General features: G+C 66.0%; 102 protein-coding genes and 1 riboswitch (2 of these 103 running past the window's edge). Of the genes, 40 read left to right on the top strand and 62 right to left on the bottom strand.

Annotated elements, in window-relative coordinates; genetic code table 11:
- From U5782_RS03885 to U5782_RS03860, 6 genes are all read right to left on the bottom strand, one after another.
- Positions 1–862, bottom strand: the 5' portion of a protein-coding gene (locus U5782_RS03885; RefSeq protein ID WP_322042472.1) for an ABC transporter ATP-binding protein. It extends 191 nt beyond the left edge of the window; 862 of the gene's 1,053 nt are visible here — the first part of the coding sequence; its start codon is at positions 860–862; its stop codon lies beyond the left edge, outside the window.
- A gap of 37 nt (positions 863–899) precedes the next feature.
- Entirely contained in the window at positions 900–2,579 is a 1,680-nt protein-coding gene (locus tag U5782_RS03880) for an ABC transporter permease (RefSeq protein ID WP_415914236.1), read from the bottom strand.
- Positions 2,580–2,603: 24 nt separating this feature from the next.
- The gene (locus U5782_RS03875) at positions 2,604–3,623 is read right to left on the bottom strand and encodes an iron ABC transporter substrate-binding protein (RefSeq protein ID WP_322042470.1); all 1,020 of its coding nucleotides are present in this window, start codon (positions 3,621–3,623) and stop codon (positions 2,604–2,606) included.
- Between the two features lie 76 nt (positions 3,624–3,699).
- Positions 3,700–5,010, bottom strand: a complete 1,311-nt coding sequence (gene efeB / locus U5782_RS03870) for an iron uptake transporter deferrochelatase/peroxidase subunit (RefSeq protein ID WP_322042469.1) — start codon at positions 5,008–5,010, stop codon at positions 3,700–3,702.
- A gap of 4 nt (positions 5,011–5,014) precedes the next feature.
- Positions 5,015–6,172: a hypothetical protein gene (locus U5782_RS03865; protein WP_415914235.1), complete on the bottom strand. Its 1,158-nt coding sequence runs from the start codon at positions 6,170–6,172 to the stop codon at positions 5,015–5,017.
- A gap of 97 nt (positions 6,173–6,269) precedes the next feature.
- Complete coding sequence (locus U5782_RS03860; protein ID WP_322042543.1) at positions 6,270–7,676, bottom strand: carbohydrate porin; 1,407 nt, start codon at positions 7,674–7,676, stop codon at positions 6,270–6,272.
- Between the two features lie 380 nt (positions 7,677–8,056).
- Here U5782_RS03860 and U5782_RS03855 point away from each other — a divergent pair, with 380 nt between their 5' ends.
- Together U5782_RS03855 and U5782_RS03850 are read left to right on the top strand one after the other, a co-directional pair.
- Positions 8,057–8,899 (top strand): arylamine N-acetyltransferase, encoded by an 843-nt coding sequence (locus U5782_RS03855; RefSeq protein ID WP_322042468.1) that lies wholly within the window; start codon positions 8,057–8,059, stop codon positions 8,897–8,899.
- Between the two features lie 59 nt (positions 8,900–8,958).
- Entirely contained in the window at positions 8,959–9,636 is a 678-nt protein-coding gene (locus U5782_RS03850) for an isoprenylcysteine carboxylmethyltransferase family protein (RefSeq protein ID WP_322042542.1), read from the top strand.
- 15 nt (positions 9,637–9,651) lie between these two features.
- On the opposite strand, the gene U5782_RS03845 is transcribed toward U5782_RS03850, so the two are convergent.
- From U5782_RS03845 to U5782_RS03815, 7 genes are all read right to left on the bottom strand, one after another.
- On the bottom strand, positions 9,652–10,440 hold the full coding sequence (locus U5782_RS03845; protein WP_322042467.1) for a hypothetical protein: 789 nt from the start codon (positions 10,438–10,440) through the stop codon (positions 9,652–9,654).
- A 101-nt stretch (positions 10,441–10,541) separates the two neighbouring features.
- Complete coding sequence (locus tag U5782_RS03840; RefSeq protein ID WP_415914245.1) at positions 10,542–10,727, bottom strand: hypothetical protein; 186 nt, start codon at positions 10,725–10,727, stop codon at positions 10,542–10,544.
- The gene (cydB, locus tag U5782_RS03835; protein ID WP_322042465.1) at positions 10,699–11,703 is read right to left on the bottom strand and encodes a cytochrome d ubiquinol oxidase subunit II; all 1,005 of its coding nucleotides are present in this window, start codon (positions 11,701–11,703) and stop codon (positions 10,699–10,701) included. Before cydB ends, U5782_RS03840 begins: the two co-directional genes overlap by 29 nt.
- Positions 11,704–11,754: 51 nt before the next feature.
- Positions 11,755–13,239: a cytochrome ubiquinol oxidase subunit I gene (locus U5782_RS03830; RefSeq protein ID WP_322042464.1), complete on the bottom strand. Its 1,485-nt coding sequence runs from the start codon at positions 13,237–13,239 to the stop codon at positions 11,755–11,757.
- Between the two features lie 457 nt (positions 13,240–13,696).
- A complete protein-coding gene (locus U5782_RS03825) occupies positions 13,697–13,885 on the bottom strand; it encodes a 4-oxalocrotonate tautomerase (RefSeq protein ID WP_322042463.1) in 189 nt (62 codons plus the stop codon).
- Between the two features lie 50 nt (positions 13,886–13,935).
- Positions 13,936–14,709, bottom strand: coding sequence for a class II aldolase/adducin family protein (locus U5782_RS03820; protein WP_322042462.1), 774 nt, complete (start codon positions 14,707–14,709; stop codon positions 13,936–13,938).
- 11 nt (positions 14,710–14,720) lie between these two features.
- Positions 14,721–15,662, bottom strand: a complete 942-nt coding sequence (locus U5782_RS03815; RefSeq protein WP_322042461.1) for an urea transporter — start codon at positions 15,660–15,662, stop codon at positions 14,721–14,723.
- 178 nt (positions 15,663–15,840) lie between these two features.
- Here U5782_RS03815 and U5782_RS03810 point away from each other — a divergent pair, with 178 nt between their 5' ends.
- Entirely contained in the window at positions 15,841–16,395 is a 555-nt protein-coding gene (locus U5782_RS03810) for a putative glycolipid-binding domain-containing protein (protein ID WP_322042460.1), read from the top strand.
- Here U5782_RS03810 and U5782_RS03805 read toward each other — a convergent pair whose 3' ends face one another.
- Positions 16,396–17,265 (bottom strand): mechanosensitive ion channel family protein, encoded by an 870-nt coding sequence (locus U5782_RS03805; protein ID WP_322042459.1) that lies wholly within the window; start codon positions 17,263–17,265, stop codon positions 16,396–16,398.
- A gap of 160 nt (positions 17,266–17,425) precedes the next feature.
- On the opposite strand from U5782_RS03805, the gene U5782_RS03800 reads away from it, so the two are divergent.
- Positions 17,426–17,746 (top strand): hypothetical protein, encoded by a 321-nt coding sequence (locus U5782_RS03800; RefSeq protein WP_322042458.1) that lies wholly within the window; start codon positions 17,426–17,428, stop codon positions 17,744–17,746.
- Positions 17,747–17,811: 65 nt separating this feature from the next.
- Here U5782_RS03800 and U5782_RS03795 read toward each other — a convergent pair whose 3' ends face one another.
- Together U5782_RS03795 and U5782_RS03790 are read right to left on the bottom strand one after the other, a co-directional pair.
- Positions 17,812–18,360, bottom strand: coding sequence for an N-acetyltransferase family protein (locus tag U5782_RS03795; RefSeq protein ID WP_322042457.1), 549 nt, complete (start codon positions 18,358–18,360; stop codon positions 17,812–17,814).
- Positions 18,361–18,480: 120 nt separating this feature from the next.
- Positions 18,481–19,383, bottom strand: a complete 903-nt coding sequence (locus U5782_RS03790) for a DMT family transporter (protein ID WP_322042456.1) — start codon at positions 19,381–19,383, stop codon at positions 18,481–18,483.
- 118 nt (positions 19,384–19,501) lie between these two features.
- Here U5782_RS03790 and U5782_RS03785 point away from each other — a divergent pair, with 118 nt between their 5' ends.
- Positions 19,502–20,950 (top strand): PLP-dependent aminotransferase family protein, encoded by a 1,449-nt coding sequence (locus U5782_RS03785; RefSeq protein WP_322042455.1) that lies wholly within the window; start codon positions 19,502–19,504, stop codon positions 20,948–20,950.
- A 15-nt stretch (positions 20,951–20,965) separates the two neighbouring features.
- Here U5782_RS03785 and U5782_RS03780 read toward each other — a convergent pair whose 3' ends face one another.
- On the bottom strand, positions 20,966–22,495 hold the full coding sequence (locus U5782_RS03780; protein WP_322042454.1) for an MDR family MFS transporter: 1,530 nt from the start codon (positions 22,493–22,495) through the stop codon (positions 20,966–20,968).
- Between the two features lie 117 nt (positions 22,496–22,612).
- On the opposite strand from U5782_RS03780, the gene U5782_RS03775 reads away from it, so the two are divergent.
- The 3 genes from U5782_RS03775 (at position 22,613) to U5782_RS03765 (ending at position 25,574) form a co-directional block, all read left to right on the top strand.
- Positions 22,613–23,341, top strand: coding sequence for a TetR/AcrR family transcriptional regulator (locus U5782_RS03775; protein WP_415914234.1), 729 nt, complete (start codon positions 22,613–22,615; stop codon positions 23,339–23,341).
- Positions 23,342–23,363: 22 nt separating this feature from the next.
- On the top strand, positions 23,364–24,953 hold the full coding sequence (locus U5782_RS03770; protein ID WP_322042452.1) for a deoxyribodipyrimidine photo-lyase: 1,590 nt from the start codon (positions 23,364–23,366) through the stop codon (positions 24,951–24,953).
- Positions 24,954–25,163: 210 nt separating this feature from the next.
- Complete coding sequence (locus tag U5782_RS03765; protein WP_415914233.1) at positions 25,164–25,574, top strand: response regulator; 411 nt, start codon at positions 25,164–25,166, stop codon at positions 25,572–25,574.
- 118 nt (positions 25,575–25,692) lie between these two features.
- Here U5782_RS03765 and U5782_RS03760 read toward each other — a convergent pair whose 3' ends face one another.
- The 3 genes from U5782_RS03760 to U5782_RS03750 all read right to left on the bottom strand — a co-directional run bounded on the left by U5782_RS03760 (position 25,693) and on the right by U5782_RS03750 (position 28,181).
- Positions 25,693–26,331, bottom strand: coding sequence for a Fur family transcriptional regulator (locus tag U5782_RS03760; RefSeq protein ID WP_322042450.1), 639 nt, complete (start codon positions 26,329–26,331; stop codon positions 25,693–25,695).
- A gap of 78 nt (positions 26,332–26,409) precedes the next feature.
- Entirely contained in the window at positions 26,410–27,036 is a 627-nt protein-coding gene (locus U5782_RS03755; RefSeq protein WP_322042449.1) for a glutathione S-transferase, read from the bottom strand.
- A 197-nt stretch (positions 27,037–27,233) separates the two neighbouring features.
- Positions 27,234–28,181, bottom strand: a complete 948-nt coding sequence (locus U5782_RS03750; protein ID WP_322042448.1) for a phosphoribosyltransferase — start codon at positions 28,179–28,181, stop codon at positions 27,234–27,236.
- A gap of 221 nt (positions 28,182–28,402) precedes the next feature.
- Between U5782_RS03750 and U5782_RS03745 the strand changes: the two genes are divergently transcribed.
- Both U5782_RS03745 and U5782_RS03740 read left to right on the top strand, forming a co-directional pair.
- The gene (locus tag U5782_RS03745; protein ID WP_322042447.1) at positions 28,403–28,999 is read left to right on the top strand and encodes a molybdopterin-dependent oxidoreductase; all 597 of its coding nucleotides are present in this window, start codon (positions 28,403–28,405) and stop codon (positions 28,997–28,999) included.
- 10 nt (positions 29,000–29,009) lie between these two features.
- The gene (locus tag U5782_RS03740; RefSeq protein WP_322042446.1) at positions 29,010–30,857 is read left to right on the top strand and encodes a hybrid sensor histidine kinase/response regulator; all 1,848 of its coding nucleotides are present in this window, start codon (positions 29,010–29,012) and stop codon (positions 30,855–30,857) included.
- Between the two features lie 33 nt (positions 30,858–30,890).
- On the opposite strand, the gene U5782_RS03735 is transcribed toward U5782_RS03740, so the two are convergent.
- Entirely contained in the window at positions 30,891–31,745 is an 855-nt protein-coding gene (locus tag U5782_RS03735; protein WP_322042445.1) for a helix-turn-helix domain-containing protein, read from the bottom strand.
- A gap of 376 nt (positions 31,746–32,121) precedes the next feature.
- Between U5782_RS03735 and U5782_RS03730 the strand changes: the two genes are divergently transcribed.
- Complete coding sequence (locus tag U5782_RS03730; protein WP_322042541.1) at positions 32,122–32,787, top strand: C39 family peptidase; 666 nt, start codon at positions 32,122–32,124, stop codon at positions 32,785–32,787.
- A 601-nt stretch (positions 32,788–33,388) separates the two neighbouring features.
- Here U5782_RS03730 and U5782_RS03725 read toward each other — a convergent pair.
- Positions 33,389–34,345 (bottom strand): LysR family transcriptional regulator, encoded by a 957-nt coding sequence (locus tag U5782_RS03725; protein WP_322042444.1) that lies wholly within the window; start codon positions 34,343–34,345, stop codon positions 33,389–33,391.
- Between the two features lie 314 nt (positions 34,346–34,659).
- Positions 34,660–35,712: an NAD(P)-dependent alcohol dehydrogenase gene (locus tag U5782_RS03720; RefSeq protein ID WP_322042443.1), complete on the bottom strand. Its 1,053-nt coding sequence runs from the start codon at positions 35,710–35,712 to the stop codon at positions 34,660–34,662.
- 428 nt (positions 35,713–36,140) lie between these two features.
- Here U5782_RS03720 and U5782_RS03715 point away from each other — a divergent pair, with 428 nt between their 5' ends.
- From U5782_RS03715 to U5782_RS03705, 3 genes are all read left to right on the top strand, one after another.
- On the top strand, positions 36,141–37,040 hold the full coding sequence (locus U5782_RS03715; protein WP_415914244.1) for an AraC family transcriptional regulator N-terminal domain-containing protein: 900 nt from the start codon (positions 36,141–36,143) through the stop codon (positions 37,038–37,040).
- A gap of 59 nt (positions 37,041–37,099) precedes the next feature.
- On the top strand, positions 37,100–38,053 hold the full coding sequence (locus U5782_RS03710) for a 2-hydroxyacid dehydrogenase (protein WP_322042442.1): 954 nt from the start codon (positions 37,100–37,102) through the stop codon (positions 38,051–38,053).
- 265 nt (positions 38,054–38,318) lie between these two features.
- A complete protein-coding gene (locus U5782_RS03705; RefSeq protein WP_322042441.1) occupies positions 38,319–40,361 on the top strand; it encodes an EAL domain-containing protein in 2,043 nt (680 codons plus the stop codon).
- Positions 40,362–40,375: 14 nt separating this feature from the next.
- Here the strand turns inward: U5782_RS03705 and U5782_RS03700 are convergent, their stop codons facing one another.
- From U5782_RS03700 to U5782_RS03690, 3 genes are all read right to left on the bottom strand, one after another.
- Positions 40,376–41,683: an MFS transporter gene (locus U5782_RS03700; RefSeq protein WP_322042440.1), complete on the bottom strand. Its 1,308-nt coding sequence runs from the start codon at positions 41,681–41,683 to the stop codon at positions 40,376–40,378.
- 84 nt (positions 41,684–41,767) lie between these two features.
- A complete protein-coding gene (locus U5782_RS03695) occupies positions 41,768–42,979 on the bottom strand; it encodes a CoA transferase (protein ID WP_322042439.1) in 1,212 nt (403 codons plus the stop codon).
- 11 nt (positions 42,980–42,990) lie between these two features.
- Positions 42,991–44,751, bottom strand: coding sequence for an acyl-CoA dehydrogenase family protein (locus U5782_RS03690; protein ID WP_322042438.1), 1,761 nt, complete (start codon positions 44,749–44,751; stop codon positions 42,991–42,993).
- 165 nt (positions 44,752–44,916) lie between these two features.
- Between U5782_RS03690 and U5782_RS03685 the strand changes: the two genes are divergently transcribed.
- Both U5782_RS03685 and U5782_RS03680 read left to right on the top strand, forming a co-directional pair.
- Complete coding sequence (locus U5782_RS03685) at positions 44,917–45,792, top strand: LysR family transcriptional regulator (RefSeq protein WP_322042437.1); 876 nt, start codon at positions 44,917–44,919, stop codon at positions 45,790–45,792.
- 212 nt (positions 45,793–46,004) lie between these two features.
- Positions 46,005–47,657 carry an FAD-dependent oxidoreductase gene (locus U5782_RS03680; RefSeq protein ID WP_322042436.1) on the top strand — a complete coding sequence of 551 codons (1,653 nt, stop codon included), beginning with the start codon at positions 46,005–46,007 and terminating at the stop codon, positions 47,655–47,657.
- 104 nt (positions 47,658–47,761) lie between these two features.
- Here the strand turns inward: U5782_RS03680 and U5782_RS03675 are convergent, their stop codons facing one another.
- The 16 genes from U5782_RS03675 to U5782_RS03600 all read right to left on the bottom strand — a co-directional run bounded on the left by U5782_RS03675 (position 47,762) and on the right by U5782_RS03600 (position 60,389).
- Complete coding sequence (locus U5782_RS03675; protein WP_224011525.1) at positions 47,762–48,088, bottom strand: RebB family R body protein; 327 nt, start codon at positions 48,086–48,088, stop codon at positions 47,762–47,764.
- Positions 48,089–48,147: 59 nt separating this feature from the next.
- Positions 48,148–48,474, bottom strand: coding sequence for a RebB family R body protein (locus U5782_RS03670; protein WP_322042435.1), 327 nt, complete (start codon positions 48,472–48,474; stop codon positions 48,148–48,150).
- 28 nt (positions 48,475–48,502) lie between these two features.
- Positions 48,503–48,826, bottom strand: coding sequence for a RebB family R body protein (locus tag U5782_RS03665; protein ID WP_065061677.1), 324 nt, complete (start codon positions 48,824–48,826; stop codon positions 48,503–48,505).
- Between the two features lie 71 nt (positions 48,827–48,897).
- Positions 48,898–49,545 (bottom strand): hypothetical protein, encoded by a 648-nt coding sequence (locus U5782_RS03660; RefSeq protein WP_322042434.1) that lies wholly within the window; start codon positions 49,543–49,545, stop codon positions 48,898–48,900.
- The gene (locus U5782_RS03655) at positions 49,538–49,741 is read right to left on the bottom strand and encodes a hypothetical protein (protein ID WP_322042433.1); all 204 of its coding nucleotides are present in this window, start codon (positions 49,739–49,741) and stop codon (positions 49,538–49,540) included. The genes U5782_RS03660 and U5782_RS03655 overlap by 8 nt, the downstream gene beginning before the upstream one ends.
- A 93-nt stretch (positions 49,742–49,834) precedes the next feature.
- The gene (locus U5782_RS03650) at positions 49,835–50,275 is read right to left on the bottom strand and encodes a lysozyme (RefSeq protein ID WP_322042432.1); all 441 of its coding nucleotides are present in this window, start codon (positions 50,273–50,275) and stop codon (positions 49,835–49,837) included.
- 35 nt (positions 50,276–50,310) lie between these two features.
- Positions 50,311–50,946: a hypothetical protein gene (locus tag U5782_RS03645; RefSeq protein ID WP_322042431.1), complete on the bottom strand. Its 636-nt coding sequence runs from the start codon at positions 50,944–50,946 to the stop codon at positions 50,311–50,313.
- Positions 50,943–52,034: a PHB depolymerase family esterase gene (locus U5782_RS03640; protein WP_322042430.1), complete on the bottom strand. Its 1,092-nt coding sequence runs from the start codon at positions 52,032–52,034 to the stop codon at positions 50,943–50,945. Before U5782_RS03640 ends, U5782_RS03645 begins: the two co-directional genes overlap by 4 nt.
- Positions 52,022–52,489, bottom strand: coding sequence for a hypothetical protein (locus U5782_RS03635; RefSeq protein ID WP_322042429.1), 468 nt, complete (start codon positions 52,487–52,489; stop codon positions 52,022–52,024). The genes U5782_RS03640 and U5782_RS03635 overlap by 13 nt, the downstream gene beginning before the upstream one ends.
- Positions 52,490–52,582: 93 nt before the next feature.
- The gene (locus U5782_RS03630) at positions 52,583–53,410 is read right to left on the bottom strand and encodes a hypothetical protein (RefSeq protein ID WP_322042428.1); all 828 of its coding nucleotides are present in this window, start codon (positions 53,408–53,410) and stop codon (positions 52,583–52,585) included.
- 62 nt (positions 53,411–53,472) lie between these two features.
- Positions 53,473–54,888, bottom strand: coding sequence for a patatin-like phospholipase family protein (locus U5782_RS03625; protein ID WP_322042427.1), 1,416 nt, complete (start codon positions 54,886–54,888; stop codon positions 53,473–53,475).
- A gap of 42 nt (positions 54,889–54,930) precedes the next feature.
- Complete coding sequence (locus tag U5782_RS03620) at positions 54,931–55,602, bottom strand: hypothetical protein (protein WP_322042426.1); 672 nt, start codon at positions 55,600–55,602, stop codon at positions 54,931–54,933.
- A 22-nt stretch (positions 55,603–55,624) separates the two neighbouring features.
- Positions 55,625–55,861: a RebB family R body protein gene (locus U5782_RS03615; RefSeq protein WP_065061686.1), complete on the bottom strand. Its 237-nt coding sequence runs from the start codon at positions 55,859–55,861 to the stop codon at positions 55,625–55,627.
- Positions 55,862–56,000: 139 nt separating this feature from the next.
- Positions 56,001–56,555, bottom strand: coding sequence for an RNA polymerase sigma factor (locus tag U5782_RS03610; RefSeq protein ID WP_322042425.1), 555 nt, complete (start codon positions 56,553–56,555; stop codon positions 56,001–56,003).
- Positions 56,556–56,653: 98 nt separating this feature from the next.
- The gene (locus tag U5782_RS03605) at positions 56,654–57,331 is read right to left on the bottom strand and encodes a Crp/Fnr family transcriptional regulator (protein WP_322042424.1); all 678 of its coding nucleotides are present in this window, start codon (positions 57,329–57,331) and stop codon (positions 56,654–56,656) included.
- Between the two features lie 481 nt (positions 57,332–57,812).
- The gene (locus U5782_RS03600) at positions 57,813–60,389 is read right to left on the bottom strand and encodes an adenosylcobalamin-dependent ribonucleoside-diphosphate reductase (protein WP_322042423.1); all 2,577 of its coding nucleotides are present in this window, start codon (positions 60,387–60,389) and stop codon (positions 57,813–57,815) included.
- A gap of 190 nt (positions 60,390–60,579) precedes the next feature.
- Between U5782_RS03600 and U5782_RS03595 the strand changes: the two genes are divergently transcribed.
- Positions 60,580–61,095: a thioesterase family protein gene (locus U5782_RS03595; protein WP_322042422.1), complete on the top strand. Its 516-nt coding sequence runs from the start codon at positions 60,580–60,582 to the stop codon at positions 61,093–61,095.
- A gap of 142 nt (positions 61,096–61,237) precedes the next feature.
- Here the strand turns inward: U5782_RS03595 and U5782_RS03590 are convergent, their stop codons facing one another.
- The gene (locus U5782_RS03590) at positions 61,238–61,546 is read right to left on the bottom strand and encodes a DUF3331 domain-containing protein (protein WP_027819484.1); all 309 of its coding nucleotides are present in this window, start codon (positions 61,544–61,546) and stop codon (positions 61,238–61,240) included.
- Between the two features lie 436 nt (positions 61,547–61,982).
- Between U5782_RS03590 and U5782_RS03585 the strand changes: the two genes are divergently transcribed.
- On the top strand, positions 61,983–63,050 hold the full coding sequence (locus tag U5782_RS03585; RefSeq protein ID WP_322042421.1) for an AI-2E family transporter: 1,068 nt from the start codon (positions 61,983–61,985) through the stop codon (positions 63,048–63,050).
- Between the two features lie 24 nt (positions 63,051–63,074).
- On the opposite strand, the gene U5782_RS03580 is transcribed toward U5782_RS03585, so the two are convergent.
- Positions 63,075–63,962, bottom strand: coding sequence for an alpha/beta hydrolase (locus tag U5782_RS03580; protein ID WP_415914232.1), 888 nt, complete (start codon positions 63,960–63,962; stop codon positions 63,075–63,077).
- A gap of 139 nt (positions 63,963–64,101) precedes the next feature.
- On the bottom strand, positions 64,102–65,202 hold the full coding sequence (locus U5782_RS03575; RefSeq protein WP_322042420.1) for an OpgC domain-containing protein: 1,101 nt from the start codon (positions 65,200–65,202) through the stop codon (positions 64,102–64,104).
- 700 nt (positions 65,203–65,902) lie between these two features.
- On the opposite strand from U5782_RS03575, the gene U5782_RS03570 reads away from it, so the two are divergent.
- On the top strand, positions 65,903–66,763 hold the full coding sequence (locus U5782_RS03570; RefSeq protein ID WP_322042419.1) for a peptidoglycan DD-metalloendopeptidase family protein: 861 nt from the start codon (positions 65,903–65,905) through the stop codon (positions 66,761–66,763).
- 102 nt (positions 66,764–66,865) lie between these two features.
- On the opposite strand, the gene prpF is transcribed toward U5782_RS03570, so the two are convergent.
- The 5 genes from prpF to prpB form a co-directional block, all read right to left on the bottom strand.
- Positions 66,866–68,056, bottom strand: coding sequence for a 2-methylaconitate cis-trans isomerase PrpF (gene prpF / locus U5782_RS03565; protein ID WP_322042418.1), 1,191 nt, complete (start codon positions 68,054–68,056; stop codon positions 66,866–66,868).
- A 21-nt stretch (positions 68,057–68,077) separates the two neighbouring features.
- Positions 68,078–68,461: an endonuclease domain-containing protein gene (locus tag U5782_RS03560; RefSeq protein ID WP_322042417.1), complete on the bottom strand. Its 384-nt coding sequence runs from the start codon at positions 68,459–68,461 to the stop codon at positions 68,078–68,080.
- A gap of 61 nt (positions 68,462–68,522) precedes the next feature.
- On the bottom strand, positions 68,523–71,117 hold the full coding sequence (gene acnD, locus U5782_RS03555; protein ID WP_322042416.1) for a Fe/S-dependent 2-methylisocitrate dehydratase AcnD: 2,595 nt from the start codon (positions 71,115–71,117) through the stop codon (positions 68,523–68,525).
- Positions 71,118–71,226: 109 nt separating this feature from the next.
- Complete coding sequence (prpC, locus tag U5782_RS03550) at positions 71,227–72,393, bottom strand: 2-methylcitrate synthase (protein ID WP_322042415.1); 1,167 nt, start codon at positions 72,391–72,393, stop codon at positions 71,227–71,229.
- A 70-nt stretch (positions 72,394–72,463) separates the two neighbouring features.
- Positions 72,464–73,354: a methylisocitrate lyase gene (gene prpB / locus U5782_RS03545; RefSeq protein ID WP_322042414.1), complete on the bottom strand. Its 891-nt coding sequence runs from the start codon at positions 73,352–73,354 to the stop codon at positions 72,464–72,466.
- A gap of 208 nt (positions 73,355–73,562) precedes the next feature.
- On the opposite strand from prpB, the gene prpR reads away from it, so the two are divergent.
- Complete coding sequence (prpR, locus tag U5782_RS03540; RefSeq protein WP_322042413.1) at positions 73,563–75,560, top strand: propionate catabolism operon regulatory protein PrpR; 1,998 nt, start codon at positions 73,563–73,565, stop codon at positions 75,558–75,560.
- A gap of 31 nt (positions 75,561–75,591) precedes the next feature.
- Here prpR and U5782_RS03535 read toward each other — a convergent pair whose 3' ends face one another.
- Positions 75,592–75,984: a hypothetical protein gene (locus U5782_RS03535; RefSeq protein WP_322042412.1), complete on the bottom strand. Its 393-nt coding sequence runs from the start codon at positions 75,982–75,984 to the stop codon at positions 75,592–75,594.
- Positions 75,985–76,288: 304 nt separating this feature from the next.
- Here U5782_RS03535 and U5782_RS03530 point away from each other — a divergent pair, with 304 nt between their 5' ends.
- From U5782_RS03530 to U5782_RS03510, 5 genes are all read left to right on the top strand, one after another.
- Complete coding sequence (locus tag U5782_RS03530) at positions 76,289–76,744, top strand: (2Fe-2S)-binding protein (protein WP_322042411.1); 456 nt, start codon at positions 76,289–76,291, stop codon at positions 76,742–76,744.
- 1 nt (position 76,745) lies between these two features.
- The gene (locus tag U5782_RS03525) at positions 76,746–78,989 is read left to right on the top strand and encodes a xanthine dehydrogenase family protein molybdopterin-binding subunit (protein ID WP_322042410.1); all 2,244 of its coding nucleotides are present in this window, start codon (positions 76,746–76,748) and stop codon (positions 78,987–78,989) included.
- 11 nt (positions 78,990–79,000) lie between these two features.
- Positions 79,001–80,344 (top strand): cytochrome c, encoded by a 1,344-nt coding sequence (locus U5782_RS03520; protein WP_322042409.1) that lies wholly within the window; start codon positions 79,001–79,003, stop codon positions 80,342–80,344.
- On the top strand, positions 80,341–81,009 hold the full coding sequence (locus tag U5782_RS03515) for a DNA-3-methyladenine glycosylase (RefSeq protein WP_322042408.1): 669 nt from the start codon (positions 80,341–80,343) through the stop codon (positions 81,007–81,009). The genes U5782_RS03520 and U5782_RS03515 overlap by 4 nt, the downstream gene beginning before the upstream one ends.
- A gap of 196 nt (positions 81,010–81,205) precedes the next feature.
- Entirely contained in the window at positions 81,206–81,550 is a 345-nt protein-coding gene (locus tag U5782_RS03510; protein ID WP_322042407.1) for a DUF4148 domain-containing protein, read from the top strand.
- Positions 81,551–81,794: 244 nt separating this feature from the next.
- On the opposite strand, the gene U5782_RS03505 is transcribed toward U5782_RS03510, so the two are convergent.
- Positions 81,795–82,238, bottom strand: coding sequence for a CBS domain-containing protein (locus tag U5782_RS03505; RefSeq protein ID WP_322042406.1), 444 nt, complete (start codon positions 82,236–82,238; stop codon positions 81,795–81,797).
- A 324-nt stretch (positions 82,239–82,562) separates the two neighbouring features.
- Between U5782_RS03505 and ribA the strand changes: the two genes are divergently transcribed.
- From ribA to U5782_RS03470, 7 genes are all read left to right on the top strand, one after another.
- A complete protein-coding gene (gene ribA / locus U5782_RS03500) occupies positions 82,563–83,210 on the top strand; it encodes a GTP cyclohydrolase II (RefSeq protein WP_322042405.1) in 648 nt (215 codons plus the stop codon).
- A gap of 131 nt (positions 83,211–83,341) precedes the next feature.
- Complete coding sequence (locus U5782_RS03495) at positions 83,342–84,178, top strand: SH3 domain-containing protein (RefSeq protein ID WP_322042404.1); 837 nt, start codon at positions 83,342–83,344, stop codon at positions 84,176–84,178.
- Positions 84,179–84,933: 755 nt separating this feature from the next.
- A complete protein-coding gene (locus U5782_RS03490; RefSeq protein WP_322042403.1) occupies positions 84,934–85,359 on the top strand; it encodes a hypothetical protein in 426 nt (141 codons plus the stop codon).
- 271 nt (positions 85,360–85,630) lie between these two features.
- Positions 85,631–86,329, top strand: a complete 699-nt coding sequence (locus U5782_RS03485; protein WP_322042402.1) for a response regulator transcription factor — start codon at positions 85,631–85,633, stop codon at positions 86,327–86,329.
- Between the two features lie 26 nt (positions 86,330–86,355).
- Positions 86,356–87,768 carry a FecR domain-containing protein gene (locus U5782_RS03480; protein WP_415914243.1) on the top strand — a complete coding sequence of 471 codons (1,413 nt, stop codon included), beginning with the start codon at positions 86,356–86,358 and terminating at the stop codon, positions 87,766–87,768.
- Positions 87,769–87,779: 11 nt separating this feature from the next.
- Positions 87,780–90,227, top strand: a complete 2,448-nt coding sequence (locus U5782_RS03475) for a CHASE2 domain-containing protein (RefSeq protein WP_322042400.1) — start codon at positions 87,780–87,782, stop codon at positions 90,225–90,227.
- Between the two features lie 60 nt (positions 90,228–90,287).
- On the top strand, positions 90,288–90,926 hold the full coding sequence (locus tag U5782_RS03470; RefSeq protein ID WP_322042399.1) for a DUF4136 domain-containing protein: 639 nt from the start codon (positions 90,288–90,290) through the stop codon (positions 90,924–90,926).
- Between the two features lie 28 nt (positions 90,927–90,954).
- Here U5782_RS03470 and bluB read toward each other — a convergent pair whose 3' ends face one another.
- The 4 genes from bluB to U5782_RS03450 are packed head-to-tail and all read right to left on the bottom strand — an operon-like array spanning position 90,955 to position 93,993.
- Complete coding sequence (gene bluB / locus U5782_RS03465) at positions 90,955–91,623, bottom strand: 5,6-dimethylbenzimidazole synthase (protein ID WP_322042398.1); 669 nt, start codon at positions 91,621–91,623, stop codon at positions 90,955–90,957.
- Positions 91,607–92,917, bottom strand: coding sequence for a cobyrinate a,c-diamide synthase (locus U5782_RS03460; protein ID WP_322042397.1), 1,311 nt, complete (start codon positions 92,915–92,917; stop codon positions 91,607–91,609). The genes bluB and U5782_RS03460 overlap by 17 nt, the downstream gene beginning before the upstream one ends.
- A 4-nt stretch (positions 92,918–92,921) precedes the next feature.
- Entirely contained in the window at positions 92,922–93,524 is a 603-nt protein-coding gene (cobO, locus tag U5782_RS03455; protein ID WP_322042396.1) for a cob(I)yrinic acid a,c-diamide adenosyltransferase, read from the bottom strand.
- Positions 93,525–93,573: 49 nt separating this feature from the next.
- Positions 93,574–93,993: a cobalamin biosynthesis protein gene (locus U5782_RS03450; protein WP_322042538.1), complete on the bottom strand. Its 420-nt coding sequence runs from the start codon at positions 93,991–93,993 to the stop codon at positions 93,574–93,576.
- A 303-nt stretch (positions 93,994–94,296) separates the two neighbouring features.
- A riboswitch (cobalamin riboswitch) is annotated at positions 94,297–94,605 on the top strand.
- A 222-nt stretch (positions 94,606–94,827) separates the two neighbouring features.
- Here U5782_RS03450 and cobW point away from each other — a divergent pair.
- From cobW to U5782_RS03430, 4 genes are all read left to right on the top strand, one after another.
- A complete protein-coding gene (gene cobW / locus U5782_RS03445) occupies positions 94,828–95,901 on the top strand; it encodes a cobalamin biosynthesis protein CobW (RefSeq protein ID WP_322042537.1) in 1,074 nt (357 codons plus the stop codon).
- A gap of 57 nt (positions 95,902–95,958) precedes the next feature.
- Entirely contained in the window at positions 95,959–99,750 is a 3,792-nt protein-coding gene (cobN, locus tag U5782_RS03440; RefSeq protein WP_322042395.1) for a cobaltochelatase subunit CobN, read from the top strand.
- A gap of 2 nt (positions 99,751–99,752) precedes the next feature.
- The gene (locus tag U5782_RS03435) at positions 99,753–100,802 is read left to right on the top strand and encodes an ATP-binding protein (protein ID WP_322042394.1); all 1,050 of its coding nucleotides are present in this window, start codon (positions 99,753–99,755) and stop codon (positions 100,800–100,802) included.
- An 80-nt stretch (positions 100,803–100,882) separates the two neighbouring features.
- Complete coding sequence (locus tag U5782_RS03430; protein ID WP_322042393.1) at positions 100,883–101,476, top strand: vWA domain-containing protein; 594 nt, start codon at positions 100,883–100,885, stop codon at positions 101,474–101,476.
- Between the two features lie 600 nt (positions 101,477–102,076).
- Here U5782_RS03430 and U5782_RS03425 read toward each other — a convergent pair.
- The 5 genes from U5782_RS03425 to cobG form a co-directional block, all read right to left on the bottom strand.
- Positions 102,077–103,003 (bottom strand): flagellar brake protein, encoded by a 927-nt coding sequence (locus U5782_RS03425; RefSeq protein WP_322042392.1) that lies wholly within the window; start codon positions 103,001–103,003, stop codon positions 102,077–102,079.
- A 109-nt stretch (positions 103,004–103,112) separates the two neighbouring features.
- Positions 103,113–104,849 (bottom strand): precorrin-3B C(17)-methyltransferase, encoded by a 1,737-nt coding sequence (cobJ, locus tag U5782_RS03420; protein WP_322042391.1) that lies wholly within the window; start codon positions 104,847–104,849, stop codon positions 103,113–103,115.
- Positions 104,837–105,568, bottom strand: a complete 732-nt coding sequence (locus tag U5782_RS03415) for a precorrin-2 C(20)-methyltransferase (protein WP_322042390.1) — start codon at positions 105,566–105,568, stop codon at positions 104,837–104,839. Before U5782_RS03415 ends, cobJ begins: the two co-directional genes overlap by 13 nt.
- Positions 105,569–106,195: a precorrin-8X methylmutase gene (locus U5782_RS03410; protein ID WP_322042389.1), complete on the bottom strand. Its 627-nt coding sequence runs from the start codon at positions 106,193–106,195 to the stop codon at positions 105,569–105,571.
- Complete coding sequence (gene cobG / locus U5782_RS03405) at positions 106,195–107,592, bottom strand: precorrin-3B synthase (protein ID WP_415914231.1); 1,398 nt, start codon at positions 107,590–107,592, stop codon at positions 106,195–106,197. Before cobG ends, U5782_RS03410 begins: the two co-directional genes overlap by 1 nt.
- 193 nt (positions 107,593–107,785) lie before the next feature.
- Between cobG and cbiE the strand changes: the two genes are divergently transcribed.
- The 4 genes from cbiE to U5782_RS03385 all read left to right on the top strand — a co-directional run bounded on the left by cbiE (position 107,786) and on the right by U5782_RS03385 (position 112,236).
- The gene (gene cbiE / locus U5782_RS03400; RefSeq protein WP_322042387.1) at positions 107,786–109,015 is read left to right on the top strand and encodes a precorrin-6y C5,15-methyltransferase (decarboxylating) subunit CbiE; all 1,230 of its coding nucleotides are present in this window, start codon (positions 107,786–107,788) and stop codon (positions 109,013–109,015) included.
- Positions 109,012–109,755, top strand: coding sequence for a cobalt-precorrin-6A reductase (locus U5782_RS03395; RefSeq protein ID WP_322042386.1), 744 nt, complete (start codon positions 109,012–109,014; stop codon positions 109,753–109,755). The genes cbiE and U5782_RS03395 overlap by 4 nt, the downstream gene beginning before the upstream one ends.
- Positions 109,752–110,483, top strand: a complete 732-nt coding sequence (cobM, locus tag U5782_RS03390) for a precorrin-4 C(11)-methyltransferase (RefSeq protein WP_322042385.1) — start codon at positions 109,752–109,754, stop codon at positions 110,481–110,483. Before U5782_RS03395 ends, cobM begins: the two co-directional genes overlap by 4 nt.
- A 292-nt stretch (positions 110,484–110,775) precedes the next feature.
- Positions 110,776–112,236 (top strand): class I SAM-dependent methyltransferase, encoded by a 1,461-nt coding sequence (locus tag U5782_RS03385; RefSeq protein WP_322042384.1) that lies wholly within the window; start codon positions 110,776–110,778, stop codon positions 112,234–112,236.
- A 60-nt stretch (positions 112,237–112,296) separates the two neighbouring features.
- Here U5782_RS03385 and U5782_RS03380 read toward each other — a convergent pair whose 3' ends face one another.
- Positions 112,297–113,699, bottom strand: partial view of a sodium:solute symporter gene (locus U5782_RS03380; protein ID WP_322042383.1) — the 3' portion only. It continues 73 nt past the right edge of the window; only the last 1,403 of its 1,476 coding nucleotides appear in the window; its start codon lies off the right edge, out of view — the gene reads right to left on this strand; its stop codon occupies positions 112,297–112,299.

Raw genomic sequence — 113,699 nt, 5'->3', positions numbered from 1 at the left:
GCGCGTCGTGGGCGAACACGTCGATCTGCTCGGGCCGCAGCATCACATCCACATCGCCGTCTTCATGGCGCGCGCCTTCTGCGAGCGGCAAGGCGCCGAGCGCGCAATGCGCGCGTCCTGCCGCCACGCGTCCCGGCAGCAGCACGGCCTCGCCGACGAAGGCGGCCAGTTCGCGCGTAACGGGGCGGCGATAGAGCGTCTGCGGCGCCGCCGTCTGCACGAGACGCCCGCGCCACAACACCGCCACCTCATGGCCGAGCGAGAGCGCTTCGGCCTGATCGTGGGTGACCAGAACGGCGGTCGCGCCCGCGGCCGCGAGCGCGCGCGCAACGGCTTCGCGCGTTTCCACCCGCAACGCTGCGTCGAGCGACGAGAACGGCTCGTCGAGCATCACGAGACCCGGCGAAGGGGCAAGCGCGCGCGCGAGCGCCACGCGCTGCTGCTGGCCGCCGGACAACTGCTGCGGTGCGCGGCTGGCATACGACTGCGGCAGGCCCACGAGTTCGAGCAGTTCGGCCACACGATGACCCGCGCGGCGTTGCGCACGCGGCAGACCGAAGACGATGTTCTCGGCCACCGAGAGATGCGGAAACAAGGCACCTTCCTGCGGCACGTAGCCGATCTGGCGCTGCTCCGATGGCAGATGCAGCGCGTCGCCGGCCACGCGACGGCCGCCGATTTCGATCGTGCCCGCATCGGCGCGCTCGAAGCCGCACAGCAGGCGCAGCAGCGTGGTCTTGCCGCTGCCCGACGGGCCGAGCAGGGCGACGAGCGCACCCGACTTCACCGTGAGGTGGACGTCGTGCAGCACGGGATGGCCGTCGAAGGACTTGGAGACGCCGGAAATGCGAAGTGTGCTCATGGGCGAGTAAAGCGAACAGATACGGGAAGTGCGTCGATCAGGCCGCGTCGCCGCCGGGCGGCGCTTCGGCGCTCTGCGCGGGCAAGGGCGCGGACGCATGCGCCGCGAGCGCCGACTTGCCCGCGAACGCGAACAGCAGACCCGATGCCGCGAGCGACAAGGCCGTGAGCAGCGCTGCATAGGGTGCGGCGGCGGCGAACGCGAGCGTCGCGGTATCGGACCAGACCTGGGTGGCGAGCGTATGCGTGCCGATGGGCGCGAGCAGCAGCGTGGCGTTCAACTCGGTCACCACGGAGATGAACACCATCGACGCCGCCGCGCCGAGGCCCGGCCCCGCGAGCGGCAGCACGACGCGTCGCAGCGTGGCGAACCAGCCGAGGCCGAGCGCCCGCGCCGTCTCTTCGAGGCGCTGCTGCGCCTGCAGGAGCGCGGCGCGCACGCTCACCAGCGCGAGCGGCAGGAACAGGATCGCGTAGGCCACGATCAGCAGCGTGTTGCCCTGATAGAGCGGCTCCAGCGCGCGCACCGCGAGCGACACGATGGCGAGCGCGATCACGAGACCCGGCACGCCTTGCGCGATGAACGCGGTGCGTTCGAGGAAGGTGGCCGCGCGGCTGGGATAGCGCGCGAGCAGATACGCGAGCGGCAGCGCGAGCAAGGTCGTGAACACGGCGGCGGTGAGGCCGAGGCGCAGCGACGCGAAGGTGGTCGAGAGCAGCAGTTCGGGCGAGACATCGGCGGGCGTGATCGCGGCGGCGCCGGGCTGCGTGAGCCAGTAGCCGATCATGCCGAGCGGCACGCCCAGGGTGCCGATATTGAGCGCGACGAAACCGAGCGCGACAGGCCAGCGCCAGCGGCCGAGCGCATGGCGCACGCTCGCGCGGCGCGTGCCGCGATCGACGCGCTCATAGCGCGCGCGGCCGCGCACGCGGAACTCGAACACGAGACATACGAGACACAGCAGGATCAGCACGCAGGCGAGCAGCGAGGCGCCGCCGCCGTCGAAACTCGTGCGGTATTCGGCGTAGATCTCGGTGGTGAAGGTGCGAAAACGCAGCAGCGTGAAGGCGCCGAATTCGGACAGCACGCCCAGCGCGACCAGCAGCATCGAGCCGAGCAGGGCAGGGCGCAACTGCGGCAGCACCACGCGCACGAAGGTAGTCCAGCGATTGCAGCCGAGCGCGCGCGCGCACTCTTCGAGCGCGGGATCGAGCCCGCGCAGCGCGGCGGCCACGGGCAAATAAACGAGCGGGAAATAGGCGGTCGTGATGACGATCAGCGCGCCCAGAAAATCCTGTAGATCGAGGCTCAGCGAGACCCACGCATAACTCGTGACGAAGGCGGGCATCGCAAGCGGCGCGGCGGCCAGCAGCGCCCAGGCGCGTCGTCCCGGCACATCGGTGCGCTCGACGAACCAGGCTACCGCCGTGCCGAGCACCGCCGAGGCCAGCGTCGCGCTCACGGTGATCTCGAGCGTGTTGACGAGCAACTCGCCGACGAGCGGCCGGAAAATCAGATCCGCCGTATCGGCGAAACCGGATTCCTGCGAAAACGAGAGTGCGCGCCAGAACGTCAGTGCGAGCGGCAGCAGCACCAGAAATGGGCCGAGCGCCGCGGCCAGCAACAGCGCGCGCGGCGCCCGCCGGCGCACGGGCTTGCCCGTTGCGCCGTCGAGGAGATCCGGCACGGGGCGTGCCGGGGAAACAGCTTCACTCACAATTTAATCAGTCATCCTTGTGAATCAGAGCAGGCCGGCCTGACGCAGCAGACGGGCGGCCTGGCTGTCGTCGCCGAGCTGCTGGATCGTCAGCGCGGGCGGCTTCAACTGGTCGAACGGCTTGTTGATCGGGTCGCCCGCGACGCCGGCACGCAGCGGATACTCGAAGCTGATGTGACCTTGCGCCATGAGTTTTTGCGCACGCTCGCTCACGAGGTAAGCGAGGAACTTCTGGGCGCCGTCCGGATTGTGCGCGGCCTTCAGAATGGCTGCGCCCGAGACGTTCACGAGGGCGCCCACGTCGCCGTCGGCAAAGTGCGCGACGGCGCTGCGCGTCTGCTTGTCGCCGATCTCGGCGTGCAGGCGGTCCCAGTAGTAGTTGTTGATGATGCCCGTGGCCACGGCGCCGCGGTTCACGGCGGCCACTACGCCTTCGTCGTCGTCGAAGACCTGCGAGTTGGTTTTCAGGCCCTTGAGCCAGGCGAGCGTGGCGGCTTCGCCCTTGGCGGCCAGCACGGCGTCGACGAGCGGCAGGAAGTCGGCGTCGCTCGGCGCGATGCCCACTTTGCCCTTCCACTCGGGTTTGGCCAGATCGAAGATCGACTGCGGCAGTTGCGCGGCCGGCACCTTCGCGGTGTTGTAGGCGAGCACGTTCTCACGCGCGGTCACGCCGACCCACTGGCCAGCGGGCGAGTTGTAGTGCGCGGGCACCTGGGTGAGCGTGCCGTTTTGCACCGGCGCGAGCAGACCTTTCTCTTCGAGCAGCATCAGCTCGGGCGAGTTCTCGGTGAAGTAGACGTCGGCGGGCGTCTTCTCGCCTTCGGCCACGAGCTGCGCGGCCAGCGCCGGGCCTTCGCCGCTGCGGATCTTCACGTCGATGCCGGTCTGTTGCTGGAAGTCCTTCGCCAGCTGGTTGACCACCTGCTCGTGCTGCGCGTTGTAGAGCGTGATCGAGGCGGCGTGCGCGGCGAGCGGCACCATGCCCGCGACGGCGAGAGCGACAGCAGCGGCGCGCAGGCGCGCGCCAAGGAATGTTGTTTTCATGATCGGTCGTTATCCGTTCTTGTCGAATACTTGTGTCGAATGCGTGCGTCGAATCTGTGTAGAAAAGCCCGCGTTTTCAGGCCTCGAACAATTCGGCGCCAATGAACGAACCCGGCTTCGCGCCCGGCGGGCACGCAAAGATCGCGCTGCCTACGTGGGTCGTGAACTGGTTCATCATGTCGAACTTCGCGAGCTTCTCGTTGATCGGGATGAAGCCCGTGCGCGGGTCGGCCTGGTGGGCGACGAATATGAGGCCCGCGTCATATTCGGTTTCCTGACGCCACGGCGGCCAGCGCTCGATATAGAAGTTCGTGCTGTCGTTGTACGAGTACGAGCGGCGCAGGATCTGCGCGCCGTTATTCGAGGCGCGATTCGACAGGCGCACGTGCGAGTTGTCGGGAATCTGCGGATTGCCGTCCTTGTCCTCGGCGTTGAGGTCGACCGTGTCGAACTCCTTCTCCTTGCCGATGGGCGCGCCGCTGTACTTGCGGCGACCAAACACCTGCTCCTGGAAGCCGGTTTCCATCTGGTCCCAGTGTTCGAGCGTGATGCGGATACGGCGCACGACGGTATAGGTGCCGCCCTGCATCCAAGGCGTGTCGGGCGACGTGGCCCAGACGAATTCCTTCATCGCGGCGGCGTCGCTGGTGGGCGGATTGTTGGTGCCGTCCTTGAAGCCCATCAGGTTGCGCGGCGTCTGGCCGCGCGGGCCCGAGAGAAAGCCCGCCTGACCCCAGCGCATGCGCAGCATGCCATAGCCCTGGCGCGCGAGTTGACGCACGGCGTGGAACGCCACTTGTGCGTCGTTCGCGCAGGCCTGCACATAGAGATCGCCGCCGGTTTTCTCGGGCAGCAACTGGTCGCCGTTGAAGCGCGGCAGATCGACGAGCGCAGCGGGGCGCTTGCTTGCCAGGCCGTAGCGATCCTTGCCTTCGGAGACAAACAGGCCGGGGCCGAAACCGAACGTGACCGTGAGACCCGCCGGGCCGAGACCGAGCACGTCGCCCGAATCGGGCGCGGGATGATCGTCGCTCACGCCTTCGAGCGCAGCGGCGCTCTGACCTTGCGTCATGCGCGCGGCGGACTCGGTCCACTGGCGCAGCAACTTGATGACGTCGTCGCGCGAGGTGGTCGTCAGATCGAACGCGGCCACATAGGTATGGGCCTGCTGCGGCGTGACGATGCCGCCTTGATGCGGGGCGTAGAACGGTTCGACGGCGGTGTACGGATCCGCAACCGCCGGGTGTTTCGCTTCGGCGGCTTGCGCCTGAGTCTGCGCGAGCGCCGCGCCGAGCGTGGCGCTCGCCGCGACGGCCGCGCCGCCCGCCTTCAGGAAACCGCGCCGCGCGGGCTGCCGCGGCTGGTCTTGGGAATCATCGGAGGACATGATTTTATTTCGCCAGCACAAGAGTATTCACGTCGTCTTCCACGTAGTAGAAGCCGTCGCCCGCCGGAGTCAGCGCGATGCCGAACAGGTCGCCGTTGCCGGGCGGCGTCTGCGCCTTGTCGGTATCGATCCAGCGTGCGTAGAGTTGCTTCGCCGCGACCGGGTCGATTTCCACGACCTGGCCGTTCAGTGCATTGGTCACGAGCAGATGGCCCTGCGGCGTCAGGATCATTGCGAGCGGGCGGTGCAGCAGGCCGTCGGCGGTGAGCTGGCGGCCCACGCCCGCGCTCGTGTCGCGCGTGAGCGGATCTTCGATCACGTTGATGCGGTTGCCGATCGCATCGGACACGTACAGCAGTTTGTTGTCGGCGGACAGCGCGAGGCCGGTCGGGCCGACGAGGAACACGCCCTTGTCGGCCTGCGCGCCGAAGCCGCTCGCCACCACCGTCTCGCCCTTCACGACCGGCGCCTGGCCGTTCGGAATGTCGAGATCCATACGCAGCACCGTGGCCTGCTTGAACACGGGCGGATTGCCGTCCGCGCCGCCTACGCCGAAGCCCGCGTTGCTTACGAACAGCGTGGCATGGTCGCCGTTGTCGACGACGGCCATATTGCCCCACGGATCGTTGATATTCGGACTGCTGATGACTTTTGCAATCTTGCCGCCGCTGTCGAGCACGATCATGCAGCCCGCGCCCTTGGTGCCGGTCGTGCCGTCATTGCTCGGCGTGCTGCCGACGATCACCCAGCCCGACTTCAGCATCGTCATCGCAGTCGACAGGCCCACGCCACCAGGACATTCCTTGAGGTCGCGCGGGATCGTCGCGAACAGCGTCATCTGTTTCGTATCGGGATGATAGTCGACGATCGTGCTGCCCGTGCCCTGGAGGTTCGCGGCATTGTTGAAGTTGTCGACCAGCACGTCGCCCTGCTTGACTGCGCCCGCGCTCACCGGCGCGACGAAGATCGCGTACGGGTTCTGGTCGCCGTTGTCGGGCACCGTGTTGATGAGCGTGGTGTGATGGTGAACCGATTCGAGCAGACCTTGCGGATCGGCGTGTGCTGCGAGCGGCGCGCCCAGCATGGCGGCGGCGGAAAGCGCGAGCGCCGCGCGGGTGGCGTGAGCCGAGCACAGCAGCAGCTTGCGCATGGCGTGATTCATTGTATTTCTCCGTGCCTCACGGGAGCACACGCGCACGTCGGGGTGCGCGGTGTGGGGGCGTGAGGACTTGGGGTTAGACATAAACGGATGGTGCGGATCAGAACGTGATGTTGGTGCGCACGCCCACCACGAAGGTGTTGCGCAGCGGCTGGGTCGCATCGTTCGGATTCTGGCCGGCGCCGGCATTGAAGGTGTATTGCGCATCGGCCTGCAATTGCCACCACGGCGTGACCTGATACTGGTACGTCGCTTCCAGGGTGGTTTCCTGGGTGCGTACGCCGTAGGGACCGGTATTGAAGGTGCGATAGTCCATATCGAGGTCTTGCACGGCGTTGCTGACCTTGATGTAGGTGACCGCAAGACCGACGCTGTCGTTGTCGCGACCCTTGAACGGCGCCTTCATGACCACGCCCGCATTCGCCGAGAAGCTGACGAGGTTGCGGTCGCCAGGCGCGCCCATCACGCGCGCGAACACGCCGATGCTGCGCGGCTCGTCGGGGTCCGGACGCCAGATCATCTGGTCGGCGACGGCGTAGATGCTGTAGTCGCCGTGATGCTGGGCCGCGATGCCGGTGCTGGCCGGATTGTTCAGCGACAGACCCGTGTTGTCGTAATGCTGGTCGGCGAACGAATTGCTGTTGTACCAGAAGCCCAGTTTGTAGGTGCCTGGCAGCGCGTGGCTGTCCGCGCTCACGAGTTCGCCTTCGGACGGCTGGTTGATCGCGTACTGCAACTCGCCGATCACGAGCGCGCCGTTATGCAGATTGAAGTTCGTGCCGCTCAGGTTGTTCGGGTTGTTGCCGAGCGGGTCGCCATCGAACACGCCGATCAAGCCCGTGAGCGACGGCGTGATCTGGCCGCGCACGCGCACGCCGAGATCCGCGAGCGGATACGCAGGGCCGCCCGAGGGCATGTCGTACGAGGGCAGCGCAGGCCAGCCGAACATCGTGTTGACGAATAGCGCTGCGTACTGACTCGTGATGAATTCCTGGTCGATACTCTGCTGACCGACCTTGATGTCGAGCTTCTTGTCGAGGAAGGACTGCTGATACCACATCTCCCACAGACGCGTGGTGTCCTGCGCCTCGATGCCGCTCGCCGTGTTCAGCGTGCCGAGATTATTCGAGCTCAGGTTGGAGCCGTGAATCTGCAGGGCGCTGATATTGAACAGGCCGCCCGGGATGCCGAGCGCCTTGCTCGTATCGACCTGCACCGTTGCCGTCGTGAGACCGTCATAGGTGCCGCCGCGGTTCAGACCGCCGCGCAGATTCGCGAGATATTCGCTCGTCTCGGTGAGCTCGAACGTGACACCGTACTTGCCGAGCCACGGTCGCAGACCGCCCATGTCGCCGAGCAGATTCTGGCGCGTCCAGATACCGGTCATGAAGTTCGACGGCTGTGCCTTGATCGAAAGATCGGCCTCGGGAGCTTCGGGCGCGGCATCGGGGTTGCTCGACTGCGCCTGAGCGGCGCTGCATGCGAAGGCGGCGCAGGCCGCCCACATCGCAAGTCCCCGAATAGCGGGCGCACGCCGTCCGAATGTGCGCGCTGACCGGTTCAGTTTCATCGTATTCCTTACTTATTTAATTCTTTATAGCGGGATCGAATCTCCATGCACGCTGTGTCAGCGGCCTGAAACTTTTGTCTCCGAGACGGCGCAATCGTACTCATCGCTAATATTAGAGTCAACACAAATGAGAATGATTCTCACATTAATTACGGGTCGTAAGCGGGTTGTTTACGAGTGACTTTCATCCGCGATCCTGACGATTACATTCGTTCAGATTTGAGGGTATTCGGTATGAGGAAAGAACTCGAATATGATGGCGGCGGCAGGCGTTTTTTCGCTGTTTTCTTAATCTGTTTGCTTCGCGGGTGAGACCGATGTCGGAATTAAAATTAGATTTAAATCAGTACTTCGAGCGTATTGGCTATGACGGTCCGCGCGAGGCGACGCTCGATGTTTTACGCGCGCTGCATCGTCTGCATCCGCGGGCGATTGCGTTCGAGAATCTCGATCCGTTCTCGGCACGACGCGTGTCCGTCGCGTTGCCCGATATCGTCGCGAAACTGGTGGCGTCGCGACGCGGCGGCTATTGCTTTGAACACAATGCGTTGCTCGCACACGCGCTCATGCAACTGGGTTTCGAGGTTGAACCGCTCGCGGCGCGCGTGGTGTTCGGCCGCCCGGCTGGCACGATTGCGCCGCGCACGCATATGTTGTTGCGCGTGAACATCGACGGGCAGGCCTGGCTCGCCGACGTGGGTTTTGGCGGCGCGTCGCTGTCGGTGCCGCTGTCGTTTGTCGAGCGCGGCGCGCAGCCCACGCTGCTCGAACCGGCGCGTCTCGCGCCGCTCGGCACGAGCGAATGGATGCTCGAGCATTTCGATGGTCAGGCGTGGGTCGATGTCTATCGCTTCGACGATGCTCCCGCACAATGGGTCGATTACGAAGTGGCGAACTGGTACACCTCCGCGGCGCCCGATTCGTTTTTCCGCGACAACCTGATTGCGTGTATCGAACACGAAGGGCGGCGCGCAGTATTGTTCAATAATCGCTACACGGAGCGTGACGGTAACGGCCAACGCCTCACGGAGCGCTTTATCGCGAACGCGAACGAACTCGCGCAATGCTTGCAGGAAGGCTTCAAACTCAATACGGCAGGTTTCGATCTGCCTGCAATGTTCGCGCGTGTGGAAGGGCGCGAAGAGAGCAGCGCGCGCTAACGACGCGCACGGGCGCATGACGCGAGGAGGAGACGATGCATAAGCCGATGAACAAGCCGCTGCTCGCGCGGCTCTTCGCGCAGACCGTCATCTGGCTCGCGCTTCAGGGCGCCTTGCTGTTCGCCGGAGCGGGCACGTTCGCGTGGACCGCCGCGTGGCTCTGGCTGCTCGAATGGGCCGCATGTTGTACGTGGATCGGCTTGTGGCTCGCGCGCACCGATCCCGGCTTGCTGGTCGAGCGCCTCGCGCCGTTCGCGCAGCGCGAGCAGGCGCGCTGGGATCGCATATTCATGATGGCGGTCGCGCTGGGCTGGTGCGCGTGGCTTGTGTTCATCGGTTTCGACGCCGTACGGTTTCGCTGGTCGCATGTGCCGCTCTGGCTGAGCGTGGTCGGCGCGATGGCGATCTTCGCCGATATCTACGCGACGCGCGGCGTGTTTGCGGCAAATCGCTATGCGGCGCCCGTCGTGAAAATCCAGCGCGAGCGCGGCCATGCGGTCAGCGACAGCGGCCCGTATGCGTACGTGCGCCATCCCATGTACGCGTTCGCGATCCTGCTGCTCGCGGGCACGCCACTCATGCTGGGGTCGTGGTGGGGGCTGCTTTGGGTGCCGCCGATGGTGGCAGGCGTCGGCTGGCGCGCCGTGCGTGAGGAGCGCGCGCTAGCCGCGGAACTGCCGGGCTATCGCGCGTATCTGGAGCGGGTGAAGTATCGCTTCGTGCCTGGCGTGTGGTGAGACCGGGCGCGTTATTCAGCGAGCGGAGGAGGCGGTAGACGCCCCCAACGCATTCGCATAGCGCCGATAAAGCCACGCCAGCGCCGAGCTGGTGAGCAATGCGAAGGCGAGATTGGCGACGCTCTGCGCGATCGCGAGCGCGGTGAACCAGCCAGGCGTTTGCACGATGGCGGGCGAGACGCCCGCGAGACCCAGCCCGATCAGCACCGCCACGCCGCACACGAGCAGCGGTAGCGCCGCCACGCAGGAGACGCCCAGCACGGTCCAGAAGTGCCCCTGGCTGTCACGCCACGCGGCGGCCAGCGAGAAACGTCCGCCAATCGCAAGCGCCGGATAGAGCAGGCTCACGCGCACGCCGATGAATACCCAGATCGCCGCGACGATCAACGCGAGAAAGGCCGCACCGGCTTCGGTATGCGGACGCAGCGCCAACCACAATCCCGCGCCGGTGGCGATAAAGAACAGCATCATCAGCATGCCGAGGCCGAGCATGCGCAGCATCGGGCGCGCGCCATTGGGCATGATCGGCTCGGTGCGTTCGTCGAGCAGCACGAAGCGGTAGACCTTCAGCGTGAACCAGAGATAGACGAAGCCGTTGAAGATGGAGGCGAGGTTGCCCGCGAGCACGAGCGCGGTGGACGGTGTGTCGCCTTCGCCCGGCATGGGCCGGCCGGCCAGCGCGAGCCAGCCCAGCACGGCGTAGATGGCCAGTGCGCCCAGCACCACGGCCGGCATGCGCTTGACGGCTTCCCCGGCGCTCACCCACGCGCGCTTCACGCATTCCATGAAGGTCATCTGTTGCATGGTTCTTATGATCGAAGTTACAGACGGCCTACAGTCTAACGCGGCGTGAGCGTTTCGCGCGGCGGGCGTGCGCGATTTCCGGGTTTTTCGGCTAGTTCATGCTACTTGACGGCGAACAGCGTGAGGTTCATGAAGATCTTGAACACGTAGCCGAGCGAAACCGCCGAGACCACGCCGCCGCACCAGAGCAGCACGAACCAGAGCCAGCCGGGCAAGGCGCGACGGGTCTGTGCAGCGGGCAACGTGGCGCGTTCGCGCTTAGTGGTAGTGGTGAGCGTCGCCATGATTGAGCTTGCCTCGGAAGACCCAGTAACCGAGCGCCGTATAGGCGAGGATGATGGGCAGAATGAACGATGCGCCGATCAGCGTGAAGGTCTGGCTTTCGCGCGGCGCGGCGGCTTCCCAGAGCGTCAGATGCTGCGGGATCGCATAGGGCCACAGACTCACCAGCAGGCCGACATAGCCGAGCAGCACGAGCGCGAGCGCAGCCACGAACGGCGTCTTGTGATGGCGCGACTGCACGGCCCAGCGCATCCAGATCGCGCACGCAACAACCAGCAGCGGCACCGGCGCGAGACGCCAGAAGAGCCCCGAGTAGAACCAGCGGTTGGCGATAGCGGGGTCTTGCAGCGGCGTCCACAGACTCACGAGCGCGATGAAGCCGAGCAGCATGACCGTGAGCGGCCACACGAGCTTGTGCAGACGGCGTTGCAGATCGCCTTCGGTCTTGGCGACGAGCCAGCAGCTGCCGAGCAGCGCGTAAGTGGCGACGAGACCGAAGCCCGTGAGCAGGCTGAACGGCGTGAGCCAACCGAAGGCGTCGCCTGCGAAATGGCCGTCCTGCATCGGAATGCCTTGCAGGAAGGCGCCCAGCGCGATGCCCTGGAAGAACGCCGCGCCCGTCGAGCCGCCGATGAAGGCCAGATCCCACAGATGGCGCGTGCGATTGGCCTTGGCGCGGATCTCGAACGACACGCCGCGGAAAATCAGGCAGGCGAGCATGAAGACGAGCGGCAGATAGAGCGCCGAAAGCACCGTCGAGTAGACGATCGGGAACACGGCGAACAGCCCCGCGCCGCCCAGCACGAGCCAGGTTTCGTTGCCGTCCCAGACGGGGGCGACCGTGTTCATCATCAGGTTGCGCTCTTCCTCGTCGGGGAAGAACGGGAACACGATGCCGATGCCCAGATCGAAGCCGTCCAGCACGACGTAGAGTAAAAGACCGAGCGCGATGATCGCGGCCCAGATGACGGTGACATCCATATTGCGTTGCCTCGTTTCTGTGTGCGTATGAAGGGTCGCTGCAAAGGCGCGTCAGGCGTCGATCAGTTCGTCGACGGCGGCCATCGGGCGGCGCGCGGTCTGATTCGCGGCCAGCGCCGGGTGCGCTTCGCGCTCGATGCCGTCGGGCGTGTCACCGTGGCTATCGTGGCCAGGGTGGCCGCCGTGCGAGGACGCGCCGGGCAGTGCCGGGCCGGTGCGCATGAGCTTGAGCAGGTAATAGATGCCCGTGCCGAACACGAGGAAGTACACGGCCACGAACGCCATCAGCGAGATGCCGACCTGCTGCGCGGTGAGCGGCGAGACCGCTTGGGAAGTGCGCATCACGCCATAGACCACCCACGGCTGGCGGCCGGCTTCGGTCGTGATCCAGCCCGCGAGCAGCGTGATGAAACCGGTCGGGCCCATCGCCAGCGTGAAGCGCTGGAACAGACGCGATTCATAAAGCGTGCCGCGCTTGCGCAGCCACCATCCGGCCAGAGCCAGTACGATCATCAGGATGCCTAAGCCCGCCATCACGCGGAAGGTCCAGAAGATGAGCGTCGAGTTCGGACGATCTTCGGGCGGGTAACTCTTGAGGCCGCGAATCTCGCCGTCCCAGCTATGCGTGAGGATCAGGCTGCCCAGATGCGGCACCTTCACGGCGTAGCGCGTGGTTTCGGCTTTCATATCGGGAATGCCGAACAGATTGAGCGCCGTGCCGCCTTGTTCGGTGTCCCAGATGCCTTCGATCGCGGCGATCTTGGCGGGCTGGTATTCGCGCGTGTTCAGACCGTGTGCGTCGCCCACGAATGCCTGCACCGGGGCGAGCACGAGCAGCAACCCGAGCGCCATCGAGAACATCTTCTTCACGGCCGGATCGCGACGACCCTTGAGCAGGTGCCACGCGCCCGTCGCGGCCACCACGAGCGCGGCCACGATGAAGGCCGCGATCGCCATATGCGCGAGACGGTACGGGAACGACGGATTGAAGATGATCTTGAACCAGTCGGTCGGCACGACATGGCCGTTGACGACTTCGAAACCTTGCGGCGTCTGCATCCAGCTATTGGAGGCGAGAATCCAGAACGTGGAGATGAGCGTGCCGATGGCGACCATCAGCGTCGCGCCGAAGTGGGCGCGCGGGCTCACGCGGTTCCAGCCGAACAGCATGATGCCGAGGAAGCCCGCTTCGAGGAAGAACGCGGTCATGACCTCGTACATGAGCAGAGGGCCGGTGACCGGCCCGGCGAACGACGAGAAGCCAGCCCAGTTGGTGCCGAACTCGTAGCTCATGACCACGCCGGAGACCACGCCCATGCCGAATGCCACGGCGAAGATCTTCGACCAGAAGTGGCAGAGGTCTTTGTAGAAGGTTTTGCCCGTCTTGAGCCAGCAGGCTTCGAGCACCGCGATGAAACTCGCGAGGCCGATGGAGAGCGCCGGAAAGACGATATGGAAGGAGACCGTGAAGGCGAACTGGAGCCGGGCCAGATCGAACGCGGAAAGCGCCGGTAGAGCAGGGAGGGACGAGTGCATGTGTGGGCCTGATGCGTGCTTGTACTTGGCTTGTTCGTCGGAAAACACTGCGCGGTGCGCTGGGCGCGGCGGCGGGGAAACCGTCGCGCGAGGCACCGTGCGAATGGACGTAAGCGTAGGGGAACGGCGCGCGTTTTGCTGCACTGCGATCTGCGCCAGCATGTCGCAGCAGTCAATCGTCAGGCGGCGATTGGCTGCGCTAACGCGTTGATAAAGATCAATTTAGATTGAAGATTTGAGATGGCTTGATCTAACGCAAAGGGTGCGCGCTGCGGCAATATGCGTCAATTTCCGGGGAGGCTGCGCGCGGTGCGGCAATTGGCCCAGGTGCGCGCGAAAAAGGTGTTCGATCCGGGGTGGCGAATTGAGGCGGGGAGGAGAAGCGAAGCGTCGTCAGCGTGGCGACGCTTCGTGATGAATTAATCAGGATGACGATTTAATTGTGGAGCGCGGATGCTCAGCGCGGATCGCTCCAGAGCTTGCCGGCCGTCGCCCAGTTTTCCGGCTTGACGTCGTGGAAAATGATGTCGACGGATTGAGCATCGCAGCCCAGCACCTTGCAGGTGGTTTCGGTGAGCGCGGCGGCCAGTTCGCGCTTCTTCTCTACCGTGCGGCCTTCGAACAGTTCGACATGGAATGTGGGCATAGGGATCTCCTGGTTGGCGTTCAAACGATGAGGCGGGTTTAGTCCTGCTTTTAGTCGCGATACGAGCGGTCGATGCGATCGAGCTTGCGCAGCAGCGCGGGCCATTCGAGCATGCCTTCGATCGCGCCGCCGTCGAACAATTGCTCAGCGGTGCGCGCGCAGACCTCGGGCGGCGGCACCACGAGCGGCACGCCGCCCGCCTGTGCCTGCAACTGGATCTCACAGGCCTTGATGAGCGTTGCCATCAGGACCCAGGCCTCGGCGATCGTGCGCCCCGTGGTGAGCGTGCCGTGATTGCGCAGCAGCATTGCCGGTTTGTCGCCCAGGCTCGCCGTGAGACGTGCGCCTTCGGCGGGCGTGAAGGCCAGCCCCTCGTAGTCATGCCATGCCAACTGGCCGTAGAAGCGCAGCGCATGCTGCGAGGCGGGCAGCAGGCCGTCGCGCTGGATCGACACCGCGATGCCCGCGGTGTTGTGCAGATGCATCACGCAGACCGCGTCGGCGCGCGCCAGATGCACGGCCGCGTGCAGCGCGAAGCCGGTCGCGTTCACGGGGTGCTCGCTATGGCCGACGATGCGGCCCTCGGTGTCGATCTTGACGAGATTCGACGCGCACACCTCGTCGAAGGCGAGACCGAACGGGTTGATCAGGAAGCGCCCCGGCTCGCCAGGCACGGCAGCCGAGACGTGCGTGTAGATGAGGTCGTCCCAGCCGTAGAGCGCAATCAACCGGTAGGCGGCGGCGAGATCGACGCGCAGTTGCAACTCGGCTTCCGAAGGCGGTGTGGCGTCGGCGATGCCGGTCGGACGATGGGCGAATGACATGGACGGCTCCTTCAGCGGACGGTTCGGTGTTTCGGCTTGCCTGACGGTCGCTGACGCAGCGGCAGGCGCCACGCAAGATGCACGCCCCAGCCTGCGAGTGCGAACGGCGCGGTCATCGCGGGCAGGCCCAGGCGCGCGGCAGCGACGTGCAGCGCCGCGGCAAGCATCGTCGCACAGATCGCGGCGCGCGGGCCGAGCGCGCTGGCGGCCAGCGCAGCGAGCGCGCCGTTGAAGCCGCACAAACCGGCGGCGAAGCTCGCGGGCGGCGCGCCCAGCCCGTATTCGAGCACGCTCGCCAGGGCCGCGCCGCCGAGGGCGTACGTCGCCGCGCGCCGCGAGGACCACGCAATGCCCGCGAGCAGCACGAGGCCCGGCAGCGTGCCGGAGGCGAACACGGTTTGCGCGAGACCGCTCAGCAGCCCGGACAGGGCGTCGAAAGCGTTGGCGGCGAATAGAACCGGCGCGGATGCATCGGCTGCGGCGGCGCGCTCGCCGCCCATGTGCAAGGCGAGCCAGAGCCAGGTCGCGAGCAGGCAGGGCGCCGAATACACCGCCAGGTTCGCCCGGCGCAGCAGCGCCACGAGCGGCGTGCCGACCCACGCGCTGAACGCCGCTGCGAGCAGGGATAGCGCGACGGCCGTCGCCGTATCGGCGGCAAAGGTGAAGGCCGCGAGGCCAGCGAGTGCGCCGTTGAAGCCCGCCAGGCCGTCGTCGATCGCATCGAGCGGCGCGCGGCCCAGCAACGCGCAGACATTGGCCGCCGTCGCGCCGATCAGCGCCGCGCAGGCGAGCCGGGGATCGCAGAGCGCGAGGGCCGCGAGCACGCAGGCGCCGGTGCCCGCATGCCGTTGCAGAACGATCTGGCCGAGGCTGCGCAGCAGCGTGCGTAACGGCTGTAACGGATCGGCAAAACTGGCGGCGGATGAGGCGCTCAAGGGCGCGTGGGTGGGCATGGCGGATCGGACGAAAGCAGGGAAATGACGGCGTGGGCGCCGCTTCGCGAGGATAGGCGAAGCGGGGTGTTCTGCGCACGCGTGGGCGTGATAGTCGCTATTTGCGGCGATGGGCTACGATAGCCGCCATTGCCTGAAAAATCCCGTCAACCGCAGGTCAACCGCGCGGAGGCGCTCCATGCGCGAAGTACGTTGGGCTTCAGAAGAAGGCGAGGGGATCGAGCATCTGGCCTTCGAGGCGAGCGATGACGCGATCCGCGTGGAAAGCGTGGTGGTCGGGCAGCGCTACGGCAAGGCTTATGGCCTCTGTTACACGGTGCACTGCGATAAGCGCTGGCGCGTGACCTACGCTGCGTTTCGCGTGATGGGCGGCGCGAGCTTCGCGATGCACGGCGACGGACTCGGCCACTGGCGCGACGTCGAGGGGCGCGCGCTCGACGCAATCGAAGGCTGCATCGATATCGACATCGCGGCCACGCCGTTCACGAACTCGCTGCCGATCCGGCGGCTCGGTCTCGCACGCGGCGAACGCCGTCCGATCGAGGTCGCCTATATCGCCGCGCCGGAACTCGTGCCCACGCGCGTCGCGCAGGCTTACGTCTGCATCGAGCTGGATCGCGAGTATCGCTATGAAGGCATTTTTCGCGACTTCACCGCGAATCTGAAGATCGACGCGGACGGTCTCGTGCTCGACTACCCGACGCTGTTCCGCCGCTTGCCCGCGCTGGCCTGATTACGGCGTTTGCGGGACGGCCGGTGCCTCGGCCGCGCTGCCTTCCGGCTGCACGATATGCAATTCGCGTGTGCGCAGCGGCAGCGCGAAGTGCGCGTCGTTGAGCGTCTGACGCACTTTTCGCGACAGTTCCCAGCGCATTTCCCAAAACGTATCGATGTTGGCCCAGACGCGGATATTCAGCACTGCGATGCTATCGTCGAAGCGCGTGACCATCACTTGCGGCGCGGGCGCGGCCAGCACGCGCGGATCGGCAGTCGCGAGCGCGCGCAGCGCATCGATGGCGCGATTCACATCGTCGCGCACTGAGATCTCCACTTCGAGATCGAGACGGCGTGTGGGATTGCGGCTGTAATTGCGGATCGAATTGCTCCACAGCGCGCTATTCGGCACGTATTCGCAGATGCCGTCGGGCTTGGTGAGGCGAGTGGTGAAGAGATTCACTTCCTCGACCGTGCCCGCGACGTTCCCGCCACCGCCGTCGATATAGTCGCCCACCTTGAAGGGGCGCAGCAGCAGCAACATGATCCCGGCCGCGATGTTTTGCAGTGTGCCTTGCAGTGCGAGGCCGATGGCGAGACCGGCGGCGCCCAGCACGGCGACGATGCTGGCGGTCTGGATGCCGATCTGCGAAAGCGCCCCCACGATCGCCACGAGCCGCACGCCGCACACGGCGCTGTCGCGCACGATGGGGCGCAGCGTGGCGTCGATGCTGCCCTGGCGCGAGAGCCAGTTGCCTGCGCGCCGCGAGACCCACCAGCCGAGCCAGAGGATCGCCACGGCCGCGCACAGGCGCAGCGCGAAGGCGGTGAGCGCGTCCCACAGGAAACTCCAGTTGGACGGGTGAACGTGCACAAGTAGCGATTGCATGGGGCGGTGGTCCTCTAAACGCGGGGAGGACCTATTTTACGGGTTCGCGCCGCGCCTCCCCATGCGTGCGGCACAGGGGTTGCTCAGTTCATGGTCAAGCAGGCGGTGTTCGCCTGTGTCGTCTTCAGTCCTGGGTGGAGCTAACAAGGAGGAACGGATCATGAACAAGGCAACCAGCACATTGATCGCGGCGGTCGCCGCACTCGCGCTGTCGGGCGGCGCTTTTGCGCAATCGGCGGGAGCAGGCGGTTCGAGCCACGGCAGCACGGCCAATCCGGCCACGAGTCAGATGAACCAGACGAACGATTCGACGAGCGGTTATGGCATGCCGGGTGGCACGAATTCGGACAGTGGCGTGGGTACGGGCTTGCCGAACGCGGGCTCGCAGAATGGCATGAGCAACGGGCAAACTTCCAACAGTGCGCCGACGAGCAATAACACACTCGCGACGCCGACTACGAAGTCGCCGGTTAGTAAATAAGCGAGCGATGCCGATGAGGCGGAGCGACATCGGGAAAGTCTGATAAGTTAGGTATCCAGATGAAATCAGGTCGCTCCGCCTGGCGCGCTCCCATCGCCTTCGCCGAGCGAGCGTTGCATGAGCGCCGTATCGCGCCAGGCGCCATGCTTGAATCCGACCGATCGCAGCGTGCCCACGGACTCGAAACCCAGGCTCTCATGCAGCGCGAGCGAGCCGCCTTTCGGGTCCGCGACCACGGCGAGCATTTGCCTCCACGGCCCTGATTCGCAGCGTGCGATTAGCGCTGCGAGCAGCGCGCGGCCGAGTCCGCGTCCACGAAAAGCTTCGTCGATGTAGATCGAGTCTTCGACGGTGAAGCGGTAAGCCGGTCGCGGGCGATAAGGCGTGGCGTAGCAGTAGCCGGCCACCCGTCCGTCGATTTCGGCGACGATCCACGGCAGGCCGTGTTCACGCACGGCGGTGTGACGGCGCAGCATTTCGTCGAGCGAGGGCGGCGTCTCCTCGAACGAGGCGGCGCCGTACTGCACGTGATGGGCGTAGATCGCAGCGATGGCGGGGAAGTCGGCGGGCGTGGCGTCGCGCAGCAACGGCGCGGCGGCGTGAGGTGCGTTCATGATCGGTATGCGAATGACATGCGCCGCGCGATCCGCGCGGCGCTCGCGTCCACTATGCCCTGCGCGCGCGCCGAAATGAAGCGAGTCAAAATTCGCGCGCCGTCATTCGATTGGCTTCGATCAAGCGGCCCGCACCGGCACGGCCGTCGCGCGGCCGAAGCGACGCGCCCCCGCCACGCAGCCGATCACGACAGCCGTCACGGCGATCATCGCGGGCGGCACGGCCTCATGCAGCAGCAGCGCGGCGAGCACGAAACCAAAGAACGGTTGCAGCAACTGCAACTGGCCGACGCCCGCGATGCCGCCGAGCGCAAGCCCGCGATACCAGAACACGAAGCCGATCAACATGCTGAACAGCGATACATAGGCGAGTCCCCACCACGACGCCGCGCTCACGGCCGCGAACGACGCGGGCATCAGCCACCACGCGAGCGGCGCCATCACCGGCAGCGAGATCACCAGCGCCCAGCAGATCACCTGCCAGCCGCCGAGCCGGCGCGACAGTCGCGCGCCCTCCGCGTAGCCCAGCCCGCAGACGACGATGGCGGCCAGCATGAGCGCGTCGCCGATGGGCGAGGCGTCGGCGCCGTGGCGTAGCGCGAAGGCAACCACGGCGGCGCTGCCCAGCGCGGAAAAGAGCCAGAACACAGGCTGCGGACGCTCGCCCGCGCGCAGCACGCCGAACAGCGCCGTGGAAAGCGGCAACAGGCCGACAAAGACGATCGCATGCGCCGAACTCACATGCCGCAGCGCGAGCGCGGTGAGGAGCGGAAAGCCCACGACCACGCCCAGCGCGACGATCACGAGCGGCCAGACTTCGCGCCGCTCGGGCCGCGCGGCGCGAAACAGCACGAGCAGCAGTGCGCCGAGGGCACCGGCGAGCGTCGCGCGCGCGCCAGTCAGAAAGAGCGGGTCGAGACCCAGTACGGCGAGGCGCGTGGCGGGCAGCGAGCCGCTGAAGATCAGCACGCCTGCGAGGCCGCAGAGCCAGCCGTCGGTCGTGGAATCGAGGGGTTTGCGCATGAAGGAAGTCGGAAGAATGGCGTAGGCCGATTGGCCGATCATGCGCGCGCGGCGTCGAACCGGTAAGCTAAGCATCAGTACAATTTCGACAAACTGTATTGAATACGGAGCAGTACAGATGGGCGGACAGAGGGATGGCGTGGCGTTGACGCGCGTCGAGCAGGTAATGGAGACCGTACGCGAGCGCATTGCGACCCGCGCGCTCGCGGCGGGCGCGCGCGTGCCGTCGATCCGCGCGATGAGCGAGCAGATGGGCGTGTCGAAGTCGACGGTGGTTGAGGCTTACGAGCGCCTGGTCGCCGAAGGGGCGGTGGCGGCGCGGCGCGGTTCCGGATTCTTCGTCGCGGGTCAAGCAGCCCTGCGCGCGCAGGGCGGCAAGACAGGCCCCCCCGGCCCGAACATCGACCGCGCCATCGATCCGCTCTGGCTCACGCGTCAGTCGCTCGAAACCGATTCGCGCGCGTTACGTCCGGGTTGCGGCTGGTTGCCCGCGTCGTGGTTGCCGCAGGATGCGGTACGGCGCGCGCTGCGCGCCATCGCCCGCGACCCGCGCGCCCAGCTGACCGACTACGCCACGCCGCTGGGCCAGCCCGCACTGCGTCAGCAGCTAGCCTGGCGCCTCGGCCAGCACGGTATCGACGCCGAGCCCACGCAGATCATGCTCACCGACGGCGGCAGTCAGGCGCTCGACCTCCTGTGCCGCTTTCTGCTCGAACCGGGCGACACGGTGGTCGTCGACGATCCGTGCTACTTCAATTTTCAGGCGCTGCTGCGCGTGCATCGCGTGCAGGTCGTGAGCGTGCCCTATACGCCCACGGGCCCCGATCTCGCGGCGTTCGAACGCGTGCTCGCGGCGCATCGGCCGCGCCTCTACGTGACCAATTCGGCGATCCACAACCCGACCGGCGCGACGCTCGCGCCGCCGGTCGCGCATCGTCTGCTCAAGCTCGCCGAGGAGCACGATCTGCTGATCGTGGAGGATGATATCTTCGCCGACTTCGAGACCGATCCTGCGCCGCGCCTCGCCGCCTTCGACGGTCTCGCGCGCGTGGTGGCGATCGGCAGTTTCTCGAAGACGATGACGGCCGCGGCCCGCTGCGGCTATATCGCGGCGCGCGCGGACTGGATCGAATCGCTCGTCGATCTCAAGCTGGCGGTGTCGTTCGGCAATGGAGAACTGGCGGCCGATCTGGTGCAGCGTCTGCTGGTGGACGGCACGTATCGGCGCTATCTGGACGGCCTGCGCGCGAGGCTCGCGGATTCGATGGGCGAGACCTTGCGTCGTCTTACTGCGGCGGGTCTCACGGCCTGGACGCGTCCGCAGGCGGGCATGTTGTTGTGGGCGCAACTGCCGGGCGGACTCGACGCCGCGAAGGTCGCGCGCGAGGCGCTGGCGGATGGCGTGGTGCTCGCGCCGGGCAATGTCTTCAGCGTCGCGGGTAATGCGGGGAGCTATCTGCGTTTTAACGTTTCGCAGTGCAATCGGCCGAAGGTTTATGAGGTCTTGCAGCGAGCAATGGAGCGGGCAGAATCGGACAAGCTCAGGCCGGCTGAAGCCCAGGCCTGAACCTGTCCGGATGGCTCAATGGTGGGTGCGCAGCGGCGCGTTGCGCATGAGCAGGGAGAGCACGAAGGCCAGCACCACCACGCATGCCGCCGAGAGATAGACGGTGTGCAGCGCGCCCGCGAACGCGTCGAGATACTGCGCATGCAGTGCGGGCGGCAGATGGCGGATCACCTCGGGCGTGAGTGGCTGGGGCAGTTCGACATCGGCGCTCAGCAGCGCGGCAAGACGCGTATGCAGCCCATGCGAGAACACCGCGCCGAACGCCGCCACGCCCACCGAGCCGCCGATCGAGCGGAACAGCGTCGCGCCCGAGGTCGCCACGCCCATGTGACGGAACTCCACGGTGTTCTGCACGGCGAGAATCAGCACCTGCATGACCATGCCGAGCCCGCAGCCCAGCAGGCCCATGTAGAGATACATCTGCGAGAGCGGGGTGTCGATCTGAAGCCGTGCGAGCAGCATCATCGCCACCGCCACGCAAGCGGTGCCGACGATCGGGAACATGCGGTACTTGCCGATCTTGCTGATGATGCGTCCCGCCACGATCGACATGATGAGCACGCCGCCCATGACCGGCAGCATCTGCATGCCGGCCTCCGAAGGCGTCGAGCCCTTCACTACCTGCAAGTAAAGCGGCAGGAAGGTGACCGAGCCGAACAGCGAAACCCCCACGATAAAGCCGATCAGGCTGGAGAGCACGAAAGTGCGCTCGCGGAACAGCGCCAGCGGCATGATGGGTTCGGCTGCGTGCTTTTCCTCATGGATGAAGCCGGCGATGGCGACCAGGCCCATCAGCAGGGTCAGCCAGAGCTGCGGCGAATTCCACGGCAGCAGCGAGCCGCCTTCGCTTGTGAACAGGATCAGGCAGGTGAGCGCGGCGGCGAGCCAGCCCGCGCCCATGTAGTCGATCACGTGCTTGACCTGCACCACGCGCGGCTTGAACACCGCGCCGATCACGACGAGCGCGAGCGCACCGAGCGGCAGGTTGATATAGAAAATCCAGCGCCACGACAGGTGCTCGACCAGAAAGCCGCCGAGCAGCGGCCCGATCACGGTGGCCACGCCAAACACGCCGCCGAACATGCCCTGGTACCTGCCGCGCTGCGCGGGCGGGATGACGTCGCCCACGGCCGCCATCGTCACGACCATGAGGCCGCCGCCGCCGATGCCCTGGAGCGCGCGCAGCGCGATCAGTTGCGGCATGTTCTGCGCGACGCCGCAAAGCGCCGAGCCCACCAGAAAGATCACGATGGCCGTCTGCAGCACGATCTTGCGGCCGAACAGATCGCCGAACTTGCCGTACAGCGGCACGACGATGGTGGAGGTGAGCAGATAGGCGGTCACGACCCACGAGAGCCGGTCGAGCCCGCCCAGTTCGCCGACGATGGTGGGCAGGGCGGTCGAGACGATGGTCTGGTCGAGTGCCGCCAGCAGCATGACGAGCAGGAGCGCGGGAAACAGCAGGCGCAGCGGCGGATGCGATTGCGTGGCTGTGTCGGGCGTGCTGCCCGTCACGGCGGCGGGGTGTTGCGTGGTGGATGGCATCGGGGGATCTCCAGCCTTGCGAAATCTTGAAGGCATCGGGAATCTTGAAATTAATTAACTCGGCGATTAATATTAGGACAATTCCTGTTGTCGGTCAAAGTCTGAAGACGTAACGAGATGAAAGAGTCGAACGAACCGGATGTGAAAAAGAGGGGCCGCAAGGCCGCCGTCGAGGAAGCTGCGGCTTCGGATGACGCGCCGCTCAAGCCCGCCGCGCGCCGTCCCGGGCGCCCGAGCGGCGGCGTGGGCGGGGCCGAGCAGCGCGAGCGCCTGATTGCCGCTGCGCTTGCGCTGTTCGCGCGTCAGGGCATCCTGGACACCACGCTCGCCGCGATCGCGCGTGAGGCGGGCGTGACGTCCGCGATGGTGCACTATTACTTCAAGACCCGCGATCACCTGATCGACGTCCTCATCGACGAGCGGTTCCTGCCGCAGCGCGCCGCGTTCGGCGGCTGCTTCGAGGCGCATCCGGACGATCCCGTCGCCGCGCTCACCGCGCTCACGCGCCGCTTCGTGGAAGTGGGGCAGGCCAATCCGTGGTTCGCGCCGCTGTGGGTGCGCGAGGTCATCAGCGAAGGCGGCCTGCTGCGCCAGCGCATGCACGCGCGCTTCGGCCAGGCGCAGCAGCACCGCGTGCATGACGCAATCGTGCGCTGGCAGCGCGAGGGCAAGCTCAACCCCGCGCTGGAGCCGTCGCTGCTGTTCCAGTCGCTGCTCGGGCTCACGCTGTTGCCGCTCGCCACGGCGCAGGTCTGGCGCAAGGATGTCGTGCCGCGCACGGTCGGCGCCGAGGAAATCGCCCGTCACGCCGTCGCGCTCATCACGCAAGGCATACGACCTGCTTGAGGGGAGGTGCCGCGCGCGTCGCATGGTACGCTGCGGCTCGCACGCCGAGGCCGCCGCGCACGGCATTTCCTTCGTCGAGGTCCGTCTGTCTCCGAAAAAATCCGCTTCAGCCCCCGTGATCGTCTGGTTTCGCGACGATCTGCGTCTGTCCGACCAGCCCGCGCTCGCGCACGCCGCAGCCACCGGGCAACCGCTGATTTGCCTGTACATTCACGATCCGCAGGCGGCGGGCGAGCGCGCGCCCGGCGGCGCGCTGCGCTGGTGGCTGCACGTCACGCTCGCGGCGCTCGATGCATCGCTGCGTGAGCACGGCGGGCGTCTCCTGATCGTGCAGGGCGCGCAGGACGAAGCGCTCGAAGCCTGCATCGCGGCTAGCGGCGCGACCGGCGTGTTCTGGAACCGGCGCTACGGCGGCAAGGAGCGCGAGGCCGATGCGGCGCTCAAGGCGCGCCTGCGCGACGACGGCCTGACGGTCGAGAGTTTCAACGGTGCGCTGCTGTATGAACCGTGGACGGTACTCAACCAGACGGGCGAGCCTTACCAGGTCTACACCGCTTTCTGGCGCGCCTGCGGCCGCGCGGGTGATCCACCGCCGCCCGAACCCGCGCCGGAACGGATGATTTTTCAATCGCTACCGGCAGGACTTACCCAACTCGCATCGAAGCTCGACGATCTGGGCTTCGAGCCGAAAAAGCCCGACTGGGCCGGCGGCATGCGCGACGCCTGGCCGGCGGGCGAAGAGGCGGCGCTTGCGCGACTGCGTGAGTTTCTTGCCGTCGATCTCGAAGCCTATGCCGAAGAGCGCGACGACCCGAGCGTCGCGGCCACCAGCCGTCTCTCGCCGTATCTGCGCGTCGGGGCGATTTCGCCGCGTCAGGCGTTCGCGGCGTTGAAGGCGGCACAACATGGCAGGCACGGCGGCTCGCCCACGCGTCGCGAGACCAGCGCCGAAAAATTCCTCAGCGAACTCGGCTGGCGGGAGTTCTGCTACTACCAGCGCTTCCATTGGCCCGATCTCGCCGAACGCAACCTGCGCGTGGCGTTCGACGCCATGCCGTGGCGCCGCGACGTCAAGGCGTTGCGCGCGTGGCAGCGCGGCTTGACGGGCTATCCGCTCGTCGATGCCGGGATGCGCGAGCTGTGGCACACGGGCTGGATGCACAATCGCGTGCGCATGGTGGTGGCCTCGTTCGTCGCCAAGCATTTGCTGCTCGACTGGCGTCGTGGCGAGGAGTGGTTCTGGGACACGCTCGTGGACGCCGACGCCGCCAGCAATCCGGCCAACTGGCAGTGGGTGGCGGGCTCGGGCATGGATGCGGCGCCGTATTTCCGCATCTTCAACCCGGTGTTGCAGGGCCAGAAGTTCGACCCGCGCGGCATCTATATCCGCCAATGGGTGCCGGAACTCGCGGGCCTGCCCGACAAGCTGATCCATCAGCCGTGGAAGGCCAGCGAGGCGCAACTCGCCGAGGCGGGGGTACGGCTTGGCACGGACTATCCGCTGCCCGTGGTGGAGCATGACATGGCGCGCCAACGGGCGCTCGAAGCCTTCGCCAAGACCGGCAAGGGCGCCGGCAAGCTGGCGGACAGCGCCGGCAAGCCACGGAAATGAAAAGCAGCCAGCGGGCGGCGCGATTGTCATCGGCTTGACCTCGATGACCGTTATCGTGCGCGGCGCTGAACGCACGGCATCAATATTGCTCTAATGAAGCGCCCGGGCATGCAGTCGAATGCATCCCGGATGGGTTGCCAGCTGCGAACCGCGCCGCCTGCCATGCCGCGCGGCAAGCCAAACAGACAGAACGGCATTCAAGCAAACACAATGAACGCAGTACACAAGCTCGACCAGGCGACCATCGTGCTGGTCGAAGACGACCCGCAGAGCCGGGATTCCCTCACCTCGTTGCTGGAGGCCGAAGGGGCCCGGGTCGTTGCGGTGGAGGACGCCGAAACCGGCGTCGAAGCAGCCCTCAAGCTGCTGCCTGATGCAGTGGTCTGCGATCTCGATCTGCCGGCAATGGACGGTTTCTACCTGATCCAGCGCCTGCGCGATCACGAGATACGCGGCGATCACGCACCGGCCGTCGCGGTGGCGCTCACGGGCCACACGGACGAAAGCTGGCGCTTGCGCAGCATCGGTGAAGGTTTCCAGCACTTCATGACCAAGCCGGCAAAGCCGGAGGCGCTGGTCGCGTTGCTCAGCGACGCGATCGACGCGCGCCAGTCGTCCTGACGCTCTGACGCAGCGCGGCGGCGGGTTTCAGGCGCCGCTGTCGTTTCGCGTCATTCACGCGCGGCGATCCCGGCGCGTGGAAGCGTGCAAACTGCGTGAGTGGATGTGACCCTAAGGCTCAGGAATGGGCGGTGGCTTTCGCGCCATCGGCGCTCGCCTGCTCGCCGGCCTGGCATTGCGCGCAGATACCCTTGAGTTCGATGCCGTCGCCCGAGAGCCGGTAGCCCGCGGCTTCGATCTGCGCGACCAGCGCCTGGCGCAGCTTGGGCTCGTGCAGTTCGGTGACATTGCCGCACTGCTGGCAGACCACCAGAATGCCATGCTGACATTGCGTCAGATCGTGGCAGACCGCGAACGCATTGATCGATTCGATGCGGTGAATCAGTCCTGCCGAGAGCAGGAAGTCGAGTGCGCGATAGACCGTTGGCGGGGCCGATCCGGGGTGAATCTGGCGCATCTCGTCGAGCAGCGAATAAGCCTTGGTCGCACGGCCCGAGGCCAGCAGCAGTTCGAGCACCTTGCGGCGGATCGGCGTGAGTTTTTCGCCGCGTTCGCGGCAGTAGGTCTCGGCCATCGCGAGTGCGCTTTCGAGCGACGTACCCGACGTTCCGTTCGCGCCACTCGCTGCGTGACCATGACCGTGTGCATGGTCGTGATCGTGCGCCTCGTGGGCGTGATCATGATCGTGTGCGTGGTCGTGCGCGGCTGTGTGCGCATGCAGGGCCGCGGTGTCCGGGGACGGTTTTGCTGTCTTCATGCTGGGATTATACGGGGCAGGCCGCGCGCGCGCCGGGCGCTCGCGGCGCGCGCGCCGACCGGGTTTCGACCGCGTGACTCAGGTGAGCGGCAAGTCGATGTACTTGCGAAAGCCCTGACGCTGCGCGAGCCGCTGATACCAGCGATCGAGATTCGGCAAGATGGGGCGTTCGACGCCTTCGAGGCCGAACCAGCGCCGCGCGAACGCGCCCAGCACGATATCGGCGAGCGAAAAGCGCTCGTTTTCGAGGAAGAAGCGGCCTTGCAGATGCTGGTCGAGCAGCGTCCACAGCGCGGCGGTGCTGGCGAGATCGGCTTCGATCTTCGCGACGTCGCGCTGTTCGGGCGGCGTGCGCACGAGCGCGAGGAACAGCGGGCGCTCGGCCGGCGCGAGTGTGCCGATCGACCAGTCGAGCCAGCGCTCGATCCCGGCGCGCACCTTCGGCTCGTTCGGATAGAGCAGGCTCGACGGGCCGTACTGCATCGCGAGATAGCGCAGGATCGCGTTGGATTCCCACAGCACGAAGTTGCCGTCCTGAAGCACCGGCACCTTGCCGTTCGGGTTCATGGCGAGAAAGGCTGGTTCGTCGATGCGGCCGAACTTGCCGCCCGCGTCGATGCGCTCGAACGGCAGCACGAGTTCGTCACAACACCACAGCAGTTTCTGGACGTTCACCGAGTTGGCGCGTCCCCAGATTTTGATCATCCGGTGCACTCTCCTAAGCAGCGATAAAAGGGCGCGCGATCGCTTGCTCGCCCTTGGGCGAGTGGGTCGCCCGGGAGCGCAACGATACACGATGTGGCGCGGCTTTTTCGGTCGCGTGTCGACCGTGCGATTCGCGCTGGCAATCTACACAGCATAGGCGCTGCGCGCGACGAGACAACCAGCGCCAACGGCCTGTATCAGCCCCAGGCCGAGGCGCCGATCATGGTCCCCACGCGCGCCTGGGCGTTCCACCAGATCACGCGCAACAGCGGCGCGCGCTGCGCGATATAGATCGCCTGCACCGGATCGCTTTCGATGAAATGCGTGACGCCACAGCGCACGGCCGCCGCCGCCTTGTGCGCGGCGGCGCCCGACGGCGTGTCGTCGTGCTCGCCCGGCGCGCGCATCATCAGCTCCAGATGGCCGAAGCCGTGACGGTCGAGCCACGCCTGGGTGCGCTCGCGGTCGACCTCGGGCCGCCCCGTGATGATGGCGCGCGTGCGCTTCAGGTCGATGTCGGGAATGCGGTCGAGCGGCAGCAGGGCGTCGCGCTCGGCGAGCGCGGCTTCCAGATCCTCGTCATAACGCGCGAGCGCGATGTCGGGCAGCAGGATGCCGTCGAGGTCGATCGCGTAGACCGTGTACTCGTGGTCGTCGGCCATGCGCGAGCCTTCGCGCCCGCCCTCGCGTACCCAGTCGGCGCGATAGCGGTCCGTGTACGCCTGGCGCTCCCACGGGAACAACGCGAAATAGCCGCTCGCGTCGATCGAATAGTCGGGGCGCAGGCGGCTGAGGTCGTCGTAGGCGCCCGTGAGCGTGCGCACCACGAGACCGTGTTCGCGCAGGAACGCGATGCAGTCGACCAGCGTATGACCGCGCCCGGCGATGTCCTCGCACAGCAATACCTTGGCGCCCGGCTCCGGCATCGGCAGCGCGGAGTCCCAGCGCACTTCGCGCGTCTCGCGCGTGTAGCGCAGGAACGCGACGCTCGCGCCGGTCGCGTGCGAGACCATCAGCGCGAGCGGCGCGCCGCCGCGCAGGATGCCGACGACGACGTCGAATTCCTCCTCGACCAGCAACGGTTGCAGCGATTCGACCCAATGGTCGAGCTGTTCGTAAGTGAGCGGAACGACGGGTTTATTCATTTGATGGGAAATGCAGCACGATGACGGACAGTTACGCGACGCTCACAGGTGAGTAAGCGAGGAAGCCATCTATTGTCGGAACAATGTTTGACGATATTATGCCTATGCTTGCCGGCACATGCAGACCGGCGAGGCCCGGGCGCCCGCGCTTGATTCTCCATGAACATCATGGGGCCCGATTGAAAGACCACACGACCCACTTAGCGCCAGGGAGCGAGCAGATGCAGGATCGCATTGTCCTGGAGACCAGGCAGGAGACGAATCGGGACGAGAGCCGGCAGCAAGACCGGCCCGCCAACAGTGAGCGACGGAGCTTCACTTTGGCGCTCGCGGGGCTGCTGACGGCCGCCGCGCTGCCGGTGTCGCGCCACGCGCGGGCGGCCGCGGGCGGCGGCCTGTCGCTCGACATTAACGGTGAAGTGCACGTCACCAACAATAGCGCGCACACGGCTTATCACTTCAGCGAAGCGCAACTGCTCAAACTGCCTGCGCATTCGATCTCGACGGCTACGACCTGGACCCCGCGCTCGACCTTCACGGGCCCGCTGCTCACCGACGTGCTGAAGACCGTGGGCGCGTACGGCAGCCAGATCGAGATCCACACGATCGACGACTACACCTGCGTCGTGCCGGTGTCGGACGCGGCGCGCTACGGCGCGGTACTGGCCTACGAGATGAACGGCAAGCGCCTCAAGGTGAGCGACTTCGGCCCATTGTTCCTGATCTATCCGCGCGACCAGTACCCGCTCGAACTCGACGGCGCGGCCGGCGATTCGAAGTTCGCCTGGCAGATCGTTTCGATGACCATCAAGTCTTGAGTTCGACGTAATGCATCCTTCGCTGCGGCGCTTCCTGCATGTGCTGATCTGGATCGTCGCGCTCGCGCCGCCGGTGATGGCGGTCGGCTACCTGCTCTACGCGAATCTGCTCAATCCCAAGGTCGTGCAGCGCCTCACCGGCAACTACGACGGCCTCTACTGGGACGCCGCGCAGATGCAGATCGCCTATGCGCGCTTCGAAAGCCAGTTGCTGATTTACGCCGACGGCATCGACCGCGACCTCGACAAGGTCCGCTTGCGCTACGAACTGCTGCAATCGAAGCTCAACGTGATGAAAGGCTCGACACGCACGCTCGTGGGGCTGCCTGGCCTGATGACGCGCCAGCAGACCGATCTGGCCGCGATCGACGCCACCATTGCGTCGTTCGACGCGCAGATCGGCACGCTCGCCGAGAACCCCGAACGCGCCGTGCCGATGCTGACCGCCCTCGACACCCACTGGACCGAGGTGACCGATCTCGCGCTCAATCGCCGCTTCGCCGACGTGACCGAGCGCGAGGCGATCCGCCGCGACTTCATCGCCAAGCGGCGCGAATTGTTCGCGGCGGGGCTCGTGCTGCTGATGTTGTCGGCGGCGGCGGCCGTGCTGCTGGTGATGAACGGCTACCGTCGCACCCGCCTGATTCGCCAGCAGCACGCGGCGCTAGAGGCCGAACACCAGGCGAGCCGCGCCGCGCGCGAGGCGAGCATGGCCAAGGACGCGTTCCTCGGCATGATCAGCCACGAATTGCGCACGCCGCTGCACGCGATCGTCTCGTCGATCGAACTGCTCGGCTTCAACTCGCACTCGGAGGCGGATCGCAAGGTGATCCAGCGGCTCGATACGGCCGCGCGACAGCTCGAAGCGCAGATGAAGGATCTGACCGACTACGCGCGCCTCGGCGCGGGGAAGCTGGAACTGCGCCAGGAAGAGTTTTGTCCGCGCGAACTGCTGCAATCTATCGTCGACCAGAACGAGCAGGCCGCCCGGGCGCGCGGGCTCGCATTCGAGCATGCGTGGCACGGGCCGCAGCGCAATGTCGTGGCCGATCCGCACCGCATCCGCCAGATCGCCAATAACCTGGTGACCAACGCGATCCGCTATACCGAACGCGGGACGGTGCGCATCGAGTTCGCGGCGAGCGACGAAGGCGACAGCGGGGCGCAGAAGCTCGCCATCATCGTGAGCGACACCGGGCCGGGCGTGGCCGCGGCGCAGATACCGTTGATCTTCAAGGAGTTCACCCAGCTCGATACGTCGCGCTCGCGTCGCTACGAGGGGGCGGGGATGGGCCTCGCGATCGTGCGGGGCCTGGTGGATCTGTTCGGCGGCACGATCGAGACCGACAGCCGCGTGGGCGAGGGCACGACCTTTACGGTGACGATACCCGTCACGGCAGTTGCGCCGCCTGTGCCCGATGTGCTCGCGCCACCCGTGCGCGACGCGTCCGTGCCGCCGCTGGTGCTGGTGGTGGACGACAACCCGCTAGTGCGCGAATCGCTCTGCGAAATGGTCGCGCATATGGGCTACGCGGCGCTGGCTGCGAACGACGCGGATAGTGCGCTCGGGAGCCTCGACACGTCGCCCTGCGACGTTGTCCTGCTCGATTTGCACATGCCGGGCCGCGACGGCTACGCATTCGTGGCGGGGATGGAAGCGCGCGTGGGCGCGAAGACGGCGTGGCGGCCGCGCGTGATCGCCGTGAGCGCCGATGTGGCCGCGCTCTCGTCATTCGCGAAAGGGGAGAATCCGTTCTTCGAGATGTTGCCGAAGCCGGTGCACTACGAAGTGTTGCGCGCGGCCCTGGAGCGCGCTTTCAACGCGCCGCGCGTCCACACTGACGCGCGTGCGCTGTAGCCGCAAACGTTTACGCGCGGATCAAAAAGCGTTTTAACCGCGATTCAGGCGCTTGGAGAGATCGGCGACGAGAATCGCCATGCGCGCGGGCTTCTCGTAGCAGGCCACGTTGTAATGGCGCACGACCTGGCTGATTTCCGATTCGCTCGCCTTGCCCGTGAGCAGCTCGCCGGTGAGCACGAAGATGGGTGCCTCGGGATTCTCGGAGGCGCGCACCTGGCGGATCGCCTCGGCGGCAGTCTGATGGCCGAACAGCCAGTCGATCACCACGCCGTCGAACACATGATGTTCGAGCGCCTGCGTGAAGGCTGCGAGACCGTAGAGCGCGTGGGCGGTGTAGCCGCTGTGCTCCAGATAGTCGCGCAGGTTGTCGGCCGAAGCCTGGTCGTCGTCCACGACGGCGATGAGCGGCTTGTCGGTTTCAGCGCGACGCGGATAAATCTCGATCTTGTGGACTTCGCGGGCATTCTGGTAAAGCGCGCCATCCGGGCGCACCACGCGCCACTGACCCTGCTTCTCATAGGCGACGAAGTCGGGGCGCGTACCCGCTTCCACCGGCGCGCCGATCCAGGCGGTGCAGGCCAGCTCCACGGCGCTCACGCACAGCAGCGCATCCTGCGCGCTCGCTCCAACCATGCCGGGATCGAGCAACTGCGCGCCGAACAACTGACCGGCCGGTTCGCCGAACGCCTCGGCCACTCTCTTGATTTGCGCGAGCGTCCACGGGCTGTTGCCGCGCAGCTTGCGGTGCCCTTGCGAGAAGCTCAGCTCAAGAATCCGGCATAGCTCGGTCGTTTGCTGACGCTTGCCGATGCCATGACGGCTCATCAGTTCGCGTACGCGCTCCGCGACCGCGGCCGAGTCGGTTGTGTGTGGAACGTTCGACATACTGCTAATGGGGGAGGATCGAGTCGGAAAGGGCTAATTATCGCGTGCCGCTGCGTCGCCGCTGGAAGAAATTATTCTGACGGAGCGCGGGCGCACAATATTCTAAACGCATCATTTAACAATCGCTCAAGCTTTCGTATGACAATATTAAGGGTCAGAGTGTGACAGTGGTGCGATGGTGCCTGAGACCGGTTCTCGCCGCCATCTGGACCTCGGCGGCCTCACGATCCGCACCCACAAGCGTCATGCGGGTTTGCGACAATGATCTTTGTACGCGAAATCTCCGAGCCGGGGCTCGGGTTTGTCCTTCAGGCCGATTACGGTTGCATAACGACACTGGGATGAGAAAAGCTTGAACGAAATCAACACGCAAGCGATGCACGAGCAGGTGGCGGGGCAGCGCCGGACGGGCGCCCATGAGGCCGAGATTCGCCATTTTGGTGTGCCGTATTACAGCCAGTGGGGCAGCCCGGACTGGGTGGCGCGCATCGTCGAAGAAGAGGTGGATCCTTGTGATGATCCCGCGTGGCGTTCTAGTGGCTTCGCTGAGGCGGGGGAGTATCGGTTCTGGGCCAAGCGGCTGTGCGGGCTGACCTGCTTCGAATCGGCGCTCGATTACTGGGGCATCGAACATGCGTCGCGTGCGTTGATGCTTGAAGATGCGTTGCGGTACGGTGTTTATCGCTTGCGCGAGGATGGTGGGGTGGACGGGCTCATCTACCAGCCCTTCGCGGTATGGGCCGAGGCGGCCTATGGCGTGCGCGTCGAAGTGATGGTCGACGAGGGCATTCAGGCGAGCGCCGCACGGCTTGATGCGGATACGCTTGCGATCGTTTCTGTTAGTCCTGAGATTCGGTATCCCGAGCGGGTCAATGCCAGTCAAGGTGGGCACCTGATTCTGCTGCATGGGCGTAGTGATGGCGGTGTCTGGTTTCACAATCCCTCTGGCGTCGCGCCTTATCAGGCTGATGCCTGGCTGCCTTATCAGACGATGGCGCGGTTTCATGCGCGGCGAGGTATGGCGCTTACGCGCGTTGAATGACCTTTGGGGTGGTCTGGGTTTTTCGCGTTTCCTTGGTTTCTTGTCGGTCTATTAGCGTTGCCCCTGTGCGGGGCGGCACCTACTTTCTTTGCCGCGGCAAAGAAAGTAGGCAAAGAAAGCCGCTCACACCGCCAGTGTGACGCAGTCCACAAACCGCCGTTAAGGGGGAAAGGTATAGGGGCATCCGTCACATCGCACCACTAAACAAAGTGACAAGGCCATCTCACCTCCGGGGGCGCTCCGCGCCCCGTGGGGCATAACCGGCAAACCGGAGGTTTGCCAGAACTCGCGTTTAATTTTCCATACCGTCGGTTTCCCATGCAGACCCGACCGCTGCGCGCGTAGCGAGCAGCGGGATGGATGAGCCCTTTGTCACTTTGTTTCGTGGTGCGAAATGACGGATGCCCCTATACCATTCCCCCTCAATGGCTGGTTGTGGACTTCGTCACACTGGCGGTGTGAGCGGCTTTCTTTGCCTACTTTCTTTGCCGCGGCAAAGAAAGTAGGTGCCGCCCCGCACAGGGGCGACGCTAATAGACCGACACGAAAACAAGGAAACGCGAAAACCAACAAACCACCAAACCCAAATCGAAGCCAAAAATCAAGCCGGCTGCAAGCCCCCGAGCAACTCCCGCACCCTCGAAAGATCGCGATTAAGCGCGCCGGCGTCCTCAAACAGCTCAGCGAGCCAATCGACAAACACGCGCACCCGGGGTGCAACTTGCCTTGACTTCACAAACGCAACAGAAACAGGCGTAGGCAGCGGCTTCCACTGCGGCAGCACCTCAACAAGCGCGCCCCTATCGAGATGCCGCTGAGCCGCGAGCAAAGGCGGCTGAATCAGCCCGTAACCCTGCAACCCGCAGGTCAGATAGGCCGATTCATCGGCCACATGCACGAAGCCGTCGACTTTAACCTTGGTCGGGCTCCCGTCCACCTCGAAATCGAACTCATACGGCCGCCCCGTCAGCGGCGACAAAAAGTTCACCACAGGATGCTGCGCAAGATCGTCGAGCGAGGCAGGCGCCCCGTGCCGCTCGAGATACGCGGGACTCGCGCAAGTCACATGCTCGAGCAGACCAAGACGCCGCGCAGCGAGCCCCGAATCGGGCAACTCCCCAAGCTGGATACTGCAATCCACGCCTTCGCCGACCAGATCGACATTGCGCAGACTCACGCCGATCACAATATCGATCTGCGGATAGCGAGCATGAAAATCCCCCAGCGCAGGCAGCACGATCGAATTGGCGATCAGCCCCGGCATTTCCACGCGCAGGCGGCCACCGACCGCGCCAGGCGACTGGCGCACGCTTGCTTCGGCGTCGTCGATGTCGGCGAGTATCTGTGCGGCGCGCTCGTAGTACGCCGCGCCTTCGGGCGTGAGCGAAAGACGGCGTGTCGTGCGCACAAGCAACTGCGTCCCAAGCAGCGCTTCGAGGTTCTGCATCAATGTAGTGGCGCTGGCGCGCGGCATGTCCAGCGACTGGGCGGCTTTGGTGAAGCTATTGGTGTCGACGATGCGGACGAACGTGCGCATCGCCTGGATGCGGTCGATCACGGGCGAGCTCCTTCAATTGCGGGCTTGAAAACTGAGCTAATACGGCTGGAACGATTTCCGCGAAACGACAGAAAAAGGGTGAGCCGCGAGGCGTCGGAAACGCCACGCGGCGCCGGCGTCTCGCGGAATGCGACGCGCGGCAGCGGTGGAACGGCAATCGATTCGTTAAGTGGCGGCGCACGTGCGCGCCGGCTCGACTACGGGAGGCCGCAAAAGTTGGCCTCGAAGCGGGGGGCTGGCGGGCCGTCCGGAGTGGACGGCCCGGCGGGGCAGGGTGTTACGTCTTCAGTCGTGCGTTTGCACTGTCGCTTGCGTTACTTGCGCAGCGAGTCGATATCGATCACGAAGCGGTACTTCACGTCGCTCTTGAGCATGCGCTCGTAGGCGGCGTTGATGTCCTGCATCTGGATCATTTCGACATCGGACGTGATGCCATGCTTGCCGCAGAAGTCCAGCATTTCCTGCGTTTCCGCGATGCCACCGATCAGAGAGCCCGCCAGTCGGCGGCGCTTCATGATCAGGTTGAACACCTGCGGCGACGGGTGATCGTGCTCGGGCGCGCCCACCAGCGTGAGCGTGCCGTCGCGCTTGAGCAGTTCGATGAACGGGTTCAGGTCGTGCGGCGCAGCCACCGTGTTGACGATCAGGTCGAAGCTGTTGAGGTGCTTCGCCATTTGCTCCGGGTCCTTCGAAATCACGACTTCGTCGGCGCCCAGGCGCTTGCCGTCTTCGATCTTCGAAGGCGACGTGGTGAACAGCACGACGTGCGCGCCCATTGCGTGGGCGATCTTCACGCCCATGTGGCCAAGGCCGCCGAGACCGACAATGCCGACCTTTTTGCCCGGGCCCGCACCCCACGTGCGCAGCGGCGAGTAGGTGGTGATGCCCGCGCACAGCAGCGGTGCGGCCGCCGCGGCGTCGAGGTTGTCGGGCACGCGCAGCACGAAGGCTTCATCGACGACGAGTTGCGTCGAGTAGCCGCCGAAGGTGACGTCGCCGCTCACGCGGTCGTTGCCGTTATACGTGCCAACGAAGCCGTTCTCGCAATACTGCTCGAGCCCTTCTTCGCAGCTCCCGCAGGTGCGGCACGAATCGACGAGACAGCCCACGCCGACGAGTTCGCCTACCTTGAAACGCGTGACGCCCGTACCCACTTCCGCGACACGGCCCACGATTTCGTGGCCCGGCACGACGGGATACAAGGTGTTGCGCCACTCGTTGCGCGCCTGGTGCAGGTCGGAGTGGCACACGCCGCAGTACTGCACGTCGATACGCACGTCGAGTTCGCGCAGGTCGCGGCGCTGGAATTCGAAGGGGGCGAGCGGCGAAGCGGCATCGCGAGCGGCATATCCGTAGGTCGGGTACATATCGTGTGACTCCTGAAACTGGGTTGCCTGAAAGACAGCGGGGAAAAACCGGAGCGCAGCAAAAGCGCCGTGCAAACACCGTGCGAATGCCAAGGCGCAGCGCGTTTGGGCGCTGGACGATTCGGGTGTTGCGGCAGGGTTCCCATCGTAAGGATCGACCGGCACCCAGGGAATACCTGAATCTATCGAAGACTTGCCTGATTCTCCTGGCCAAAAGCATCGGCGTGCATTCGGTGATAGATTGGCAAGCCTGTTTCTCCGCCTTTGTCGATGAATTTAGGGGCGCTTCTGTCATGAAAAACGCACACACCACTGCGGCCAGCCCGGTTGCCACAGCCGTTTCCTTGCCCGTCGAAACCCTTGCCGCGCCCGCCACGCCCGCCATCCAGAACGAGGGCGCGATGCAACGCCGCGTCGTCGACCTGCTCATGCAACTCACCCAGCGCGACGGCGCGCACAACACCGCCATCGAAGGCGTGCGTCTCTTTCGCGGCAGCGAGGGCCATCCGCGCAAGCCGGTGATGTACGAGCCGAGCATCTTCATGGTCTGCCAGGGCCGCAAGCGCGGCTTTCTCGGCGATCAGGTGTTCATCTACGACGCGCAGCAATATCTTGTGCTGTCCGTGCCACTGCCGTTCGAATGCGAAACCGAGGCGACGCCCGAAAAGCCGCTGCTCGCGATTTCGGTGCGCGTCGATCTCACGATGGTCGCCGAGCTGCTGATGGCGCTCGACGACACGCGCGGCAGCGCCGTGGCCGAGCCTGTCGGCATCTACGCCACGCCGTTCGACGCGCCGCTCTCGAACGCCGTCTTGCGCCTGCTCGAAGCGCTCGCGCAGCCGAGCGACGCACGCATCCTCGGACCCGCGATCGTGCGCGAAATCTGCTACCGCGTGCTGACGGGCGAACAGGGCGATGCGATTCGCGCGGCGCTCACGCATCAGCACCACTTCGGCCGCATCGCGAAGGCGCTGCGCCGCATTCACGCGGACTATCGCGGCGACCTGGACGTGGTGACGCTCGCCTCCGAAGCGGGCATGAGCCTCGCGGTATTTCACGCGCATTTCAAGGCCGTGACGTCGACCTCGCCCATGCAGTACGTGAAGACCACACGCCTGCATCACGCGCGCATCCTGATCGCGCATGACGGCATGAACGTGAGCGCGGCGGCCACGCGCGTGGGCTACGAAAGCGCCTCGCAATTCAGTCGCGAATTCAAGCGCCTGTTCGGTTGCAGTCCCGCCGACGAGATGCGCCGCGCGCGCACCGCCGCCGAAGGCGCCGTGCCGCGCGTGGAAGTCGTCGCGCGCTACGCGACCGCTGCGTAACGTGTTTCGCGAGTATTAGTCGATCAATATGATTCGTATACCGAAGGAATGACGCCGCCATGAATGCCGCTTCGCCCGCCGACAAACCCCGCCTGCTCGTGTTGATTCCCCTCACCGACAACGACCGCGCGGTGCTGGCGGAACGCTTCGATGTGCTCTACGCGCCCGATGCTGAGCAGCGCGATGTGGCCGTGGCGCAGCAGGGCGCAACGGTGCGCGTCGTGCTCACGAACGGCACAACCGGGCTTACTCCAGACGAAATCGACGCAATGCCCGCGCTAGAACTGGCGGCGGCGCTGGGTGCGGGCGTCGAGAACATCGCGCTCGATCACGCGCGCGCGCGCGGCATTGCGCTGTGCAACGGCGCGGGCGTGAATGCCGATTGCGTGGCCGATCACGCGATGGCGCTATTGCTCGCTGCCGTGCGCGCGGTGCCGCAGTACGACGCCGCATGCCGCGCGGGCGTGTGGCGCGACGCGCTGCCGATGCGCCCCACGCTCACGGGCCGGCGTCTGGGCATCGTCGGCTATGGGCATATCGGCGCGAAGATCGCCCGCCGCGCAGCGGGTTTCGACATGGCGATCGGCTATCACAACCGCACGCCGCGCGCGGGCGTGAGCGCGCGCTACTTCGACACGCCGCTCGCGCTCGCGCAATGGAGCGATTGCCTCGTGATCGCGACGCCCGGCGGCCCACAGACCCGTCATCTGATCGACCGCGCGGTGCTCGAGGCGCTCGGGCCAGAAGGTTTCCTCGTCAACGTTTCGCGCGGCAGCGTGGTCGATACGGCGGCGCTGGCCGCCGCGCTCGTCGATGGCTCGCTGGCCGGCGCGGGCCTCGATGTCTATGAGGGCGAACCGGAGCCCCCGCAGGCGCTCATCGCGCTGGAGAACATCGTGCTCACGCCTCATGTGGCGGGCACCTCGCCCGACGTGCGCGCCGCTACGGTGCGCAATTTCATCGAGAACGCTACACGCTGCTTCGCGGGCGAAGCGCTGCTCACCCCGCTCTAGAGCAGGGTGAGCAGCGGCATTCGAAGCCGCAATCGGGCCGTCCTCGAGTCCTCCCCAGGCCAACCTTAAGTCACCCTTAAGCCGCCTACGCGCCGCCTCCAGCCGCCATTTCCCGCCCTCTGTGTACGCTGGGGCACGGCCATGCCCCTGGCCATGCCTTATCATTGCGCCAGAGCGATGCGTACTCGCTCGCCGCTTCGCCCGTCGCCTCGCGCGCCGCGCATGGACGGCCGACTTCCCTGCGGGGAGCCCAGAGGCGTTAAGCATGCATACTTTGATCGAGGCATTGCAAGGCACTGCAGACCTCGTGGTGAACCGTTTCTACGAGGAACTGGCTCGCCTGCCCAAGTCCCGGCGCATCCTGGAGATGCTGTCGGAGCAGGAACTCGCCCATCTGAAATCGCGGCAAATCCAGAATCTTCTCGCCATCGCGCAGCCCGGACTAAGCGCCAAGGCCCATGCCGAGATGGCGATGCGCATCGGCCGCATTCACGCCATCGTCGGGCTCGACAAGGAAGAACTGGTGCGCAGCCGCGGCATCCTCCAGGAACTGCTCTTCAAACTCGTCGGGCGCAACGTGAGCGCCCAGGCGCTCTCGCTCTACGCGCGCCGCCTCACCTCCGACACCGCGTGGCAACTCAAGGCTTATCAAGCCGTCGAGGATTCGCAGCAGGACGTGCTCCAGCGCATCACGCGCATCGTCTGGGAGGCGGGCAGCTATACGCATTTCATCGATCAGGTGATTGCGGCGCTCGCCGCGCATGACGAAGTGACCGCCTGCGCGATCGGCCGCCCGGACGCGGAAGGCATTTTTCATTTCGAGGCGGGTGCGGGCGGCCGCGGCGGTGACGGTCTGCTCAACGTGCTGATGGCGCAGGGCCACGAAATCAGCGTGCGCGCCGATCATCCCTATGGGCAGGGCGCCGTGGGACGCGCGTGGCGCAGCGGCAATCCCGAGCGCGTGGTCAATTATCAGACCGATCCGCTCGTCGCGCGCTGGCGCGAGGTCGCTGAACGCGAAGGCCTGCGCTCGGCCGTCGCGTTGCCGCTCGCTGCGCCAGGCCAGACGCCGATCGCGATCCTGATGCTCTATAGCGCGTATCCGGGCGGCTTCGTCGGTCCGGATCAGGTGGCCTTCATCGAACTGCTACAGACGCTGCTGGGCTGCGCAGTCACGCGCTTGCAGACGCACGATGGTTTTCATGTGGCCGCCGTGCCGATGAGCGTGCGTCAGCACTGGGCCGCACTCGTGCGCACCGGCGCGCTCGAAATGCATTACCAGCCGCTGCTGAGCCTCGCCAATGGGCGTTGCGGCAAGGTGGAGGCGCTCGCGCGACTGCGCGATGGCGAACGCCTGCTCACGCCCGACGAATTCCTGTTCGCGCTGGCCTCCGACGATCTGCTCGAACTGTTCGCGCGCGGCTTGCGTCAGGCGCTAGGCGACCGTGCGCAATGGCTCGCGGCGGGGCACGACCTCGAAGTGTCGATCAACCTGCCGCCCGCCGCGCTCAACGACATCCGCTATTTTGAAGCCACGCGCGAGATGCTCGAAGCGCACGACTGCCCGAGTGCGCGTCTCACCCTGGAAGTTCTGGAGAACGAAGCGTTATCGCTGAACCAGGGGCAGAGCGCAATTCTCGAGAAGTTTCGCGCGCTGGGCGTGCTGCTCGCGCAGGACGACCTTGGATCGGGGCATAGCGGCCTCACGCGGCTGCGCGAATTGCCGTTCGACTGGATCAAGATCGACCGCGAAATCGCGCATCTGGGCGGCGATACCGCGCTCGACGCGCTGCGAGTCGTTTATCAGGTGACGCGGTTGGGCCATTCGCTCGGCAAGCTGGTGCTGGCGGAGGGCGTCGATGCACTGGATCTGCTCGAAGCGCTCGCAATTCTCGGCGTGGATGGCGCGCAGGGCTATGTCATTGCGCGGCCGATGCCAGCGGTCGAACTCGCGTCCTGGATTGGCTGCGAGGCACGCGTGCCGGATGCGGTCGCGGCCGCCAGTGTGCTGGCGCGACTCGCGCGCTTCGTGGTGTGGGAGGAACGCGTGCGCATGATCGTGGCAACGCCAGGCGCGGCGCGCGACCTGCTGGGCACGCCCGATTCACGCGAGCCGCTGGTCGATGCGCTGGTTGGACTCGGCGACATCCTGCCTGCGGGCAAGACACGCGAGGCGATCCAGCGCGACCTGCTGCGTGCGCTGCCGGACGGCCGCGCGAGCGTTGCATGGCGTGCGGCGCTCGCGCGTCTCATGAGCGCCATCGAAGCAGCGGCGCAGGAAGCCACCGCGGTCGCGCACGCGCACTGAGCGCGGCTAGTGGTTCACTCGGGCATGGCTAGCGCCACGTCGCTGCGCGACGTCCCGGGTTGCCTGCGTTCCAGCACCGCGATACACACCAGAGAAACCCCTGCCAGCGCGCTATAGAACGCTGCGAGCGGCCACCATTGGCCGGGGAAATCATGCGCGAGCAGCGTGCCGAGCAGCGGCGTCAGCCCCCCCGCGAGTGCTGCACAACATTGATAGGATATCGAAATAGCCGAGTAGCGCACGCGCACGGGGAACGCGTTGGTCATGAAGCCCGCCATCACCGCGTACGAACTGCACATGCACATCACTGCGATGGCGATGCCGATCACGATGGCCACCGGCTTGCCCGTGGACACCAGCACGAACATGGGCCAGGGCGAGAGCATCGCGAGGGCGGCGGCGAGCGTGAGAAACCGCCCAGCGCCCACGCGTTGCGCGAACCAGCCCGAGGCCAGTTGCGTGAAAAGCTGGATGAACGCGACGACGAACAGACAGTCGAGAATCAGGCCACGGTCGAGGCCGAGCGTCTGCGTCGTGTAGTTCAGCATGAAGGTGTTGACGAACCAGGCACCCGCTACGCCGATTACATTCGCGCCAAGGCACAGAAGGACGACGCGCCAGCTATCGCGCAGCACATCGACGATCGGCAACGTGGCCGTGCGCCGCTGCGTCTTGATCGCCTCGAATTCGGGCGATTCGCCCACGCCCGAGCGGATTAGCAGTCCTACCACGAGCAGCACGGCGCTAGCGATGAACGGCAGGCGCCAGCCCCACGAAAACAGCGCGGCCTTGTCCAGATGCGCGACGCTGCGAAACGCGAGCAGCGCGAGAATCAATCCAGCGGGACTGCCGAGCTGCGCGAACGAGGCGAGGAAAGTGCGCTTTTCCTTCGGCGCGTGCTCGCCCGCCATCAGCACGGCGCCGCCCCATTCGCCGCCAATGGCGATGCCTTGTGCGACGCGCAGGGCGACCAGCAACGCGGGGGCGAGCGCACCCGCGCTCTCATAAGTCGGCAGGAAGCCGATGCCAACGGTGCCCACGCCCATGATCGACAGCGTGGCGACAAGCGCCTTCTTGCGACCGATACGATCGCCCAGATGACCGAACACCAGACCGCCTAGCGGCCGCGCGAAAAAGCCCACGGCGAAGGTGCCAAACGATGCGAGCGTGCTGTAGAACGGCTCATGCGACGGAAAGAACAGCTTGCCGAAAATCAGCGCCGCCGCCGTGGCGTAGATGTAGAAGTCGTACCACTCGATCGTCGTACCGACGAAAGCGGCCAGCGAAGCGCGCGCGGGCTGGCGCACGGAAGGGTTCGTCATGGTTGTCTCCTTTAACCTTGGGGCTTGTCGAGCCGGTTGAGACCGGTCTTCTGTGTCGTCCTCGTTGTATTCGCAAGCGGCGCGCTATCCCTTCACGACACCGGCTTCGAAGAGCTTGCGCTGCGTGGCCGCGTCGATACCGAGCGCGTCCAGCACCTTGCGTGTATCGCCGCCGAGAGCGGGCGGCGGCGTGCGATAGGTCGCGGGCGTGCGAGAGAGCTTGACCGGCGCGCCGGTGCCGCGATAACCCTCCATCTCCACGAGCATCTGCCGATGCCTTGTGTGCGGATGTGCAGCCACGGCATCGACGGTCTGCACCGGCCCGCAAGGCACGCCTGCCTGAATCAGTTCGCGCGCAAGCGGCTCGCAATCGTGCAGGGCAAGGCGTGCTTCGAGCGCCGCCTTTAATTCGGGCCGATGCGCGCAACGGCTGCGATTGTTGGCAAAGCGCGCGTCGTCGGCGAGGTCGGGCACGCCCAGATGCGCGCAGAGTTTGGCGAACTGACGATCGTTGCCTACAGCGAGAAAGATTGGTGCGGTGCCCGTTGCATAGCTGTCGTAAGGCGCGATGTTGGGATGGGCGTTGCCGCTGCGCTGGGGCGTGCGACCGTTGCCGAAGAAGTTCGGCAGATGCGGATGCAGCAGCGAAACGCCGCAATCGTAGAGCGCAATGTCGACCGATTGGCCGTGGCCGCTCTTCTCGCGTTCGGCCAGCGCGAGCAGAATGCCGGCGAGCGCATTCAACCCCGTCACCATATCGACGATAGGCAGGCCAATGCGTAGCGCGGGGCCATCGCTTTCGCCGTTCACGCTCATGAGGCCGGCCATCGCCTGAATCACCGCGTCGTAGCCGGGCAGGCCGCCGAGCGGACCGTCCGGACCGAAGCCCGAAATAGCGCAATGAATCAGACGCGGGAAGCGCGGCTTGAGATCGCGGTCGTAGTCCATGCCCCAGCGCGCGAGGGTGCCGGGCTTGAAGTTCTCGACCAGCACGTCCGCGCCTTCGAGCAGTTGCCACAAGATCGCGCGCCCTTCGTCGCGCGACAGATCCACGGCTATGCCCTGCTTGTTGCGATTCACGCCGACGTAATACCACGCGGTGTCGTCAAGGAAGGGCGGACCCCAGCCGCGCGTTTCGTCGCCATCGGGTGGTTCGAGCTTGATGACTTGCGCGCCGTGGTCCGCGAGCGCCTGGGTGCAGTACGGGCCGCCCAGCACGCGACTCAAGTCGATCACGCGCAGGCCGTGCAACGCGCCATTCACGCGAGACGATTCGGATGACTGATGATGTGTCATGACGTCGATCCTCACTGCGCAGGCAAGAGCTGCATCGCGTCGGCGAGCGGCATCGGTTGTTCGTCCACCAGCGCGCGCAACTGCGTGGCATGATCGTCGCGTTCGTCGAGGGCGAGCGGGTCGCGCGGCAAGAGCTTGTGGCGCACGATCAGGTGAGCGAGTGCGAGACGCCGGTAATCCTGCGCCTCGCGCGAAACCTGCGCCGCCTCGCACGCCATGAAAGCCGCCGTGGTGGCGTGGTAGAGCGCGCTCGCGGCCTGGCGCACCGATTCGTCGCGCCCGCATTCGGCCACGGATTCCAGCGCGGCCGCCGCACGTTCGAAGCCGGCGCGCAGCAGCGCCGCGCTGGCATCGGGCAGACCGGCTTCGGCGAGTTCCGCACGCACATGACGGCCGAGCGCATCGAGCGCGCCTTCGCGCTTGGCCGCGCGCGCCACGTCGAGCGCCACGATATTGCTCGTGCCTTCCCAGATCGAGCCCAGATGCGCGTCGCGCACGAGGCGCGGATCGCTCCATTCCTCGATATAACCCACGCCGCCGCGCACTTCCATGGCGTCGCCTGTGACGCGGCGCGCGTCGCGGCAGGCGCGGAACTTGATGAGCGGCGTGAGAATGCGCACGCACTTCGCGGCCAGTTCGTCGCCACGGTCGGCTCGCGCGAGCAGCGTGGCGATGCGCATGAACATCGTGCGCGCCTGCTCGGCGGGCAGCATCATCTTGAGCAACTGGCGCTGCATCAGCGGCATCTCGATCAGCTTGCGGCCAAAGGCCTCGCGATGGCGCGCCACATGCAGCGCCTCGGTCAGCGCGCGACGCATCAGGCCCGCCGCGCGTACACCATTCGAGAGCCGCGACATGTTGATCATGTCGGCCATCTGATGAAAGCCGCGCCCGACCTCGCCAATCAGAAACGCCTGCGCGCCTTCCAGCACGATTTCACCGCTCGCCATCGACCGGCTGCCGAGCTTGTCCTTGAGACGCACGATGCGATACGTGTTGCGCGTGCCGTCAGGCAGCGTCTTCGGCAGCAGAAACAGCGCGAGGCCCTTGATGCCGGGCGGCGCATCGTCGGCGCGCGCGAGCACCATGGCGAGTTCGGCGTCGGCATTCGAGCAGAACCACTTGTCGCCGTAAAGACGCCACACATCCTCGCCGCTTTCGCCCGTGCTGCGCACTGCACGCGTGGCGATACGCGCGACGTCGGAACCGGCGGCCTGCTCGGTCATGAACATCGCGCCTTGATAGAGCGTGTCGAAGTCCTGTGAAGCCAGCATCGGCAGATAACGCGCGATCAATTCCGGCGTGCCGAACTTGCGCAGCGTGCGCGTGAGCGAATCGGTCATGCTTACCGGGCAACACAGACCGAACTCGGCCTGCACGAACAGATACGTAAGCGCGTATTTGACGAGCGGCGCGGGCGCGTTCTCGCGATGGCTCATCGCAGCGAGACCGAGTTCCGCGTAGGCGACGCGTTCGAGCGCGACGTAATCGGGATGTTTGTCGATCTGCTGAAGCGGTTCGCCGCGCCGCGTGCGCTGCCGCAGTGTGGGCGGATGGTGATCCGCGACCAGGGCGAGTTGGTCAAGTTCGTCGGAGGCGCGCTGGCCGAGCGACACGAGTTGCGATTCGATGGCCGCGTAGGCGTCCTCGCCCAGGTAGCTGCGCAGCAGCGGGGCCAGACCGGGGTCGCTCGTGTAGAGGTTGATGCCGCGGCTGTCCGGAATATTGGCCGCGCCATCGGCCTGTGCGGCGACGGCGGAACGATCGCTCATCGAATTGTCTCCTGGGTGGCTGGGTAGGCGGCTGGCGCAATGCGATGCCGCGATATTGGGACCTAGCTTAGGCAGCGTGTCGATAACCGTCCAATACAACTGATGTCCTGTACGATAAGCGCCATCTATCGTTAAAGATCGGCAAGAACGACAGGAGACACCGCGATGGAACTCAAGCAACTACGCTACTTCGTTGCCGTGGCCGAGGAGTTGCACTTTGGCCGTGCGGCGCGACGGCTTTTCATCTCGCAGCCCGCATTGAGCTTCGACATCCGCAAATTCGAAGAGCAACTAGGCGTGCAATTGCTGGAGCGCACCAACAAGGCGGTTGCGCTCACGAATGCGGGCTACGTGCTGCTCGAAGAAGCGCGGCGGCTGCTGGAACAGGCCGATGAAGTGCGCCGTATTGCGGAGCGTTCGGCGCATGGGCTCGCAGGGCGCTTGCGAATCGGCTTCGTCAATTCGATGCTGTATCGCGGGCTGCCCGAGGCGGTGCGGCGCTTCGAGGCCGACCATCCTGCCGTGGAAGTGGTCTTGCGCGAGATGAATACCGCCGAACAGGTGCAGGCCTTGCAGCGCCTGCAGATCGATCTGGGCTTCGCGCATTGGGGGCGCTTTCCGGCCGAGGTACAGTCGGAGGCGCTGTTTTCCGAACCCTTTCTATGTTGCCTGCCCGCAGGGCATGCGTTTGCGCGCAAGCGGCGCATCGAGCTGGCGTCGCTCGCGCGTGAGCCGTTTATCCTGTTTCCCCGCTCCGTGTCGCCGCATTACCACGATCAGATCATTGCGACCTGTGTGGAAGCGGGGTTCAGTCCGCAGATACGCCACGAGGCGCGTTTGTGGCAGACGGTGGTGACGATGGTGGAGTTTGGAATGGGCGTCGCGCTCGTGCCGGCTGCGTTAGGCCGCATGGGCGGCGAGCGCGCCGTGTTCCGGCCATTGACGAGCAATCCTTATGAATCGCAGGTGCTCAAGCTTGTGCGCGCAGGCGAGCGCGACGCGATCGTGCAGGGATTTGCCGGGTATTGGGTGCGGGCATAAGAGCGCTTCCTTGCGCCGCCATGCCCGCGAAACTCCCGCAACGCTCGCATCCGAAAGTCATATACTGGCTCGATCATCCCGCTGTCTGTGGCGCTACTGCGCCAGGCGTTCGCAAACGTCTGCGCTGCTCGCTTGCGCCAATTCCCTGGCGCCAGACAGACGTCCTGAAACCACATGGACCGCTTCCCCTCAACTTTCTGTTGGACGAAGCCATGCTGACAATCGACGACCTCCGGACGATTCCACTGTTTTCGACACTCTCCGACGAAGACCTGGAGCAGCTCACGCACACGTGTGCGGACCTGCATCTGTGCGCCGGTGAGTTCGCCGTTCACGAAGGCGGCGAACGTGCGCTATACGCCGTTCTGACCGGCAAGATGGAAGTGATCAAGACGTTCGACGGCGTCGAGCGCACGCTGGGTTGGCGTCTGCCGGGCACGATCTTCGGCGAAGTGCCGCTTGCGCTGAGTTCGCCATTCCCGGGCGCTTATCGGGCCGCGGAGCCGTCGCGCGTCATGCGCGTAGAAGCTCAGCGCTACTACCAGCTTGCTGCGGCGTCCCCCGACATTGCGTTCAGGATGGGCGCCCTTGCGCGCGAGCGCATTGGCGGGCTGCAAGGTCTTTCCGCCGAGCCGCCCAAGGCCCGCGTGACCATGATCGGCGATCGTTGGGACACGGCGTGTGCGGCGCTGCGCCAATTCCTCGCCCGCAACCAGATCAGCTACGACTGGATGACGCCGGATGCGCCCGAACTGAAGACACGCTGGCCCGGCGACTGTCCGCCGGAGCAGGACTGCCCGGCCTTGCGACTGGTCGACGGGACCGTGCTGAGCCGGCCCGCGACGCGCGAGCTTGCGGAGTTGCTGGGGCTACAGACACGCCCGCGCCTGGCCGAATACGACACCATGATCATTGGCGGCGGCCCGGCCGGTCTCGCGGCGGCCGTGTACGGTGCATCGGAAGGCTTGAGTACGGTGGTGCTGGAGCGCGAAGCGCCCGGCGGCCAGGCCGGGACTTCTTCGCGCATCGAGAATTACCTTGGCTTTCCCAACGGCGTGTCGGGCGACGAACTGGCGAGCCGTGCACTGCAACAGGCGAGGCGGCTAGGTGCCGAGATTCTGGTGACACGGTCGGTCGCCCGCATCGATGTCGCCGCACGTAGCGTTCATCTCGATGGAGGCGAGGTCATCCGCGCCCGCACGATCATTCTCGCAACGGGCGTCACGTGGCGTCGCCTCGCGATCGACGGCTTCGACAGGTTGATCGGCAAAGGGATTTACTACGGCGCTTCACGCAGCGAAGCGAATGCCACTCACGGGCTCGACGTCTATCTGATCGGCGGGGGGAACTCGGCCGGTCAGGCCGCGTTGTACTTCGCCAATCATGCGCGCAGGGTGACGCTGCTCGTACGAGGCGATTCGCTGGAGAAGAGCATGTCCCGCTACCTCGTCGAGCAGATTCACGGCAAGGAGAACATCGGGGTGCAACTGCGCTCTGAAGTTATCGGTGCGTGCGGCGATACGCATTTGACGTCGATTGACATACGCGATGGGCTGAGTGAAACGGTGTCCCGTCACGACTGTGGTGGATTGTTCGTGTTCATTGGCGCCGATGCTGAGACGGAGTGGTTGCCGGTCGAAATCGCCCGCGATGCGCGCGGCTATGTGCTCACCGGCGACGATGTCGTCAAGGCGGGGCGCTGGTCCCATAACCGCGATCCCTACTTGCTCGAGTCGAGCGTTCCAGGCGTGTTTGCCTGTGGCGATGTTCGGCTGAGTCCCGTCAAGCGGGTCGCGTCGGCGGTCGGTGAGGGCAGCATGGCGATTGCCTTTGCCCACAAATATTTGCAGCACGACGGTAGATAGTACGGAGTGCGATAAAAAAGCCCTGCGGCGACGCACACGCGCAGGGCACCGTGGACGTTCCGCCGCCGGCGCACGTACGCCGCTGGCGACGGAACGAGGGGAACTCAGCGATTCTGGAAGCTTTGCAGCACGGTGAGCAGGCTCGTCAGGTTGTCGGCCACGCCGCCCTGGGCGACCTTCTCGGTGGCGGCCGCACCCGCCATCGTGTTCATGCTGTAGATCTGCATCACGCCTTGATTCGCGGCGGCCTGCGCCAGCGTGTTTTGTTGCTGCTGCGCCGAGACCGCGTTCTCGAACAGAATGCCGGTCGAGTGCGCCATGGTCTGGTAGATCGAGCCCATCGCCATCGCGGGCGCTTCGCCGAGCACCTTCACGTTCGATTGCGTGACGGCGTCGGTGATCTGGTTGTTCACGGAAGTCGGGAAGCTCATGTCGGGTTCTCCTTTGACGAAATGGTCAAATGCGTGGTCAGCGCGCGCTCAAGGTGCGCTCAGCGGTTCTGGAACGCCTGCATGGTGGCGAGCAGGCTGGTCAGGTTGTCGGAAACGCCGGCCTGACTCACCTTTTCGGTGCTGGCGGCGTCGGCCATCGTGTCGACGCTGTAGATCTGCATGACACCCGTGTTCGCGCCCGCCTGAGCGAGCGTGTTTTGCTGCTGCTGCGCGGAGACCGTGTTCTCGTACAGAATGCCGGTCGAGTGCGCGAGGCTCTGGAACAGCGATCCGAGCGCGAGCGCGGGTGCCTGGGCAAGCACGTTGACGTTCGCCTGGGTGACGGCGTCGGTAATCTGCGCGTTGACTGAGGTGTTGTAGGCCATGTTTCAGCTCCGGTGTCGGGGCAGTCGATCAACGGCGGAACGATTGCAGCACGGTGAGCAGGCTCGTCAGGTTGTCGGCGACGCCGCCCTGCGCGACCTTCTCCGTGCCTGCCGCGCCGGCCATCGTGTCCATGCTGTAGATCTGCATGACACCCATGTTCGAGGCGGCTTGCGTGAGCGTGTTCTGTTGTTGCTGCGCCGAGACCGAGTTCTCGAACAGGATGCCCGTGGAATGCGCCATCGTTTGGTAGAGCGAACCGATGGCCATCGCGGGCGATTCGCCGAGCACCTTGACGTTCGATTGCGTGACAGCGTCCGTGATCTGGTCGTTGACTGAGGTCGGGAAAGACATGGTGTTGCTCCTTTCGGTTAAAGAGTGAGTGCACGGCGCCGGCGGGCGGCGGTGCTGCGCGTCGCGCCGTGCTACTGCATGGACGAGCCGTCGCGCGGCTCGTGAACACTACTTGCCTGCGGGGGCTGGGTGTTTTGCGTCGCCGTGCCGACGTCGTTCGTGCTGCTGCTGTCGAGGCCTTGCGCAGCTTTCGCTGCCTCTTGAGCGTTCATGCGCTGGATCAGGTCCTGCAACTGCAAGACGAGGGGGCCGAACTGCTGGTTGAAGCAATTTTCGACTTCCTGCTTCGCGAGCCCCGCGAGATGCGCGGCGATCTGCGTGAGCGCGAGCTGGTTGCCCGGCTGCAATTGCGCGAGTTCCGGGTTGAGATTCGCGGGGCGTAAATCGGCTAGCGTCTTGCAGTTTTCGAGCAACGCGAGAATGGCCTGCTCCTCTTTATCCTGGACTTCGAGCGCCTGGGTGGAACTGGCCTGGATCGTCTCCAGGATGGCGCGCATGCCGGATGACGCTTGCGCCTGACCCTGACCGATGGCGAATTGCGTCTGACGGCGCGCCTGCTCGAAGCTGTCGAGCGAGCCAGCCGCAGGCGTCGCACCGGCCTGGCCCTGGAAGCCTTGCTGGAGCCGCAACAAGGTGGCTTCTTCCTGCGCTTCGAGCGTGCGGCTCAGATACTGCTCGGCGATCTGGCGCAGCGCAGGGTTGAGCGTGGCGTCAGCCATGACTCGTGTCCTGCTGCTGCCCGCCGATGAACGGCCCGAGCGCGCTGCGCACCGACAACAAGGCGTGCAGGATGCCGAGGTACTTGTTGTCGTCGTGGCCAGCCGAGGCGTTCAGGATCGATTCGCCCCATTCGGCCAGATGGCTGCTGAGCAGTTTGGTGGCGACATCGTGGAGCTGATTCAGGTCGTGTTGCATGGTGGTTTCTCCAGAAGCGATAGGGAGGGGACAGACGCCGGACGCGCACGTCCGTCATGGTCAGGACGTTGCGTGCGCACCGGTTGTGAATGCTCAGCTGGCAGGCGGCGTCAGGAACAGCGCCTGTTCGGCCTGGCGTCGTTTGAGCAGTCCCGACAACTCGCGGCCGCCGGCCCTGTCCCAGCGCGGGAACTGATTCGCGGCGGCCGTGTAGTCGCCGCCATTGAGCTCGCGCAGCAGCGTCGACTGGCGAAGGTTGTCGAGCCCGAGGTTGTAGCTGAAGCTCACGAGCGCCGAAAACTGGTTCGCATTGAGGGGAACCAGCGCGAGGCGGCTAACGCCGCTTTCGAAGCGTGCGAGGTCGTCGGCGAGCAACTGGTCGGCTTGCGTCTGCGTGATGACGAGACCGGGCGTCACATCCGCGCCCGTGTGGCCATAGCCGATCGTCAGCACGCCGACGACGTCGGCATAGGCAATCAGGCGACGTCCTTCGTAGTACTTGATAAGGTCGAGGCCAGCGGAGTTGATTTTCATGGTGGTTCCTCGTTGCGTGAGTCGCGGGGCTGGGGTCAGGCGGCGTCGCTTGCGTTGACTTCGGCGTCGCCGCGCTCACCGGGATCATCGTCGAGCCATTGCTGAAGGCACTCCAGAAACGCGGGTGAGATAGCGCTGAACCATTGCATTAGCGCTTCGTTCTGCGCGTCCCATTGGCTGCGCGCCGCCTGCTGGGCCTCGTTCGCGATCAGCGCGGCGTCGGCCTGGCCGCGCGCATCGAGCCATTGCGGCAGCAGCGCGAAGCTTTGCGTGCGCCACTGGGCGGCCGCGAGGAGTTGTGCGTCGAGCCACTGCTTGCCGAGTTGATGCGCAGTCTGGGCGACCTGCCGGCCGTATTCGACGAGTCCTGCCGTGTCATTGCGCAGATGCCACGTGCGCGGCCACTGCCATGCGCTTTCTTCGACGCGCTCGGCAAAGGCCTCGCGCCAGGCGAGCGCGGCCTTCAATGGGGGCTTCCATTGCGCCGCTGAAGGCAACTGGGCCGCCATCATGGACGCAAGCACGGAACTCATAAACGGTTCGAAAAGCGGACCCACGACCGGTCCAAACAACGTGCCCGCGAGCGGGGCGGGTGCGGGCAAGTCCATCGCGCCCATTGCGTCTGCGCCATCGGCGACTGCCCTGGCGCGATTCGAAGTCGAGGCGTTCATCGTGCATCCTTTACATTGCGGGCGCTGAGAAGGCGCTGGACCATCGCGTCGATGGCAGCCATCTGCGGGGCCGATTTCGTGTAGAAGTCGGGCTGCGCGGGATGGTTGCTGGTGTAGCCCCAGAAGTCCCAGCAGCCCTTCGGGTTGCGGCGCGCATCGGTGCGGATCTGCGGATAGAGCACGACGATGCGATTGCTGTCCGCGAGTTCGTTGTAGCCCGTTGTCGTGAAGAAGCGATCGCCCAGGCGGCTGTCCTCCTGCGTGCAGCCGTGGAAGACCACATGCACGCGGCAAGTCTGCGTGAGGCAATCGGCAGGTATGTAGACGTGGCCCACGTCGGAAAGTCCCGTGCGCTCGCGCTTGAAGAACTCGGTCTGGTCGAAGTCGAGCAGCTCGCCGCCCAGTTTGGGCGAAGGGGGCGCGAGGTCGCCGTAAAGCTGGCGCAGGATGTTGTGCGATTGCACGAAATTGCAGTTGTTGAGGTTGGGCGGCGCGTTGGCCGAGCAGGCCAGATCGGTGCGGTTCGCGGTGATCAGCGCGTGACCGGCGTTGATGTTGTCGACATAGGCGACCTGCGCATCGGGTACGCCCGCGCTGCGATAGAAGGCGCGTGTCTGCGCGACGACCTTCGGCAGTACGATCTTGTCGGAGGCGCCCGTGAAGATGTAGAGACGCTGGCGCTTGAGGTTCGCGACGTCGTCGATCACGCCGTTGGCGGCGAAGCGCTGCGCGGCCTTGAACGCAGAGGCGCCGGACGGCGCCGTGCCCATCGGCGTCATGCACAGCGTGCTCGCGGTGATCAGAAAGCGATCGGGGCCGCCGTTCGGATTGAGACCCGCGCAGTAAAACGGGCCGCCCGCGACGATGCCGGCGCCCGCAATGCTGTGCGAGTACGCGACGCTGAACTGCGCCGCCATGAATGCGCCTGACGACAGCCCCGAGACGGTGACCTGCTGTGCGTCGGCGGCGAGGGCGGGTAAGGGCGGCGCGTCGGCCGCATGTGCGTAGTCGCTGGCCGCGGCCAGCATGCCAAGCGCGCAGAGGGTCGCGGCGGCGAGACGTCGTGACAGAGGGGTTAGCGAATCCACGGTGCGTTCTCCTGTTGGGTGGGGGAAGAAGGTTGATCCGGTTTCGGTTCGTGGCGATGCTTCTGATGCTGCTTCTGCAACTCGTTGATGCCTGACCAGCCGATGAACAGCAGGCCCATTTCGGTTGAACTGAAGGTATAAGGGAGGCCGGCCAGCACGCCCATCGCGAGTCCTTTGGCGAGCGCGACGCCAGGCGAGTCCGTGTCGACTTTCGATTGCGTGAGCGTCGTGCTCACCGTGGTGATGACGAACAGCAATAGCCCCACGATCAGCAGGAAACGTGCTTTCTGTTCGAGCGGCATTTGCTTGGCCATGTCGAGCAGCATGCCGTCCCAGAGTTTGTCGACCGATACGGTGACGAGCGCAGACAGCAGATGAATCGGACTTCGGCTCAACGACGGCAGTCCGACCGTGCGGGGCGCTTCGGGGCGCAATTCCGGTGCGGGGGCAGACATGGCGGTCGATCCGTGAAAACTGCGACGAGGTTGCTGAAAGGAACGTGTATTCAAGGGCGCTGTGAAGCGATGCGTTGAAACCCGTCTACGCGCTTACTCGCTGGCCGAAGCGTGAGCGATATCGTGTATCGCTTCGACATAAGGTGAATCGGATACCGAAATATCGCCATGAAATGGCGCGTCGTAGACGAGCGTGGCGGCGAGCACGAGCGAGACCGACATCGCGATGCCCATGACCAGAAGAAGATGGAGCGGGCGTTGCGGAATGTGCATGAGCCAGCCGAACACGATGAGCGTGAGTTCGCCGAGCAGGTCGACGACCCAGATCTCTATTGGGATCGTCAGGTCGGTGTTGACGAGCCGCGCATGGCGCGCGGCGAACAGGTCGTCGAGTTTGCGCTCGGTGATTTCGAGCCACGCGAGTTCGCGTGGGTTGGCGGGCCGGAATGCGCCGATGGCGCGGCTTACGTCAATCAGATCGGCGGATTCGGGCGCGATGTCGAGTCCCGCGCTCTGGCGCGGCCATTCGATCCGCACGACGTGGTCGAGATACTGGAGCAGCGGCGCCTGCACGGCGCGCGCGAGTTCGGGCGCGCCCTGGGCGGCGACGCGGTAGAGCGCAGCGCCCGCATCGGCTTCGCGATTGACGGCCTTGACGGCCGCGTCGAAGTGATCGACGGCGCGCGCGAGCATCGTCGCGATCACGAGGCCGAAGAACACGCCGACCACGGCCATGATCGTGCCCAGTTCGCCGTTCTGCGCATGCGGCTCGCGCGGTCGCAATACAGCGCGTGCGAGGCCGTAGCCCGCGGCGGTCATGAGCAGACCGAGCCCGGCCCAGCCCGCGAATTGCAGGCCCGATGGAATGGAGATGAAGCGGATCAGCACGACGGCACCCGATATGACGAGATGTGACTGCATTCCGTGTGCTCGCGCGCCGCGCGCGAGCACAACTGAAGCGCCAGGCTAACGCGTGCGGGCGCTTACAAGCCGCCCCAGATGCCGCCGCCGCGTTGCGGCGCGGCCTGCTGCACGAGCAGCGCGAGATTGCGCACGATGCTGCCCGCGTACTCGTCGATGGCGTTCTGCACGCTGCTACCCGGGGTGCCCGTGGGGATTTCAGCCGTCAGCGAAATGGGCGCGTCCGGCAACTTGCTCGCGTAGAAAATGCGGTAATCGCCCTCGGGTTTCATGCTGAAGCGGAACAGCGCGCCGTGTTCGGTTTTTGCGGCGGGCGGCGTGCGGCAAATGTCGCGTCGCGCGCGCGCATAGAACGAGTCGTTGGCGGGCACGACGATGGTCTTGTGCGCCGACGGCAGCATCAGGCGCTGCACGATCGACATCTGCCACCAGGACGGCAGGCTGCTCGCTTCGTCGCCGTCATTGAGGCCGATCGCGAGTATGTCGCGCTCGGCGGTCGGTCGTCCGATGATGCTGTCCGCGAAGATCGGCGCCTCGATCGGCATGTTGCTCATGCAACCACCGTCGGTGTAGAGGAAGTCGCGCAGCGATGGCGACGGCCCGAGCGTCGACGCGGCGAACAGCAGCGGAAAGGCGCCGCTCGCCTGCGCGGCGGCCAGCAGGCAGACGCCTTCATGGCGCACGAACGCTTTGTGGACCGGATTGCGTTCGGACGACCACGTGCCCGGCGGCAGCAGCGAAGACACGTAGTTGAGCGAGCCGAACGTTTCAGCGAGCGCCGCGCTGTCGACCTGCGCCGGATAGAGCCGCGTGAGCGTGACGCTCAGGTGTTTCCAGCCGGCGTCGATGCCCGCCTCGCGCAGCAGCGTGACGATGCGGTGATGCGTGCTGACGAGATAGCAGCCGAAACGCCGCAGATCGCGCAGACCGGTCGTCAATGCCGCGCGCAGCGCGCCGATGTGCGGGCCGCCCGGGTCCACGTCGTAGTCCCAGAAGCAGCCCGTGCCGCGCCCGTGCAACTCGTTCAGGTAATAGCGCTCGCCGTCCAGCGTGAGAAAGCTGTCGCCTTTGTCGTCGAGGTCGATTTGCTCGACGATGCGGCGCATCAGTTGCAGCAGCGCGGTTTCGGCCCAGATCATCAGCACCGAGGGAATCGTCGAGCCGTCGAGCTTGTCGGCGGTGTAATCGAAGACGGTCGTCGCGCGGCTCGCGGCGATGTACGTTTCGCCGCGATTCGCGAACGATTTGGTCGCGAACGGCAGGGCTTCGGTGATGGTCGGCGAAAGCTGCGCGATCGCGTCGGGCGTGCCGCCGAGCGCGAGGATAAAGCCGGTCAGCGCACCCGCGCTTGCGCCCGCGACGTGGGGCACGGCGCGCAGGTCGATCTGGCGGTCGCGATGCAGTTCCTGGAGCGTCTTGGGGTAGACCACACCTTTGGCGCCGCCGCCGCCCAGCACGAGCGAGTGAAGGTCGAGCATGTCGTTCTCCTGATCAATGGGGATGTCGATGGGACGTGCCGCTTAGCCGCCCTTGCGGTCGAGCAGCGACTGATACTTGTTGATGCTCTGGTCGATCTTGTCGAGCGCGAAATGCGCGGCCTCGCCTTCGATGGCGCCCGCGGCCGCCGCGACCGCCGCTGCGGTGCCCACCAGCAGATCGGTGATCAGCACGCCGAGCGCATCCTCGGCCGCGCCCTTGATGTCCTCCTGGAGCAGCTTCTCGGTCATGTTCTTGAGCAGCACGCTTTTGCTGGCGAGCGCGAGCTTGCTTGCACCGTCGAAGTAGTTCGCCGCCGACTGCGCGACAAGGCCGCTTGCCTGGCTGATCATCATGTTGGGCCCGGCGGCGATCTGGCTGCTCGCATAGGCGGTCGTCTCCGCGTTGGTCAACTGCACTGCCTGCACGATCTGGCTGTTGAGCGCGTCGGTGGCGGGCGTCGCGCTCGCGCCCTGCATCTGCGCGGTGAAACCGGCAAGCGGGCTCGTGGGCGGCGTGGCAGGTGGTGTTCCGGTGCTGCTGTTAGCACTGCTGTTGGCCGTGGCCGCGCCGGCGTTCTCCGCGCTGGCCGACGCGGCATTCGTCGCGGGCGGCGATGAAGGTGGCGTGACCGGCGCGGTGGGCGGTGGCGCCGCTGACGCCGCGCCGTCGGCGCTTGCGGCGGACTTGCCGCCAAAGAGGTCCTTGAGGCTCATGGTTCATGTCTCCGCGCGCGCGTCAGCTCTTGTCGCCGACCGCGAGAATCATCGTCACGGCCTTCGAAATCACGGCGCTGGAAATCTGGTTCAGCGCCTGCTGGCTGTGCACGGCGTTCTGCAACGACAGGCCGGCCGAATGGCTGGCGAACTGGTAGAGCGAGGCGAGCGCCTGAGCCGGGGCTTCGGCCACGACCTTGACGTTGGTTTGCGTGACGGCGTCGGTGATCTGGCCGTTGACGGCGGTGTTGTCTGCCATGACGACTCCTTCGGTACGGCATGGGGGTGGAAAAAGCGCGGGGCGACTGGCACCGCGCCGCGTGACTTGCATGAACAGGGACGCGATGTGGGGGCGCTTGTGAAGGTTGCGAAGCAGTTCGGCAGGTACGATGCGCGCGTTAATCGAGCTTCTGGCGCAGCTTTTTGCGCAGCAGTTCGACGCGTTTGCGCGCGAGTGCCTCGCTGATGCCGAGCACGGCGGCGATTTGCGGATACGCAAGTTCGTCCTCGAATTTCAGGGCGAACAGCGTGCGTTGAGCGGGGGCGAGTTCGGCGACGGCGCGCTCCATGCGCGCGAGTTGCTGCTTGAGCGCGAGCTGCTGCTCGATGGGCGGCGCATGATCGGCGATGGCGATGCAGTGCTCGTCATCGCATTCGGTGCCGTGCTCGATCACGCGATCCTCGCGACCGCGCCGGCGCGCATGGTCGAGAAACGCGTGGTTGAGCGCGAGAAAGAAGAAGCCCGCGAGGTTCTTCACGCGATCGGGCGAGCGCTGCATGTAGAGATGGACTTTCAGCGCGGTGTCCGAGAGGAGATCGTCGGCGCGCGAGGGATCGCCCTTGCACAGCAAACGCGCGCGCCTGCGCAGCTTGCCGTGCACGGCTTTCCAGGTGCAATCGAATTGTTCGCGGTAGGCGGCGGTCTCCTCGCCAGCGTAGTGGGTGATGTTCATTCTGCGTCCTCCGTGGGTGGAATCCGCAGAATCCGGCCAATCGTATGATGAAAGCAGTTGCGTACGTAACAACGCGCGCGATACGCGTGCCGCGTGTTTCATCCGGCCGCCGCGATATGGCGCAGACGCTCGGGATTTTCGATGCAAAGCGTGCGCGCTTGCGGCCGGATCAGGCCTTCGCGTTGCCAGCGCTGTAGCAGCGTATTGAGGCGCGGCCGGCTTACGTTGAGCATGGCGGCCATGATGCTTTGATTGCCAGGCAAGCAGACTTCGTGGCGCTCGCCGTCGCCCATGCGCGTGAGCAGATGACGCGCGAGCCGTGCTTCGAGCCTGTAAAGACAAGCCGATTCGACGAAATCGCTCAGTTGTTCGAGGCGGTTGCAAAGCAATTGCTGGACGCGCAGCATGAAGAGCGGATTGGCCTGCAACGCCGCGAAATGCGCTTCGTGCAGCAGCGAGATTTCGCAGTCGGGGCTCAGTTGCGCGTTGAAGCTGCGGCGGCGCGGATGCAACAGCGCGCCCTCGCCGACGAGTCCGCCCGCGAGCGTGTAGTCGAGGATGATTTCGCGCCCGCCCGGTTCGTGCAGCGAGTGATAAATGTGTCCGCGATGCACGAAGGCGACGAAGTTTTCAGCTTCGCCTTTGAAGAACAACAGCCGGTTGCGCCGCGCGGGCCAGGGCGTGAGGTGCGCCTCGATATGCAGTACGAGTGATTCGGGCAGGCCCTGTAGCAGTGCAAAGGAGCGAACCCCGTAGTGATCTTTGGCGGGTGGCATGACGTCCTTGCCTTGTCGTAATGTTGTGTGGCGACTCCCTGGCGGAAACGTCCTGCCATACCGGATGTGAAGTCCCGAAGCCTTCACCCTGTCAAGGTTGATAGCTGGTGTTGCACACGCCGCGAATACGCGCGGCGCGTGGGTGATGCGGGCCGCATCGCAAGGTGTCGTGTACGAAAGGCTTAACGGCACAACAGCGAGGCGCGCCATGCGAGATGCGTAACTGGGCCTTGTTTTAGGGCAGTGATTGTGAGGCTGCTACGCAGGAACGAATGCGGCGCGCGAAGTGAATGAGAGGCGAATGAGAAGCGTCGCGAGGGAAAGCGAAGCGAAAGGGGGAAACCCGGCAAGGCCGCAAAGACCAGGAGGAATCAACGCGCGTGGCGTGGGCGAAATAATTCGTAAGATATGCGAAATTAATGATCGTCACGCGTCGCAAAGATCGCGAACATCCAAGCGATGCTTCGCGACGCGGTTGCGCTTATCCACACGTCCCAATCTCACCGCATGCCGTGCAAAAATCGCAGCCATCCTTGCGTATCACGGCATTTGCGCTGCACGATCCGCACTTGCGACCGAACATGGCATGGGGCGTAGCGAGCGTGGAATCGGCGGGCAGCGCGTTAGGTCCGTCGAGCACTTGATCGCCCGCTCGCGCACCGCTTGCATCGTCCGTGTCCGGGTTGCCCGGTGGATGCGTCGCGCCGCGCCGCTGTGCCAGTAAGCGCGACGGCACCTGTTTTCCGTCCGCATCGAGAAACCCGCGCCGATGCAGAATCTGCTGGATCGCATACGCGATCGCCGCGACCTCCGAGTCGTGCCATAGCGGCGTGCGCTTGCCGTCGAGCCGTTGCGTCTCGCCATAACGCACTTGCCCGCGATCCCACGATACCTTGCGCAGATCCTGCAAATTGCGCGCGACGAAACCCCCGCGCGCCGCGAGCGACAATGAACGCATCGTCGCCGTGATCCATTGCTGCGATTCGTCGCGCTGGCCAACGGGAATGAAGAATTCGATCGGCCGCTCGATCGTCACCGTTTCGCCGCCCACCTGACCCGCGACTTCGAGAAACGACACCGCGACATAGAGCGAGACCTTGCCCGTCTGCGTGAGATATTCGATCTTCTCGATCACGGCGGGCAATTCGCCTTTGGGCCGATGGTCGATCGCTACGCGCAGCGGATCGAGCAAGGCGTCGCTTTGCGCATCGGCGGGCGTATCGTCGTTGGCGGGCAGCGTTTGCAGCACCGCGCCCAAGGTTTCGTTGGGCCGGTACGTCGCCAGTCCCTTGAGCCCGCGCCGCCACGCGTCCAGATAGAGATCCTCGAACGCCTCGAACGGATAATCGGCGGGGACGTTCACGGTCTTCGAAATCGAGGTGTCGACGAAGGGCTGCACTGCCGCCATCATCGCCACGTGCTCCTGCGCGCTCATCTGCAGCGCGTTGACGAAGTAGTCGGGCAGGGCGTTCACATCGCCGCCCATCGCGCGATAGAGACGCCACGCGTGGTCTTCGACCGCGAAGGTTTCGTTGCTGCCGTCCGCCATGCGGCGCGTGCGCTGATAGGTCCACGAGAAGGCGGGCTCGATGCCGTTCGAGGCGTTGTCGGCGAATGCGAGGCTCACCGTGCCGGTCGGCGCGATCGAGAGCAGATGACTATTGCGGATGCCGTGCGCGCGAATGGCGGTTTGCAGATCCTCGGGCAGGCGCGAGGCGAACGTGCCCGGCGCGAGGTAGGTGCTCGCATCGAAGAGCGGGAACGCGCCGCGTTCGCGCGCGAGTTCGACCGACGCGCGATAGGCCGCGTCGCGCATCGTGCGGCCCACGCGCGCGCCGAAGGCGCAGCCCTCCTCGGTGTCATAGCGGATGCCGAGCATCACCAGCGTGTCGCCCAGGCCCGTGAAGCCCACGCCGATGCGGCGCTTGGCCATCGCTTCGGCATGCTGTTCCGGCAGCGGCCAGAGCGTGACGTCGAGCACGTCGTCGAGAAAGCGGACCTGCGTGGTTGTGCGCGCAACGAGCGCGTCCCAGTCGAACGAGGCCGCTCCCGTCTTGCCGCCGCGCAGCGTGGCGAACGGTTCGCGCACGAAGCGCGTGAGATCGAGCGGGCCGAGGTTGCAGCAGCCGTAGGCGGGCAGCGGTTGTTCCCCGCACGGGTTGGTCGCACGAATGCTTTCGATCGCGCGCAGGTTGTTGTCCTCGTTCATGCGCGAGATGAACACCACGCCGGGCTCGGCCACGTCGTAGGTCGAGCGCATGATGGTGTCCCAGATCGCGCGCGCCGGTTTCTCCGCGTAGATCCAGAGGCCGTCGTCGCGCTGGCGCAGATCGCCGGCCGCGCGCAGTGCGGGAGAGGGCTCGGCGCGATGAACCAGTTGCCAGAGCGCGTCGTTTTCGACCGCGCGCATGAAGGCGTCGGTCACGGCGACCGAGACGTTGAAGTTGTTCCAGCGCCCCTTCGAATGCTTGGCTTCGATGAACTCGGGCAGGTCGGGGTGATCGCAGTCGAGCACGGCCATCTGCGCGCCGCGCCGCGAGCCCGCGCTTTCGACCGTGCGGCACGAGGCGTCGAACACGTCGATGTAGCTGCACGGACCCGAGGCGCTCGAGCCCGTCGAATGCACCAGCGCGCCGCGCGGGCGGATCGCCGAAAAGTTGTAGCCCACGCCGCCGCCGCGCCGCATGGTTTCCGCGGCCTGCAACAGGGCGACGTAGATGCCGGGGCGGCCTTCGTCGTCGATGCCCTGGATGCTGTCGCCCACGGGTTGCACGAAGCAGTTGATGAGCGTGGCTTCGATGCCGGTGCCCGCCGCGCTCATGATGCGGCCCGCGCCCAGCGCACCGTGCAGCAGGTTGTCCACGAAGCGCGCCTCGATCTCGGCGCGCAAGGCAGGCGGCTCGGCCTGCGCGACGCCGCGCGCGACGCGGCGATAGATATCTTGGACGCTGCGCTCGTCGCCCTTCGCGTACTTCTCCAGCATCACGTCGAGCGAGAAGGGCTGGACCTCGGGGCGACTGGGCGGCGAGTCGGGTTGCGGGCGCGAATGCTCTGCCATGACCGGTTCCTTGCGTAGCGCCGCCCTTCGGAATGGTGCGGCGGTTGCGAAACGGCGCGCCCGCCGTGATTGCACGACGCGCGCCACCTTCGTTCTACCGGTTCTACCTTAGCGCAGAGGCAGCGGGCGTGCGTGGCCAGCCGTTAAACTGGGCGCGCCGCTTCGCATGAAACCAGAACAAGGAGGAGCCATGAGTGAGCAAGCGTCCGGCGTCGTCTATCGCGACCGCGTGCGCGCCGAGTGGGTCGACTACAACGGCCATTTGCGCGACGCGTACTACATGTTGATCTATAGCTATGCGACCGATGCGCTACTCGATGCGATCGGTCTCGACGCCGCGCAGCGCGACGCGCGAGGGCGGTCGATGTACACGCTGGAGGCGCATCTGAACTATCTGCACGAGGTCAGGGAGGGCACGCCGCTGCGGGTGGAGGTGCGGGTGCTGGAGCACGACGCGAAGCGTGTGCGGGTCTATCTGGAGATGTTCGCCGACGAGGGCGACACGCCGGTTTCGGCGAGCGAGCAACTGTTGCTGCACGTGGACCGCACCGGTCCGCGCGCGGTGCCGTTCGACCCCGACGTGCTCGCGCGCGTGGCTGCGCTGGGCGAGGCGTCGGCGGGCCTGACGGCGCGCTATGCAGGGCGGTCGATTGCGCTTGCTGCGGTGCGGCAGGCGCTGGGGTGGAGCGCGACCGGCGGCGGTTGAGCGTAGGGAGTCGTCCGTGTACGCCTTCAGGCGTGCGCGATCGTCTGGATCGCGATTATTACGGGAATCTCACCTAATCGCTCTTCAGCCATTTGGCCGGAATGTGGCGCTTTGTGACGGGCCTGGAACCGCTTCGAACCGCTCAGGCCGCTTCGCTGTACGGCACGTTGGCGACCAGATCGCCGAACACTTCGGCTGCGATCATCACCGACGCATTAAGCGGCGCGGGGCGCTCAGCGGGTTTGAACACGGCGTCGCCACGGCGGATCTTGCGGCGCGAGACGGCGCAAGTGCCCGAAGTGTGCGCCGAGCGGCGGCGCCAGCGCTGTTCGCCATAATGGCAGCGGCCGGGTTCCACCCAGCGGATCACGAGCGCCGAATCCGTCTGTTCGAGGATTTCGATGCGTTCACCGTTGGCTCCGTCAAGCGCGAGGCACGCTTTTTTCTTCATCGTCGGCTCCGTAAGTGGGGTTGCCGCGAATGTATTCCTCTAACGCGTCAAGTGCCATTGTGTCGCCGTTGAAACACCATTCCAAAATCGGCAACAATCGATCTGGCACATATACGGGTTAACGAAGGAATGCGGGTTTGCGGGGGATCAAGACCCGACCCTTCGAATTTGTGCAACGCAGTGTTGTGCGAGGCGCGACATCAAAATCGGCCTGAAAGGCGGGGTTGGAACGCTTGGAGGGGACGCGAATCAGAAGGGAAGCCGCCTGGCGAGCGGCAGGTTGATCGCGTTTTGGGTCGGTCGCCCTTATGCTGACGGCTCGCTTCGGTTGGTTGCCAGGTTGCTGCTGGCCTGACCGATGCACCGGCTCCGGCTTCGAGGGCAGCGGATTTTGCTGCGCCGCAGGAGCCGTCCTGTCGAATTTTCACGAGGTTACATGATTCATCGCCCGCCTGCTCCGAACTCCGCAAACGAGCAAAAACTCCAGCGCGCCGCGTCGGCTGCGCTGTTCGCCCTACTCGTGCTGCTTGCGCTCTGGGTCGTGCGCGAATTCCTGCCCGCCGTCGCGTGGGCGTGCGTGCTGGCCATCGTCCTCTGGCCGGCGTATCAGGCCATCGAGCGCCATCGCGCGTTTCGGGGCCGCACGACCTGGCTCGCGACGCTGCTCACGGTCGCCATTGCCCTGCTGGTCGTGCTGCCGATCACGCTCACGGCGATCCAGGCGGGCGGCGAAGCGCATGACCTCTACCTGTGGGCGCACGCGGCGCAGGAGAACGGCGTGCCGGTGCCCGACTTCGTTGCGCATCTGCCGGTGGGTAGCCGCCAGGTGAGCGACTGGTGGCAGGCCAATCTGGCGCAGCCGCTCAAGGCTTCGCCCGCCATGAAGGGGCTGCACGGCGACGCCATCGTGTCGTTCGGGCGGCATTTCGGCGCGCGCGCGGTGCGGGCGTCGATGACCTTCGGCTTCATGCTCGTCACCCTGTTCGTGGTGCTCCAGGCGGGGCCGAAGCTCTCCAGCACGGTCATGCGCGGCGCGCGCCGCGCGTTCGGTGCGGACGGCGCGCAACTGCTCCAGCGCATGGCCGCGGCCGTGCGTGCGACGGTCACGGGGCTCGTCGTGGTCGGGCTGGGCGAGGGCGTGCTGCTCGGCTTCGCGTATATGTTCACGGGCGTGCCGCACGCGGCGCTGCTCGGCACCATCACGGCCATCGCGGCGATGCTGCCGTTCTGCGCGCCGCTGGCGTTCTGCGGCGCGGCGTTGTGGCTCGTGGTGCAGGGCTCGGTCGTGGGCGCCGTGGTGGTGGCCGTGACGGGCTTCATCGTCGTGTTTGTCGCCGAGCATTTCGTGCGGCCGGTGCTGATCGGCAACTCCACACGCCTGCCGTTCCTGCTCGTGCTGTTCGGCATCCTGGGCGGCGCGACGACCTTCGGCCTGATCGGCATCTTTATCGGCCCCGCGCTGATGACGGTGCTGATGGTGCTGTGGGCGAACTGGGCCGAGTGAGGTTTCTTCGTCCGCTCGGTGCGCTCAGTGCACGCAGGCGAGCGTGTACTTGAGCGCGGCGGGCAACAGTTCACGCCAGACTGGCCAGACGTGCCCGCCGTCGACGATGCGCAATGCCGCCGGGTTGCCGGCTTCGCGCAGGCGCGTATAGAGCAGCGACGATTCGGCCTGGATCACAAGGTCGTCGTCGCCCGAGGCGATGAAGAAGGGCACGCGCCACGGCCGACCGAAATAGCCGGCCCAGAGCGTGGGGTAGTTGAGCGTGCGCCAGATGTGCGAGTCGAACTGATGGTCGCCGAACACGCCCACGCGCCGCGCCGACGAGGCCAGCGGCGGGTCGCCCGAGTAGATCGCGGGTGACAGCAGCAGGGTCCCGCAGAACATGTCGGGGTGCTCCAGCGTGTAGCGCAGCGCGCCGAAACCGCCCATCGACACACCGCCGATCGCGCGGCCTTCGCGCGTGTCGTCGACGGCGAAGTGCGACTCGATCTCGGGCAACAGGTCCGCGAAGAACGCCGTCTCCATCTTTTCCTTGCGATCGACGTACCAGTCGGTGCCGCCTTGCGGCATTACGATCACGACGGGCGGAATCTCGTGGCGCGCGATCAGCGCATCGGCGGTGCTTTGCAGGGCGCCTTGCGTGACCCAGTCCATCGGCTCGCCGTTGTTGCCATGCAGGAGATAGAGCACGGGATAGCGGGCGCCGTCGGCGCGATAGCCGGTGGGCAGATAGACCACGTACGGCCAGTCGCGCTCGAGTGCGTTGGCGTGGAAGGTGCGCGACGCGATCGTGCTGGCGGCGGCGCTATGCCCGAGACCGCTCAGGGCGGCAAGCGCCGCCACGGCCGCGAAGGCGCGACGCAAGGCGTTGAAGAGAGTGGCGCGCGCCGCGCCGCGTGGGTGTCTGCGCATGGCAGGAGAGCCAGGTCGTGAAGTCGCGCCTGCGGCGCGGGGTCAACATGCTAGCAGTGGCCGGTGACGGCTGGAAGCGCCATCGCGCGCGGTTGCGAGCGCGCGCGATGCGTCAAGTGCGGCTGCTTCAGGCCGAAAGTCAGGCCGAGGCTTTGGCGCGCGACGGCAGCAGGCGTTTGAGCGGGTCCGAGGCGCGCGCAACGAGGAGCAGCGCGGTGAGCGCGATCGCATCGGCGGCGAGGCCCGCGGGGATGTTCAGATAGCCGTCCGTGTACCAGTAGAGCACCGAATCCACGGTCAGCGAGATCACTGCGCCCGCGACGAAGGAAAGCAGCCCCTTGCGGCCGACGAGCCCCACCCAGGGCAGCGCGGCGGCCAGCTTTTTCGCCCAGCCCAGCCGGATCACATGGGCCGTGAGCCAGGCGATGCCGAAGAAGTTGAGCGCGCGGAACCAGGCGAGATTGCGCTTGAAATCGGCGTCGAGCGCCGTGTTGCCCAGATGCAGGCGATAGATCGCGGCGGCCGCAACCACGCCGAGCGCGAGCATCGTCACGAGCGCGCCAAGCTTCGGCCGCGCCGTGACGCTCTGGAACACCGGCTGCGCCTGGGCGATCACACCGGCCACGAACAGCAACTGCCACGCGAACGGATTGAAGTCCCAGTTGACGTCGTCCACGTGCGGCAGCCACGGCGTCAGATGCGGCGCCACGGCCCACACCGCAACGCTGATCGCCACCAGCAGCCACGGCCGCGTGCGCGCGAGCGGCAGGGCAAGCGGCGCGGTCAGCGCGAAGAAGGCGTACATCGGCAACACGCCGGCCAGATAGGGCTGGCGGCGCAACAGCACGATATCGCGCAGCGCGGCGGCGGGGGCGAGGGTGAGATCGTCGAGATCGGTGGTGGCGAGATTCGGTGCGTCGACGTTGCAGGCCACGAGAATCGCCGTGACCAGCAGCATGAGCAGCGCCGTGACCACGAAGGCGCGATAGATCTCGAACGCGCGCTTGATGAAGCGCTGGCGCGCGACGGCTTCGGTGCGGCGCGCGCTGAGCGCGGCCCAGGCGGTGGCCGTGGCGAAGCCGCCGAGGAACACGAACACTTCGGCGGCGTCGCACAGCGCGTAGGCATGCAGCGTGACGCGCGACAGGATGCTGCCGCCGATGTGATCGACGACGATGATCAGCAGAACAAGACCACGAAAAAAGTCGAGTTCGACGAGACGATTGGAGGGTTGTGACATGGATCCGGCGCCGTCCGGCTGGCACGCCGCAGGGCGCGCACGGCCACACTGACGCATGCAAAAAAAGCCGCGGCGAAGGCCCGCTACCGGAGCGTGGGCTCGACGGCGGCGGCTGCGCGAGGCAGCGGCGAAAAAAGTCGGTGACAACGGATTGCGGCCCCAATGAGGACCGGATGAGCGAAGTTTGCCGACAGGCTCAGGAAATGACCCGATTGACGCGATGGGGTTCCCGTGGGGCGGATTCTACCAGGGGCGCGCGCCATACTACCTTAATTTCAAAGAGCTTTCAGCGCATCTGGCCGTTCGGCTGAGGCATTCAAGTTCTCGCCCGTCATGCCGATATGCAGAAGGGATAAGGCCGTGATCCGGTGCTATTTGTGGATGCTCTTTGAGCGGTCGCAGGCGCAAAAATTCGCCTGAGCAAGATTTGTATCAGAGTGTTCGCGCCTGCCGGGCGCTTATGAAATGCGCATTACAATGCCGGGTCGCTTTCGAGATAAAGCTATCGTTGCGGCATCGCGATGTTGCGCGATACTGGGCGATTTTGCTCGATAAAGCATGCAATTTAAATGCAAATAAGCGCGGCAAGGTCAGGGTTTTGCGGGTCGAAGCAGTGGGGCGGGAGCGCGTGTTCACGCAGCAGACCGTGCCATACCGATCGCTACCCCTATACCGCCGCATGCAACAGGGAGTATCGAAGATGATTGAGGATCGTTCGGGGCAAGCCGCCTCCGGTCTGACGCGCTGGTGGGCAGGCCTCGCAGGCCTTGGCCTGTCTTTGCTGCTGGGTGCTTGCGCTAACGTTGGCGATCCGCAATCGCCGCAACCGCAGCCCGATTCGTCGGCAACCGTCAACCCGGCGACGGGAGACGCGGCCAGCGCTGCCGCCGCTGCGCAGGCGGCCAGCGTGCCGGTCAAGCGCACCGTGACCAAAACCACCTGGGTGCGCGTGCGCCGTGGCGATACGCTCCAGCGCATCGCGTCGGCCCACAATGTTTCGGTCAAGGATTTGTGCGCATGGAACCGCCTGAAGCCGGGCGGCCGTCTGCGCAAGGGGCAGTCGCTCAAGCTCGTCTCGACGCAGACGATCATCGTTCAACAGGCAGCGCCCGCGCAGGCAGGCGGCACATCGGCGACGAACACGGCGCAAAGCCGGGCAGTGGCCGCCGAAGTCGCGCGTCATGCCAATAGCGTGGCGCTCAGTTGGCCTGCTCAGGGCCGCGTGGTGGAGCCGTTCGAGGCGGGCACGACGCGCGGTATCGAAATCGCGGGCAAGGCTGGCGACCCTGTACGAGCTGCCGCCGACGGCAAGGTCATGTACGCCGGTACGGGCCTCAACGAATACGGCAGCCTGATCATCGTCCAGCACAACAAGGACTTCCTGACCGCTTATTCGCACAATCGCCGGTTGCTGGTGAAGACGGGCGACACGGTGCATCAGGGCCAGCAGATCGCCGAAATGGGCAACGAGAACAACGACCGCGTGGCCGTGCTGTTCGAAGTGCGCCGCGACGGCAAGCCGGTCGATCCGATGCCGTATCTGCCGACACCGCAAAGCTGAGCAAGCCGCTTCCCGATTTGAGCGACACAAAAACGCCCTGACGCATTGCTGCGTCAGGGCGTTTTTATTCCAGCGTAAGCGCGCGGGGCGTAGGACCGGGTCTTAAAACGCATCTCCCGGCACGCGCACCCAGCCTTCCATCAGGACGCGCGCGCTGCGGCTCATGATGGCTTTCGTGACGGCCCATTCGCCGTTCTCCTGGCGAGCCTCGGCGCCCACGCGCAGCGTGCCCGAGGGATGGCCGAAGCGCACCGCATTGCGCTCGCCGCCACCCGCCGCGAGATTGACGAGCGTGCCCGGAATGGCCGCCGCCGTGCCAATGGCCACGGCCGCCGTGCCCATCATGGCGTGATGCAGCGTGCCCATCGACATCGCGCGCACGAGAAGATCGACGTCGTCGCTTTCCACGCGTTTGCCGCTGGACGCCGTGTAGGCCGCGGGCCTGGCCACGAAGGCGATCTTCGGCGTGTGCTGGCGCGTGGCGATTTCGTCGAGGTGCTTGATGAGGCCCATGCGCAGCGCGCCGTGCGCGCGGATGGTCTCGAACTTCTCCAGCGCCTTCGCGTCGCCGTTGATGGCGTCCTGCAATTCCGTGCCCGTGTAGCCGATGGCTTCGGCGTTCACGAAGATCGTCGGGATGCCGGCGTTGATCATCGTGGCCTTGAGCGTGCCGACGCCGGGGACTTCCAGATCGTCCACGAGCTGGCCGGTGGGGAACATCGCGCCGCCTGCGCCGTCTTCATCGGCGGCGGGGTCGAGGAATTCGAGTTGCACTTCGGCGGCGGGGAAGGTCACGCCGTCGAGTTCGAAGTCGCCGGTTTCCTGCACCTGACCGTTGGTGATGGGCACGTGCGCGACGATGGTCTTGCCGATGTTGGCTTGCCAGATGCGCACAGTGGCGATGCCGTTGTCGGGCACGCGGCTGGGGTCGACGAGACCGCCGCTGATCGCAAACGGGCCGACGGCTGCGGAGAGATTGCCGCAGTTGCCGCTCCAGTCGACGAAGGCCTTGTCGATGGCGACCTGGCCGAACAGATAGTCGACATCGTGACCGTCGCGGGTGCTTCTGGAGACGATGACGGTCTTGCTGGTGCTGGAGGTGGCGCCGCCCATGCCGTCGATCTGCTTGCCGTAGGGGTCGGGGCTGCCGATGACGCGCATGAGCAACTGGTCGCGCGCGGCGCCGGGCTGCTGCGCGGCAACGGGCAGATCCAGAAGGCGGAAGAAGACGCCCTTACTGGTACCGCCGCGCAGATAAGTGGCGGGAATCTTGATCTGTGGTTGATGGCTCATGAAAATCCCGAATGAATGAAGTCACACGTTCCTCCCCTCTCCCGGAGGGAGAGGGGCCGGGGGAGAGGGGGGAGCGCCACGACCGACTGCCCGCAAAATCACCTCAAGCACCGCGTCAGTGTTCCGCAGTATCTCGTCGTTCCAGAAACGCAGCACGGTAAAGCCCCGGCTTCGCAACCAGGCGTCGCGCACAGCATCGCTTGCGTTGCCGTTGTGGTGTCCGCCGTCGGCTTCGATGGCGACACGCGCGCCGAAATGCACGAAATCGACGATGTACGGGCCGATGGGTGTCTGTCGACGAAACTTCTCGCCACACAGGCGGTGGGCGCGGAGGTGGCGCCACAGCAACTGCTCGGCCTCGGTCATGTTTTGGCGCAGGGCTTTGGCTCGTTGGAGTTGGGTCATTGGTCCGCTCTCTCCCCTCTCCCCAACCCCTCTCCCCCAGGGAGAGGGGCTTTTCGGTGGGTCAGGCTGTTTGGGAGGATTCCAGGAAGTCTTGTGCGAAGCGTTGCAGTACACCACCCGCTTCGTAGATCGACACTTCCTCCGCCGTGTCCAGGCGGCAGGTAACTGGCACTTCCACTCGCTCGCCGTTTCTGCGCTCGATCACCAGCGTGAGGTCCGCGCGCGGTGTGCGCTCGCCAATCACGTCGAACGTCTCCGTGCCGTCGATGCCCAGCGTCGTGCGGTTCGTGCCCGCCTTGAATTCCAGCGGCAACACACCCATGCCGATCAGGTTGGTGCGGTGAATGCGCTCGAAGCCTTCCGCCACGATCACTTCCACGCCCGCCAGACGCACGCCCTTGGCCGCCCAGTCACGCGACGAACCCTGGCCATAGTCCGCACCCGCCACGATGATCAGCGGCTGCTTGCGGTCCATGTAGGTCTCGATGGCCTCCCACATGCGCACGACCTGGCCTTCCGGTTCGACCCGTGCGAGCGAGCCCTTCTTCACCACGCCATCCACCACCGCCATCTCGTTGATGAGCGTGGGGTTCGCGAAGGTCGCGCGCTGCGCCGTCAGGTGGTCGCCGCGGTGCGTCGCGTAAGAGTTGAAGTCCTCTTCGGGCAAGCCCATTTTCGTGAGGTACTCACCGGCCGCGCTGTCCGCCAGGATCGCGTTCGACGGCGACAGGTGGTCGGTCGTGATGTTGTCGCCGAGCACGGCGAGCGGGCGCAAGCCCTTGAGCGTGCGCTCGCCCGCCAGTGCGCCTTCCCAGTACGGCGGGCGGCGGATATAGGTGCTTTGCGCGCGCCAGTCGTAGAGAGGGTCGGTGGTCTCGCCGCTGTCGGCGGTGACCGCGAACATCGGTTCGTACACCTTGCGGAACTGCTCCGGCTTCACGCTCTGCGCCACGATCGCGTCGATTTCCTCGTCGCTTGGCCAGAGGTCCTTCAGATAGACCGGCTTGCCGTCCTGATCCGTGCCCAGCACATCCTTTTCGATGTCGAAGCGGATCGTGCCCGCAATCGCATACGCCACGACCAGCGGCGGCGAGGCGAGGAACGCCTGCTTCGCGTACGGGTGGATACGGCCGTCGAAGTTACGGTTGCCCGACAGCACCGCAGTGGCGTACAGATCGCGATCGACGATTTCCTGCTGGATCTTCGGATCGAGCGCGCCCGACATGCCGTTACACGTGGTGCAAGCGAACGCCACGATGCCAAAGCCGAGCTTCTCCAGATCCGGCAGCAGCTTCGCTTCTTCCAGATACAGTTCGACCGCCTTCGACCCCGGCGCGAGCGAACTCTTCACCCACGGCTTGCGCGTGAGGCCACGCGCATTCGCGTTGCGCGCGAGCAGCGCGGCCGCGATCACGTTGCGCGGGTTGCTGGTGTTCGTGCAACTCGTGATGGCGGCGATGATGACCGCGCCGTCGGGCATCTGCCCCGGCATGTCTTCCCACTTGCCCGCGATGCCGCGCTCAGCGAGTGCAGACACCGGCAGGCGTTTGTGCGGGTTCGACGGACCGGCCATGTTGCGCACCACACTCGACAGATCGAACGTGAGCGTGCGCTCGTACTGCGCGTGCGCGAGCGAATCGGCCCACAGGCCAGCCGTCTTCGCATAGGTTTCGACCAGCTTCACCTGCTCTTCCTCGCGGCCCGTGAGGCGCAGATAGTCGAGCGTCTGGTTGTCGATGAAGAACATCGCGGCCGTGGCGCCATACTCGGGCGCCATGTTCGAGATCGTGGCGCGGTCGCCGAGCGTGAGGCTCGACGCGCCTTCGCCGCGAAACTCCAGATACGCGCCGACGACTTTTTCCTTGCGCAGGAATTCGGTGAGCGCGAGCACGATGTCGGTCGCCGTGATGCCCGGCTGACGCTTGCCCGTCAGCTCCACGCCGACGATGTCGGGCAGGCGCATCCACGAGGCGCGGCCAAGCATGACGTTCTCGGCTTCGAGGCCGCCCACGCCGATGGCGATCACGCCGAGCGCATCCACGTGCGGCGTATGGCTGTCCGTGCCGACGCAGGTGTCCGGGTAGGCGACGCCTTCGGTCACGCCGATCACCGGCGACATTTTCTCCAGATTGATCTGGTGCATGATGCCGTTGCCAGGCGGAATCACGTCGATGTTCTTGAAGGCCTTCTTCGTCCAGTTGATGAAGTCGAAGCGGTCCACGTTGCGCCGGTCTTCGATGGCGCGATTCTTCTCGAACGCCTGCGGATCGAAGCCGCCGCATTCCACCGCGAGCGAGTGATCGACGATCAGCTGGACCGGCACCACGGGGTTGACCTTGGCGGGGTCGCCGCCCTGGTCGGCGATAGCGTCGCGCAGGCCCGCAAGGTCGACGAGCGCCGTCTGGCCAAGGATGTCGTGGCAGACCACGCGCGCGGGATACCACGGGAAATCGAGGTCGCGCTTGCGCTCGATGAGCTGCTGGAGCGAAGCGGTGAGGGTAGCGGGCTCGCAGCGGCGCACGAGGTTTTCGGCGAGCACGCGCGAGGTGTAGGGCAACGTGTCCCAGGCGCCGGGCTGGATGGCCTCGACGGCTTCGCGCGCGTCGAAGTAATCGAGCCGGGTGCCGGGCAGGGCTTTGCGGTGGGCAGTATTCACGGCTTGGGGACCAATGTGTAGTAAGCGGGTGGAGGCCGACGCAACGTCAACACGACGTTACGCGCATCGGCCTCCCTTTCCCATTAGCCAAACGGCTAACGTGTCTCGATCAGCGCTTGCCGATCGGCACGAACTTCAGATTCTCCGGACCCGTGTAGTTGGCGCTCGGGCGGATGATCTTGTTGTCGATGCGCTGTTCGATGATGTGCGCGCTCCATCCCGCCGTGCGCGCGATCACGAAGAGCGGCGTGAACATCGCGGTCGGCACGCCCATCATGTGATACGAAACGGCGCTGAACCAGTCGAGGTTCGGGAACATCTTCTTGACTTCCCACATCGTCGATTCGAGGCGCTCGGCGATGTCGAACAGCTTCAGGTTCGATTGTTCCTTCGAGAGCTTCTTCGCGACTTCCTTGATGACCTTGTTGCGCGGGTCCGAGATCGTGTAGACCGGATGGCCGAAGCCGATCACGACTTCCTTCGCTTCCACGCGGCGGCGGATGTCCGCTTCTGCCAGGTCGGGCGTCTCGTAGCGCGACTGGATTTCAAACGCCACTTCGTTCGCGCCGCCGTGCTTCGGACCGCGCAGTGCGCCGATCGCGCCCGTGATGGCCGAGTAGATGTCCGCGCCCGTGCCCGCGATCACGCGGCCCGTGAAGGTCGAGGCGTTGAACTCGTGCTCGGCGTAGAGGTTCAGCGAGACGTGCATCGCATCGACCCACGACTTCGACGGCTCGCGGCCATGCAGCAGATGCAGGAAGTGGCCGCCGATCGAATCGTCGTCGGTTTCCACTTCGATACGCTTGCCGTTGTGCGAATAGTGATACCAGTACAGCAGCATCGAGCCGAGCGAAGCCATCAGGCGGTCGGCGATGTCGCGCGCGCCGGGCAGGTTGTGATCGTCTTTTTCGGGCAGCACGGTGCCGAGCACGGAGACGCCCGTGCGCATCACGTCCATCGGGTGCGCCGAAGCCGGCACCCATTCGAGCGCTGCCTTCACGTTCGCGGGCAGGCCACGCAGCGCCTTGAGCTTCGTCTTGTAGGCGGCCAGTTCAGCCGTGTTCGGCAGCTTGCCGTGCACGAGCAGATAAGCGACTTCCTCGAATTCGCAGGCCGTCGCCAGATCGAGAATGTCGTAGCCGCGATAGTGCAGGTCGTTGCCGGTGCGGCCCACGGTGCACAGCGCCGTGTTGCCCGCCGCCACGCCCGACAGGGCGACCGACTTCTTCGGCTTGAAACCGCCTGCGCTTTGCGTGGTGTTATCCGTTTCGCTCATGATGGTGTCTTCCTCTCTGTCTCAATCCAATAGGGTATGGGGGACGCGTGTTGCGATGCGACGTGCGGCCTTACTTCTTCGAGGCGAACAGCGCGTCGAGCTTGTCTTCGTACGCGTGATAGCCGAGGTACTTGTAGAGGTCTTCGCGCGACTGCATGGTCGATACGGCAGCCTTCTGCGTGCCGTCGCGCTTGACGGTTTCGTAGAAGTTCAGCGCGGCGGCGTTCATCGCGCGATAGGCGCCGCAGCAGTAGAGCGCGATATCCACATTGGCGCTCTTCAGTTCCTCGGTCGTGAAGAACGGCGTCGAGCCGAATTCGGTCAGGTTCGCGAGGATCGGCACGTTCACGGCGGCACGGAAGCGGCGATAGTCGTCGAGCGTCTTCATGGCTTCGGGGAAGATCATGTCCGCGCCGGCTTCCACGTAGGCGATGGCGCGCTCGATGGCGGCGTCGATGCCTTCCACGGCGGCCGCGTCGGTGCGGGCCATGATGACGAAGCCGTCATCCGTGCGTGCGTCCACGGCGGCCTTCACGCGGTCCACCATTTCATCGGTCGGCACGACTTCCTTGTTCGGGCGGTGGCCGCAACGCTTCTGGCCCACCTGGTCTTCCATGTGCACGGCTGCGACGCCGGCCTTGATGAAGGACTTGACCGTGCGCGCGATGTTGAAGGCGCCGCCCCAGCCGGTGTCGATGTCGACCATCAGCGGGATCTCGACGGCGTCGGTGATGCGGCGCGCGTCGATCAGCACGTCGTCCATCGTGCTGATGCCCAGATCGGGCACGCCCAGCGAGTTGGCGGCCACGCCGCCACCCGAGAGATACACAGCCTTGAAGCCGGTCTGTTCGGCCAGCTTGGCGGCATAGGCGGTGATCGCGCCCACGACCTGCAGCGGTTGTTCGGCAGCCACGGCCGCGCGGAATTTCGCGCCGGCGCTTGCGGGGGATTTGCTGTTCATGCGTCATGTCTCCGAAGGAATCGGCGCTGATACTGCAGATACCGTGCCAGCGCGAAGGGGGCGGGCGAAGCGTCGGCTAAGGCGTTGATTTTGCGCCTGAACGCCGTCGATGGGGTTCTCGCCCCGATTTCTTTTGTGAAATGCAGATTTCAAATTTGAAATCGAAGCGCGATAATGAAATCGCCATGAAATTTGCTCCGAGCCTGTCATGAACCGCTTTCCCTCCGCTTCCGAACCGTTCCGCCCGCGCGTCTGGGCGATGGGGATCAGCCGTCTGCGCGATCTGTTCCGCGATATCGCGGGCGAATATGACGAACTCGCCGATCTGCGCGTGGTGCCGCGCGGCTTCGAGGAAGCGGTGGCCGAAATCGCGGCGGCAGGGCTGAACCAGCGCCCCGACGTGGTCGTCGCGGCGGGCTCGAACGGCACCTACCTGAAGGCGCGCATCGACCTGCCCGTGGTGCTCGTGCAGCCCACCGGCTTCGACGTGATGCAGGCGCTCGCGCGGGCGCGCCGCGAGGCCGATCTGGTCGCGCTCGTGACCTATGGCGAAACGCCGATGGAAGTGCGCCGCTTCGCGAGCGCCTATGGGCTCGACGTGGTGTTCGCCTCCTATCGCACCGTGCAGGATGCGGAAGCCTGCGTGCTCGATCTGCGCGATCGTGGTGTGGGCGCGGTGGTGGGGCCGGGCCATGTGAACGATCTGGCGGCGCGCTTCGGGCTCGTGCCGTTCTTCGTCTATTCGCGCTCCTCGGTGCGCGCGGCCTTCGATAACGCGCTCGAAGTCGTGCAGGCCACCTGGCGCGAGACGCAGCGGCGGCAGCGTCTGGACAGCGTGTTACAGCATCTGCGCGATGGCGTGGTGGCGCTCGACGCGCGCGGGCGTGTGGAAGCGATCAACCAGCGTCTTGCGAGTGTGCTCGGCATCGATCCGGTTGCGGCGGCGGGCCAGCCGCTCGCGTCGCTTGCGCCCGACATCGCCTTCACGCTGCCCGATGCCGACGGCGAATCGCTCGAAACCCTGCGCGGCGTGAGCTATGTCGTGCATCGCGGCCCGCTCGTGGACAACGGCGTGACGACGGGCGCGGTGCTCACGTTCCAGGAGTCGCGCGCGGTGGAGCGCCTCGACCGCACCTTGCGCTCGCGCCAGCGTACGCAGCAGTTCGTGGCGCGCTACCGGATCGGCGATCTGAGCGGCGCGACGCCGGGCATTGCGCGGGTGCGCCAGCTTGCGCAGCGCTATGCGAAATCCGATGCCACCGTGCTGATACGCGGCGAAAGCGGCACGGGCAAGGAGATGGTTGCGCAGGGCATTCACCGCGAAAGTCCGCGGCGCGATTTTCCGTTCGTTGCGATCAATTGCGGCGCGTTTCCCGAGGCGCTGCTGGAGAGCGAACTGTTCGGCTACGAGGAGGGGGCGTTTACGGGTGCGCGGCGTGGCGGCAAGGTCGGGCTGATCGAAGCGGCGCATCGCGGCACGCTCTTTCTCGACGAAATCGGCGAGATGCCCTTGCCGTTGCAAAGCCGTTTGCTGCGCGTGCTACAGGAGCGTGAAGTGGTGCGCCTGGGCGCGACGGAACCCACGCGCGTCGATGTGCGCGTGGTGGCTGCGACGCACCGCGCGCTGACCGAGCAGATCGACAGCGGCGAATTCCGCGCCGACCTGTTCTATCGGCTCAACATTCTGAATCTGGCGATTCCGCCGCTGCGCGAACGCGGCGAGGACATCGTGCCGCTCGCGGCCGAACTGCTGCTGCAATCGGCGCGCCGGGAGACGCGCGTGGCGCTGCGCATTCGCACCCAGGAGGACGCGATGCGCGCGCTCGCGCCGATCGGCGGCGCGCTCGAACGCCACACGTGGCCGGGCAACGTGCGCGAATTGCAGAACGTGGTGGAGCGGGGGATCGTCGAGCTTGCGGATTCGGACGTCGATGTGCTCACGCCCGAGGTGTTGCGCGCGATTGCGCCGGAGGTGTTCGAGACGCCGCGTGGTCAGCGTCCGACTCTAGCCGCAACGGATGCGGTGGAGGAACCGTTGACGCTGCGCGAGCGCAGCCTGAACGTGCAAGCCGATGAAATCCGCGCGGCGCTCGACGCCTGCGGCGGCGATCGCGACCGCGTGTGCGCCATGCTCGGCATCAGCAAGACGACGTTGTGGCGGCGTTTGCGCGCCGCGAAGAAAGCCGCGCGGGACATCACGTCATAGCGCAACGTCACGCGCGGCCTTCGAGACGCTTTCAGTTCTTGATGCCGTTGAGCAGCTGCGCCACCACGCCATGCAGTTGCAGCACATGGGCGCTCTTTTGCAGGAGCGCCTGGTAGTTCTCGAAGAATTCCTTCGACTCCTCTCCTGTGAACAACTTCGCCACGCCCTCGGCCGCGCCGATGCGGTCTTCGGGTTCGGCGTCCTTCGCGTCCAGCGTTTCATCCACGTTGGCGATCACCGTCGAGAGCGGCATCAGCCAGCGGAACCCCGTGCCGTTGATGAGCACCTGCAAAAACGCCGCGGGCGTGGTCGGCCCGAACTCGCGCTCGTATTCGGCGCGCTCGTGATCGAGCATCGCCTTGTGCAGGTTGAGCAGCGGCTTGCGGACTTCGGAGAGGAATTGAATCGCGCGGGCTTCGTCCATCGTGGCGGCTCCTTTTAGGTCCTTGCGTGCATGCGATATCGCGCGGCGTGAGGGCGCGCGTCCATCGAACGATGGTAGCGCAATGGCGCGGCCCATGTCGTTAAGGCCGGGCGCGGCGCGCTTGACAGCACGCGAATAAAGTCGGCGCTACACTCGGCCAGTCCTCGCAAGGCCGCATTGGCGCGCCATTCGCGCAAACGCCCCACGATTTGCGCGCGATGCCGGAACAACGCGCATGCATGGCCTTCGATTGATCGAACAGAACTGACAATCTTCGACCATCCCCACACCGGAGAGCCGCCTCATGACGACGTTAACCATCAATGGCGAGACCCACACGATCGACGCGCCCCCCGACATGCCGCTGCTCTGGGTGCTGCGCGACATCATCGGCCTGACCGGTACGAAGTTCGGCTGCGGCATTGCGCAATGCGGCGCCTGCACCGTGCATCTGGACGGCGAGGCCACGCGTTCGTGCGTGCTGCCGGTCGCGGCGCTCGAAAGCCGCAAGATCACGACGATCGAAGCCATCGGTGCGACGCCTGCCGGGCAGAAAGTGCAGAAGGCGTGGCGCGCAATCGACGTGGTGCAGTGCGGCTACTGCCAGTCGGGGCAGGTGATGGCGGCGGCGGCGCTGATCGCCTCGAACCCGAACCCCAGCGACGCCGATATCGATGCCGCCATGACCGGCAATATCTGCCGCTGCGGCACCTATAGCCGCATCCGCGCGGCGATCAAGCAAGCTGCGAAGGAGGCCTGAGATGTCACAAGGTCTTCTCGATGCGCAGAGCGGTGCTGCGCGGGTTGCCTCTGCCGGCTCATTTTCGCGGCGCACTTTCCTCAAACTCGGCGCGGCGGCGGGTGGCGGCCTGTTGCTCGGCTTCAGTTTTGGCGCGGGCGCGCAGGGCGACAGCGCGGCGCGCCGCTCGGTCGTGGGCGGCGACGGCAACGAAACGCCGCAAGATGGCGTGTTCGAGCCGAACGCCTTCGTGCAGATCGACCGCAGCGGCAAGGTCACGCTGATCATCCCCAAGGTGGAGATGGGACAAGGCGTGTACACGTCGATCCCAATGCTGATCGCCGAAGAACTCGAAGTGCCGCTCGACGCCGTGACGATCGATCACGCGCCGCCCGACGCGAAGCTGTTCACCGACCCGCTGCTCGGCGGCCAGCTCACGGGCGGTTCGACCTCGATCCGCTATGCGTGGGAGCCGATGCGCCGTGCGGGCGCGACGGCGCGCGTGGCGCTGATCGCGGCGGCCGCGCAGCAATGGCAGGTCGATCCCGCTACGTGCCATGCGAAGAACGGCGCGGTGCTGCACGACGCGAGCGGACGCAGCGCGTCCTATGGTCAGCTTGTCGATGCGGCGGCGAAACTGCCCGCGCCGCAGAACGTGGCGCTCAAGAATCCGAAGGATTTCACCCTCATCGGTAAGCCCACGAAGCGGCTCGATTCGCCGGAGAAGGTCGATGGCTCGGCGCAGTTCGGTCTCGATGTGCGGCTGCCCAACATGGTCTACGCGGCCATCGTCAATTGCCCGGTGTTCGGCGGCACGCTTGCGCGCGTGGACGACACGCACGCGAAGCAGATCCCCGGCGTCACGCAGATCGTCAAGATCGACAACGCGGTGGCCGTGATCGGTGCGCACACCTGGGCCGCGAAGCGCGGCGCGGCGGCGCTCGTGATCGAGTGGAACGAGGGCGCGGCGGCGAACCTGTCGATGCGGCAGATTGTTGGCGATCTCGCGAATGCCGCGCAGCAGCAGCCCGGCGCGGTCGCGCGCAAGGACGGCGACGTGCAGCAGGCCTTCAGCGGCGCCAAAACGCGCGTCGATGCGGTCTATCAGCAGCCGTTCCTCGCCCACGCGACGATGGAGCCGATCAACTGCACCGTGCACGTGCGCGCCGACGCCTGCGAGATCTGGGTCGGCACCCAGGTGCCCACGCGCGCCGTCGATGCGGGCGTGGCCGTCACGGGCCTCAAGCCCGAACAGATCGTGCTGCACAACCATCTGCTCGGCGGCGGTTTCGGACGCCGGCTCGAAGTCGATGCGATTACCCAGGCGCTCAAGGTCGGCAAGCAGGTGAGCACGCCCGTGAAGGTGTTCTGGACGCGCGAGGAGGACATCCAGCACGACATGTACCGGCCGTTCTACTACGACCGCATCTCGGCCGGGCTCGACGCCAACGGCAAGCCGGTGGCGTGGCAGCACCGTATCGTCGGCTCGTCGATCATCGCGCGCTTCGCGCCGCCGGCCTTCAAGAACGGCATCGACCCGGACGCCGTCGAAGTGTCCGCCGATCTGCCCTACGACCTGCCGAACCAGTTGATCGAATACGTGCGTCAGGAGCCGCATACGGTGCCTACCGCCTTCTGGCGCGGCGTCGGGCCCACGCGCGGCACTTTCGTGGTGGAGAGCTTTATCGACGAATGCGCTGCGGCTGCGAAGACCGATCCGGTGCAATACCGGCGCAATCTGCTCGGCAAGTCGCCGCGCGCGCTGGGCGTGCTCGACGTCGCCACGCGCGCCGCCAACTGGGGGCCGCCAATGCCGAAGGGGCAAGGGCGGGGTGTCTCGGTCATGAATGCGTTCGGCAGCTTCTTCGCGATGGTCGCGGATGTGACCGTGACCGATGGCGAAGTGCGCGTGAACCGCGTGGTGGCGGCCGTCGATTGCGGCATGGTGGTGAACCCGACGACGATCGAGGCGCAGGTGCAGGGCGGCATCGTGTTCGGCATTTCGGCGGCGCTTTATAGCGAAATCACGATCGAGCGCGGGCGCGTGACGCAGCGCAATTTCACCGACTACCGCATCTTGCGCATCGACGAAGCGCCCGTGATCGAAGTGCACATCGTGCCCAGCGCCGAGGCCCCCGGCGGGATCGGCGAGCCGGGTACGGCGGCGCTCGCGCCTGCGGTGACCAACGCGATCTACGCGGCCACGGGCCAGCGTCTGCGGCATCTGCCCGTGGGCCGCCAGCTCATGAACCCGCAAACCGCCTGAGGAGGACGACGATGAAGCCATTCAACGCATCCTCCATCGCGCGGGGATTTGCTGCTTACTCGCTGGCTGCGACGCTCGCGGCGCTGGCATCCGCCTCGGCCTTTGCCGCCGATGCGAACGCCAGCGCCGATGCCGCCACCATCCAGCGCGGCGCTTACCTCGCCCAGGCCGGCGACTGCGCGGCGTGCCACACGGCGCCGGGCGGCAAGCCGTTCGCGGGCGGCTTGCCAATGACCACGCCGCTCGGCCACATCTATACGACCAACATCACGCCCGATCCGGACACGGGCATCGGCGGTTATACGCAGGACGATTTCGCGCGCGCGCTGCGCGAGGGCGTGGCGAAGGACGGTCACAACCTGTATCCGGCGATGCCTTATCCGTCCTACGCCAAGGTCCGCGACGACGACGTGGCCGCGCTCTACGCCTACTTCATGCACGGCGTGCAGCCGGTCAAGGCGGCCAATCGCGAGAGCGACATCAAATGGCCGATGAACATGCGCTGGCCGCTCAAGCTCTGGAACATCGTGTTCCTCAAGAAGGGCGTGTATCAGGACAAGCCGGACAAGGACGCCGCCTGGAATCGCGGCGCTTATCTCGTGCAGGGGCTCGGCCATTGCGGCTCGTGCCATACGCCGCGCGGCATCGGCTTCAACGAACAGGCGCTCGACGAAAGCGGCAGCGAGTTTCTCTCGGGCGCGGTGCTCGACGGCTGGTTCGCCTCGAACCTCACGGGCGAGCACAACACCGGGCTCGGGCGCTGGAGCCAGGCCGATCTCGCGCAGTTCCTGAAGACAGGCGCGAACCAGCATGCGTCGGCGTTCGGGGCGATGACGAGCGTGATCAACAACAGCACCCAGGCGATGAACGACGCCGACGTCAGTGCGATCGCGGGCTATCTCAAGTCGCTGCCGGCGGCGGGCGGCAACGGCGGCCCGGCCTATGCCTACGATCCGCAGGCGACGAAGGTGTCGCTCTCGCGGCCGGCGAACGATGCGGGCGCACGCGTCTACACGGCGTTCTGCATGCACTGTCACGGCGTGGACGGGCGCGGCTTCGCGCCGATGTTCGCGCCGCTCGCAGGCAATCCGAACGTACTGGAGAAGTCGCCCGAGTCGCTCATCAACGTGACGCTCAATGGCACCGGCGACCTCGTGATCCAGGGCATTCCGGCGCCGTATCCGATGCCGCCGTATCGCGACCAGCTCAACGACCAGCAGATCGCCGATGTGCTCAGCTTTATCCGCGCGGGGTGGAACAATCGCGGCGGGGCGATCGGCGCGGGCGATGTCGCGAAGCTGCGCAAGGCGACGCAGCCCGAGGCGCAGGCTGCGCAAACGGCGGGAGCGCAGTGAAGCGCGCGGCGGCCGATGGCGTGTCGATTGCGCTGGCCGCCGCGCCTTCGGCTTTGTCGATCGTGCCCTTGCGGCGCGACGAGCTGCCCGTGGAGACCGCCGCGCTCGCGCGCTACATGGTCGGCAAGTGTCTGGTTCACGATCTGCCCGAGGGGCGGCTGGCGGGACGTATCGTCGAAGTCGAGGGCTATCCGCCCGGCGATTCCACCGGGCATGCGTTCATCGGGCGGCGCGCGTGGAATGCCTCGCTGTTTCGCGCGCGCGGCTACGCCTATGTGCGGTTGACCTACGGCACCGCGTACATGCTCAACATGTCGAGCGAAGCCGAGGACGTGGGCGCGGGCGTGCTCTTTCGCGCCGTGGAGCCGCTCGAAGGGCTCGCGGCGATGGAGGCACGTCGGCCGGGTGTGCCGCGGCGCGATCTCACACGCGGGCCGGGACGGCTCACGCAGGCTTTCGGAATCGGCGCGAGTTTCGACGGCGTCGATCTTTGCGGCGGACAGGGGTTATGGATCGGGCGTCTCGACGGTACTACCCCATCGGCGCAGGCAGTAGGCGTGACGACGCGCATCGGCCTGTCGCGCGAACAGGACCGCCCGCTGCGCTTCTACGAGATCGGCAGTCCGTTTGTGAGCGGGCCGCGCAAGCTGCTGTCAGGCGCCTGAAAAGCGGGCCGCAACGTGCGCCGATCCTGATTCTTGCGTTCGCCGCATTGTTGCGATGTACGGAACTGTATTTTGGAGAAATCGGTATTTGCCCTGGTCGCTTCGTTTCATAGACTGATTGCACTGGCCCGACGCATGGCGCTCAACGAGGCGCTGCCGCCGAGGCCCGGCACAACAAGCGATGGAGGTAAATATCATGAAGACCCGTACCCTGATTCAGGCCGCGTTTATCGCGGCGCTCGTGGCCGCTCCGGCACTGTCGTATGCCCAGGCTGACCAGAATGCCCCCAAGACCCGCGCCGAAGTGCGCGCCGAGCTGATCCAGCTCGAGCAGGCGGGCTACAACCCGGCCACGGCGAACGACTCCACCTATCCGAGTGAAATCCAGGCGGCCGAAGCGCGTGTTTCGCAGGAACAAGGCGTCGCGCAGACGCAACCGACCGCCGACACCGGCTACGGCGGCGCCGCGATGGGCTCGTCGCAGTCGGGTGCGCAGCCGGCGCAGATCGCGCCGTCGCAGCGCGTGTATTTCGGCAACTAAGTCTGGCAACCGGAATGGCGCGTTCGCGCCATTTCGCCGTTCGGGCGCGACCCCTCACGCGGCCTGCTTCCAGCAGGTCGCGTATCGCCTCGACTCCCACGCTCACGCCACACATTCTTTCCCACGAATTTTCATGCGTGGAACCTCCGCCGCCGTAAGGTGGCTTCGCCCAACCCGCTTCCGGATTGGGCTTTTTTCGCTGCATCGTGTGTGCTGGAGCGTGGAAACGGGCGTCGCTGCGCGCTCAGGTGCCGGGGCCGCCGGTGATGTAATGCTCGAGCTGCGAAATGGTGAACTGCTGCTCGGCGATGATCTCTTTCACAAGGTCGCCGATCGACACCATGCCGATGAGCTTGCCGTTCTCCATGACCGGCAGGTGACGCATGCGCCGCTCGGTCATGAGTGCCATACAGTCGTAGGTGGTCTGATCGAGCTGCACGAAGCGCACGTGCGGGGTCATGATGTCGCGCACGGCGGTCGTCTTCGACGAACGGTCCATCAGCACGATCTTGCGCGCGTAATCGCGCTCGGTCACGATGCCGACGATCGCATCGCCGTCGATGACGACCAGCGCGCCGATATGCTTTTCGGCCATCAGGCGGATAGCGTCATAGACGGAATCGTTGGCGCCGATCGTGTGGACCACTTGTTCCGATTTGGATTTGAGTACCTGTGCAACGCTCGTCATAGGGCGACTCCAGTTCGTCCTTCTTGTTGTTTGCTTACTGCGAGAGGTGGCCTGCGCGGCGCGGCGAGGGCAGTGTGCGCGCCGTTGTTGCCCGGGAAGAAAGCCATTCCAGTATAGGCGGATGACCGCTCGCGCGGCGTCGGGGTATGCGCGGGGTTGGCCGCCGCGCGACGGTATGCGGGGCGCGTGCGAGCCCCAGGCGGCGTAGGGATGATTCCGGGGCGACTGAGGCGGGCGGGGCGGGCCTGGCGAAATGGCGGTACACTCCGGTTCCGAACTTCAATCCGGCCTTGGCCGGTTTCTGCCAGTCATTTGTTCCAGATCATGCCTACGCTTCAAGAGCCGTCCTGCGCTGACGGCGACAACGCCAACGAATGCGTCGTGCTTGACGCGAGCGCCACGCTGCCGACCCGTTACGGCACCTTCGAGTCCTACGTCTATCGGGTGAAGGACGGCGGCGCCGAACACTGCGCGCTCGTCATGGGCGACGTGGGGAGCGGCGAGCCCGTGCTGGCGCGCCTGCACTCCGAATGTCTGACCGGCGATGTCTTCGGTTCCTACCGCTGCGACTGCGGCGAACAGCTCGATCTCGCACTGCGCTATATCGCGGCCGAAGGCCGTGGCGTGCTGCTGTATCTGCGTGGCCACGAAGGCCGCGGCATCGGCCTGTCGAACAAGATTCGCGCGTATCAGCTCCAGCAGCAGGGTCGCGACACCGTCGAGGCGAACCTCGACCTCGGCCTGCCCGACGACGCGCGCGAATACGACTCGGCCGCGGCGATCCTGCGTTTGCTCAAGGTCACGTCGGTGCGCCTGATGAGCAACAATCCGAAGAAATTCGACACGCTCTCGAAGCACGGCATTCCGGTGATCGAGCGGGTCGCGCTGGCGATCCCGATGCGCGAGGAAAACGAGCGCTATATCCGCACGAAGCAGGTCAAGTTCGGGCACTACTTTGAAGAAAACGAATAAGGCGCAACAGCGCGTTGTTCGTGCGCCGTTCCGGTCCTTAGCCGTGCGGCGCAAGCTTGCCCTTGTTGTTACGCACCCGCGGAACAGAATATGCTCACCCTTTTGGACACATGCACAAAAAAGGGGAGAGCATGACTCACCATTCCACACCGCCGCCGCGCCGCTTCACCTTGCCGCTGGCGGCCATCTGTCTTGCAGCCGGACTGTCGCTCGCGGCCACCGGCGCCCGCGCGCAATCCGAGGCCTACACCAGCGAGCCCGTCGATCTCTTCGCGGGGCCGTCTGACGAATACCCTGTCGTGACCGAGCTCGGGCCGAACGTGCCCGTGACCGTGATGGGTTGCGTCAGCGACTACTCGTGGTGCGACGTCGCCATGCCCGGCATGCGCGGCTGGGTCTACGCCGGCTATCTGACTTATCCCTACCAGGGCGGCTATGTTCCGCTGGAAGGTTATGGTGCGGCGATCGGACTGCCGATCGTCACCTTCTCCATCGGCGCTTATTGGGGCAGCTTCTATCGCGACCGCTCCTGGTACGGCCAGCGCGAGCACTGGGACCACGTTCCGCCGCCGGGCTACGGCGGCCGTCCGCCCGGCCCGCCGCCCGCCGTTCGCGGCGGCCCTCCGGGTGGTCCGGGCCGCCCGCCCATGCCGCAAGGCGCAGGAGGACGTCCCCCTGGTCAGCCCATGAACGGCGGCGAACGTGTCGAAGCACCGCGCCCGCCTGCTGGCGGGGGCAATCAGCCCCGGCCGATGCCGCAGCCCGGCTACGAGGGTCGCCCAGGCGGAGCGGGGCCGGCACCCGCGCAGCCAGGCAACCACGCGCCGCCGCCGATGCAGGGCGGCGCCCGTCCGGCAGGGCCGGGAGGTCAGCCGATGGAACATGGTCGTGAGGGGCAGCCGCAGGGCGGTCGTCCTTCCGGTCAGGGGGGCGGCGGAAACCACGACGACCGGCATCAGCCGAATTAATCGCCTCGCAGGTTCAGTCTCTTGAAACGGGCGTTCCGACACGACGGAGCGCCCGTTTTTATCTTGCTTGAGATAAATATGGCGGCTATCTGGAGCTCGGCCCTTTCATCGGGTTGAACGCCAGTTCCTCCATCATCCTGCAAGCGAGCGCCAATTAATCAGGATTCCGATTGATTGTTTGCCGCCGGCATCTCGTTGTCTCAATCGTTAAATCTTTCCCGAATTGCGTGCCTGACGGATTTAACAATCCCTGACAGTAGATTCTCACGCAAGCGGCGACAATAAGTCATCGCGGCGTCAGAAGTATCTGAGTCGCGGCATTCAGCGTGCGTCTGTCGCACGCTGGACAACGTATATCGGCTACGGGGGCTGGCGCAGTCGGGACACGGCGGTGCGTCGGTGGCGAGGCAGCCAGAGCGGGTTAGAACCCGCCGTACAACGCTGGTCAACAGCGCCTGGCAGTAGGAGTGGCGATGGCGTCGGGGACGCCAGGTTTCAGATCGGTTGCAGTCCGCAGGCGGGCGTCGGGCGGTGATGCCTGCCTGCATGCGACGCGCCGTGATGGCGGCGCGCGGCGCCGGTGGCCCGAATCCGGGGGGAGGGGAGCCGGAGACCACGCAACGCGCAACCCGCGGCTATCGCCACTCGTTTTTCATCCACAAGTCCGTGCACGTACGCTCGCGCACCTGCCTTCGACTTCGAAGCGGCTGGCGTTGCAACGATGCGCCGGTCTTGTCAGCAACACGAGGGGTCTCATGTTTTTCCGTTTCGGCAGCATCCGGTTTCCGCCCGTTTCGCGCGTGAATGGCGCGGGCCGCAGCCGCGATCTCGATCGCATCGAACTGGATCTCTCCCGCGACCGCCACGCGCGCGCGGCGATGGAGGCCTACGCGGACTCCTGCGAGGCCGAATTGCCGTGGCTGAGCGAAACCTTGCGCCAGTCGCGCTTCGGGCGCTCGGAAAAGCTGACGCAGTGTTCGTCGACGGTTCTGCGCGCGTTCATGCTCGCGCAGGCGCGCGCCGCCGTGAAGCCCGACTACGCGCATGCGGCCTGGGAGCACGTGCGCGTGCAACTGGTCGCCGTGCTCGCGGGTCTGCCACAGGCGGGCGGGCAGGAGGCGCTGAACGGAACGACAAATACCGATGCTCCCGCCGATGGAGGCCAGTTACACCGCCGCTAGCAGGCCGGCGTTGCGCAACCGGGCCGGGCTGCAAGGCCAGTAAGGCCAGAACGGCTCGGCTGTAGGGCGATTTCGACTACCATGAGCGAAATCCGGTTCCCGATCTCGCCAGGCGACTAGCGCTCCCATTCATTTCAAGACGCAGCGAGAGTGGCGGCTTGGGCGCGCGGCAGGGGCTGCGCGGCAAGAGGTTGGGGATCGCGTCCGGGCGGCATGAAGCCGGGGCCGGCCAATCCCGAGAAGATGAATAACGAACTGGGTGCAGGGCACTATGAGAATCGCAGTACTCGATGACGATCCGGCGCAGACCGATTTCGTCTGCCAAACGTTAGTGGCCGCGGGCCATGTCTGTCACGCGTTCGCCAAGGGGGGCGAGCTCGTCAAGCAGCTCAGGCGACAGACGTTCGACCTGCTCGTGCTCGACTGGAACGTCCCCGACATGGCTGGCGACGAGGTCTTGCACTGGGTCCGCCAGAGCCTTTCCACACGCTTGCCGGTGCTCTTCATGACGAGCCGCAGCCGCGAGGTCGATATCGCGCTGATGCTCAACAGCGGCGCCGACGACTACGTCGTCAAGCCGGTCTCCGCGCCCGTGCTGCTCGCGCGCGTGGGCTCGCTGCTGCGCCGCGCGTATCAGCTGCATGCGCCGGCGCAGAAGGAAGTGTTCGGCGACTACGAATTCGACCTGAAGTCGCGTCAGGCGTCGGTCGGCGGCAAGGCGGTGGCGCTCACGCAGAAGGAGTTCGAGCTGGCGCTGCTGCTGTTCCAGCACCTGAGCCGCCCGCTTTCGCGCGCGCACATTCTCGACGTCATCTGGAAGCAATCCGACGACATTCCTTCGCGCACCATGGACACGCACGTGTCGATGCTGCGCTCGAAGCTCGGGCTGCGCCCGGAAAACGGCTATCGCCTCACGCCGATCTACGGCTACGGCTACCGTCTCGAACGGATCGAAGGGGACGCGGCGTGAGCGCCGCGCGTTCGGCGCGCCCGGCGGTGTCCGGGCCGTTTGCGTTTGGCTCTCCGGTTTTGTCTGGGACGCTTGCCTGCCTGCTCGCATTCGGCCTGCTGCCGGCCGCGCAGGCCGCCGGAGCGCACGGGCATGAGCGCGCGCAACCCGCGCAGACAACGATCTACGTCACGCACGCCGGCGATTCGCTCTACGACATCGCCCAGCGTTACCTGCGCGATCCCGCCGACTGGACCCAGCTCGCGCGCCTGAACCACGTGAGCGCGCCGCGCCGTCTGAAGCCCGGCACGGCGCTGCGCGTGCCAGTCGCGCTGCTGCGCCAGGACGGACTGAGTGCGCGCGTGATCGCGACATCGGGGCCGGCAAGCCATACCTTCGGCGGCGGTGCGCAACTGCCGCTCATCGTCGGTGCGAATCTGGTCGAGGGCGAGCACGTGCAAACCGGCGAGAACGGCTTCGCCACGCTCGAACTGGCCGACGGCTCGCATCTGGTGATGCCGCCAGGGACCGCGCTCGATCTCGCCACGCTGCGCAAGAGCGCGCTGACCGGCTCGACCGACCGCATCGTCAATCTCCAGCGCGGCGAGGTGAACACCGAAGTCACGCACGCCACGAAGAAGGATGACCGCTTCCAGATCCGCTCGCCTTCGGTGGTCGCGGGCGTGCGCGGCACGAGCTTTCGCGTGAACTACGACGGTGACAAGGGCTCGACAGCCGTCGAAGTGATCGAAGGCGCCGTGGGTGTCGACGCCGCACCGCATGGCCAGGCTTCTTCCGTGGCGCCCGCGCCCGGCACGCCGCTGGCCGCCTCGACGCAACTCGTCGCGGCGCGTCACGGCAGTCTCACGCTCGCGGGCGGGGCGGTCGGCACGCCGGTCGCGCTGCTCGACGCGCCCGATCTGCGCAATCCCGCGAAGATTCAGGACGATGCCGCGGTTGCCTTCGATCTCGCGCCGGTCACGGGCGCTAGCGGCTATCGCGTGCAGATCGGCCGCGACGCAGGCCTGCTCGACCTGATCCGCGACATGCGTGTCGATAACCCGCACGCCGATGTGGGCGCCCTCGACGACGGCACGTATTTCGTGCGCCTGTCCGCCATCGACGCGAACGGCCTCGAAGGCATGCCGGCCACCTACGCGTTCGAGCGTCGCCGCGTCGCGCTGGGCGTCTCGGCGGGGCGTGTCGAGGGGACGCGCAACTATGCGTTCCGTTGGTTCGTCGACCGTCAATCGGGCGACACGCGTTTTCGTTTCGTGCTGTCGGCGTCGCAGGATCTGGGCACGCCGCTCGTCGATCGCACCGATATCAAGGATGGCGAAGCGGTCGTGCACGATTTGCCCAAGGGCGTCTACTACTGGACGGTGATCGCCGAGCAGTTCGAAGGCGGCCGCTACTACCAGAAGGCCAGCCCGGTCCAGTCGTTCCGGCTCGACTGGTGAGGCAGGCGCGCATGAGCGTGGGCGTGCGCGCAGGTCTTCGTCAGGGCCGCCCGGCCGGGCGGCGCTTTCTGTTCGAGTGGCTGGGCGTGGCGTGCGTGGGCATCGCCATCGTCCTGCTGGGCGTGCTCACGCACGGCACGCTCAGCGCCGATTCGCTGGTCTATGACCGCTTTCTTGCCGCACGCGAGCGGCCGGTGTCGCCCGACATCGTGGTGGTGGAAATCGACAATGCGAGCGTCGCGTCGCTCGGGCGCTGGCCCTGGCCGCGCAGCGTCCACGCGCAGCTCGTCGATCAGCTTGCCCGGGCAGGCGCCGCCGCCATCGTCTATGACGTGCTCTTCACCGAACCCTCGCCCGACGACGCGCGCTTTGGCGCCGCGCTGCGCGAGCGTCCCGCGTATCTCCCCATTCTGCTGTCGCCCGCCGACAATGCCGCCGATGGCCGTCGTCAGGTCGTGAAGCCGGTGACGCCGCTGGCCGACGCCGCCGCGGGTCTCGGCCACATCAATCTCGAAGTGGACAGCGACGGCATCGTGCGCAGCGTCGCGCTCTTCGAGGGTGACGCGCAGCAGCGCTGGCCACAACTGATGGAGCCGCTCTGGCGCGCCGTGCGTGCCGGCCGCATCGCGCTGGCCGGCACCGCGTATCCGGCGTCGGACGAACTCAAACGCGCGGACGCGAAGGTCATGCGTGCTGGCGAATCGGGTAGCGAGGCGCGCTTCCTGCTGCCATTCAGCCCCACCACGCAGTCGTATCGCAAGGTCTCGTTCGCGCAGGTGCTCGAAGGCCGCGTACCGCCAGACCTGCTGCGTGGACGCGTGGCGCTGGTGGGCGTGACGGCCTCGGGCCTCTACGACCGTTTCGCCACGCCGCTCTCGGGCACGCTCGGGCCGATGCCGGGCGTCGATATCCACGCGCTCGTGCTCGATACGCTGCTCAACGGCTCGGCCATCGAACCGGCCTCGCGCCTCGCGGTCGTGCTGGCTTCGCTGATGCCGCTTGCCTTGCTGCTCGCGGGCTTTCTCGTGCTGTCGCCACTGCGCACGCTGTTGCTTCTGCCGCTGCTCGCGCTCGTCACGCTCGCGGCCAGCGCCGCGCTGCTCTACGTCGCGCGCATCTGGCTTGCGCCGGTGCCCGCGCTGCTCGCGCTCGCGCTGGTCTACCCGCTATGGGGCTGGCGGCGTCTCGAAATGACGATGGCCTATCTGCGCAAGGAACTCATACAACTCGCCGATGAACCCTATCTGCTGCCCGAAGCAAGCGCGCCGGCCCGCGAATTCGGCGGCGACGCGCTCGCCCAGCAGATGGCGCTGATGGCGCAGGCCGCGCAGCGTCTACAGGACATGCGCCGCTTCGTGTGGGACAGCCTCGACTCGGTGCCCGAGCCCTTGCTCGTCGCGGACCTGCAAGGCGTCGTGCTGATCGCCAACCACGCGGCGCGCGCGTACTTCGCGAGCCTGAACGTGGGCGTCGCGGAGGGGCGGCGGATGCAGGATGTATTCGGCGATCTCGCGCTCGTCAAACCGATCGACCCGAACCCGGAGATGCTCGCCTTCGCCCACGCGCACTGGCCCGCACCGCTCGATCCGGCGATTGGCGAGTACGCGCAGTTGATGGAGCGCGGCGTCGAGGTCCATGCGCGCGACGGCGGCGATTATCTGCTGCGCTACGCACGCTGCACCAACGCGCAAGGCCAGGCGGTGGGCTGGATCGCGGGTCTCGTCGACGTGACGGCATTGCACGATGCCGAACGCCAGCGCGAGGACGCACTGCGCCTGCTCTCGCACGACATGCGCTCGCCGCAGGCGTCGATCGTCGCGCTGGTCGAGACCGAACGCGAGCGCGGCACGCTCGAAGCCGCGCCGGTGCGCGAGGTGATGGATCGCATCGAACGCTACGCGCGCCGCTCGCTCACGCTCGCCGACGACTTCGTGCAACTCGCCCGCGCGGAGTCGCAGGTCTACGCGCTTGAGCCCACCAGCCTCACGGAACTGGCCATCGACGCGAGCGACGAAGTCTGGCCGCAGGCCAGCGCGCGGCAGATCCACATCGAGACCGCCTTCGACGACGACGAGATGGGCTGGATCAATGCCGACCGTTCGCTGATGACCCGGGCGCTCGTCAACCTTCTTAACAATGCGGTGAAATACAGCCCACCCAAAACCAGAATAATCTGTAGTATCGCGGTCGTGGAGGGTTCAGCCCCGCGTGTGATCTGCTCGATCCGCGACCAGGGCTACGGCATTCCGCTCGAGGATCAGGCGAAGCTATTCGAGCCGTTCCGCCGTTTTCATGCCGGGCAGCGGCCCGAAGTGAGCGGTGCGGGACTCGGCATGGCGTTCGTGAAGACGGTCGTGACGCGCCACGGTGGCGAAGTCTACGTCCAGAGCATGCCGGACGAGGGCACGACGGTGACGATGTCGCTGCCCGCGCTCGATGCGCCGGAAGCACCGGTTTGACGGCACCTGACTGCCGCTGATCGCCCCGAGCGCCGCCAGAACCTGCTGGCAACGATTTCGATGGAGTTCGCAGTGAAGTTCCTGATGACGATCTGCGCCGCGTCGCTGGCGGTCGCGCTGGCCGGCTGCGCTGGCGCGAGCGCCGACGTGCAGGCGAGCGGCAGCCTTTCCGCGATGCACACGGAGGGCCCGGCATCGACGTCCCCGACGTACCGTTTGGCGCGTACCCCGGCCCAGGCCGACGCTAACGAGCATCTGCCCTACGAGGCGCTACTGCGCGCTGGCCTCGCGCAACGCGGGTTCCAGGAGGGCGCAGGCGATGCCGCGCACTATCTCGTTTCCGCCGCATGGGCTTCGCGGCCCGCCGATGTCACGGTCGCCACGGGCGATTGCCAAGGCGGCTGCGCACCGGCCGAAGGGCCGTCGCTACCGTGGTTTGGCCACCGCTACGTGCACACGCTCACGCTGCGCTTCTTCGCGCTGCCCGATGGCCACGAGGCCTACAAGGTCAGCGCCGAGAAGCGCGACCGCAGTGCCGATGCGCAGCAGGCCCTGCCGTATCTCGTCGCGGGTGCGCTGGCGAAGATGCCCTATGCGGGCGCGCCGCAATGGCGCGTGAAGATGAAGGAAGCGGTCACCGAACCGGGCGGTGCGCCGCTCATGCCCGAGGTCACATCGGTCAAGCCGCTCGCTCAGTAAAGCAGCGGGGCGGCTACGCGCGACGACTTCAGCCCGGCGGCGTCGAGTCGTCCTGCGCTTCGGGCCAGCGGTTCTCATAGACGCATTCGCCTAGTTCCTTGCGCTCGGCCCAATGCTCGATTTCGAGCATGGGTTTCGGATAGAACTCCGCAACGTGGCCAACACACAGGATCGCCACCGGCTTCGCGCCGGGCGGCATGCCCAGCAGCGCGTGCACTTCGTCGACATCGAAGATCGACACCCAGCCCATGCCGAGCCCTTCGGCGCGCGCGGCGAGCCACATGTTCTGGATCGCGCACGCAACCGACGCCAGATCCATTTCCGGCAGCGTGCGGCGCCCGAAAATATGCGCCTCGCGGCGGTCCATCAGCGCGACGACGAGCAACTCGCCGCATTCGCGCATGCCTTCCACCTTGAGCTTCATGAACTCGTCGCGGCGCTTGCCGAGCGCGTCGGCGGTCGCGAGGCGTTCGCGCTCGACGGCGGCCTGAAGTTGCTCGCGCACGGCCGGGGCGGTGATGCGCACGATGCGCCACGGCTGCATGAAGCCGACGCTCGGTGCGTGATGCGCGGCGTCGAGCAGCCGCGCGAGCACCGCCGGATCGACGGGGCCGGGCGCGAAGTGGCGCATGTCGCGCCGCTCGTAGATCGCGCGGTAAACCGCCGCGCGTTCGGCGTCGTCAAAGGGTTGTGCCATGAAAGAGGGCGGCCGCGAAGGCCGGATTGGAAGGCCAGTAGGCGTGCATATAAGTCGCGGTGATCGCGCCGTGGCGATAGAGCGCTTCGCCATCCGCGCCGGTTTGGGCGTGGCGTGCGCGCAGCACGGATTCGAGCGGCGTGCTCACGCGCGAGTAGTGGAACGTGTGGCCCGTGAGCGTGCCATGCGCGCCGTCGAGACGCTGCATGCCGAGCGCCGCGAAACGCTTTTGCATCGCCGCTTCGCCGGGCAGCAGGCCCAGCATCGGCGTGCGTGTGCCGTCGACGGTGGTGAGCGCGTCGAGCAGATACAGCATGCCGCCGCATTCGGCGACGAGCGGCTTGCCCGCTTCGACGTGCGCGCGCAACGACGCCGCGCTGCGTGTATTCGAGGCGAGCGCGGCGGCGTGTAGTTCGGGATAGCCGCCGGGCAGATAGAGGGCGTCGGCGTGCGCGGGTGCGGCTTCGTCGGCGAGCGGCGAGAAAAAACTCACGCGCGCGCCGAGTGCTTCGAGCAGCGCGAGATTCGCCGGATAGATGAACGAAAACGCGGCGTCGCGCGCAACGGCGATGTGTCGGCCTTCGAGCAGGGGCGGCGTAGCGGCTTGCGCGCTCGGTGTATCGAAAGATACGGCGGGCGGCAGTTCGGCCAGCGCCGTGTGTTCGAGCGCATCGGCGGCGCGCTCGATACGCGCGTCGAGATCGTCGATTTCGCTCGCCTGATGCAAGCCGAGATGCCGGTCAGGCAGCGAAAATTGCGCGTCGCTCGCAACGTGGCCGAGCCAGCGGATATCGGCGGGCAAGCCTTCCTGAAGCATCTGCGCGTGGCGCGCCGAGCCCACGCGATTGGCGAGCACGCCATGAAACGGTACGTCGGCTCGATAGCGCGCGAGGCCGAACGCGATCGCGCCGAACGTCTGCGCCATCGAATTCGCGCCGATCACGGCCGCCACCGGCACGCCGAACGTCGCGGCCAGATCGGCGCTGCTAGGCGTGCCGTCGAACAGGCCCATCACCCCTTCGATCAGGATCAGATCCGCTTCGGCCGCTGCCTGCGCGAGCAAGGCTCGACAGCCCGTCTCGCCCACCATCCACAGATCGAGCGACATGACCGGCGCGCCGCTTGCGCGCGCGAGGATCATCGGATCGAGAAAATCCGGGCCGGTCTTGAACACGCGCACGCGCCGCCCCTGGCGGCGGTGCAGGCGCGCGAGCCCCGCGGTGAGCGTGGTCTTGCCCTGGCCCGAGGCGGGCGCGCTGATGAAAAGCGCTGGGCACGCAACCTTCGCGTTCATGGCGTCAGAACTCCACGCCCTTTTGCGCTTTCACGCCCTGCTCGCGGTACGGATGCTTCACGATGCGCATTTCGGTGACGAGGTCGGCGGCTTCGATCAGCGCGTCGGGCGCGTGACGGCCCGTGACCACGACGTGCTGCATCGGCCCGCGCGCGGCGATCACCTCCAGCACTTCTTCGAGCGGCAGATATTCGTACTTGAGTACGGTGTTCAACTCGTCGAGGATCACCATCGCGTACTCGCCGCTTTCGATCATGCGCTTCGCTTCGTCCCAGCCCTTGCGCGCGGTGGCGACGTCGGCGTCGCGGTTCTGCGTGTTCCAGGTGTAGCCGTCGCCCATCGTCACGAAGTCGCACTGCGCGACGCTCGAGAGGAAATCGCGCTCGGAAGTATGCAGCGCGCCCTTGATGAACTGCACGACGCCCAGCTTCATGCCGTGGCCGAGCACGCGCACGGCCATGCCGAACGCTGCCGTGGTCTTGCCCTTGCCGGTGCCGGTGTTGACGATCAGGAGGCCTTTTTCGTGCGTCGCGGCGGCCTGCTTCTTCTCGTGGCCTTCACGGCGACGCTGGGTCATGCGCTGGTGGGATTCGGGATCGGTTTTCATCGTCGCGGATCAGTCCTGTGTTGCGGTTTTCTGCGCAGCCTCGCCGATGTTACGTCGAGGCGCGCGCAGCGATATCGGTGATAGGGGTGGCATCGGAAAACGCCGCGAGCGCGACCGTCACGCCGTCGAGCGCGAGCTTGGCGCGCACGAGCGGGCCGCCGTCGGCCGCGAGACGCGCGCACGGTTCGCATACGCCCGCGACGCCAAAGCGTGCTTGCGTCGCCGCGCTGGGCGCGGACAGCAGGGCATCGGCATCGGCTTCGATGACGGCCACCTGTTCGCGCGACCAGGCGCGCAGCGGCAGCGCATGCGCGGCGCAGAACGCGAGCAGGGCGGGTTCGGCGGCTTTCGCGTCGAGCGTGGCCACGACCTTCACCTGCGCGAGCGCCCACGCGCCGAGCGCTGCCTGCACGGCCGCCTCGATCTGCGCGAGCGACAGGCCGCTGCGACAGCCGATGCCGAGCGCCAGCGCGCGCGGGAGCGCATTGTCCGCTGGAGCGGGGGCATCGGGCAAGGAAGCGGCGGGTTGGGAGCGATTCACGTAAAGGCGGCCACGGCCGGTGACGGATGACGAGGTTGTGGCGGGCGCGAGTACAGCAGCGCGCGCCATTGCCTGTCGTTTTCCGCATGGAATTGCGCGCTACGATAGCACACGCATCGCGGCTCAAGCGTCGACCCCAAGGCCCGCCGAGGGTAAACCGGAGCGCCGCGCGAGCCCATCCAGCAAGCCTTTGCGGCACGAAGCGCGGTTGACGCGCCTGCGGCCCGCGCCTACACTCGCACGCACTCTGGTGCTCGCGTGCGCGATCGTTCTGCACGCGGTTAAACGGGAATCAGGGAGCCATCGCATCTGCCTCGCAGGTGAGCGGACCAGGCGCCAAAGCGCCCGTTCCGAATGACTTGGCCTGAACTGCACCCGCAACGGTACAACGAGCGCATCGGCCGCAATGCCGATGCAAACCGCTTCAAGGCATGCGCCGCATGCCGGGCGCCACTGCGCAATTGGGCCGCGAGGCCCGGCGTGGGAAGGCGAAGCGGCTTCTCGTCAGTCCGGATACCGGCCAGACAAGCAGGACGCGCGCTGCGGGATTGCGGCGCACTGTCCATGATTTCCATGCGTCAGCCGGGTTAGGCCCGCGACGCGTCTTGCCTTGTCGCCACGTCGTGCTCTGCCGTGTCATGTCTGCCCGTGCGGCAACGCTCCGACATCGCGCATCGCCGTCTGGCCCGCAAGACGCGTTCGACCCGCCCCGCGCGGCGCACTCCACCTGCGGCCCCAGTGCCGAAGGAGCACCTCATGCAAATGCGCAAGATCCCCGTCACCATCGTCACGGGCTTCCTCGGCAGCGGCAAGACCACGCTGCTGCGTCACATCCTCCAGCACGCGGGCGGTCTGCGCGTCGCGGTTATCGTCAACGAATTCGGCGAACTCGGCATCGACGGCGAAATCCTGCGCGGCTGCGGGATCGGCTGCGACGAGAACGGCAACGAAACGCAAGGCCAGCTCTACGAACTGGCCAACGGGTGCTTGTGCTGCACGGTGCAGGAAGAATTCTTCCCGGTGATGGAGCAACTGCTCGAACGCCGCGGCGACATCGACCACGTGCTGATCGAAACCTCGGGCCTCGCGCTGCCCAAGCCGCTCGTGCAGGCCTTCAACTGGCCGTCGATCCGCAACGCGTTCACCGTCGATGCGGTCGTCACCGTGGTCGATGGCCCGGCCGCCGCGAGCGGCCAGTTCGCGGAAAACCCGCAAGCCGTCGACGCGCAGCGCAAGGCCGACCCGAATCTCGACCACGAATCGCCGCTGCACGAACTGTTCGAAGACCAGCTTTCCGCCGCCGATCTCGTGATCCTCAACAAGACCGATCTGCTCGACGAAGCGGGGCAGGAAGCCGTCATCGCCGAACTGCGCGAAGAGCTGCCGCCGCAAGTGAAGATCGTGCGCGCGCAACACGGCCAGCTCGATCTGCACACGCTGCTCGGCCTCGAAGCGGCTTCGGAAGAAAGCATCCATCTGCGCCACGACCATCACGGTTCCGCCGACGATGCCGACCATCATCACGACGAGTTCGACTCGGTCGTGGTCGAAGGCACGGTGGCCACGCGCGAAGGCGCGATCGAGGCGCTGCAAAAGCTGGTCGATGCCCACACGATCTATCGCGTGAAGGGCTTCGCAGCGCTGCCGGGTGCGCCGATGCGTCTTGTCATCCAGGGCGTGGGCCGTCGATTCGACAGCTATTTCGATCGCCGCTGGAACGCGCAGGAAACTGCGACGCCAAGCCGCTTCGTGCTGATCGGCGAAGACCTCGACGCGGCTACGCTGCAAAGCGCGTTCGACGTGGCGCTGGCGTCGGTGGCGGCCGTCGCCCAGTAAGCGTGCAATTGCACGCACTGCACGCGTTATTTTCAAGTTTGCACTGACGAGACCGCCATGCATCTTTTGCGCACCACGCCTGGCGGTTTCGTCGACGATACCCAGGGCGTTATCCGTATCGACCAGCAGCCCGCCGACATCGTCGTGCTGAGTTCCGCCGATACGACGCTCGCCCTGCTCGCGAGCGTCGTGGCGCGCCTGCCGGAAGGCTTCCCGAGCGTGCGGCTAGCGAACGTGACGTATCTGCGCCAGCCCGCCTCGGTGGACTTCTATGTCGACGACGTCTTGCGGCACGCCAAGGTGGTCGTGGTCGACCATCTGGGCGGCGAGGCGTACTGGCCTTACGGCATCGAACAGGTCACCACGCTCGCGGAACAACGCGGCCAGTTGCTCGCGATGTTCTCGGGCGACCTTCAGGAAGACCCCAACCTGATCGCGAAGAGCCGCGCGGAACCGGAGTTCTGCCGCCTGCTCTGGCGTTACCTGCGCGAAGGCGGCGCGGCCAATGCCGAAGGTTTTCTGCGCGCGCTCGCCTGGCGCGCGTTCGGCTTTGGCGACGAGCCCGCGCCGCCCGTCGTGCTGCCCGCCGCCGCGCTTTACCACCCGGCGCGCGACGTGGCGAGCATCGACGACTGGCGCGCACGCTGGCAAACCGGCGCCCCTTTTGTTGCGATCCTGTTCTACAAGGCGCATTTGCAGGCCGCCAACACGGCTGCTTTCGATGCGCTCATCGACGCGCTGACCGAGCGCGGCCTGAACCCGCTGCCGCTCGCGATCACGTCGTTGAAAGACGCGATCAGCCGCGACGTGCTCGACCGTCTCGCGGCCGAGCACGACATCGCGCTCGTGCTCAACACCACGGCGTTCGCGGCGTCGTCGCTCGACGATCCGGAACCGCTCGCGCTGGCGGGCGATGCGCCCGTACTCCAGGTGATCCTGAGCGGCGGGAACCGTGAAGACTGGGTGAAGGACAACCACGGCCTGAATTCGCGCGATATCGCCATGCATATCGCGCTGCCCGAAGTCGATGGCCGCATCATCACGCGCGCTATCAGCTTCAAGGGCCTCGCCTACCACTGCAAGGACACGCAAGTCGATGTCGTGCGCTATCAGCCCGACCTTCAGCGCGTGGCCTTCGTGGCCGAACTCGCGCGGCGCTGGTGCCGGCTGCGCACGCTGCCGAACGCGGAGAAAAAGCTCGCGCTCGTGCTGGCCAACTATCCGATGAGCGAAGGGCGCATCGGCAACGGCGTGGGGCTGGATACGCCTGCGTCGGTGGTGAACATCCTGCGCATGCTGCGCGACGAAGGCTATCGCGTGGCCGATCTGCCCGAAGACGGCGAAGCGCTCATGGCCACGCTCACGCAGGGCGTGACCAACGATCCCGATACGCGTGCGTTGCGGCCCGCGTGGCAGAGTCTCGCGCTCGACGATTACCGCGCGCGCTTCGCGCAACTGCCGGTCGACGCGCAGAACGCGCTGATCGCGCGCTGGGGCGCGCCCGAGCAGGACCCGACGGTGCGTCGTGGCCGCTTCATGATCGCGGGCTGGCGCTGCGGGCAAGTGTTCATCGGCATCCAGCCCTCGCGCTCGCGCGGCGACGACAGCTACGCCAACTATCACGACGCCGACCTCGTGCCGCCGCACGCCTACCTGGCGTTCTACTTCTGGCTGCGCGAGACCTTCGGCATCGACGCGATCGCGCACGTCGGCAAGCACGGCAACCTCGAATGGCTGCCGGGCAAAAGCGTGGCGCTCGCCGAAACCTGCTGGCCCGACATGGCGCTTGGGGCCCTGCCGCATCTGTATCCGTTCATCGTCAACGATCCGGGCGAGGGGAGTCAGGCCAAACGCCGCGCCCAGGCCGTGATCGTCGATCACCTGATGCCGCCGCTCACGCGCGCAGAAAACTATGGGCCGCTACAGGACCTCGAACGCCAGGTCGATGAGTATTACGAAGCATTGATGGTGGACCCGCGCCGCGCGAAGCTGCTGCGCAAGACCATCCTCGCGACCATCATCGAGCACAAACTGCACGAGGAATTGAGCGTCGCCGCGCCGCAGGATCAGCAGGGCGAAGACGAACTGCTCAATCGCGCCGATGCTTACTTGTGCGAACTAAAGGAAGCGCAGATCCGCGACGGCCTGCATACCTTCGGCGAATCGCCGCAGGGCACGCAGCGGCGCGACACGTTGCTCGCGCTGGGCCGCTATCCGAGTGGCGACGGACAGGGCGCGAACGCTGGCTTGATCGACGCGTTGGCGCGCGACTTCGGCATCGATCATCTGCTGGAAGCGGGGAGCGTCGACTGGGCCGCGCCGTGGACTGGGCCGCGTCCTTCATTGCTCGTTGAAGCGATCGACGCACCCTGGCGCCATGCGGGGGATACGCGCGAGCGCCTCGAAGCGCTGGCGGGCGCGCTGCTCGCCAGCGCGTGCGAAACGGCGGACGCCTTCGATGAAATCGCGCAGACGTTGCCGCATGCCGCACGTGTGATTGCGCGCTTGCGCGACGACGTGCTGCCGCGCCTCGACGCCTGCGGGCACGAGGAATTGCGCCAGTTGCGGCGTGGCTTCGAAGGCCGTTTCGTGCCACCCGGGCCGAGCGGTTCGCCCTCGCGCGGCCGCCCCGACGTGCTGCCCACGGGCCGCAACTTCTATTCGGTCGATACGCGCGCCGTGCCCACCCAGGCGGCCTGGTCGCTTGGCCTGAAATCGGCGCAGCAACTGATCGAGCGCCATCTGCAGGAACACGGCGACTACCCGCGCGCCATCGGTCTTTCGGTGTGGGGCACGGCCACCATGCGCACGGGCGGCGACGATATCGCCCAGGCGCTCGCGCTGATCGGCGCGCGCCCCAAGTGGGCGGCGGGTAGCCAGCGCGTGATCGACTTCGAAATCATGCCGGTGGAAGCGCTCGACCGGCCGCGCATCGACGTGACGCTGCGGGTGTCGGGCTTTTTCCGCGACGCGTTCCCGAACGTGATGCATCTGTTCGACGCGGCCGTGCAAGCCGTCGCCGAACTCGACGAACCCGAACATCTGAACCCGCTGCGCGCGCGCATCCAGCGCGAACGCGACGCCTTGATCGCCGAGGGCATGGAGGCTTCCGAAGCGCGCCGCCGCGCCGGCTGGCGCGTGTTTAGCGCGCGGCCGGGCGCGTATGGCGCGGGCCTGCAAGCGATGATCGACCATCGGCAATGGCAGACCGACGCCGATCTCGCGCTGGCCTATCAGGCGTGGGGCGGCTACGCGTACGCCCAGAAAAGCAGCGGCGACGACGCGCGCGACGCGTTCCGCCAACGCCTCGCCTCGATCGACGTGATCCTGCAAAACCAGGACAACCGCGAACACGACCTGCTCGACTCGAACGACTACTACCAGTTCCAGGGCGGCATGGCGGCGGCGGCGCGGCACTTCTCGCAGGCGCAGCCCACGCTCTACCACGCCGACCATAGCAACCCGGCCGCACCACGTATCCGGCCGCTGCAAGAGGAGATCGCACGCGTGGTCCGCTCGCGCGTGGTCAATCCGAAGTGGATCGAGGGCGTGAAGCGTCACGGCTACAAAGGCGCAGCGGAAATGGCCGCGACCGTCGATTACCTGTTCGGCTACGATGCGACCGCGCGCGTGGTGGGCGACCATCAATACGCACTGGTCGCCGACGCCTACGTGCACGACGACGACACGCGCGCCTTCATGCAGCGCCACAACCCACATGCCCTGCACGCGATCTGCGAACGCCTGATCGAAGCGATGCAGCGCGGCCTTTGGCAACAGCCCGGCGAGCATCGCGAGCAAATCGAACAACGCCTGCTCGAAGCTGGCGAGCGAATGGAAGGACAGTGAACATGAACGTGGCGACGACGCGTCCCGCCTTTCCCTTTACCGCGCTGGTCGGCCAGGCGCCGCTGCAGCGCGCGTTGCTGCTCGCGGCCATCGATCCCGCGATCGGCGGCGTACTCGTGAGCGGACCGCGCGGCACCGCGAAATCGACGGCGGCGCGCGCACTGGCCGCGCTGCTGCCCGATGGCGCATTCGTCACGCTGCCGCTGGGCGCGAGCGAGGAAAAGCTGATCGGCACGCTCGACCTGGAAGCCGCGCTGCGCGAGAGCGCGGTGCGATTCGCGCCGGGCCTGCTCGCGCGGGCACACGACGGCGTGCTGTACGTCGATGAAGTGAACCTGCTGCCCGACGCGCTCGTCGACGCGCTGCTGGACGCGGCCGCGAGCGGCGTGAACACGGTCGAGCGCGATGGCGTCTCGCACACGCACGAAGCGCGGTTTGTGCTGGTCGGCACGATGAATCCGGAAGAAGGAGAGTTGCGCCCGCAACTACTGGATCGCTTTGGCCTGATGGTCGAACTCGACAACCGATATGACACGGCCGAGCGTCAGCGCATCGTCAAGGCGCGGCTTGCGTTCGATGCGAATCCGCAGGCTTTTTGCGCGGCTCATGCGCAGGCGCAGCGCGAACTGGCAGCGCGTATTGCGGGCGCGCGTGGCGCGCTCGATGCGCTTGAATGGAGCGATGCCGTGCATGAGCGCGCGGCGCAGTTGTGCGTCGAAGCGGCTGTCGACGGCATGCGTGCCGATCTGGTGATGTTGCGCGCGGCGCGGGCACTGGCGGCGTTCGAAGGGGCGGCGCAGATTGCGCCCGAACACGTCGAACAGGTGGCCGACGCGGTGCTCGCGCATCGCCGACGCGTGCTACCGGATCAGCCTCCGGCGGGGCGCGACGATGCTTCGCGAGCGCAGCCGCCATCGGGCCACGACGAGGCGGAGCGGCAACGCGAAAAGCAGCAGTCCGAATCGACATCCGATTGGGGCGAAATGCCGCCCGAGCCCGTCGCCGCGAAGGCGGTCAAGGGCGTGATTCCGCTGCCCACAAAAAAACGCTGACCCGTCGGGCAAGGACCGCCGCCCAGGCACAGGGTGGTGCACGACGGCGTGAAGGTCCTGGAACGGGGCGTGCGCGCATCATGCGGGAGGGCGCGGCGGGGGCGCGGGTAGCCTGGCTGCCTACGCTGGTGGCGAGAGGTGGCGATGTGCTGCGAGCCGGGCATTTGCGCTATGCGCAGCGTAAAACCGGTACGGGCGCCTTGCATTGCTTTGTGCTCGATTGCTCGGCTTCGATGCTCGCGCATGGGCAGCTTGCGATGGCCAAGGGGCTTTTGATCGCCTTGTTCGATCGGGCGCGCAGTGAGCGTGCGGAGGTGGCACTCGTTTGCTTTGGCGGTGTGCGCGCTGAATTGCGATTTGGGCCCGCTGTGCCGCGGTGGTGGAATGAGCGCTGGCTTGAGCCCATTGGCGGTGGTGGCGGGACGCCGCTAGCGGCGGGTATTGCGCGGGCCTCACAATTGCTCGATGCTGTGGCGCGGCGCGACCCGGCGAGAGAGCGGCATCTGTGGATCTTTAGTGATGGGCGTGCGGTGCGATGGCCTGGGCGGCCGCAGCATGCTGATCACGTTACCGTGGTCGATTGTGAGGTGGCCGCTGTGCGGCTCGGACGCTGTTATGCGCTTGCGCGGGCCTGGCAAGGGGAGTGTGTTCGTGCTGATGATCTGCTTGCCTGACGATGTCTCTGGGCTCGTTGTCGTGGTTCTTGCCGATTTGGCCTTTCCTTGTTTTCTTGTCGGTCTATTAGCGTCGCCCCTGTGCGGGGCGGCACCTACTTTTCTTTGCCGCGGCAAAGAAAAGTAGGCAAAAGAAAGCCGCTCAAACCGCCAGTGTGACGAAGTCCGCAAACCGCCGTTTAGGGGGAAAGGTATAGGAGCATCCGTCACATCGCACCACTAAACAAAGTGACAAGGCCATCCCACATCCGGGGGCGCTACGCGCCCCGTGGGGCATAGCGGCAAACCGAAGGTTTGCCTGAACTTGCGAAAATGCCTTCAGCACAGGGGTTTCCCATGCAGACCCGTCCGCTGCGCGCGTAGCGGGCAGCGGGATGAATGAGTCCTTTGTCACTTCGTTTCGTGGTGCGAAGTGACGGATGCTCCTATACCTTTCCCCCTCAACGGCTGGTTGTGGACTTCGTCACACTAGCGGTTTGAGCGGCTTTCTTTTGCCTACTTTTCTTTGCCGCGGCAAAGAAAAGTAGGTGCCGCCCCGCACAGGGGCGACGCTAATAGACCGACAAGAAAACAAGGAAAGGCCAAAACAGCCCGAAGTACCTACCGAGAGCTACCCGTCCAATAGAGCACATCATCCTGCCGATCAAAAACAAAAACCTTCATGGCCATCTGATCGGCGGGCGAGAGACTATCGAGCTCGAGCCCAAGGGTGATAAGCGGCTCGGCGCCTTCAGCCGGAAGCACATTACGCACGACGGCGCTAGTCTCGATGGTGGTATCGAGCTCGCCAGAGCGCAGCCGAAACGCCACGCGCAACCGCTCGCCAACCTTCGCAAGCGCCCACGGCGCAGCAATCGAGAGCCCGAGTGCACTAATGCCGCGCGCGAGCGCGACTCCTTGATACCCCTCGGAATCCTCACCAATCCCATAGCGCACAGGAAACTGCGCCCGCACGCGAATGGACTTCCGCTCGCGCAGCATGCGGATATTGGCGGGCTTGGAAAGCAGCAGATAACCAAGCGGCGCCTGATACATCGCATGAATGGTACAAACAAAGCGATAGACAGCATGACTCGCGATAGCGACCATTTCGACATTCTCGCCCGGCGTGACCTCGATCGGTCGCCGATCCACATAGGGCAGCGTGACGAACACCGCCTCATTGGGCGCGACGCCAATCAGCTTGCACGGATGCATAGGCGCACCGCTCGCGCCTTGCTGCGGCCGCAGCCCCATCAGCGCCCCGATGGTCAGATGCAGATCGCGCACGCTCAGCGCGGCGTCAGGTTCCTCGGCTTTGGCATTCACACTCGCCGGCGCCGCAAGGTCGCCGCGCTGCGGCGCGAAGTGGCGGAACAGGAAATCGCGTTCCATTTCGCCCACGAGCGTCGCGCCGCTATCGAGCAGCAAGGTGCCGTCGGCATCGACGAGCGGCCAGTCGAGCGGCTGGCCAAGCGGAATGTCGGCCAACGTGAGCAAGGCAGATTCGGGTGCTGCGTCGGGCGTGGCTGAAAGGGTATCGGTCATCGGCGCGCGTCCTGCGAGTGATGGGATCACTGTGTTTACGGCGCGCCGTGCCGATCTTTTAGGGTGGGATTGCGTGTTTTTATTCAGTATGAATGCACGCGCAACTTTTTTAGCGATCGGTACGCTGTGTCTCGCCGTACCAGCGCGGCGTGTAGATCCACTCGCCTTCGCTATCGCCGCCGCGCGCAAAGCCCCGCGTCGCGGACGACCCGACGATAACCATCGTGCGCATGTCCACATCCGACGATTGCAGTTCGCCAAGTGTGGTCGCCCGCAGCGTTTCCGCCGGGCGGCCCACGTCGCGACCGAGCACGACGCGCGTGTCCGGCGCGCGCACGGCGCGCACGATCTCCAGCGCCCGGTCCAGTTGCCAGGGCCGGGCGCGCGAGATCGGGTTGTAGAACGCCATCACGAGATCGGCGAGCGCGGCGTGATGCAGGCGTTTTTCGATCACGGCCCACGGCTTGAGATTGTCCGAGAGCGAGAGCATGCAGAAGTCATGGCCGAGCGGCGCGCCGGCCTGCGCGGCCGTCGCGAGCGCCGCCGACACGCCGGGCACGATGCGCAGATCGACGCGATGCCAGCGCGGGTCCTCGGAGCCTTCGAGCGCTTCGAGCACGGCGGCAGCCATCGCGAACACGCCCGGGTCGCCCGACGACACCACGGCGACGCGTCGTCCCGCGCTCGCCAGTTCGAACGCATGGCGCGCGCGTTGCAGTTCTTCGCGGTTGTCGGTGGCGTGGCGCACCTGGCCGGGGCGCAGCGGACCGGCCATTTCCACGTAGGTCGCGTAGCCGATGATGTCGGTGGCTTCGTCGAGCGCGGCGCGCGCCATCGGCGTGAGCAGATCGGCACGGCCGGGGCCGAGGCCGAGCACCGTGAGACGGCCACGCGCCTGACCAAGCGTGGACACTTCCAGCGGTTCGTGCGCGACGCCCAGCGCAATGCCGTGTTCGGCTTCAATGCGCCGATGCGGTTCGGGCAGCTTCACCGTGCCGAGCAGGGTAGCAGCGTCGGCGTTGTCGCTATCGACGAAACGCAGCGGCACGCCCAATGCCGATGCGGCCTGTTCGAACGCTGCGTCGCCCATGCGCGAGGCGGGCGCGACCAGCGCGGCGAGTGCTTGCTCCGCTACGCCGTTGGCGCGCAGCGCTTCGTGCACGTATTCGGCGAGCAGCGCAGGCGCCTCGGTTGCGGCCGCAACGACCGCGCGCGGATGGATCACGAGGTGCTCGGGATTGCCGTCCCACGCCTGCGGGCTCACACGGATCGCGTGGCGCGCGGCCGCGTCGCGCGGCAGGTCGACTCGATCGAGCCAGGGCGCTTCGCCGTCGATGCGCGTGGTGTCGCCCGCGAGCAGATCCGACACGAAGCGCTTGCCTTGCGCGAGGCTCGACAATGCGTACCCCTCGGGCGGATTGAGCAGGCAGGTGCCAAAGCGCAACTCGCCGCTCGTGGTGATCGCGGGCGCGATGCCCAGCGCGGCACCGATCTCGCGCGCCATCACGTTCACGCCCGTCAGGCCGCCGAGCAGCGGCACGACCGCGCTGCCGTCTTCCGCGAGCGCGAGCACGGGCGGCTCGACGCCTTTGTTCGTCAGCAGCGGCGCGAGGCAGCGGATCACGATGCCCGCCGCGCACAGCGCGATGAGCGGCGTGCCGCGCCGGTAGAGTTCGCGCAGATGTTCGCCTAGTTCGCTGAACGCGATGTCGCCTTGCGCGCGCTCCTGCAAGGCGTGAATCTGCGCGTTCGCGTAGAGCGCCTTCACGCGCTGCGCGGTGGCGAGCGCGCCGGGGCCGAGCACGATGATGGCGGGCGGCAGGCGCGCGACGTTCAGCGTTGCCATTTTTCCCCCGGCACGACGAGCAGCGAGAAATACGGCGAAGCCATCGGATCGACATCGTCGAGCGGGACGATGCGCTGGTTCGCCATCGTCGCGCGTTCCACGTAGAGCGTGCGATCCGCGAGGCCGAGGTCGGTCAGCACGCGGCGCACTTTCTCGAAGTTGCGGCCGAGTTTCATGATGACGGCGGCGTCCGCATCGGCAAGACGGCGGCGCAGTTCGTCTTCGGGCAGCACGCCCGAGAGCACGGCGAGACTCTGGTTGCGATAGACGAGCGGCACGCCCAGCACGGCCGCGCCGCCCAGCATCGAGCACACGCCCGGCACGACTTCGGCTTCGTAACGCATGGCGAGCCGGTCGTGCAGATACATGTACGAGCCGTAGAAGAACGGGTCGCCTTCGCAGATCACGGCCACGTCGCGGCCCGCGTCCAGATGCGCGGCGACAATTTCGGCGGCGCCGTCGTAGAAGTCCGCAATGATCGCTTCGTACGAGAGCGGCGGTTCGAGCGCTTCGGTGGTTACCGGGTAGACGAGCGGCAGTTGCTCCTGCTCGGGCTCCAGATGATCTTCGATGATGCCGAACGCGTTGCCTTTCTTGCCCTTGGCGACAAAGTACGCCACCACGGGCGCGGCCTTGATGAGGCGCAGCGCCTTGAGCGTGAGCAGTTCAGGGTCGCCGGGACCGACGCCGATGCCGTGCAGTCGTCCTTTGATGGACATTTATTCGATCTCCGAAGCAAGTGCGTTGACGGCGGCGGCGGCCATTGCGCTGCCGCCGCGGCGGCCGTGCACGACCACGAAGGGCACGCCGTGCTCGGCACTCGCGAGCAGGGCCTTCGATTCGGCCGCGCCCACGAAGCCCACCGGCATGCCGAGGATCAGCGCGGGACGCGGCGCACCCGCCGCGATCATGTCGATGAGGTGAAAGAGGGCCGTGGGTGCGTTGCCGATGGCGACCACGCTGCCTTCGAGGTACGGGCGCCAGAGTTCGAGCGCCGCGGCCGAGCGTGTGTTGCCCATCTCGCGTGCGAGCGTTGGCACAGTGGGATCGTCGAGCGTGCAGACGACGTTGTTGTTCGCGGGCAGGCGTGCGCGCGTGATGCCGAAGGCGACCATTTTCGCGTCGCAGAGAATCGGCGCGCCGTTCGCGAGCGCCGCGCGGCCCGCTGCGCCTGCGCCCGGCGAGAAGGCCAGATCGCCGACTACGTCGACCATGCCGCAGGCGTGGATCACGCGCACGGCGAGTTTTTCGAGGTCGGCGGGAATGCGCGAGAGATCGGCTTCGGCGCGGATCGTCGCGAAGGATTCGCGATAGATCGCCTGGCCGTCGCGGATGTAATCAGACATCAGGAGTGCTCCGGGGCCGCTGCGCGCTGTGGGTTCAACAGTCGCGCGGCGGCTTCGATCGTCAGGTGGCGCGCGACGAGACGGCCGAATGAGGCCATGTGCGCGTCGCGCTCGTAAAGGTCGTACTCGCCGGGCGCCACGGCGAGCAGCGTGAACGGCGCGCAATGCGCGGCGGCGCAGGAGCGTTCGCAGCCGCTCAGGTGAACGTGCGTGTCGCGCGGCAAGTGCGCGGCGAGTTGCAGGGCGTCGGCTTTGGTATCGGCGCGGCTTTTCGCGCAGCCCGCCGAGCCCGTGCAGGCAATCGTGCGCGCGAGCGGATTGGCATCGTCGGTGATGAGGCCGAGCGCTTGCAGGCGTTTTAGCGCGTCTGGCATGGCATGTTGCGGCACATTCGGCAGGATCGCGCCTTGCCACGGCGTGATGCGCAACATGCCGTCGGCGTGCGTTTGCGCGAGTGTGGCGAGGCCGTGCAGCGTCGCGGCGTCGAGGCGCGCGAGGGGTGGCTGGCAGCCTACGTAACCGGCTGCGCCGTTTTCATCGGCGTTCAATGAGTGTACGCCGAGCCGCAAGCCCAGATCGACACGCGTACGACGCCAGTTGTCGACGCGTTCGATGTCGATCCGCGCATGACGTTGCGCTTGCTGAAGCACGGCTGGCACGCCGTGCGCCGCAACCACTTCGCGCATGCGCGTCTCGCCGGGCTGGGCGAGATCGAGGAACGCATGCAGCAGCGCATGGATCAGCGTCGCCGCATGCGTGGCGGCAATCGAGCCGATCGCGCCATCGTCGGGACAACCCGCCAGGCCGAACATGAAGCGCACGCCATCGTCATGCGGCGCGGCGGCCAGCCAGATATCGTGCGGATGATCGAGCGCCGCGAGCCGCTCGCCGCCGTCGATCAGCATCGCGAACTTGGGCGAGAGCGCGGCGAAACGCGGCTCGCCTTGCAGCATCGCGACGAGGGGCGCGGTGAGCGTCGTGGTGTCGATGAGCGCGTCGGGGTCGAGGCCCGCGAGCGGGCTGAGCATCAGGTTGCGCAGTTCGTCGGCGGTGCTCAGGTCGGCGCCTTCGCTCGCGGCCATCGACGGGCCGAGACCGGCCGCGACCAGCGCCGCCGTGAGCGCCGCTTCGCTGCCCGTGCGGATGCCGCGGATCTGGATGTTCGCGCGGTTCGTCAGTTCGAGCGTGCCGTGAGCATGCGCGAGCGCGGCTTCGGCCATTGCGTGCGCCTGCGTGGCCGGCAGCGCGCCGCCCGGCAGACGGATGCGGCACAGGCCGCCGTCGCGGGCCGTCACGACGCGCACGAGCCCCGGGCACGCCGAACGGCGGGCCGCGGCCCAGTCAGCAGGGGACGTAGCAGGCTTCGAGTCGTGATTCAAGGGACACCGTGTATACATCGCGCGGTCGTAGGAGCGTGCCGGCGCGGCAGGGCTCACGCGCGAGCGCTGGCTGGTTCGGCAAACAAGGGAAAATCGGCGGAAATTCGCAGATTTGCGGCCCGTCCGGCGCCAGCGGAAGCGGTATTATGCCCGTTTTCCAGCGCGATCCGCGAATCCAGACGGGCCGCGCGCAACGCATGACGGAGCACGGATGCAGGGTGGGCGAGCGTGGCTGACGGTGATCGGCATAGGCGAGGACGGGTACGCGGGGCTCGGGCGCGAGGCGCGCCGCGCGCTCTTGACGGCGGCGGTCGTAACGGGCGGCGCGCGTCATCTGGCGATGCTGCCCGAGCGCGTGCGCGCGCGCCGCGCGCCGTGGCCGCAGCCGTTCAGCGTCGAGCCCCTGCTCGCGCTGCGCGAGACGCGCGAACCCATGTGCGTGCTGGCGAGCGGCGACCCGATGCTGTACGGCGTGGGCGCGACGCTTGGGCGCCATCTCGCGCCCGATGAAATGCGCGTGCTGCCCGCGCCTTCCTCGCTGTCGCTTGCGGCGGCGCGCCTTGGCTGGGCGTTGCAGGATGTGGCGGCGGTGTCGCTGGTGGGCAGGCCGCTCGATGGACTGCGGCGTCAGCTTTACCCGCGTTCGCGCGTGCTCGCGCTCAGCGCCGATGGGCGCACGCCCAAGGCCATCGCGGCGCTGCTCGCGCAGCAGGGCTTCGGCGCGACGCGCCTCGTCGTGTTCGAGCATCTGGGTGGCGCACTGGAACGTCGTATCGACGGTCGCGCCGATGCGTGGCATGCCGACGAAGTCGCGGCGCTCAATCTCGTCGCGTTCGAATGCGTTGCCGATGCCAATGACGCTGCGTCGCCGCGCGCCTGGACGCTGACGCCCGGTCTGCCCGACGACGCCTATCAGCACGACGGTCAGATCACCAAACGCGACGTGCGCGCGCTCACGCTCGCGCGCCTCGCGCCGACGCCGGGCGCGTTGCTCTGGGACGTGGGCGGGGGGAGCGGCTCGATCGGTATCGAATGGATGCGCGCCCATGCGGCCTGCCGTGCGATCGCGATCGAATCGAACGCTGAACGCCAGCGCTTTATCGAACACAACCGTTGCGCGCTGGGCGTGCCCGCGCTGCAACTCGTCGCGGGGCGCGCACCGGACGCGCTCGCGGGCCTCGCCACGCCCGACGCCGTGTTCATCGGCGGCGGCGTGACGGTGCCGGGCGTACTGGAAACCTGCTGGGAGCGGCTGGCGTCGGGCGGACGGCTCGTCGCGAACGCCGTGACCGTGCAGAGCGAAGCGGCGCTGGTGACGTGGCGCGCGCAGCACGGCGGCACGCTTACGCGCATCGGTATCGGCGAGGCGGAGCCGCTCGGACGCTTCGACACCTGGCGCCAGGCGCTGCCCGTCACGCTCTATGAGGCGATCAAGCCATGAGTGCGCGCGTGTTGCTGCTCGGCGGCACGGGCGACGCGCTGCGGATCGCGCGCGCGCTTGGACCTGCGCATGTGTATAGCCTCGCGGGCCTCGGGCGCGTGCCTGCCGACTTGCCCTGCGCGGTGCGTGTGGGTGGCTTCGGCGGCGCGGACGGTCTCGCGCGCTATCTCGCCGATGAGCAGATCGCGCTGGTGCTCGACGCCACGCATCCCTACGCCGCGCAAATCAGTGCGAATGCGGCGCGCGCGTGCGCCCAGGCGCGGGTGCCGTATTGGGCCCTGCGCCGCGCACCGTGGCAGCCGCAGCCAGACGACGACTGGCGCATGGTAGACGACTGGACCGGCGTGACCCAGGCCATCGCGCCCTACGCGCGCGTGCTCTTTACCTCAGGCCGCGAGCCGCTTGCCCATCTCGACGAAGTGCCCGCGCATCAGCATTGGACCGTGCGTTGTCTCGACGCGCATCCGGGCCATGCGCGCGCGCAAGTGATCGACGCGCGCGGCCCGTTCACCCACGAAGGGGAACGCACGCTCTTCGCAGCAGGGCGCTTTGACGTGATTGTCAGCAAGAACAGCGGCGGCGCGGCGACTGAAGCGAAGCTGGCCGTCGCACGCGAGCGCGGACTGCCCGTGGTCATGATGCGACGGCCGACGCTGCCGCCCGCACAACGCGAATTCGCTTCGGTGCAGGACGCGCTGGATGCGCTCGCGAATCTCAATCAACGGAATATCGACGTATGACCGTTTTCTTCATCGGCGCCGGCCCCGGCGATCCTGAACTGATCACCGTGAAGGGCCAGCGCCTCGTGCGCACGTGCCCCGTGATTCTTTACGCGGGCTCGCTCGTGCCGCCCGCCGTGCTCGACGGCCATTGCGCGCATCAGGTCGTGGACACCGCGCCGCTGACGCTCGACGAAATCGTCGCGCTGCTGGAAAGCGCTCATCGCGAAGGCCACGATGTCGCGCGCGTGCATTCAGGTGATCCTTCGCTTTACGGCGCAATCGGCGAACAGATCCGGCGTTTGCGTGAGCTTGGGATTCCTTATGAAATCGTGCCGGGCGTGACGGCGACGGCGGCTTGCGCGGCGACGCTCGGCAACGAACTGACGCTGCCGGGAATCTCGCAGACGCTGATTCTCACGCGCTTTGCGACCAAGACGTCGATGCCCGAAGGCGAGGCATTGAGCGATCTCGCGCGCCACCGCGCGACGATGGCGATTCATCTGGGTGTGCGTCATATCGCGCGCATCGTCGACGAACTGCGCCCGCATTATGGCGACGATTGCCCGGTCGCCGTGGTCTATCGCGCGAGTTGGCCCGACGAGGAGCGCGTGACGGGCACGCTCGCGGATATCGTCGCGAAGGTCCAGGCGACGGACATCGAGCGCACGGCGCTGATCCTCGTGGGGCATGTGCTGGGCGCGGAGGGGTTTGCGGATTCGACGTTGTATGGGGCGGGGAAGCGGTAGGGCGTATGCATGCAATGCTTGATGCACGGCAACTGTGGCTCACCTTCCATCATTTTTGAAGATTGAAGGCTCAAAATCGAATGTTTTCGAAGGACGTAGGGTGACCGTCTTGACTATCATCGACCTGCATAACGAGTCTTACCTGAAGGCTCGCGGAACGTGAATGCGATGACAGCAGTGCGCAACAGGGATTCGTGACTTTTGTCGGGAGCCGCGCCGGAAACTGATGCCAGTCGCCGGTGCGTGAAGCTCTGCGAGCCGCCTTGATGACGTCAGATCAACCGGCCCGAAAATGTCCTCCACTCGAATTCATCTTTGCATCCTCCAGCCAACAGGCCACATCCCCGCGCTGGGCTTCCTCGATCAGGCACGCTTCTTTCGATACCAGTTCCGGCGTCTGGGCGCGGACGTCACGATAGGCAAGAACCGTCTTCGTCACGACGCGATCAATTTCGTTTTCGGCGCCCATGTGGGATTCGATTCGAGCCTGACACCGCGCTATCGCTGTGTCTTTGTCAACCTGGAACAACTGGGCGAAAACGGCGCGACGGTATCGCCCGATTATTTGCGCCTGCTGGCGACTTCTCCGGTCGTCGATTATGACGAGCGCAACGTGCTTGCCTATGGCGGAAAGAGCGATGACGTCTCCCTCGTTTCATTCGCGTATGCGCCTTATTTAGCAGGCGCGAACACGTCAGCCATCGAACAGCGTCCCACCGATGTCTTGTTCTTCGGCAGCATGAACGAGCGACGGCTGAAACTGTTGCAAGAGATCGAGGCGGCGGGCTGCAAGGTCAGCGTGCTGCCTTTCGGCATTTTCGGTCCGGAGCGCGACGAGGAGATTCGCCGGGCGAAGGCCGTTTTCAACTGCCACTTCTACGATAGTGCCCGCTTCGAGCAGGCTCGTGTATTCCAGTGTCTGTCGCTTGGCACGCCGGTTATCAGCGAACGCACGGCGAGCACGGCGCCTGCGCCTCAATTCGAGGACAGCGTTTTCTGGGTGCAAACTGAAAACGTCGGGGATTTTTTTCAGCGCGAACTCCACTCGTCGTCCTTCGCGGGAAAGGCTCGCGAGCGCCTGAAGGCTTTTGCCGATCACGACGTGCTCGATCAATACGCTGCCGCGCTGGAGAAGGCCCAACGACACTTCGCAGATCGAACGTTTTTATCCGGGGTCTGGCATCCGGAGCGCCTGCATATCGGTTCGGGCAAGGACTACATGCCCGGCTGGCTCAATCTGGACGTGCTGGCGCGTGCGGAACCCGATGTCCTGCTGGACCTGTGCGCGCCGCTGACGTTGCCGGCACGACTCGATAGCGCGCTGGCCGGGCCCGTGGAACTGCGCGCCGACTCGGTCGATTTCATTTACGCCAACAACGTCCTGGAGCATGTGGGCGATCTGGTGCAACTCATGACCAACTGCCTGCGTCTGCTGAAAATGGATGGGCAGATGTTGATCGAAGTGCCCTACGAAAAGGCACCGGGCGCCTGGCAGGATCCCACGCATGTGCGCGCGTTCAACGAGAATTCGTGGATCTATTACGCCGACTGGTTCTGGTACGTCGGCTGGTTCGAAACGCGCTTTACGGTCGTCTCGCAGGACTATCTCGACGGCAAGCTGGCGAACACGACGATCGAGCACGCGCACTTCATGCGCGTGCGTTTGCAAAAAATGCAGACGACGGCGAAAGAGCGGGCTTTGGCTCGCGCCATGTGCCCAGATTTTTGCGGCATTCCCGAGGACGCGATCTAGAACGAAACGGGGCTGACTTCATGGTCAGCCCCGTTTCTCAATCCAGCGTTACCGCATCAATCAATGCGCGCCGGCATGCTTGTGATCGATATGCGTGCGCGGCTGCGTGACCACGCTCACGGCAGCGAGCACGATGATATTCACGCCCAGTGCCAGAAAGCCGATATTGATGTCCTTGAGCGCGTCCGGCGCGAAAGGAATCAGTTGCGCGACGCTCACATGCGTGACCGTGGTGAGCACCACGACCAGCACGCCCGAGAAGATCCCGCAGAACGCCCCTTGTTTCGTCACGCGATTGCGCGGCGAGAGGCTGCACACCAGTGCCGGAAATAGCTGCGTCACGAAGTTATAGCCCATCAGCAAGAGCGCCACGATGGTCTCGCCGCCATTGAGCGTGAAGCCCACGGCCACCAGCGCGATCACCGGCACCAGGAAGCGCGCCAGATTCGCTACACGGGCATCGTCGGCCTGTTTCATCATGGCGCCGCGATACACGTCGTTGGCGATGAGTGTGGAGGCCGTCGTGAGGATCATCGATCCCGGCACGAGCGCCGTGAGCACGCCCGCCGCGCCGATCACGCCCACGAACCACGGATCGAAGGTCTGTAGCGCGAGGCGGAACAACGACAGGTCGATATTGCCGCCCTTGAGGCCCGGCACCTTGAGCACGGCCGCGAAGCCGCAGAAGAACACGAACAGCAGAATCAGCTGATACAGCGGCAGGATCGCAGCATTGCGGCGGAAGATGCGTTCGTTTTTCGCGGTATAGACCGAGCCGAACGTATGCGGCCACATGAAAAAGCCCAGCGCCGTGAGCAGCACGGTGGACTGGAACCACGTCACGCTCTGACCTTTGGCGGGGAAGGTGAGGAAGCCGGGCTTCGCGGCGTCGATGGCGTGGAACATCCCGGCCATGCTGCCGTAGTGATGAATCGGCAGATAAATGCCCAGAAAGATGGCGATGGCAAGAATCATCGTGTCTTTCACGACGGAATTCCACGCGCAGCCACGCACGCCCGAGACGATCACGTAGGCCGTCACCACGGTCGCGCCGATCCAGATCGCGGCCGTCGACGAAATCGCGCCGTAGGAAGCCGTCGTCACGATGATGCCGAGCCCCTTCAGTTGCAGCACGAGATACGGTACGAGCGCGAGCACGCCCACGCAGGCCACCAGCACACCCAGCGCGGGGCTGTTGTACTTGCGTGCGAAGAAGTGAGGTTGCGACATGAGCCGGTGCTGCTTCGCGAAGCGCCAGATGGGCGGCAGCATCCAGTACGAGAGGATGTACGCAAGCGTTGCGTAGGCGAGGATGTAGTAGACGGGCGCGCCTTTGCCGTAAGCGAAACCGCTGCCGCCCAGGAAGGTGAAGGTGGTGTAGATCTCGCCCGCCATCAGCAGGAAGACGAACGCGGTGCCGAAGCTGCGTCCGCCCACCGACCATTGTTCGAGGCTCATGTCGT

The sequence above is a fragment of the Paraburkholderia sp. J67 genome, assembly GCF_905220265.1.
GTDB lineage: Bacteria > Pseudomonadota > Gammaproteobacteria > Burkholderiales > Burkholderiaceae > Paraburkholderia.
This window is presented reverse-complemented; position numbering and strand designations above follow the sequence as displayed.

Excerpts from the sequence above, each read along its gene's own strand:
- U5782_RS03875 (WP_322042470.1), bottom strand. The coding sequence starts at position 3,623 with ATGAAAACAACATTCCTTGGCGCGCGCCTGCGCGCCGCTGCTGTCGCT.
- efeB (WP_322042469.1), bottom strand. The coding sequence starts at position 5,010 with ATGTCCTCCGATGATTCCCAAGACCAGCCGCGGCAGCCCGCGCGGCGC.
- U5782_RS03865 (WP_415914235.1), bottom strand. The coding sequence starts at position 6,172 with ATGAATCACGCCATGCGCAAGCTGCTGCTGTGCTCGGCTCACGCCACC.
- U5782_RS03860 (WP_322042543.1), bottom strand. The coding sequence starts at position 7,676 with ATGTGGGCGGCCTGCGCCGCCTTCGCATGCAGCGCCGCTCAGGCGCAG.
- U5782_RS03855 (WP_322042468.1), top strand. The coding sequence starts at position 8,057 with ATGTCGGAATTAAAATTAGATTTAAATCAGTACTTCGAGCGTATTGGC.
- U5782_RS03845 (WP_322042467.1), bottom strand. The coding sequence starts at position 10,440 with ATGCAACAGATGACCTTCATGGAATGCGTGAAGCGCGCGTGGGTGAGC.
- cydB (WP_322042465.1), bottom strand. The coding sequence starts at position 11,703 with ATGGATGTCACCGTCATCTGGGCCGCGATCATCGCGCTCGGTCTTTTA.
- U5782_RS03830 (WP_322042464.1), bottom strand. The coding sequence starts at position 13,239 with ATGCACTCGTCCCTCCCTGCTCTACCGGCGCTTTCCGCGTTCGATCTG.
- U5782_RS03825 (WP_322042463.1), bottom strand. The coding sequence starts at position 13,885 with ATGCCCACATTCCATGTCGAACTGTTCGAAGGCCGCACGGTAGAGAAG.
- U5782_RS03820 (WP_322042462.1), bottom strand. The coding sequence starts at position 14,709 with ATGTCATTCGCCCATCGTCCGACCGGCATCGCCGACGCCACACCGCCT.
- U5782_RS03815 (WP_322042461.1), bottom strand. The coding sequence starts at position 15,662 with ATGCCCACCCACGCGCCCTTGAGCGCCTCATCCGCCGCCAGTTTTGCC.
- U5782_RS03810 (WP_322042460.1), top strand. The coding sequence starts at position 15,841 with ATGCGCGAAGTACGTTGGGCTTCAGAAGAAGGCGAGGGGATCGAGCAT.
- U5782_RS03805 (WP_322042459.1), bottom strand. The coding sequence starts at position 17,265 with ATGCAATCGCTACTTGTGCACGTTCACCCGTCCAACTGGAGTTTCCTG.
- U5782_RS03800 (WP_322042458.1), top strand. The coding sequence starts at position 17,426 with ATGAACAAGGCAACCAGCACATTGATCGCGGCGGTCGCCGCACTCGCG.
- U5782_RS03795 (WP_322042457.1), bottom strand. The coding sequence starts at position 18,360 with ATGAACGCACCTCACGCCGCCGCGCCGTTGCTGCGCGACGCCACGCCC.
- U5782_RS03790 (WP_322042456.1), bottom strand. The coding sequence starts at position 19,383 with ATGCGCAAACCCCTCGATTCCACGACCGACGGCTGGCTCTGCGGCCTC.
- U5782_RS03785 (WP_322042455.1), top strand. The coding sequence starts at position 19,502 with ATGGGCGGACAGAGGGATGGCGTGGCGTTGACGCGCGTCGAGCAGGTA.
- U5782_RS03780 (WP_322042454.1), bottom strand. The coding sequence starts at position 22,495 with ATGCCATCCACCACGCAACACCCCGCCGCCGTGACGGGCAGCACGCCC.
- U5782_RS03775 (WP_415914234.1), top strand. The coding sequence starts at position 22,613 with ATGAAAGAGTCGAACGAACCGGATGTGAAAAAGAGGGGCCGCAAGGCC.
- U5782_RS03770 (WP_322042452.1), top strand. The coding sequence starts at position 23,364 with ATGGTACGCTGCGGCTCGCACGCCGAGGCCGCCGCGCACGGCATTTCC.
- U5782_RS03765 (WP_415914233.1), top strand. The coding sequence starts at position 25,164 with ATGAACGCAGTACACAAGCTCGACCAGGCGACCATCGTGCTGGTCGAA.
- U5782_RS03760 (WP_322042450.1), bottom strand. The coding sequence starts at position 26,331 with ATGAAGACAGCAAAACCGTCCCCGGACACCGCGGCCCTGCATGCGCAC.
- U5782_RS03755 (WP_322042449.1), bottom strand. The coding sequence starts at position 27,036 with ATGATCAAAATCTGGGGACGCGCCAACTCGGTGAACGTCCAGAAACTG.
- U5782_RS03750 (WP_322042448.1), bottom strand. The coding sequence starts at position 28,181 with ATGAATAAACCCGTCGTTCCGCTCACTTACGAACAGCTCGACCATTGG.
- U5782_RS03745 (WP_322042447.1), top strand. The coding sequence starts at position 28,403 with ATGCAGGATCGCATTGTCCTGGAGACCAGGCAGGAGACGAATCGGGAC.
- U5782_RS03740 (WP_322042446.1), top strand. The coding sequence starts at position 29,010 with ATGCATCCTTCGCTGCGGCGCTTCCTGCATGTGCTGATCTGGATCGTC.
- U5782_RS03735 (WP_322042445.1), bottom strand. The coding sequence starts at position 31,745 with ATGTCGAACGTTCCACACACAACCGACTCGGCCGCGGTCGCGGAGCGC.
- U5782_RS03730 (WP_322042541.1), top strand. The coding sequence starts at position 32,122 with ATGCACGAGCAGGTGGCGGGGCAGCGCCGGACGGGCGCCCATGAGGCC.
- U5782_RS03720 (WP_322042443.1), bottom strand. The coding sequence starts at position 35,712 with ATGTACCCGACCTACGGATATGCCGCTCGCGATGCCGCTTCGCCGCTC.
- U5782_RS03715 (WP_415914244.1), top strand. The coding sequence starts at position 36,141 with ATGCAACTCACCCAGCGCGACGGCGCGCACAACACCGCCATCGAAGGC.
- U5782_RS03710 (WP_322042442.1), top strand. The coding sequence starts at position 37,100 with ATGAATGCCGCTTCGCCCGCCGACAAACCCCGCCTGCTCGTGTTGATT.
- U5782_RS03705 (WP_322042441.1), top strand. The coding sequence starts at position 38,319 with ATGCATACTTTGATCGAGGCATTGCAAGGCACTGCAGACCTCGTGGTG.
- U5782_RS03700 (WP_322042440.1), bottom strand. The coding sequence starts at position 41,683 with ATGACGAACCCTTCCGTGCGCCAGCCCGCGCGCGCTTCGCTGGCCGCT.
- U5782_RS03695 (WP_322042439.1), bottom strand. The coding sequence starts at position 42,979 with ATGACACATCATCAGTCATCCGAATCGTCTCGCGTGAATGGCGCGTTG.
- U5782_RS03690 (WP_322042438.1), bottom strand. The coding sequence starts at position 44,751 with ATGAGCGATCGTTCCGCCGTCGCCGCACAGGCCGATGGCGCGGCCAAT.
- U5782_RS03685 (WP_322042437.1), top strand. The coding sequence starts at position 44,917 with ATGGAACTCAAGCAACTACGCTACTTCGTTGCCGTGGCCGAGGAGTTG.
- U5782_RS03680 (WP_322042436.1), top strand. The coding sequence starts at position 46,005 with ATGCTGACAATCGACGACCTCCGGACGATTCCACTGTTTTCGACACTC.
- U5782_RS03675 (WP_224011525.1), bottom strand. The coding sequence starts at position 48,088 with ATGAGCTTCCCGACTTCCGTGAACAACCAGATCACCGACGCCGTCACG.
- U5782_RS03670 (WP_322042435.1), bottom strand. The coding sequence starts at position 48,474 with ATGGCCTACAACACCTCAGTCAACGCGCAGATTACCGACGCCGTCACC.
- U5782_RS03665 (WP_065061677.1), bottom strand. The coding sequence starts at position 48,826 with ATGTCTTTCCCGACCTCAGTCAACGACCAGATCACGGACGCTGTCACG.
- U5782_RS03660 (WP_322042434.1), bottom strand. The coding sequence starts at position 49,545 with ATGGCTGACGCCACGCTCAACCCTGCGCTGCGCCAGATCGCCGAGCAG.
- U5782_RS03655 (WP_322042433.1), bottom strand. The coding sequence starts at position 49,741 with ATGCAACACGACCTGAATCAGCTCCACGATGTCGCCACCAAACTGCTC.
- U5782_RS03650 (WP_322042432.1), bottom strand. The coding sequence starts at position 50,275 with ATGAAAATCAACTCCGCTGGCCTCGACCTTATCAAGTACTACGAAGGA.
- U5782_RS03645 (WP_322042431.1), bottom strand. The coding sequence starts at position 50,946 with ATGAACGCCTCGACTTCGAATCGCGCCAGGGCAGTCGCCGATGGCGCA.
- U5782_RS03635 (WP_322042429.1), bottom strand. The coding sequence starts at position 52,489 with ATGTCTGCCCCCGCACCGGAATTGCGCCCCGAAGCGCCCCGCACGGTC.
- U5782_RS03630 (WP_322042428.1), bottom strand. The coding sequence starts at position 53,410 with ATGCAGTCACATCTCGTCATATCGGGTGCCGTCGTGCTGATCCGCTTC.
- U5782_RS03625 (WP_322042427.1), bottom strand. The coding sequence starts at position 54,888 with ATGCTCGACCTTCACTCGCTCGTGCTGGGCGGCGGCGGCGCCAAAGGT.
- U5782_RS03620 (WP_322042426.1), bottom strand. The coding sequence starts at position 55,602 with ATGAGCCTCAAGGACCTCTTTGGCGGCAAGTCCGCCGCAAGCGCCGAC.
- U5782_RS03615 (WP_065061686.1), bottom strand. The coding sequence starts at position 55,861 with ATGGCAGACAACACCGCCGTCAACGGCCAGATCACCGACGCCGTCACG.
- U5782_RS03610 (WP_322042425.1), bottom strand. The coding sequence starts at position 56,555 with ATGAACATCACCCACTACGCTGGCGAGGAGACCGCCGCCTACCGCGAA.
- U5782_RS03605 (WP_322042424.1), bottom strand. The coding sequence starts at position 57,331 with ATGCCACCCGCCAAAGATCACTACGGGGTTCGCTCCTTTGCACTGCTA.
- U5782_RS03600 (WP_322042423.1), bottom strand. The coding sequence starts at position 60,389 with ATGGCAGAGCATTCGCGCCCGCAACCCGACTCGCCGCCCAGTCGCCCC.
- U5782_RS03595 (WP_322042422.1), top strand. The coding sequence starts at position 60,580 with ATGAGTGAGCAAGCGTCCGGCGTCGTCTATCGCGACCGCGTGCGCGCC.
- U5782_RS03590 (WP_027819484.1), bottom strand. The coding sequence starts at position 61,546 with ATGAAGAAAAAAGCGTGCCTCGCGCTTGACGGAGCCAACGGTGAACGC.
- U5782_RS03585 (WP_322042421.1), top strand. The coding sequence starts at position 61,983 with ATGATTCATCGCCCGCCTGCTCCGAACTCCGCAAACGAGCAAAAACTC.
- U5782_RS03580 (WP_415914232.1), bottom strand. The coding sequence starts at position 63,962 with ATGCGCAGACACCCACGCGGCGCGGCGCGCGCCACTCTCTTCAACGCC.
- U5782_RS03575 (WP_322042420.1), bottom strand. The coding sequence starts at position 65,202 with ATGTCACAACCCTCCAATCGTCTCGTCGAACTCGACTTTTTTCGTGGT.
- U5782_RS03570 (WP_322042419.1), top strand. The coding sequence starts at position 65,903 with ATGATTGAGGATCGTTCGGGGCAAGCCGCCTCCGGTCTGACGCGCTGG.
- prpF (WP_322042418.1), bottom strand. The coding sequence starts at position 68,056 with ATGAGCCATCAACCACAGATCAAGATTCCCGCCACTTATCTGCGCGGC.
- U5782_RS03560 (WP_322042417.1), bottom strand. The coding sequence starts at position 68,461 with ATGACCCAACTCCAACGAGCCAAAGCCCTGCGCCAAAACATGACCGAG.
- prpC (WP_322042415.1), bottom strand. The coding sequence starts at position 72,393 with ATGAGCGAAACGGATAACACCACGCAAAGCGCAGGCGGTTTCAAGCCG.
- prpB (WP_322042414.1), bottom strand. The coding sequence starts at position 73,354 with ATGAACAGCAAATCCCCCGCAAGCGCCGGCGCGAAATTCCGCGCGGCC.
- prpR (WP_322042413.1), top strand. The coding sequence starts at position 73,563 with ATGAACCGCTTTCCCTCCGCTTCCGAACCGTTCCGCCCGCGCGTCTGG.
- U5782_RS03535 (WP_322042412.1), bottom strand. The coding sequence starts at position 75,984 with ATGGACGAAGCCCGCGCGATTCAATTCCTCTCCGAAGTCCGCAAGCCG.
- U5782_RS03530 (WP_322042411.1), top strand. The coding sequence starts at position 76,289 with ATGACGACGTTAACCATCAATGGCGAGACCCACACGATCGACGCGCCC.
- U5782_RS03525 (WP_322042410.1), top strand. The coding sequence starts at position 76,746 with ATGTCACAAGGTCTTCTCGATGCGCAGAGCGGTGCTGCGCGGGTTGCC.
- U5782_RS03520 (WP_322042409.1), top strand. The coding sequence starts at position 79,001 with ATGAAGCCATTCAACGCATCCTCCATCGCGCGGGGATTTGCTGCTTAC.
- U5782_RS03510 (WP_322042407.1), top strand. The coding sequence starts at position 81,206 with ATGAAGACCCGTACCCTGATTCAGGCCGCGTTTATCGCGGCGCTCGTG.
- U5782_RS03505 (WP_322042406.1), bottom strand. The coding sequence starts at position 82,238 with ATGACGAGCGTTGCACAGGTACTCAAATCCAAATCGGAACAAGTGGTC.
- ribA (WP_322042405.1), top strand. The coding sequence starts at position 82,563 with ATGCCTACGCTTCAAGAGCCGTCCTGCGCTGACGGCGACAACGCCAAC.
- U5782_RS03495 (WP_322042404.1), top strand. The coding sequence starts at position 83,342 with ATGACTCACCATTCCACACCGCCGCCGCGCCGCTTCACCTTGCCGCTG.
- U5782_RS03490 (WP_322042403.1), top strand. The coding sequence starts at position 84,934 with ATGTTTTTCCGTTTCGGCAGCATCCGGTTTCCGCCCGTTTCGCGCGTG.
- U5782_RS03485 (WP_322042402.1), top strand. The coding sequence starts at position 85,631 with ATGAGAATCGCAGTACTCGATGACGATCCGGCGCAGACCGATTTCGTC.
- U5782_RS03475 (WP_322042400.1), top strand. The coding sequence starts at position 87,780 with ATGAGCGTGGGCGTGCGCGCAGGTCTTCGTCAGGGCCGCCCGGCCGGG.
- U5782_RS03470 (WP_322042399.1), top strand. The coding sequence starts at position 90,288 with ATGGAGTTCGCAGTGAAGTTCCTGATGACGATCTGCGCCGCGTCGCTG.
- bluB (WP_322042398.1), bottom strand. The coding sequence starts at position 91,623 with ATGGCACAACCCTTTGACGACGCCGAACGCGCGGCGGTTTACCGCGCG.
- U5782_RS03460 (WP_322042397.1), bottom strand. The coding sequence starts at position 92,917 with ATGAACGCGAAGGTTGCGTGCCCAGCGCTTTTCATCAGCGCGCCCGCC.
- cobO (WP_322042396.1), bottom strand. The coding sequence starts at position 93,524 with ATGAAAACCGATCCCGAATCCCACCAGCGCATGACCCAGCGTCGCCGT.
- cobW (WP_322042537.1), top strand. The coding sequence starts at position 94,828 with ATGCGCAAGATCCCCGTCACCATCGTCACGGGCTTCCTCGGCAGCGGC.
- cobN (WP_322042395.1), top strand. The coding sequence starts at position 95,959 with ATGCATCTTTTGCGCACCACGCCTGGCGGTTTCGTCGACGATACCCAG.
- U5782_RS03435 (WP_322042394.1), top strand. The coding sequence starts at position 99,753 with ATGAACGTGGCGACGACGCGTCCCGCCTTTCCCTTTACCGCGCTGGTC.
- U5782_RS03430 (WP_322042393.1), top strand. The coding sequence starts at position 100,883 with ATGCGGGAGGGCGCGGCGGGGGCGCGGGTAGCCTGGCTGCCTACGCTG.
- U5782_RS03425 (WP_322042392.1), bottom strand. The coding sequence starts at position 103,003 with ATGACCGATACCCTTTCAGCCACGCCCGACGCAGCACCCGAATCTGCC.
- cobJ (WP_322042391.1), bottom strand. The coding sequence starts at position 104,849 with ATGGCAACGCTGAACGTCGCGCGCCTGCCGCCCGCCATCATCGTGCTC.
- U5782_RS03415 (WP_322042390.1), bottom strand. The coding sequence starts at position 105,568 with ATGTCCATCAAAGGACGACTGCACGGCATCGGCGTCGGTCCCGGCGAC.
- U5782_RS03410 (WP_322042389.1), bottom strand. The coding sequence starts at position 106,195 with ATGTCTGATTACATCCGCGACGGCCAGGCGATCTATCGCGAATCCTTC.
- cobG (WP_415914231.1), bottom strand. The coding sequence starts at position 107,592 with ATGTATACACGGTGTCCCTTGAATCACGACTCGAAGCCTGCTACGTCC.
- cbiE (WP_322042387.1), top strand. The coding sequence starts at position 107,786 with ATGCAGGGTGGGCGAGCGTGGCTGACGGTGATCGGCATAGGCGAGGAC.
- U5782_RS03395 (WP_322042386.1), top strand. The coding sequence starts at position 109,012 with ATGAGTGCGCGCGTGTTGCTGCTCGGCGGCACGGGCGACGCGCTGCGG.
- cobM (WP_322042385.1), top strand. The coding sequence starts at position 109,752 with ATGACCGTTTTCTTCATCGGCGCCGGCCCCGGCGATCCTGAACTGATC.
- U5782_RS03385 (WP_322042384.1), top strand. The coding sequence starts at position 110,776 with ATGTCCTCCACTCGAATTCATCTTTGCATCCTCCAGCCAACAGGCCAC.